The organism is Bacillus sp. FSL L8-0358 (assembly GCF_038593095.1).
Taxonomy (GTDB): Bacteria; Bacillota; Bacilli; order Bacillales; family Bacillaceae; genus Bacillus; species Bacillus subtilis.
In genome coordinates, this window is the sequence record NZ_CP151962.1 from 165,001 (window position 1) to 280,343 (window position 115,343).

106 protein-coding genes, 11 tRNA genes, 4 rRNA genes, 3 pseudogenes and 1 other annotated feature (1 of these 125 running past the window's edge) are annotated in these 115,343 nt (G+C 44.8%); of the genes and pseudogenes, 85 read left to right on the top strand and 39 right to left on the bottom strand.

Going from position 1 to position 115,343, the window contains the following annotated elements; all coding sequences use genetic code 11:
• Positions 1-38 precede the first annotated feature (38 nt).
• From rrf (NYE49_RS00950) to rrf (NYE49_RS00995), 10 genes are all read left to right on the top strand, one after another.
• Positions 39-154: ribosomal RNA gene (gene rrf / locus NYE49_RS00950) — 5S ribosomal RNA — on the top strand.
• A 43-nt stretch (positions 155-197) separates the two neighbouring features.
• Positions 198-272 (top strand) — tRNA-Asn (locus tag NYE49_RS00955).
• 2 nt (positions 273-274) lie between these two features.
• A tRNA-Thr gene (locus tag NYE49_RS00960) sits at positions 275-347 on the top strand.
• Positions 348-407: 60 nt separating this feature from the next.
• Positions 408-482 (top strand) — tRNA-Gly (locus NYE49_RS00965).
• A gap of 31 nt (positions 483-513) precedes the next feature.
• Positions 514-590, top strand: a tRNA-Arg gene (locus NYE49_RS00970).
• A gap of 25 nt (positions 591-615) precedes the next feature.
• A tRNA-Pro gene (locus tag NYE49_RS00975) sits at positions 616-692 on the top strand.
• Between the two features lie 8 nt (positions 693-700).
• A tRNA-Ala gene (locus NYE49_RS00980) sits at positions 701-776 on the top strand.
• A gap of 173 nt (positions 777-949) precedes the next feature.
• Positions 950-2,499 (top strand): 16S ribosomal RNA (locus NYE49_RS00985).
• A gap of 170 nt (positions 2,500-2,669) precedes the next feature.
• Positions 2,670-5,597: ribosomal RNA gene (locus NYE49_RS00990) — 23S ribosomal RNA — on the top strand.
• A gap of 54 nt (positions 5,598-5,651) precedes the next feature.
• Positions 5,652-5,767 (top strand): 5S ribosomal RNA (gene rrf, locus NYE49_RS00995).
• The 16S, 23S and 5S rRNA genes sit together here with 6 tRNA genes alongside, the layout of an rRNA operon.
• 37 nt (positions 5,768-5,804) lie before the next feature.
• Here rrf (NYE49_RS00995) and NYE49_RS01000 read toward each other — a convergent pair.
• Positions 5,805-6,227: pseudogene (locus NYE49_RS01000) on the bottom strand (MFS transporter); the annotation flags it as partial.
• A 307-nt stretch (positions 6,228-6,534) separates the two neighbouring features.
• Here NYE49_RS01000 and NYE49_RS01005 point away from each other — a divergent pair.
• Positions 6,535-7,971 carry a SulP family inorganic anion transporter gene (locus NYE49_RS01005; protein ID WP_174616578.1) on the top strand — a complete coding sequence of 479 codons (1,437 nt, stop codon included), beginning with the start codon at positions 6,535-6,537 and terminating at the stop codon, positions 7,969-7,971.
• Between the two features lie 145 nt (positions 7,972-8,116).
• Positions 8,117-9,037, top strand: a complete 921-nt coding sequence (locus NYE49_RS01010; RefSeq protein ID WP_080030707.1) for a bile acid:sodium symporter family protein — start codon at positions 8,117-8,119, stop codon at positions 9,035-9,037.
• Between the two features lie 9 nt (positions 9,038-9,046).
• On the opposite strand, the gene NYE49_RS01015 is transcribed toward NYE49_RS01010, so the two are convergent.
• The 13 genes from NYE49_RS01015 to NYE49_RS01075 form a co-directional block, all read right to left on the bottom strand.
• Positions 9,047-9,799 carry an alpha/beta hydrolase gene (locus NYE49_RS01015; protein WP_047181987.1) on the bottom strand — a complete coding sequence of 251 codons (753 nt, stop codon included), beginning with the start codon at positions 9,797-9,799 and terminating at the stop codon, positions 9,047-9,049.
• Positions 9,796-10,806 carry an iron ABC transporter permease FeuC gene (gene feuC, locus NYE49_RS01020; protein ID WP_003234980.1) on the bottom strand — a complete coding sequence of 337 codons (1,011 nt, stop codon included), beginning with the start codon at positions 10,804-10,806 and terminating at the stop codon, positions 9,796-9,798. The genes NYE49_RS01015 and feuC overlap by 4 nt, the downstream gene beginning before the upstream one ends.
• Entirely contained in the window at positions 10,799-11,803 is a 1,005-nt protein-coding gene (locus tag NYE49_RS01025) for an iron ABC transporter permease (RefSeq protein ID WP_014478640.1), read from the bottom strand. The genes feuC and NYE49_RS01025 overlap by 8 nt, the downstream gene beginning before the upstream one ends.
• A gap of 18 nt (positions 11,804-11,821) precedes the next feature.
• On the bottom strand, positions 11,822-12,775 hold the full coding sequence (gene feuA / locus NYE49_RS01030; RefSeq protein WP_014478641.1) for an iron ABC transporter substrate-binding protein FeuA: 954 nt from the start codon (positions 12,773-12,775) through the stop codon (positions 11,822-11,824).
• 90 nt (positions 12,776-12,865) lie between these two features.
• On the bottom strand, positions 12,866-14,455 hold the full coding sequence (btr, locus tag NYE49_RS01035) for a bacillibactin transport transcriptional regulator Btr (RefSeq protein WP_047181988.1): 1,590 nt from the start codon (positions 14,453-14,455) through the stop codon (positions 12,866-12,868).
• A 189-nt stretch (positions 14,456-14,644) separates the two neighbouring features.
• The gene (locus NYE49_RS01040) at positions 14,645-15,889 is read right to left on the bottom strand and encodes an exo-beta-N-acetylmuramidase NamZ domain-containing protein (protein ID WP_047181989.1); all 1,245 of its coding nucleotides are present in this window, start codon (positions 15,887-15,889) and stop codon (positions 14,645-14,647) included.
• Positions 15,890-15,902: 13 nt separating this feature from the next.
• Positions 15,903-17,831: a beta-N-acetylhexosaminidase gene (nagZ, locus tag NYE49_RS01045; protein WP_047181990.1), complete on the bottom strand. Its 1,929-nt coding sequence runs from the start codon at positions 17,829-17,831 to the stop codon at positions 15,903-15,905.
• A gap of 27 nt (positions 17,832-17,858) precedes the next feature.
• Positions 17,859-19,184 carry an N-acetylmuramoyl-L-alanine amidase gene (gene amiE, locus NYE49_RS01050; RefSeq protein WP_047181991.1) on the bottom strand — a complete coding sequence of 442 codons (1,326 nt, stop codon included), beginning with the start codon at positions 19,182-19,184 and terminating at the stop codon, positions 17,859-17,861.
• Between the two features lie 56 nt (positions 19,185-19,240).
• Positions 19,241-20,611 carry a PTS transporter subunit EIIC gene (locus tag NYE49_RS01055; protein ID WP_047181992.1) on the bottom strand — a complete coding sequence of 457 codons (1,371 nt, stop codon included), beginning with the start codon at positions 20,609-20,611 and terminating at the stop codon, positions 19,241-19,243.
• A gap of 25 nt (positions 20,612-20,636) precedes the next feature.
• On the bottom strand, positions 20,637-21,488 hold the full coding sequence (locus NYE49_RS01060) for a MurR/RpiR family transcriptional regulator (protein WP_047181993.1): 852 nt from the start codon (positions 21,486-21,488) through the stop codon (positions 20,637-20,639).
• 16 nt (positions 21,489-21,504) lie between these two features.
• A complete protein-coding gene (gene murQ / locus NYE49_RS01065) occupies positions 21,505-22,419 on the bottom strand; it encodes an N-acetylmuramic acid 6-phosphate etherase (RefSeq protein WP_047181994.1) in 915 nt (304 codons plus the stop codon).
• A gap of 109 nt (positions 22,420-22,528) precedes the next feature.
• Positions 22,529-23,011 carry a GNAT family protein gene (locus tag NYE49_RS01070; RefSeq protein WP_174616577.1) on the bottom strand — a complete coding sequence of 161 codons (483 nt, stop codon included), beginning with the start codon at positions 23,009-23,011 and terminating at the stop codon, positions 22,529-22,531.
• Between the two features lie 12 nt (positions 23,012-23,023).
• Positions 23,024-23,479, bottom strand: coding sequence for a DUF523 domain-containing protein (locus tag NYE49_RS01075; protein ID WP_047181996.1), 456 nt, complete (start codon positions 23,477-23,479; stop codon positions 23,024-23,026).
• A gap of 179 nt (positions 23,480-23,658) precedes the next feature.
• On the opposite strand from NYE49_RS01075, the gene NYE49_RS01080 reads away from it, so the two are divergent.
• From NYE49_RS01080 to NYE49_RS01175, 20 genes are all read left to right on the top strand, one after another.
• Positions 23,659-23,733, top strand: a tRNA-Glu gene (locus NYE49_RS01080).
• A gap of 3 nt (positions 23,734-23,736) precedes the next feature.
• Positions 23,737-23,812: transfer RNA gene (locus tag NYE49_RS01085), tRNA-Val, on the top strand.
• A gap of 4 nt (positions 23,813-23,816) precedes the next feature.
• Positions 23,817-23,889: transfer RNA gene (locus tag NYE49_RS01090), tRNA-Thr, on the top strand.
• A gap of 22 nt (positions 23,890-23,911) precedes the next feature.
• Positions 23,912-23,996, top strand: a tRNA-Tyr gene (locus NYE49_RS01095).
• Positions 23,997-24,000: 4 nt separating this feature from the next.
• Positions 24,001-24,072, top strand: a tRNA-Gln gene (locus NYE49_RS01100).
• Between the two features lie 230 nt (positions 24,073-24,302).
• Positions 24,303-24,866, top strand: coding sequence for an RNA polymerase sigma factor SigW (gene sigW / locus NYE49_RS01105; protein ID WP_003223646.1), 564 nt, complete (start codon positions 24,303-24,305; stop codon positions 24,864-24,866).
• 13 nt (positions 24,867-24,879) lie between these two features.
• Positions 24,880-25,506 (top strand): anti-sigma-W factor RsiW, encoded by a 627-nt coding sequence (rsiW, locus tag NYE49_RS01110; protein WP_015252964.1) that lies wholly within the window; start codon positions 24,880-24,882, stop codon positions 25,504-25,506.
• A gap of 160 nt (positions 25,507-25,666) precedes the next feature.
• Positions 25,667-26,488, top strand: a complete 822-nt coding sequence (gene cdaA, locus NYE49_RS01115) for a diadenylate cyclase CdaA (protein WP_003223651.1) — start codon at positions 25,667-25,669, stop codon at positions 26,486-26,488.
• On the top strand, positions 26,481-27,935 hold the full coding sequence (gene cdaR, locus NYE49_RS01120) for a CdaA regulatory protein CdaR (RefSeq protein ID WP_047181997.1): 1,455 nt from the start codon (positions 26,481-26,483) through the stop codon (positions 27,933-27,935). The genes cdaA and cdaR overlap by 8 nt, the downstream gene beginning before the upstream one ends.
• A gap of 18 nt (positions 27,936-27,953) precedes the next feature.
• On the top strand, positions 27,954-29,300 hold the full coding sequence (gene glmM, locus NYE49_RS01125) for a phosphoglucosamine mutase (protein WP_014478651.1): 1,347 nt from the start codon (positions 27,954-27,956) through the stop codon (positions 29,298-29,300).
• A 433-nt stretch (positions 29,301-29,733) separates the two neighbouring features.
• The gene (gene glmS, locus NYE49_RS01130) at positions 29,734-31,536 is read left to right on the top strand and encodes a glutamine--fructose-6-phosphate transaminase (isomerizing) (protein WP_015252962.1); all 1,803 of its coding nucleotides are present in this window, start codon (positions 29,734-29,736) and stop codon (positions 31,534-31,536) included.
• A 288-nt stretch (positions 31,537-31,824) separates the two neighbouring features.
• Positions 31,825-32,448, top strand: coding sequence for an undecaprenyl-diphosphatase (locus NYE49_RS01135; RefSeq protein ID WP_080030625.1), 624 nt, complete (start codon positions 31,825-31,827; stop codon positions 32,446-32,448).
• A 1,070-nt stretch (positions 32,449-33,518) separates the two neighbouring features.
• Entirely contained in the window at positions 33,519-35,036 is a 1,518-nt protein-coding gene (locus tag NYE49_RS01140) for an NADH dehydrogenase subunit 5 (protein ID WP_342410801.1), read from the top strand.
• Positions 35,037-35,050: 14 nt separating this feature from the next.
• The gene (locus tag NYE49_RS01145; protein ID WP_047181999.1) at positions 35,051-37,666 is read left to right on the top strand and encodes a YbcC family protein; all 2,616 of its coding nucleotides are present in this window, start codon (positions 35,051-35,053) and stop codon (positions 37,664-37,666) included.
• Between the two features lie 76 nt (positions 37,667-37,742).
• The gene (locus NYE49_RS01150; protein WP_047182000.1) at positions 37,743-38,273 is read left to right on the top strand and encodes a carbonic anhydrase; all 531 of its coding nucleotides are present in this window, start codon (positions 37,743-37,745) and stop codon (positions 38,271-38,273) included.
• A gap of 60 nt (positions 38,274-38,333) precedes the next feature.
• Complete coding sequence (locus tag NYE49_RS01155; protein WP_014475635.1) at positions 38,334-38,624, top strand: DUF6407 family protein; 291 nt, start codon at positions 38,334-38,336, stop codon at positions 38,622-38,624.
• A gap of 57 nt (positions 38,625-38,681) precedes the next feature.
• A complete protein-coding gene (locus NYE49_RS01160) occupies positions 38,682-39,056 on the top strand; it encodes a DUF2294 domain-containing protein (RefSeq protein ID WP_003246482.1) in 375 nt (124 codons plus the stop codon).
• 481 nt (positions 39,057-39,537) lie between these two features.
• Positions 39,538-39,840, top strand: a complete 303-nt coding sequence (locus NYE49_RS01165) for a metalloregulator ArsR/SmtB family transcription factor (protein WP_003234907.1) — start codon at positions 39,538-39,540, stop codon at positions 39,838-39,840.
• A 126-nt stretch (positions 39,841-39,966) separates the two neighbouring features.
• On the top strand, positions 39,967-41,139 hold the full coding sequence (locus tag NYE49_RS01170; RefSeq protein WP_015382622.1) for an MFS transporter: 1,173 nt from the start codon (positions 39,967-39,969) through the stop codon (positions 41,137-41,139).
• 300 nt (positions 41,140-41,439) lie between these two features.
• Positions 41,440-41,691: a hypothetical protein gene (locus NYE49_RS01175; RefSeq protein ID WP_236822441.1), complete on the top strand. Its 252-nt coding sequence runs from the start codon at positions 41,440-41,442 to the stop codon at positions 41,689-41,691.
• A 118-nt stretch (positions 41,692-41,809) separates the two neighbouring features.
• On the opposite strand, the pseudogene NYE49_RS01180 reads toward NYE49_RS01175, so the two are convergent.
• Positions 41,810-41,962: pseudogene (locus tag NYE49_RS01180) on the bottom strand (MerR family DNA-binding transcriptional regulator); the annotation flags it as partial.
• 130 nt (positions 41,963-42,092) lie between these two features.
• Between NYE49_RS01180 and NYE49_RS01185 the strand changes: the two are divergent.
• Genes NYE49_RS01185 through NYE49_RS01200 form a run of 4 tightly spaced genes read left to right on the top strand, consistent with a single transcriptional unit; the run spans position 42,093 to position 45,048 of the window.
• Complete coding sequence (locus tag NYE49_RS01185) at positions 42,093-43,070, top strand: alpha/beta hydrolase (protein ID WP_123374009.1); 978 nt, start codon at positions 42,093-42,095, stop codon at positions 43,068-43,070.
• 1 nt (position 43,071) lies between these two features.
• The gene (gene ybdJ, locus NYE49_RS01190) at positions 43,072-43,743 is read left to right on the top strand and encodes a two-component system response regulator YbdJ (protein ID WP_015382624.1); all 672 of its coding nucleotides are present in this window, start codon (positions 43,072-43,074) and stop codon (positions 43,741-43,743) included.
• Positions 43,740-44,726: a two-component system sensor histidine kinase YbdK gene (ybdK, locus tag NYE49_RS01195; protein WP_342410803.1), complete on the top strand. Its 987-nt coding sequence runs from the start codon at positions 43,740-43,742 to the stop codon at positions 44,724-44,726. The genes ybdJ and ybdK overlap by 4 nt, the downstream gene beginning before the upstream one ends.
• A 58-nt stretch (positions 44,727-44,784) precedes the next feature.
• Positions 44,785-45,048, top strand: coding sequence for a hypothetical protein (locus tag NYE49_RS01200; RefSeq protein ID WP_342410804.1), 264 nt, complete (start codon positions 44,785-44,787; stop codon positions 45,046-45,048).
• Here NYE49_RS01200 and NYE49_RS01205 read toward each other — a convergent pair.
• Both NYE49_RS01205 and NYE49_RS01210 read right to left on the bottom strand, forming a co-directional pair.
• Entirely contained in the window at positions 45,033-45,803 is a 771-nt protein-coding gene (locus NYE49_RS01205; RefSeq protein WP_342410806.1) for a protein kinase, read from the bottom strand. The two genes, NYE49_RS01200 and NYE49_RS01205, sit on opposite strands and share 16 nt — an antisense overlap.
• Positions 45,804-45,888: 85 nt before the next feature.
• On the bottom strand, positions 45,889-46,746 hold the full coding sequence (locus NYE49_RS01210; protein WP_123374006.1) for a hypothetical protein: 858 nt from the start codon (positions 46,744-46,746) through the stop codon (positions 45,889-45,891).
• A gap of 131 nt (positions 46,747-46,877) precedes the next feature.
• Here NYE49_RS01210 and NYE49_RS01215 point away from each other — a divergent pair, with 131 nt between their 5' ends.
• The 4 genes from NYE49_RS01215 to NYE49_RS01230 all read left to right on the top strand — a co-directional run bounded on the left by NYE49_RS01215 (position 46,878) and on the right by NYE49_RS01230 (position 50,337).
• Positions 46,878-48,062 (top strand): DUF4885 domain-containing protein, encoded by a 1,185-nt coding sequence (locus tag NYE49_RS01215; RefSeq protein ID WP_047182004.1) that lies wholly within the window; start codon positions 46,878-46,880, stop codon positions 48,060-48,062.
• 318 nt (positions 48,063-48,380) lie between these two features.
• Positions 48,381-49,769 carry an amino acid permease gene (locus NYE49_RS01220; protein WP_015482727.1) on the top strand — a complete coding sequence of 463 codons (1,389 nt, stop codon included), beginning with the start codon at positions 48,381-48,383 and terminating at the stop codon, positions 49,767-49,769.
• 111 nt (positions 49,770-49,880) lie between these two features.
• A complete protein-coding gene (gene csgA, locus NYE49_RS01225) occupies positions 49,881-50,129 on the top strand; it encodes a sigma-G-dependent sporulation-specific acid-soluble spore protein CsgA (RefSeq protein ID WP_003234887.1) in 249 nt (82 codons plus the stop codon).
• Between the two features lie 16 nt (positions 50,130-50,145).
• Positions 50,146-50,337, top strand: a complete 192-nt coding sequence (locus tag NYE49_RS01230) for a DUF5370 family protein (protein ID WP_003234886.1) — start codon at positions 50,146-50,148, stop codon at positions 50,335-50,337.
• A gap of 26 nt (positions 50,338-50,363) precedes the next feature.
• Here the strand turns inward: NYE49_RS01230 and blaOXA are convergent, their stop codons facing one another.
• Positions 50,364-51,167: a class D beta-lactamase gene (blaOXA, locus tag NYE49_RS01235; protein WP_015382631.1), complete on the bottom strand. Its 804-nt coding sequence runs from the start codon at positions 51,165-51,167 to the stop codon at positions 50,364-50,366.
• 172 nt (positions 51,168-51,339) lie between these two features.
• Between blaOXA and cypC the strand changes: the two genes are divergently transcribed.
• On the top strand, positions 51,340-52,593 hold the full coding sequence (gene cypC / locus NYE49_RS01240; RefSeq protein ID WP_015382632.1) for a fatty-acid peroxygenase: 1,254 nt from the start codon (positions 51,340-51,342) through the stop codon (positions 52,591-52,593).
• 40 nt (positions 52,594-52,633) lie between these two features.
• Here the strand turns inward: cypC and NYE49_RS01245 are convergent, their stop codons facing one another.
• Positions 52,634-52,894: a hypothetical protein gene (locus tag NYE49_RS01245; RefSeq protein WP_003234883.1), complete on the bottom strand. Its 261-nt coding sequence runs from the start codon at positions 52,892-52,894 to the stop codon at positions 52,634-52,636.
• Positions 52,895-53,161: 267 nt separating this feature from the next.
• Between NYE49_RS01245 and NYE49_RS01250 the strand changes: the two genes are divergently transcribed.
• Complete coding sequence (locus tag NYE49_RS01250) at positions 53,162-54,781, top strand: APC family permease (RefSeq protein WP_015482728.1); 1,620 nt, start codon at positions 53,162-53,164, stop codon at positions 54,779-54,781.
• Between the two features lie 46 nt (positions 54,782-54,827).
• Here NYE49_RS01250 and NYE49_RS01255 read toward each other — a convergent pair whose 3' ends face one another.
• Positions 54,828-55,709 carry a glycerophosphodiester phosphodiesterase gene (locus NYE49_RS01255; RefSeq protein WP_047182005.1) on the bottom strand — a complete coding sequence of 294 codons (882 nt, stop codon included), beginning with the start codon at positions 55,707-55,709 and terminating at the stop codon, positions 54,828-54,830.
• 98 nt (positions 55,710-55,807) lie between these two features.
• Complete coding sequence (gene glpT, locus NYE49_RS01260; protein WP_003246460.1) at positions 55,808-57,142, bottom strand: glycerol-3-phosphate transporter; 1,335 nt, start codon at positions 57,140-57,142, stop codon at positions 55,808-55,810.
• 296 nt (positions 57,143-57,438) lie between these two features.
• Between glpT and NYE49_RS01265 the strand changes: the two genes are divergently transcribed.
• From NYE49_RS01265 to NYE49_RS01275, 3 genes are all read left to right on the top strand, one after another.
• Positions 57,439-57,687 (top strand): YbeF family protein, encoded by a 249-nt coding sequence (locus NYE49_RS01265; protein ID WP_015715167.1) that lies wholly within the window; start codon positions 57,439-57,441, stop codon positions 57,685-57,687.
• A 91-nt stretch (positions 57,688-57,778) separates the two neighbouring features.
• A complete protein-coding gene (locus NYE49_RS01270) occupies positions 57,779-58,696 on the top strand; it encodes a helix-turn-helix domain-containing GNAT family N-acetyltransferase (RefSeq protein WP_047182006.1) in 918 nt (305 codons plus the stop codon).
• Positions 58,693-59,943: an MFS transporter gene (locus NYE49_RS01275; RefSeq protein WP_047183523.1), complete on the top strand. Its 1,251-nt coding sequence runs from the start codon at positions 58,693-58,695 to the stop codon at positions 59,941-59,943. Before NYE49_RS01270 ends, NYE49_RS01275 begins: the two co-directional genes overlap by 4 nt.
• Before the next feature lie 33 nt (positions 59,944-59,976).
• On the opposite strand, the gene NYE49_RS01280 is transcribed toward NYE49_RS01275, so the two are convergent.
• From NYE49_RS01280 to NYE49_RS01290, 3 genes are all read right to left on the bottom strand, one after another.
• Positions 59,977-60,405 (bottom strand): hypothetical protein, encoded by a 429-nt coding sequence (locus tag NYE49_RS01280; protein ID WP_047182007.1) that lies wholly within the window; start codon positions 60,403-60,405, stop codon positions 59,977-59,979.
• A 323-nt stretch (positions 60,406-60,728) separates the two neighbouring features.
• A complete protein-coding gene (locus NYE49_RS01285; protein WP_047182008.1) occupies positions 60,729-61,649 on the bottom strand; it encodes a DMT family transporter in 921 nt (306 codons plus the stop codon).
• Positions 61,646-62,473, bottom strand: coding sequence for an AraC family transcriptional regulator (locus NYE49_RS01290; RefSeq protein ID WP_003246321.1), 828 nt, complete (start codon positions 62,471-62,473; stop codon positions 61,646-61,648). Before NYE49_RS01290 ends, NYE49_RS01285 begins: the two co-directional genes overlap by 4 nt.
• Before the next feature lie 215 nt (positions 62,474-62,688).
• Between NYE49_RS01290 and purT the strand changes: the two genes are divergently transcribed.
• From purT to NYE49_RS01345, 11 genes are all read left to right on the top strand, one after another.
• Entirely contained in the window at positions 62,689-63,858 is a 1,170-nt protein-coding gene (purT, locus tag NYE49_RS01295) for a phosphoribosylglycinamide formyltransferase 2 (RefSeq protein ID WP_342411018.1), read from the top strand.
• A gap of 143 nt (positions 63,859-64,001) precedes the next feature.
• Positions 64,002-64,943 (top strand): extracellular metalloprotease Mpr, encoded by a 942-nt coding sequence (gene mpr / locus NYE49_RS01300; protein WP_015252930.1) that lies wholly within the window; start codon positions 64,002-64,004, stop codon positions 64,941-64,943.
• On the top strand, positions 64,906-65,304 hold the full coding sequence (locus NYE49_RS01305; RefSeq protein WP_015482736.1) for a YbfJ family protein: 399 nt from the start codon (positions 64,906-64,908) through the stop codon (positions 65,302-65,304). The genes mpr and NYE49_RS01305 overlap by 38 nt, the downstream gene beginning before the upstream one ends.
• 171 nt (positions 65,305-65,475) lie before the next feature.
• Positions 65,476-66,366 (top strand): enantioselective carboxylesterase CesB, encoded by an 891-nt coding sequence (gene cesB, locus NYE49_RS01310; RefSeq protein WP_015482737.1) that lies wholly within the window; start codon positions 65,476-65,478, stop codon positions 66,364-66,366.
• 194 nt (positions 66,367-66,560) lie between these two features.
• Entirely contained in the window at positions 66,561-67,094 is a 534-nt protein-coding gene (gene pssA, locus NYE49_RS01315; RefSeq protein WP_014475661.1) for a CDP-diacylglycerol--serine O-phosphatidyltransferase, read from the top strand.
• Complete coding sequence (locus NYE49_RS01320) at positions 67,085-67,573, top strand: DedA family protein (protein WP_003234861.1); 489 nt, start codon at positions 67,085-67,087, stop codon at positions 67,571-67,573. Before pssA ends, NYE49_RS01320 begins: the two co-directional genes overlap by 10 nt.
• Positions 67,566-68,357, top strand: coding sequence for a phosphatidylserine decarboxylase (locus tag NYE49_RS01325; protein WP_014475662.1), 792 nt, complete (start codon positions 67,566-67,568; stop codon positions 68,355-68,357). The genes NYE49_RS01320 and NYE49_RS01325 overlap by 8 nt, the downstream gene beginning before the upstream one ends.
• Before the next feature lie 54 nt (positions 68,358-68,411).
• Complete coding sequence (locus tag NYE49_RS01330) at positions 68,412-68,690, top strand: hypothetical protein (protein WP_047182011.1); 279 nt, start codon at positions 68,412-68,414, stop codon at positions 68,688-68,690.
• Positions 68,691-68,794: 104 nt separating this feature from the next.
• Entirely contained in the window at positions 68,795-70,135 is a 1,341-nt protein-coding gene (locus NYE49_RS01335; protein WP_047182012.1) for an erythromycin esterase family protein, read from the top strand.
• 107 nt (positions 70,136-70,242) lie between these two features.
• The gene (locus NYE49_RS01340) at positions 70,243-71,130 is read left to right on the top strand and encodes an AraC family transcriptional regulator (RefSeq protein WP_003246240.1); all 888 of its coding nucleotides are present in this window, start codon (positions 70,243-70,245) and stop codon (positions 71,128-71,130) included.
• 199 nt (positions 71,131-71,329) lie between these two features.
• On the top strand, positions 71,330-72,298 hold the full coding sequence (locus NYE49_RS01345) for a rhodanese-related sulfurtransferase (protein WP_015382648.1): 969 nt from the start codon (positions 71,330-71,332) through the stop codon (positions 72,296-72,298).
• Between the two features lie 35 nt (positions 72,299-72,333).
• On the opposite strand, the gene gltP is transcribed toward NYE49_RS01345, so the two are convergent.
• The 3 genes from gltP to nagB all read right to left on the bottom strand — a co-directional run bounded on the left by gltP (position 72,334) and on the right by nagB (position 76,388).
• Positions 72,334-73,578, bottom strand: coding sequence for a glutamate-aspartate/proton symporter GltP (gene gltP, locus NYE49_RS01350; RefSeq protein ID WP_003234847.1), 1,245 nt, complete (start codon positions 73,576-73,578; stop codon positions 72,334-72,336).
• A gap of 144 nt (positions 73,579-73,722) precedes the next feature.
• A complete protein-coding gene (gene ptsG / locus NYE49_RS01355) occupies positions 73,723-75,618 on the bottom strand; it encodes a glucose-specific PTS transporter subunit IIBC (protein ID WP_342410814.1) in 1,896 nt (631 codons plus the stop codon).
• Positions 75,619-75,638: 20 nt separating this feature from the next.
• Positions 75,639-76,388 carry a glucosamine-6-phosphate deaminase gene (gene nagB / locus NYE49_RS01360; RefSeq protein ID WP_047182014.1) on the bottom strand — a complete coding sequence of 250 codons (750 nt, stop codon included), beginning with the start codon at positions 76,386-76,388 and terminating at the stop codon, positions 75,639-75,641.
• 218 nt (positions 76,389-76,606) lie between these two features.
• Here nagB and gamR point away from each other — a divergent pair, with 218 nt between their 5' ends.
• The 3 genes from gamR to NYE49_RS01375 all read left to right on the top strand — a co-directional run bounded on the left by gamR (position 76,607) and on the right by NYE49_RS01375 (position 78,900).
• On the top strand, positions 76,607-77,323 hold the full coding sequence (gene gamR, locus NYE49_RS01365; RefSeq protein ID WP_015382651.1) for a transcriptional regulator GamR: 717 nt from the start codon (positions 76,607-76,609) through the stop codon (positions 77,321-77,323).
• A gap of 21 nt (positions 77,324-77,344) precedes the next feature.
• Positions 77,345-77,620, top strand: a complete 276-nt coding sequence (locus NYE49_RS01370; protein ID WP_015382652.1) for a DUF1648 domain-containing protein — start codon at positions 77,345-77,347, stop codon at positions 77,618-77,620.
• A gap of 209 nt (positions 77,621-77,829) precedes the next feature.
• Complete coding sequence (locus tag NYE49_RS01375) at positions 77,830-78,900, top strand: branched-chain amino acid aminotransferase (RefSeq protein WP_047182015.1); 1,071 nt, start codon at positions 77,830-77,832, stop codon at positions 78,898-78,900.
• A gap of 36 nt (positions 78,901-78,936) precedes the next feature.
• Here NYE49_RS01375 and mmuP read toward each other — a convergent pair whose 3' ends face one another.
• The 4 genes from mmuP to NYE49_RS01395 form a co-directional block, all read right to left on the bottom strand.
• Positions 78,937-80,349 (bottom strand): S-methylmethionine permease, encoded by a 1,413-nt coding sequence (gene mmuP / locus NYE49_RS01380; RefSeq protein ID WP_047182016.1) that lies wholly within the window; start codon positions 80,347-80,349, stop codon positions 78,937-78,939.
• 121 nt (positions 80,350-80,470) lie between these two features.
• Positions 80,471-81,418 carry a homocysteine S-methyltransferase gene (gene mmuM / locus NYE49_RS01385; protein ID WP_047182017.1) on the bottom strand — a complete coding sequence of 316 codons (948 nt, stop codon included), beginning with the start codon at positions 81,416-81,418 and terminating at the stop codon, positions 80,471-80,473.
• Between the two features lie 128 nt (positions 81,419-81,546).
• On the bottom strand, positions 81,547-82,983 hold the full coding sequence (locus NYE49_RS01390; RefSeq protein WP_047182018.1) for an alanine/glycine:cation symporter family protein: 1,437 nt from the start codon (positions 82,981-82,983) through the stop codon (positions 81,547-81,549).
• Between the two features lie 22 nt (positions 82,984-83,005).
• Positions 83,006-83,989, bottom strand: coding sequence for a glutaminase (locus NYE49_RS01395; RefSeq protein WP_047182019.1), 984 nt, complete (start codon positions 83,987-83,989; stop codon positions 83,006-83,008).
• A 301-nt stretch (positions 83,990-84,290) separates the two neighbouring features.
• Here NYE49_RS01395 and glnK point away from each other — a divergent pair, with 301 nt between their 5' ends.
• The 15 genes and pseudogenes from glnK to NYE49_RS01470 all read left to right on the top strand — a co-directional run bounded on the left by glnK (position 84,291) and on the right by NYE49_RS01470 (position 100,532).
• A complete protein-coding gene (gene glnK, locus NYE49_RS01400; RefSeq protein ID WP_080344251.1) occupies positions 84,291-85,523 on the top strand; it encodes a two-component system sensor histidine kinase GlnK in 1,233 nt (410 codons plus the stop codon).
• 10 nt (positions 85,524-85,533) lie between these two features.
• Complete coding sequence (gene glnL / locus NYE49_RS01405) at positions 85,534-86,478, top strand: glutamine utilization two-component system response regulator GlnL (protein ID WP_003234824.1); 945 nt, start codon at positions 85,534-85,536, stop codon at positions 86,476-86,478.
• A gap of 226 nt (positions 86,479-86,704) precedes the next feature.
• The gene (gene kdgD / locus NYE49_RS01410; RefSeq protein WP_015482744.1) at positions 86,705-87,631 is read left to right on the top strand and encodes a 5-dehydro-4-deoxyglucarate dehydratase; all 927 of its coding nucleotides are present in this window, start codon (positions 86,705-86,707) and stop codon (positions 87,629-87,631) included.
• A gap of 29 nt (positions 87,632-87,660) precedes the next feature.
• Positions 87,661-89,127, top strand: a complete 1,467-nt coding sequence (gene gucD, locus NYE49_RS01415; protein ID WP_047182020.1) for an alpha-ketoglutaric semialdehyde dehydrogenase GucD — start codon at positions 87,661-87,663, stop codon at positions 89,125-89,127.
• Positions 89,128-89,211: 84 nt separating this feature from the next.
• Positions 89,212-90,579, top strand: a complete 1,368-nt coding sequence (gudP, locus tag NYE49_RS01420) for a glucarate transporter GudP (protein ID WP_047182021.1) — start codon at positions 89,212-89,214, stop codon at positions 90,577-90,579.
• A 36-nt stretch (positions 90,580-90,615) separates the two neighbouring features.
• A complete protein-coding gene (gene gudD / locus NYE49_RS01425) occupies positions 90,616-91,983 on the top strand; it encodes a glucarate dehydratase (protein WP_047182022.1) in 1,368 nt (455 codons plus the stop codon).
• Positions 91,984-92,052: 69 nt separating this feature from the next.
• On the top strand, positions 92,053-92,754 hold the full coding sequence (locus tag NYE49_RS01430) for a FadR/GntR family transcriptional regulator (RefSeq protein WP_003234813.1): 702 nt from the start codon (positions 92,053-92,055) through the stop codon (positions 92,752-92,754).
• Positions 92,755-92,845: 91 nt separating this feature from the next.
• Positions 92,846-94,378, top strand: a complete 1,533-nt coding sequence (gene garD, locus NYE49_RS01435; RefSeq protein WP_014478709.1) for a galactarate dehydratase — start codon at positions 92,846-92,848, stop codon at positions 94,376-94,378.
• A 277-nt stretch (positions 94,379-94,655) separates the two neighbouring features.
• Positions 94,656-95,576, top strand: a complete 921-nt coding sequence (gene mphK, locus NYE49_RS01440; protein WP_047182023.1) for a macrolide 2'-phosphotransferase MphK — start codon at positions 94,656-94,658, stop codon at positions 95,574-95,576.
• Between the two features lie 57 nt (positions 95,577-95,633).
• Positions 95,634-95,880: a binding site (T-box leader), on the top strand.
• A gap of 96 nt (positions 95,881-95,976) precedes the next feature.
• A complete protein-coding gene (gene rtpA, locus NYE49_RS01445) occupies positions 95,977-96,138 on the top strand; it encodes an anti-TRAP regulator (protein WP_003234807.1) in 162 nt (53 codons plus the stop codon).
• A 20-nt stretch (positions 96,139-96,158) separates the two neighbouring features.
• Positions 96,159-97,098 (top strand): annotated as a pseudogene (locus tag NYE49_RS01450) (DMT family transporter).
• A gap of 96 nt (positions 97,099-97,194) precedes the next feature.
• Complete coding sequence (ycbL, locus tag NYE49_RS01455) at positions 97,195-97,875, top strand: two-component system response regulator YcbL (RefSeq protein ID WP_080344252.1); 681 nt, start codon at positions 97,195-97,197, stop codon at positions 97,873-97,875.
• Position 97,876: 1 nt separating this feature from the next.
• On the top strand, positions 97,877-98,812 hold the full coding sequence (gene ycbM / locus NYE49_RS01460) for a two-component system sensor histidine kinase YcbM (protein WP_047182025.1): 936 nt from the start codon (positions 97,877-97,879) through the stop codon (positions 98,810-98,812).
• A 91-nt stretch (positions 98,813-98,903) separates the two neighbouring features.
• Complete coding sequence (locus NYE49_RS01465; RefSeq protein WP_047183525.1) at positions 98,904-99,827, top strand: ABC transporter ATP-binding protein; 924 nt, start codon at positions 98,904-98,906, stop codon at positions 99,825-99,827.
• Positions 99,828-99,845: 18 nt separating this feature from the next.
• Positions 99,846-100,532 carry an ABC transporter permease gene (locus NYE49_RS01470; protein ID WP_015382669.1) on the top strand — a complete coding sequence of 229 codons (687 nt, stop codon included), beginning with the start codon at positions 99,846-99,848 and terminating at the stop codon, positions 100,530-100,532.
• Here the strand turns inward: NYE49_RS01470 and NYE49_RS01475 are convergent.
• Positions 100,493-100,627 (bottom strand): hypothetical protein, encoded by a 135-nt coding sequence (locus NYE49_RS01475; RefSeq protein ID WP_124073449.1) that lies wholly within the window; start codon positions 100,625-100,627, stop codon positions 100,493-100,495. The genes NYE49_RS01470 and NYE49_RS01475 overlap by 40 nt on opposite strands.
• The gene (locus NYE49_RS01480) at positions 100,587-100,973 is read right to left on the bottom strand and encodes a YndM family protein (RefSeq protein ID WP_003246313.1); all 387 of its coding nucleotides are present in this window, start codon (positions 100,971-100,973) and stop codon (positions 100,587-100,589) included. The genes NYE49_RS01475 and NYE49_RS01480 overlap by 41 nt, the downstream gene beginning before the upstream one ends.
• A gap of 285 nt (positions 100,974-101,258) precedes the next feature.
• Between NYE49_RS01480 and cwlJ the strand changes: the two genes are divergently transcribed.
• The 6 genes from cwlJ to tatC all read left to right on the top strand — a co-directional run bounded on the left by cwlJ (position 101,259) and on the right by tatC (position 105,564).
• Positions 101,259-101,687 (top strand): cell wall hydrolase CwlJ, encoded by a 429-nt coding sequence (cwlJ, locus tag NYE49_RS01485; RefSeq protein WP_015715185.1) that lies wholly within the window; start codon positions 101,259-101,261, stop codon positions 101,685-101,687.
• Between the two features lie 105 nt (positions 101,688-101,792).
• Complete coding sequence (locus NYE49_RS01490; protein ID WP_047183526.1) at positions 101,793-102,524, top strand: VWA domain-containing protein; 732 nt, start codon at positions 101,793-101,795, stop codon at positions 102,522-102,524.
• Between the two features lie 79 nt (positions 102,525-102,603).
• Positions 102,604-102,780 (top strand): hypothetical protein, encoded by a 177-nt coding sequence (locus tag NYE49_RS01495; protein ID WP_003234785.1) that lies wholly within the window; start codon positions 102,604-102,606, stop codon positions 102,778-102,780.
• A gap of 18 nt (positions 102,781-102,798) precedes the next feature.
• The gene (phoD, locus tag NYE49_RS01500) at positions 102,799-104,550 is read left to right on the top strand and encodes an alkaline phosphatase PhoD (RefSeq protein WP_015382673.1); all 1,752 of its coding nucleotides are present in this window, start codon (positions 102,799-102,801) and stop codon (positions 104,548-104,550) included.
• 12 nt (positions 104,551-104,562) lie between these two features.
• Positions 104,563-104,775 carry a sec-independent protein translocase protein TatAD gene (gene tatAD / locus NYE49_RS01505; protein ID WP_003223835.1) on the top strand — a complete coding sequence of 71 codons (213 nt, stop codon included), beginning with the start codon at positions 104,563-104,565 and terminating at the stop codon, positions 104,773-104,775.
• Positions 104,776-104,835: 60 nt separating this feature from the next.
• The gene (tatC, locus tag NYE49_RS01510) at positions 104,836-105,564 is read left to right on the top strand and encodes a twin-arginine translocase subunit TatC (RefSeq protein ID WP_047182026.1); all 729 of its coding nucleotides are present in this window, start codon (positions 104,836-104,838) and stop codon (positions 105,562-105,564) included.
• On the opposite strand, the gene pcp is transcribed toward tatC, so the two are convergent.
• Positions 105,561-106,208: a pyroglutamyl-peptidase I gene (pcp, locus tag NYE49_RS01515; protein WP_015482753.1), complete on the bottom strand. Its 648-nt coding sequence runs from the start codon at positions 106,206-106,208 to the stop codon at positions 105,561-105,563. The two genes, tatC and pcp, sit on opposite strands and share 4 nt — an antisense overlap.
• 78 nt (positions 106,209-106,286) lie before the next feature.
• On the opposite strand from pcp, the gene NYE49_RS01520 reads away from it, so the two are divergent.
• Entirely contained in the window at positions 106,287-107,399 is a 1,113-nt protein-coding gene (locus NYE49_RS01520) for an aminotransferase class V-fold PLP-dependent enzyme (RefSeq protein WP_047182027.1), read from the top strand.
• 42 nt (positions 107,400-107,441) lie between these two features.
• Here the strand turns inward: NYE49_RS01520 and lmr(B) are convergent, their stop codons facing one another.
• Positions 107,442-108,881, bottom strand: coding sequence for a lincomycin efflux MFS transporter Lmr(B) (gene lmr(B), locus NYE49_RS01525; protein ID WP_010886396.1), 1,440 nt, complete (start codon positions 108,879-108,881; stop codon positions 107,442-107,444).
• Positions 108,882-108,919: 38 nt separating this feature from the next.
• Positions 108,920-109,486 carry a transcriptional regulator LmrA gene (gene lmrA, locus NYE49_RS01530; RefSeq protein ID WP_047182028.1) on the bottom strand — a complete coding sequence of 189 codons (567 nt, stop codon included), beginning with the start codon at positions 109,484-109,486 and terminating at the stop codon, positions 108,920-108,922.
• Positions 109,487-109,702: 216 nt separating this feature from the next.
• Here lmrA and ansZ point away from each other — a divergent pair, with 216 nt between their 5' ends.
• Together ansZ and lipA are read left to right on the top strand one after the other, a co-directional pair.
• The gene (ansZ, locus tag NYE49_RS01535; RefSeq protein ID WP_047182029.1) at positions 109,703-110,830 is read left to right on the top strand and encodes an asparaginase AnsZ; all 1,128 of its coding nucleotides are present in this window, start codon (positions 109,703-109,705) and stop codon (positions 110,828-110,830) included.
• A 162-nt stretch (positions 110,831-110,992) separates the two neighbouring features.
• A complete protein-coding gene (lipA, locus tag NYE49_RS01540; protein ID WP_047182030.1) occupies positions 110,993-111,631 on the top strand; it encodes a lipase LipA in 639 nt (212 codons plus the stop codon).
• Positions 111,632-111,668: 37 nt separating this feature from the next.
• Here the strand turns inward: lipA and NYE49_RS01545 are convergent, their stop codons facing one another.
• A complete protein-coding gene (locus NYE49_RS01545; protein ID WP_047182031.1) occupies positions 111,669-112,052 on the bottom strand; it encodes an RDD family protein in 384 nt (127 codons plus the stop codon).
• Positions 112,053-112,286: 234 nt separating this feature from the next.
• Between NYE49_RS01545 and NYE49_RS01550 the strand changes: the two genes are divergently transcribed.
• Entirely contained in the window at positions 112,287-113,363 is a 1,077-nt protein-coding gene (locus NYE49_RS01550) for a helix-turn-helix domain-containing protein (RefSeq protein WP_003246276.1), read from the top strand.
• Between the two features lie 39 nt (positions 113,364-113,402).
• Here NYE49_RS01550 and natK read toward each other — a convergent pair whose 3' ends face one another.
• Together natK and natR are read right to left on the bottom strand one after the other, a co-directional pair.
• Positions 113,403-114,359 (bottom strand): two-component system sensor histidine kinase NatK, encoded by a 957-nt coding sequence (gene natK / locus NYE49_RS01555; protein WP_047182032.1) that lies wholly within the window; start codon positions 114,357-114,359, stop codon positions 113,403-113,405.
• 12 nt (positions 114,360-114,371) lie between these two features.
• Positions 114,372-115,073 (bottom strand): two-component system response regulator NatR, encoded by a 702-nt coding sequence (natR, locus tag NYE49_RS01560; protein WP_003234759.1) that lies wholly within the window; start codon positions 115,071-115,073, stop codon positions 114,372-114,374.
• A 143-nt stretch (positions 115,074-115,216) separates the two neighbouring features.
• Between natR and natA the strand changes: the two genes are divergently transcribed.
• Positions 115,217-115,343, top strand: partial view of a sodium ABC transporter ATP-binding protein NatA gene (natA, locus tag NYE49_RS01565; protein WP_342410832.1) — the beginning only. Its footprint extends 614 nt past the window's final position; only the first 127 of its 741 coding nucleotides appear in the window; it begins with the start codon at positions 115,217-115,219; the stop codon falls past the right edge of the window.

The following is a 115,343-nucleotide window of genomic DNA, read 5'->3' on the forward strand; positions in this document are numbered from 1 at the left end:
CATCTGTTATCTAGTTTTGAGAGAACACTCTCAATTTGTTTGGTGGCGATAGCGAAGAGGTCACACCCGTTCCCATGCCGAACACGGAAGTTAAGCTCTTCAGCGCCGATGGTAGTTGGGGGTTTCCCCCTGTGAGAGTAGGACGCCGCCAAGCAGATATTAATTCTACCATGTTTGTTTATGAAGCTTTATATTATTCCGCAGTAGCTCAGTGGTAGAGCTATCGGCTGTTAACCGATCGGTCGTAGGTTCGAATCCTACCTGCGGAGCCATTGCTTCCATAGCTCAGCAGGTAGAGCACTTCCATGGTAAGGAAGAGGTCAGCGGTTCGAGCCCGCTTGGAAGCTTTATTAAATGTATTATTACCAAGGTTTCTCATAAGGAGAAAGCTTTTTTTATTGCGATATGCGGAAGTAGTTCAGTGGTAGAACACCACCTTGCCAAGGTGGGGGTCGCGGGTTCGAATCCCGTCTTCCGCTCCATTTATCCCAACGGGATATTGTAAATTGAATTGCGCCCGTAGCTCAATTGGATAGAGCGTTTGACTACGGATCAAAAGGTTAGGGGTTCGACTCCTCTCGGGCGCGCCATATCTTTTAATAATAGATAGGGAATCGGGAAGTAGCTCAGCTTGGTAGAGCACATGGTTTGGGACCATGGGGTCGCAGGTTCGAATCCTGTCTTCCCGACCATTTTTTGTGGGGCCTTAGCTCAGCTGGGAGAGCGCCTGCTTTGCACGCAGGAGGTCAGCGGTTCGATCCCGCTAGGCTCCACCAAAAGTTCTTTAAAAAAAGTTGTTGACTTTGAAGAAGTGACATTGTATACTAATAAAGTTGCTTTAACAAAGCGGACAAACAAAATGATCTTTGAAAACTAAACAAGACAAAACGTACCTGTTAATTCAGTTTTTGAAAATCGCACAGCGATGTGCGTAGTCAGTCAAACTACTTTATCGGAGAGTTTGATCCTGGCTCAGGACGAACGCTGGCGGCGTGCCTAATACATGCAAGTCGAGCGGACAGATGGGAGCTTGCTCCCTGATGTTAGCGGCGGACGGGTGAGTAACACGTGGGTAACCTGCCTGTAAGACTGGGATAACTCCGGGAAACCGGGGCTAATACCGGATGGTTGTTTGAACCGCATGGTTCAAACATAAAAGGTGGCTTCGGCTACCACTTACAGATGGACCCGCGGCGCATTAGCTAGTTGGTGAGGTAACGGCTCACCAAGGCAACGATGCGTAGCCGACCTGAGAGGGTGATCGGCCACACTGGGACTGAGACACGGCCCAGACTCCTACGGGAGGCAGCAGTAGGGAATCTTCCGCAATGGACGAAAGTCTGACGGAGCAACGCCGCGTGAGTGATGAAGGTTTTCGGATCGTAAAGCTCTGTTGTTAGGGAAGAACAAGTACCGTTCGAATAGGGCGGTACCTTGACGGTACCTAACCAGAAAGCCACGGCTAACTACGTGCCAGCAGCCGCGGTAATACGTAGGTGGCAAGCGTTGTCCGGAATTATTGGGCGTAAAGGGCTCGCAGGCGGTTTCTTAAGTCTGATGTGAAAGCCCCCGGCTCAACCGGGGAGGGTCATTGGAAACTGGGGAACTTGAGTGCAGAAGAGGAGAGTGGAATTCCACGTGTAGCGGTGAAATGCGTAGAGATGTGGAGGAACACCAGTGGCGAAGGCGACTCTCTGGTCTGTAACTGACGCTGAGGAGCGAAAGCGTGGGGAGCGAACAGGATTAGATACCCTGGTAGTCCACGCCGTAAACGATGAGTGCTAAGTGTTAGGGGGTTTCCGCCCCTTAGTGCTGCAGCTAACGCATTAAGCACTCCGCCTGGGGAGTACGGTCGCAAGACTGAAACTCAAAGGAATTGACGGGGGCCCGCACAAGCGGTGGAGCATGTGGTTTAATTCGAAGCAACGCGAAGAACCTTACCAGGTCTTGACATCCTCTGACAATCCTAGAGATAGGACGTCCCCTTCGGGGGCAGAGTGACAGGTGGTGCATGGTTGTCGTCAGCTCGTGTCGTGAGATGTTGGGTTAAGTCCCGCAACGAGCGCAACCCTTGATCTTAGTTGCCAGCATTCAGTTGGGCACTCTAAGGTGACTGCCGGTGACAAACCGGAGGAAGGTGGGGATGACGTCAAATCATCATGCCCCTTATGACCTGGGCTACACACGTGCTACAATGGACAGAACAAAGGGCAGCGAAACCGCGAGGTTAAGCCAATCCCACAAATCTGTTCTCAGTTCGGATCGCAGTCTGCAACTCGACTGCGTGAAGCTGGAATCGCTAGTAATCGCGGATCAGCATGCCGCGGTGAATACGTTCCCGGGCCTTGTACACACCGCCCGTCACACCACGAGAGTTTGTAACACCCGAAGTCGGTGAGGTAACCTTTTAGGAGCCAGCCGCCGAAGGTGGGACAGATGATTGGGGTGAAGTCGTAACAAGGTAGCCGTATCGGAAGGTGCGGCTGGATCACCTCCTTTCTAAGGATATTATACGGAATATAAGACCTTAGGTCTTATAAACAGAACGTTCCCTGTCTTGTTTAGTTTTGAAGGATCATTCCTTCGAAACGTGTTCTTTGAAAACTAGATAACAGTAGACATCACATTCAATTAGTAACACAAGATATCACATAGTGATTCTTTTTAACGGTTAAGTTAGAAAGGGCGCACGGTGGATGCCTTGGCACTAGGAGCCGATGAAGGACGGGACGAACACCGATATGCTTCGGGGAGCTGTAAGCAAGCTTTGATCCGGAGATTTCCGAATGGGGAAACCCACCACTCGTAATGGAGTGGTATCCATATCTGAATTCATAGGATATGAGAAGGCAGACCCGGGGAACTGAAACATCTAAGTACCCGGAGGAAGAGAAAGCAAATGCGATTCCCTGAGTAGCGGCGAGCGAAACGGGATTAGCCCAAACCAAGAGGCTTGCCTCTTGGGGTTGTAGGACACTCTGTACGGAGTTACAAAAGAACGAGGTAGATGAAGAGGTCTGGAAAGGCCCGCCATAGGAGGTAACAGCCCTGTAGTCAAAACTTCGTTCTCTCCTGAGTGGATCCTGAGTACGGCGGAACACGTGAAATTCCGTCGGAATCCGGGAGGACCATCTCCCAAGGCTAAATACTCCCTAGTGACCGATAGTGAACCAGTACCGTGAGGGAAAGGTGAAAAGCACCCCGGAAGGGGAGTGAAAGAGATCCTGAAACCGTGTGCCTACAAGTAGTCAGAGCCCGTTAACGGGTGATGGCGTGCCTTTTGTAGAATGAACCGGCGAGTTACGATCCCGTGCAAGGTTAAGCAGAAGATGCGGAGCCGCAGCGAAAGCGAGTCTGAATAGGGCGCATGAGTACGTGGTCGTAGACCCGAAACCAGGTGATCTACCCATGTCCAGGGTGAAGTTCAGGTAACACTGAATGGAGGCCCGAACCCACGCACGTTGAAAAGTGCGGGGATGAGGTGTGGGTAGGGGTGAAATGCCAATCGAACCTGGAGATAGCTGGTTCTCTCCGAAATAGCTTTAGGGCTAGCCTCAAGGTAAGAGTCTTGGAGGTAGAGCACTGATTGGACTAGGGGCCCCTACCGGGTTACCGAATTCAGTCAAACTCCGAATGCCAATGACTTATCCTTGGGAGTCAGACTGCGAGTGATAAGATCCGTAGTCGAAAGGGAAACAGCCCAGACCGCCAGCTAAGGTCCCAAAGTATACGTTAAGTGGAAAAGGATGTGGAGTTGCTTAGACAACCAGGATGTTGGCTTAGAAGCAGCCACCATTTAAAGAGTGCGTAATAGCTCACTGGTCGAGTGACTCTGCGCCGAAAATGTACCGGGGCTAAACGTATCACCGAAGCTGCGGACTGTTCTTCGAACAGTGGTAGGAGAGCGTTCTAAGGGCTGTGAAGCCAGACCGGAAGGACTGGTGGAGCGCTTAGAAGTGAGAATGCCGGTATGAGTAGCGAAAGAGGGGTGAGAATCCCCTCCACCGAATGCCTAAGGTTTCCTGAGGAAGGCTCGTCCGCTCAGGGTTAGTCGGGACCTAAGCCGAGGCCGAAAGGCGTAGGCGATGGACAACAGGTTGATATTCCTGTACCACCTCCTCACCATTTGAGCAATGGGGGGACGCAGGAGGATAGGGTAAGCGCGGTATTGGATATCCGCGTCCAAGCAGTTAGGCTGGGAAATAGGCAAATCCGTTTCCCATAAGGCTGAGCTGTGATGGCGAGCGAAATATAGTAGCGAAGTTCCTGATTCCACACTGCCAAGAAAAGCCTCTAGCGAGGTGAGAGGTGCCCGTACCGCAAACCGACACAGGTAGGCGAGGAGAGAATCCTAAGGTGATCGAGAGAACTCTCGTTAAGGAACTCGGCAAAATGACCCCGTAACTTCGGGAGAAGGGGTGCTCTGTTAGGGTGCAAGCCCGAGAGAGCCGCAGTGAATAGGCCCAGGCGACTGTTTAGCAAAAACACAGGTCTCTGCGAAGCCGTAAGGCGAAGTATAGGGGCTGACGCCTGCCCGGTGCTGGAAGGTTAAGAGGAGCGCTTAGCGTAAGCGAAGGTGCGAATTGAAGCCCCAGTAAACGGCGGCCGTAACTATAACGGTCCTAAGGTAGCGAAATTCCTTGTCGGGTAAGTTCCGACCCGCACGAAAGGCGCAACGATCTGGGCACTGTCTCAACGAGAGACTCGGTGAAATTATAGTACCTGTGAAGATGCAGGTTACCCGCGACAGGACGGAAAGACCCCGTGGAGCTTTACTGCAGCCTGATATTGAATGTTGGTACAGCTTGTACAGGATAGGTAGGAGCCTTGGAAACCGGAGCGCCAGCTTCGGTGGAGGCATCGGTGGGATACTACCCTGGCTGTATTGACCTTCTAACCCGCCGCCCTTATCGGGCGGGGAGACAGTGTCAGGTGGGCAGTTTGACTGGGGCGGTCGCCTCCTAAAAGGTAACGGAGGCGCCCAAAGGTTCCCTCAGAATGGTTGGAAATCATTCGCAGAGTGTAAAGGCACAAGGGAGCTTGACTGCGAGACCTACAAGTCGAGCAGGGACGAAAGTCGGGCTTAGTGATCCGGTGGTTCCGCATGGAAGGGCCATCGCTCAACGGATAAAAGCTACCCCGGGGATAACAGGCTTATCTCCCCCAAGAGTCCACATCGACGGGGAGGTTTGGCACCTCGATGTCGGCTCATCGCATCCTGGGGCTGTAGTCGGTCCCAAGGGTTGGGCTGTTCGCCCATTAAAGCGGTACGCGAGCTGGGTTCAGAACGTCGTGAGACAGTTCGGTCCCTATCCGTCGCGGGCGCAGGAAATTTGAGAGGAGCTGTCCTTAGTACGAGAGGACCGGGATGGACGCACCGCTGGTGTACCAGTTGTTCTGCCAAGGGCATCGCTGGGTAGCTATGTGCGGACGGGATAAGTGCTGAAAGCATCTAAGCATGAAGCCCCCCTCAAGATGAGATTTCCCATTCCGCAAGGAAGTAAGATCCCTGAAAGATGATCAGGTTGATAGGTCTGAGGTGGAAGTGTGGCGACACATGGAGCTGACAGATACTAATCGATCGAGGACTTAACCACATTTTGAATGATGTCACACCTGTTATCTAGTTTTGAGAGAACACTCTCAATTTGTTTGGTGGCGATAGCGAAGAGGTCACACCCGTTCCCATACCGAACACGGAAGTTAAGCTCTTCAGCGCCGATGGTAGTCGGGGGTTTCCCCCTGTGAGAGTAGGACGCCGCCAAGCAAGTTTAAACCCAGCTCATTGAGCTGGGTTTTTTGTTTTATATCTGTGCCGATTTGCTTTCATCAGTATCTATTTTATCAAGCTTCTGCTTTTTAAGTTTTCTAATACTTTTGAATCCCAATACAATCACCAGCATGATCAACATGAGAGTCATAAATAATCAAAATGCAGTTTGTACGGGAGACTCATCCAGACTCCATCCGACTGCGATTGGCAGGATAGAGCCGCCAATCCATTGGCCGCGAGCAACATGCCTGTCGTTTGTTCTGTTTTTCCATGATAAAATTGATTGGTGACATTTAAGATAATGGCGAACATGCCGGCCATAAATAAGTCCTAAGAAAAAACTAAGAATAATCCCTGCAAAAGCTATTTTATTGATTGCCAAACAGAGTTAAATGAGACCGCTCATATTTATCAGCCTGAGATAATGATGATAGGTTATTTTTTCGGAAACCGGCTCGGGTTGCCAAATGGGAGAAAAGATATTACTGTCATTAAAACGATTCTTGGTTTCATCCGGATATGATAAAATGTCTCAGACTATATTTGAGCCATTTTTTTCTTCAGCATTCATCTTGCGTAATTGATAAAAATTTATTATGATACTCTTTGTATGACAACTCCTTGCCTCAATACAATATACTCAACGTTTCCCCGTTTTCCCCGGTCGTTTTTCTTTTCATTTTCTCCCGTAAAATAAAAAAAGCTCCCAATACAATAGATATGGTGCGGATTTATTTTTTACTAAAAAGGAGTCGTTATATTTGAATAATAGTTTTACATTAAAACAGCAATGGTTCGGGAATATCCGAAAAGACATTCTTGCTGGCATTTTAGTTGCGTTAGCGTTAATACCTGAAGCGATTGGCTTTTCTATTATAGCCGGTGTGGATCCGATAGTCGGTCTTTATGCGTCATTTTGTATCGCCATTATTATTTCTATTTTTGGCGGCAGACCTGGCATGATTTCAGCTGCGACAGGCTCAATGGCAGTCGTTATGGTGTCGCTGGTTGCTGATCATGGGCTTCAGTATTTATTTGCGGCTACGATTTTGACAGGCATTATTCAGGTGATTTTAGGTATCAGTAAAATTGCAAGATTAATGAAATTCATCCCGCGTTCTGTGATGATCGGGTTTGTGAATGCGCTGGCGATCCTTATCTTCTCTGCGCAGCTTCCCCAGTTTGAAGGTGCTTCTTGGAGCATGTATGCGATGCTTGCCGGGTCGTTGGTTATTATTTATGTGCTGCCAAGGTTTACGACTGCTGTTCCGTCTCCGCTTGTGGCGATTATTGTGATGACAATTATTGCGGTCACTTTCCATGTGGATGTGCGGACGGTTGGTGATATGGGCAATATTTCTAGTTCATTGCCTCATTTCTTAATCCCTGATGTTCCGTTTACCTTTGAAACACTGCAAATTATTTTTCCTTATTCAATTGCTTTAGCGTTTGTCGGGTTGCTTGAATCTTTGCTGACAGCACAGATTATTGATGAAATGACGGATACGGACAGTGATAAAAATAAAGAGAGCCGCGGACAGGGAATTGCGAATATCGTGACTGGATTCTTTGGCGGAATGGCAGGATGCGCTATGATCGGACAATCTGTCATTAATACAAAAGCGGGCGGTCGCGGACGTTTGTCAGCATTTGTTGCCGGTGCTTTTCTGATGTTTTTAATTGCGGTGTTAAGTCATGTCGTGGTGAAAATCCCAATGGCGGCGTTAGTGGCTGTAATGGTTATGGTGTCTGTCGGCACATTTGATTGGTCTTCCTTAAAAGGTCTCAAAAAAGCGCCGCTCACGGACTCGATTGTCATGGTTGTGACTGTGGTTACGGTTGTTGTGACGGATGACTTATCTAAAGGTGTATTTGTCGGTGTTCTTTTAAGTGCCGTGTTCTTTGTGGCAAAAATCTCGAAGCTGAAAATCGTTTCTCATGCAGAGGATCAAAAGCTTAGAACGTATCAAGTGAAGGGGCAAATCTTTTTTGCGTCAGTGACGGATCTTGCAAATGCGTTTATATATCAAGAGGATATTGAGCGGGTTGTGATTGACTTAACTGAAGCTCACGTATGGGACGATTCTGGTGCGGCCGCACTTGATAAGATTGTTGCGAAGTTTAAGGAACAAGGCATTGAAGCTGAGTTAAAAGGTTTGAATAAAGCGAGTAAATCTCTAATGAAACAGATGGCATAAAATAGAGAAGCCCAGATTAATGAGATCTGGGCTTTTTTATATAACATACACTTAAGCAGCATTGATATAATAGAGAGAAGAGAAATTTTAAATAGGGGACTTGCATATGATGCTTCAGAAGCTGAACCGTGTATTGGGGAGGGTTATGCCGCTGTTGACGCCGACTAGTGTGGTGTTGGGCGTGCTGCTGTCTCAGTTTTTACATGGGTATGAATGGGCTGTGCCTTGGATCTTTGCTTTTATTACGTTTGCAGGCAGTTTGAGCGCGAACTTTCAATCTTTGAGACATGCATTGTCTCACCCTCTCCCTATGATTCTTGCACTATTCGTTCTTCATATTTTTATGCCGCTTTTTGCTTGGGGCAGCGGCCATCTTATTTTTAAAGGTGATCCTTTGACGATTACCGGTTTAACATTGGCTGTTGTGATTCCTACGGGGATTACAAGCTTGATTTGGGCAGCGATGTACAAAGGGAATGTCGGTTTGACACTTTCGATTATTCTAGTTGATACTGTGCTGTCACCGCTAATCGTACCGCTGAGTCTTTCATTGCTGGCCGGCGCTCAGGTTCATATGGATGTGTGGGGAATGATGAAAGGTCTGATTATAATGGTCGTGATTCCTTCTTTTCTGGGCATGCTGTTTAATCAGATGTCATCTCCAGAAAGAACTGCGTCTGTGAGCAGTGCGCTGTCGCCTTTTTCAAAGCTTTGCTTGATGGCAGTGATTGCGATTAACAGTTCAGCGATTGCTCCTTATTTCAAATCCATTGATTTGAGATTTGCAGGAATAGCTGTAACGGTATTCTTTATCGCGTTAACAGGCTATGCCGCTGCTTGGCTGATCGGAAAAATGATGAAAAGGCGGCAAGAGGAAATAGTCTCTCTTATATTTACGGGAGGCATGAGGAATATTAGTGCCGGCGCAGTTCTTGCCGTTACGTTCTTCCCGTCTCAGGTTGCCGTTCCTGTTGTGATCGGCATGCTGTTTCAGCAGATATTGGCTGCTTTGTTTGGCTATATGCTGAATCGTTTTGAATTAAAACCAATGTTGCAGAAAGCATAAAAAAACCGCTCATAGGGTTGAGCGGTTTTTTCCGTATAGCCATTCGAGCGCGTTGACGAACTGTTTGCAGAAATACTTGCGGTGGTGCACCGCTCCTTTTTCAATTGAAAGACACAACTGGTCTTCAGTGAAGCCTTTTTCTTTTAGACTTTGATGAACTTGCTTTGTTTTTTTCAGCATATGTCGCTGAATGGATTGTTTTTCACGGCCTTCTTCACTCCCGATAGACATGAAAACACGTGCAGTGCCGGGCTTTAAAGAAGATATATGAATGGTTTCCGCTGCGTTCTCGTACCAGTATGAACCTGATATAGAGCCTATTTTCCCGAACATTGACGGATATTTTAATATGGCGAACATTGAGATGAGGCCGCCTAATGAGGCACCGATCATTCCTCTTGACTGCGGTTCCCTGGTGACGTTCCAGTTTTCTTCGATTAGCGGAATGAACTGGTTCGTTATATCAGACAGATAGTGATATCCCATTCCGCCGAAGTCCGTGAACCGATCACTGAGTGATGCAGCCGGCCAAGGTGTGTATTCATTTAGCCGGTTTTCGGGTTCGATACCGATCAGCACGAGTTCAGGCAGCCTTCGCTGTTGAAATGCGCTTTCTAATAATTCGATTTGGTTTTGGAACAAAGAACTGCCATCTTGCACATAAACAGCAGGAAATCTCCTGCTGTTTGTGCTGTAGGAAGGAGGGAGGTACAGCGTGAACCTCCTGTTGCCGGCTTTGTGTTCTGAAAGAGATCCTTTCAAGCATTCTCCCCCTTTTTTTGCTTGAAAAGCAGATATAAGAAATAAGGAACTCCGAGGATCGCCAAAATGATGCCTGCGGGCACTTCTGCGGGCTGAAAAAACAGTTTTCCGGCAAAGTCTGCGCTTATCACAAGAAGCATCCCGATTAAACCGCTCAGTGGCAGGATATAGCGATGTTCGACGCCAGCCAGTCTCCGTGAGATATGGGGAGCAATTAAGCCGACAAACGCCATGCTTCCCGCTACGGAGACACAGGCGCTGATGATTGCTACACAGGCTACGAGCAAGATGGTTTTTTCTTTATTTGATGAAATGCCGAGGCTTCTGACTGTGTCTTCATCAAAACGAATGGTGTCGAGCAGGCGGGATTTGCCGATAAGAATCGGTATAAACAGCAGCATCCATGGGAGTACGGCTGTGATATACGTCCAGTTGGCAGACCAGATGCTTCCGTTTTTCCACACCATGGCCATTTGATAGTCTTGCGGGTCCATTTTTAAAGATAAAAACAAAGACAGGGCGCTGAATCCTGAATTGATCGCAATCCCTACCAGAATAATTCTTCCTGAATCTAAATTGCCTCTGTGCCATGCAAATATGTAAATCAGGATCGCCGCGATGAGCCCGCCTATCAATCCAAAGAGCGGCATTCCCATCGCTGCAGCTATGGATGTCACTTCCTTCTGGCCTTGGAATAAGAGCATAAACGCTACAATGCCGGCTCCCGCCCCTGCGTTGATTCCGAGAATTCCAGGATCAGCAAGCCCGTTTCTCGTGATGGCCTGGATAACAGCGCCTGCAATGCCAAGACCGAGTCCAATAATAGCAGCCATGACAACCCGCGGCAGTCTTAAATCGAACAGCAAAATTTCATACTGCGGATTCGGATCGATTTGAAAAAGAGTGGAGAGCAGCTCAGCAGGACGAACAGAAAATGATCCGCTCGTTAAGCTGAAATAGCTGACAACAAGAATCAAAGCGATGAACAATGCATATTTTTTAGCCATTTTGCTCCCCTCCTTTTCGTTTAATTAAATAAAGGAAGAAAGGTACGCCGATAATGGATGTTACGACCTCAATCGGTGTTTCAAATGGATAGTTGATAAATCTGCTTGCGAGATCACACAGGGTTAAAAAGATTCCGCCCAAAAGACAGGAACACGGAATCAGCCTGCTGTAATCAGAGCCGACGAGAAATCTCGTGATATGCGGTACAACCAACCCGACAAACGCAATTTTTCCGGCCAGCGCTACGGCACTGCCGGTTAAAATGATGACGGAAAGCATCGCCATGATTTTAATGGTTTTTTTCTTTTGCCCCAGGCTTTTAGAAATGTCGTCCCCTAATGATACAGCGGTTACCTTTTTGCTGAGAGAAATGGCCATTATGATGCCAATCAGGAAAAACGGAGCGGCAAGCTTCAGGAAATCCGGACTCATTTGATGAAGTCTGGCACTGTACCAGAAACTGAGATCTTGAGAAATTTGAAAATAAATCGACATGGCCGCTGATAAGCTGCTGAGCAGCATGCTTGTGACTGTGCCGATGATGGCGAGTTGCACGGGGGTAAATCCGTTTGGCATCATGGCGGCAAGGCCGAATACTAACACAGCTCCTAACGCTGAGCCGATAAAAGAGTATATCATCATTTCAATTGAAGATGATTGCGGGAGCAGAACCATGCAAAGCGTAATGATAAACGCTGAACCATCTGAAACACCCATAATGGATGGCGAAGCTAAATAATTGCGCGTAATGCCCTGCATAAGCGCTCCAGAAACAGCAAGGGCTGCCCCTATGAGCAGAGCGCCGGCAGCCCTTGGAATCCGGGAGTGCCATATAATTTGATGGTCTGTGTTTCCCGGATCGAAATGAATAAGAGATGTAAAAACAATATCTGTGCTAAGATGCTTTGCCCCATAAAGGATTGAAAGCAAAAGTGACAGCGCTATAGCGAATGGAGAAGTAATCAATATGATACGTGTCCACTGTTTTGAATACATACAAAAACCTACTCTGAATTAGTTTTGTGTCAATTTTTCAGCAGCCGCTTTCAGGAAACGGACTTTGCTCCAAGCTGTGCCGCCTTGTGCGAGAGGGTCCACTGAGTTGACATACACATGGTCTTCTTTGACTGCTTTAAGGCTTTTCCAGATTGGATTTTTCTCTAAATCTTTTAAGGCATCAGGTTTGTCTGCATTTTCATCATCAGAAAATTGAACGAAAATATGGTCCGGGTTCATTTCACTTAATTTTTCTAATGAAATCAGCTCTTGCGCTTTTGCAGCTTTTACTTCGTTCGGCGCCTTAAGGCCTAAATCACCGTATAGTGTGGAGTTGAAATACACCTGTTCAGGGTAAATATAAATGTTGCCTTGTCTGATTCTGATGACAAGCGCTTTTGAATCTTTCGCTTTATCGTTGATTTTTGTTTTTGTTTCTTTTAGATCCTGTTCATAGTCTGCAATAATTTTCTTTGCTTTTTTCTCTTTTCCAGTCAGCTGGGCAAGCAGCATCATGTTTTCCTTCCAGTTTGAAGAGATATGAGAAACTGGGATCGTCGTGCCTGCTGTGCTGATTTTTTGAAGCGTTTTTTCCGGAAACTTTGTTGAAGCAAGGATAACATCCGGCTTCATTTCAAGAATCTTTTCAATATTTGGCTCCATTTTTTCTCCGGTTGGTTTGGCTTTATCAGTGATGTCTTTGAACATATCAGGGAATTTGCCGGAGAATGAAATTGCGCCTTGCGGATGAACGTCAAGCAATTTCGCGTCTTCCATTGATTCAACGCTTCCCGTAATGGCGATTTTGTCTGTCGGTACAGTTACTTCATATGTTTTATCAAGGTATTCAATTTTCTTCTTCTCAGATGCTGTGCCGCTTGCCTTGCTGGCAGTTGATTCATTTTTGCTGCCGCAAGCTGCCGCCGTCAGAGCGAGAAGCAAGATTAATAAGGTAAGAGATATCTTTTTCATCTATAGAGCCTCCTGTTCAATTGATAACTATTATCAATTGGAATTATAGAGAATGAACAGATATAACACCATGGACAAATTCCTGATTTATCATGGACAATCTCCGGATAATAAAGAAACAGTTTGCTGAACGATGCGTTCGTGCCCGCAAGCTGAGTATTCATTCCACGGGTCAAGGGATAGAAGATAAACACGGTTATTCCGTACCGCGCTTAGGTTTTGCCATGCTTCTGTCTGCTGTAATTGCTGGTAGTAAGCTATGGTCTCCGGCTCTTTAAAAAGAAAAAGCATCATACAGTCAGCTTGGTAATTTGCGATATTTTCTAACGAAATCGCTTGTTCTGAAGGTGTGTCAGCCGTTGTTGCCGAGCTGAATCCTAAATCCCCAAAGAAAACTTCGCGGACACTTCGGTTATGTGCCAGATAGAAATTTTGCTTATGCAGCCTCAAAAAGAGAAAACGCAGCCCTTGAACATGCTGAAGTGTTTTTTTGGCGGCTGTTGTCTGCTGGTCATAATCCGCTAGCCACTTTTCTGCTTCGGACTCCTCCTTTAAAAATGAGGCAGTTTGCAGAAAGTGGGTTCTCCAGCTTTCTTCTGAAGGAAGGTACATGACTTCTGCGATGCGATTCAGGCGATCTTGTTCTTCTGGAGAAATAGAATCCATGCTGACAATCACATCTGGTTCTGCCTGTGATAACGTGTACAGGTTTTCTTCCCACTTTTCATTAAACCGGTATGCACTGAGCTGGACAGGTATATCTGTCGAATAATGCTGATAGTAGTAAGACGTCCATTTCGGATGCAGAGCGGCCGCAAAAGGTATGTGGTGAAGAGGGATGAGATGGCCCATTGTGCCCCTTCCGTATGCGGCGATTTTCTTTCGGCGTTTTTTCATATAGCTTGTAGGTGAACAGCCTGTATGTTTTTTAAAGATTCTGCTGAAATAAAATTCATCTTGATAACCGGTTTGGTGTGCGATTTCTTTCAATTTGCAGTTTGATTTTGCCATGAGCCGTTTTGCCTTTGTGATTCGTGTTTTCGTAATAAATTCTGTTACGCTCTGTCCTGTCCATTTTTTAAAGCTTTCGCTGTAGTGTTTGGCACTGATTCCTGCCATTTGCGACAGCTGGGCAAGCGTAATTTTTGTATCGGCATGGGTTTCGATATAGTGTTTTGTTTTTTCGATTGCTGAATGTGTATCCGTTTGATCAGATAAACTTGCAGTAAAGAGGTCATAAATCAGGCTTTGTACTTCAATCACACATTTTAGCTGAGAAAGCTGAGACGATTCATTCCATAGTGCGGCAAGCTCTTGAAGCCGGACTGCAATATTTTCGATATGTGAAACATTCATAAGCTTCAGGTTGGCTAATTCCGATTCTGTGCACGGTGTGAAAATATCTTGTCCGGTTTCCTTGATATAGCTTTGAAGCCTGATCAGACAGGCATCTATATGTCCATCGGCTGTTGGCGTGAAGCCAAAGGTCTCGTTAGGCGGACAAACATAAAGTGTCTTATTTTGCAGAGGATTGGTGTTTGTTCCGATCGAAATATAGCCGTTTCCTTTTAAATGAAAAATCAGCACGAATGAATCGGCTAATTGCTGTTCTGAGAAGAGATCACTTGTCTTTTTTAGATATTCAATTTGTACCGGTTGATAAATCACTGCATTTTGCACGAGTAGACCACCTTTTCAGAAACGTTCAATTGATAATCATTTTCAATAAAAATTGTACCAAATAAATGAAAGTTTTCCTATATAAAGCGAGTGGGTTTTTAGCATGAAAAAACCCTTACTCGTGTGTAAAAGTAAGGGTCTTTCGTTCGATAAGAATATGTTACACGTGTAACATACGATGCTTACGTTTTAATAAATGAGATATTTTTTTCTTGTTTTGCTGAATTGTTGGAGTGTTTTTTCATAGCTGTCTATGATGTTTTCAATCGAAGTTCCATTTTCAATTTTTGTCCTGATCCAGCCGTTGCCTGCCAGTTTATCAAATGAACCTGTTGACAGGAACTCAAAATCCTCAGGATAGAGATCGTGTATGGTTTTAATGACTGAAAGACCTGTTTTAACGGCTTCAAACTTATCTCTGTCTGTCACATAGAGCTGCACACCGTGGCAAAGCGTTCCTTGATGTTTAGAAAACGTGGGTGTGAAGGATGCTGCCCTAAATGTAACGCCCGGCAAATGGAGGCTGTTTAATGTTTCTTCAAGTTCTGTGCTTTTGATAAAGGGAGCTCCGATCAATTCGAATGGCTTTGTTGTCCCTCGCCCTTCGGATATATTTGTTCCTTCAATCAGCCCGGTTGCAGGATAAACAAATGTGCTTTCCACCGTCGGCATGTTAGGCGAAGGGAGGACGAAAGGCAATCGGGTATCGTCAAAATCCATTTTTCGTTTCCAGTGTTTCATTTTTACCACTGTAAGATCGGCATCAATATCAAATTCTTTGTTGAACAGTAAAGCCAATTCGCCTATCGTCATCCCATGCTTCAATGGAATGGGATACAATCCGACAAATGAGGCGTATTCAGGTTCTAAGATTGGCCCTTCAATATGATTCCCGCCTTGAGGATTCGGACGGTCCAGCACCATAAATGGAATGCCGTTTTCTTTAGCGGCTTCCATTGCGTATGCCATTGTATAAATGTACGTGTAGAAACGGGTCCCGACATCCTGAATGTCAAACATTAGAATATCGACATTTTTTAGCATTTCTGGAGTCGGTTTTTTCGTTTTTCCGTAGAGGCTGTATACGGGAACCCCGGTTTTTTCGTCAATGTAAGAGCCTACTTCGTCTCCAGCCTGGGCGTCACCGCGGACGCCGTGTTCAGGGCCGAATAAAGCTGTCAGTTTGATATCCGGGTTCTCGTAAAGAATATCGACACTGCTTTTCAGAGATGCGTTTACTCCGGTTGGATTGGTGATCAGTCCGATACGTTTTCCCTTGAGCTGTTTTTTATAGTCTGGCAAGAGCGTGTCTATACCAGTTTGGACTTTAGGCTTTTTAGCCGTTTGATTCTTTGGATCGGGTGAAGAAGAGGCAGCGGTTATCGTTCCGAACATCATGAGCCCTGTCAGAAAAGCGAATATTGTTTTTCTCATGTGTCCCTCCTTATTAAAGCGGTTTTCCCGTTTTGATATTTAATCCGTAGCCATATGGATAAAGGGTGTCCCCCGGGTTCGTGACTGATGGGATGTCAACTGGAAGTGTGCCTTTAGGTTTTGCCTGGCCGAATATCGCCATCACTCCGGCTGGAATATTAGGTTGAAGATAACGGCCATTTGCGTATCCTTTAAAGCCATAGACTGCAATCAGTGCCTTTGCTTCTTCGAAATTGGCGGCATCATAGGGGTTGCGCAGGCTCATTAAGACAAATGGTTTGTTGTGCTGCAGTGCGGCTTTCATGACAGCTCTCGGAAACACGGTGGCCCATTTGCTTGAATCTGATATTGTGTCGTCGATGACACCGTCGTTGACGACAGGGTCATTTTTGACGACATAGGAGCCGGTTATGATATAATCAGCCTTTTTTACTTGTTTTGCATGCTCGGCATTAAATACTTGATTGGCAAAATTCATTTTGCTGAGGGATACGGATTTGATTTTCTTTCGCTTGATGAGATCGTGAATGGTTTGTTCGATTGAAGCAGTTTGTTCTTCGTAAGGTGCCACAATTAAGATTCGGCTGCCTTTTTTGGGCTTGAACGGCAAAGTGTGCTGTTCATTTTTTAATACAGTTACTGCTTTTTCAGCTATTTTTTTCTCTGCTTTCAGGTGCTGCTTGCTTCCTACGATTTTTTTGGCTTTGGCTATTTTTTCTTTTGTACTGTCGCTGTTTCGCGCTGGATACATGCCGCGTTTTATTTTCAGGGAAATGATTCTTTCAACTGATTTGTTGATTTGTTGTTCAGGAATATCCCCGTTTTTCACGGCTTCTTTCAAAGCTTGAATAACACGTGCGAATTTCTGTTCTTCTTTCATTGAAGTAACTGAGGCTGGCATTAATGCAATATCGACACCAGCTTTTACGGCCATGACCACAGCCTCTTCCTGTCCGAAATGATCTGCGATTGCCTTCATATTGAGCGCATCGGTAACGATCACACCATTAAAGCCCATTTCCTGACGAAGAAGACCTGTCATCACTTTTTTTGAAAGTGTAGCTGGAACCAGAATGTCCGATCCATCGAGTTTGCTTTTGTATGTGGTGTCGTCGAAGGCAGGGAATTGAACATGGGCTGTCATTACCATATCAGCACCGGCATCAATTGCTTTTTGAAAAGGATAAAGCTCGACCTCACGAAGCCGTTCTTGGCCATGGGAAACGAGCGGCAGTCCATAATGGCTGTCAACGTCCGTGTCTCCATGTCCCGGGAAATGTTTGAGGGCAGACGCGATATCCTGCCGCTGCAACCCTTTCATCGTGTATAAACCGAGGCGTGATGTCAGTTCTCGATTGGAGCTGAATGACCGTACGCCGATTACAGGATTATCAGGATTATTGTTAATGTCCACGACAGGGCTGAAATCTGTATTGATGCCTAAGGCAGAGAGCTCTTTCCCGATGATGCTGCCGGTCTGATACGCATTGATTCTGCTTCTGGCTGCGCCCAGCGCCATATTCCCTGGGAAATTAGTGCCTTCCCCTAACCTCGTTACAATGCCGCCTTCCTGATCAATACTCAGCATGAGCGGGATTTTTGGACTTGCCTTTTGGTAATCGTCTGTCAGTTGGACAGTTTGTTTTGTTGTTTTTACATTTTCTGCAAAAAGGATGATGCCTCCGAATTGATATTTCTTGACGAGGCTGGCGACTTCATCATTCATTTCTGTAAGGGCTTGCGGAGAGGACTCGCCTTCCTTTTGCCAGTTTCTAAAATCAGGCATCAGCATCTGGCCGAGTTTTTCGTCTAACGACATACGATTGACAATCTGATTGGCATCGATTGCACGTTTGGATGCAGAGGCTTCTGTCTGTCTGGCCCCGAAAAAGCATGAAATAAAGAGAACGGCTGAAAGGATAAGCGGAAAGACAGGTCTCATAGAAACTTCCTCCTATCGTCTAATCATTCATTCCATCGCTTCATAAATCGCGGTTATGACACTTCCATAACTGCCTGTTGCAAATTGATCACCCTCAAAGACGTTTGGATTTTCTTCCGGATCAATAACTGGTGTATGCTTTTTATTTGTTAACAATGCGATGCCTAAATTGTATGCTGGATCAATAATTGTAACTGTCCCTGTCCAGCCGGTATGCCCGTAAGCATTTTCACTGGCATGAGGGCCAAACATCCATTCCATGCTTTTACTTCCGTTCCGCCTCCAGCCAAGAGCGAATGTTGGATCTGTTGCTGAAGGTGCTGTAAACAGGTCGGCTGTTTTCTGATCAAATAAAGAAATATTTCGGTATGAACCTTTGTTTAACATGACTTGCAGCAGTATGGCCATATCATCTGCATTTGAGAACAATCCGGCATGCCCAGACACGCCATCCATTGAGTAAAACGCTTTTTCGTCATGCACTTCTCCTTGCAGCGAGTTTGTGCGGATGTTAGGGAATTGAATAACGCCGTCACGTGTATTGCCCATGCGTTCAGTAGCTGCGAACTGTTTCGGTTTAAAGCCCTTTTGCAGCGGATTGTACAAGGTATGCTTCAGCCTGAGCGGTTTGTAGAGCTCTTGCTCCGTGTAGACATCAAGCGGTTTGCCGGTGAGTTTTTCGACAATACATCCGAGTAGCATATATCCAATGTCACTGTATACGTGCTTTGTCCCAGTTTGATAATCGAGTGGAATTTTCGTCAAATATTCAATCGTTTTGTCCCGTTCTTGGGAATAGTACTTGCCGGCTTTTTCCGGCGTGTAAAAGTAAAAGCTTGATGGGAGCCCTGATTGGTGCTGGAGGACATCGATGACACGTATCTTGTCTTTTCCTTTTATGAGGTCACCCGGCTGATCCTTGAAACCCGGCAAATATGCAGAAACTTTTTCATAGACGTCAAGTTTTCCTTGGCTGACTAAGCGCTGCAATGCAAAATTTGTTGCGTACATTTTTGTATTTGAGGCTAAGTCAAACATCGTGCGGGTTTTCATTTTGGCCGGACGGCGCAGCAGTTCTGATCCTTCGTACTTTTTACTGTAGCCGTATGCTGCTTTTTTTATGATGCGTCCATCCTTCACCACCACAAGAACGGCGCCTGGGAATCCTGCTGCAATATCCCGTTCTATCATCTGATCTACCTTCCTTAGCTTCTTCGTCGAGAATTGTGCAGTTTCTGCATTTATGGTTTTCAGCTCAACCAAGTTGTCTGCTGTTTGTGCGAAGGTTTCATTTGGCGCAAATATCGACAGGGTTAAAATGGCACTGAATATGAACCGTGTCTTTGTTTTCACAGGCTAGCCCCTTTCTGTGCTTCTATCCCGTTTACTATCCCTAATACAGAAACAATTTAATCGAACTGTGAAGCCATTTCATCTTTATATCCGAATGCATAGGTCAATAAAAAGCCGGCCGCGTAGGAAATAAAGAGCCCAACGATATACAGGATGATTTGCGAAGGCAGGACTAGAAAAGAAAGCGGCAGTCCGGAGACACCAATCGCAATGGTGGCTACTTGAAAATAAGCTTGAAAGGCGCCGCCGATTCCAGCTCCTAAACATGCTGTTAAAAACGGACGGCCAAGCGGCAGCGTGACTCCGAAAATAAGCGGTTCACCAATGCCGAGCAGTCCCGATGGAAGCCCGCCGGCGATTGCTTTCCTCAGTGTTGTTTTTTTCGTCTTCACGAAAACGGCAAAGGCCGCGCCTACCTGTCCTGCACCTCCCATAGCCAAAATAGGGAGCAGAGGATCATTGCCAATTGAATTGATCAGTTCCATGTGCACAGGCGTCAAGCCTTGATGCAGTCCGGTTACGACGAGAGGGAGGAAGGTTGCGCCCAGAATAAAGCCCGCAGCGATGCCGCCGATGTCCAGGATGGACAGAAGGCCGGATGTAATGGCATCAGAAATGAATCCGCCTAAAGGCATAAATACGACATACGTTACGATTCCGGTGATTAACAGTGAAACGGTGGGTGTGACAATGATATCGAGTGATTGAGGAATAAAACGGCGAATAAATTGTTCGGTGTAAGCAATGAATATGGCTGCGAAAAGGACGCCGATCAGACCTCCCCTGCCCGGGAGAAGCTCTTCTCCAAATAAACTGATTTTTGCGATTTCCGGATTGATAATCAAGATCCCGGCCAAAGCCCCAAGTGCGGGTGTCCCGCCAAATTCTTTCGAAGCGTTAATACCAACGAGAATGCCGAGATAAGTGAACAGCCCTGATCCGATGACTGTCAGGATAACCGCAATTTGTGAGTCTGCAGAGAGCCAGCCTGCTTGAATAATTGCTTTGGTAATCCCAGTAATTAAACCGGAAGCGACTAGAGCGGGAATAAGAGGGATAAAAATGCTGGCAATTTTACGTAAGAAAAGTTTAAAAGGAGTGGCGTTTTTTCGATTGATATCGGCTTTCTTTTTGGCCGCTGCTTCTTTGACATCGGCACCTTCTTCTGCTGCTGACACGAGCTTCGAGAAAACAGCTGTAACATGATTGACGACTCCTGTGCCGAGGATAATTTGTAAGGTTTCAGCTTCAACGACCCCCAATACGCCGTCAAGCTTTCTCAAAGCCTGAGCATCCGCTTTGCTTTCATCGTAAGGCGTAATGCGCAGGCGTGTCATGCAATGCGTATATGAAGAAATATTGGATTTTCCTCCGCATAGCTCAAGGATTTTCTGTGCGAGATGATGGTAGTTATTTTCTTTGCTCATTAAAACCCCTCCCCTTCAAGATGCCTTATTTTATTCTCATAGATTGTATGGCTGCTCTCGTTTTATCGATATAACCGGTTGTCGTTTCATACTGCTCAGCCGCCATGCCTAAAAACAAAACATCAATTATAAAAAGCTGGGCGAGGCGGGAGGAAGTGGCTGCACTTCGAATCAAGGCTTCATTGGAATGAGCTGTATACAAAGGGACATCAGCCAGTGCGGAGACGGATGTCTGACTGAATTGTGTGAGGCTGATCGTTGTGATGCCTTTTTCCTTGGCCATGGCGAACAGTTCAATGATTTCCTGTGTCTCTCCTGAAAACGAAATGGCAAATACGATGTCGTCTTTATCTGCATTTGCGATTAAAGATGCCACAAGATGAGTGTCTGTAAACGCGGTTGCTTGTTTATGAATGCGAAGCCACTTTTGCTGGGCGTCCTTGGCGACAATGCCGGAAGCCCCGAGGCCGATAAAATGCACGGTATGAGCTTTGAGAAGCAGAGAAACCGCTCGTTCAAGCTCTTTGTAGTCCATCAGGTCTGAAGTATCCTGAATGGCTTGAATGGCATTGCCGGCCGTTTTTTCGGAAATGGAGGGCAGCGGCTCGTGGGGAACAATATCCCGGTAGCCCTGAAACGTAGGCTTTGCCAGATCGCCCGCTACTCTCATTTTTAAATCTTGAAATCCTTTTAAACCGAGTGATTTGCAGAGCCTGATGACGGCAGCGTCACTTGAATTGGCTAAGGCGCTAATTTCGTTGACCGTGCTTTCGATTGCTTTGTGGGGATGGGCTAGGATATAATCTGCAAGTTTGCGCTCGGATGGAGGGAGCTTATGCCTCATTGATTGGATGATCGCTAAACCGCCTGTGGCCATTCTAGTTCTCTCCTTATCATGGATGGTAATGTTCGATTGCTTTGTCAATGAAACCGTTTGCTTCATCGAGTAATGTCTTTGCTTGTTTCTGATCTGTGCTTGTTTTGAGCATGACGATTGCTGTTTTGACGTGATGATCGGCTTGTTCCAGGGTGTGCCTGGCTGTGTCGTATGAAGCATTTGTAAGGCTTTGGATGATACTGATGGCGCGTTCTTTTAGTTTTTTGTTGCTGACGTTGACGTCTACCATCAAGTTTTCGTAAACCTTGCCGATTTTGACCATTACAGCGGTAGATATCATGTTTAGAATCATTTTATGAGCGGTTGCGGCTTTCATACGTGTTGATCCTGTAATGGCCTCAGGTCCGACGACAACCTCAATGCTGTGATCCGCATCCTTGCTGATGGCGGAATTTTCATTGCAAGTAAGGGCGATGGTGTGTGCTCCGACTTTGCGGGCGTATCTTAGGGCGCCTGCGGCGTAGGGTGTGCGGCCGCTTGCTGCGATGGCAATGACGGTGTCATTTGAAGTGAGCTGTATGTTTCTTAAATCTTCAGCTCCTGCTTCTTCACTGTCTTCAATGCCCTCTGCTGCCTGTAAAAAGGCTTTGGGGCCTCCAGCCATGATTCCGATGACCTGATCTGGGCTTACGCTGTAGGTGGGAGGACATTCAACAGCATCCATGACGCCGAGTCTGCCGCTTGTACCGGCGCCTGTATATATGAGCCGGCCTCCATTTTGAAACGATTCATATGCGCAGTCTACAGCTGTTTTGATGTCGGGGAGAACCTCCTGAACGGCTGCAGCGACTTTCATATCTTCGTTGTTGATCATTTTGAGGATGCCGAGAGTGTTTGCTTTGTGGATTTCAACTGTTTGGCTATTGCGTGATTCCGTTGTAAGACGGTGAATGTTTAATGGTTCTGACATGAGGATGCCCCCTGTTTTAAAATGATATATCTCAATATTCAGTATATTCATTTCTGTTATGATATTTCAACTATGTTTTTTAATTTTTGAAATTTTATTTCACCCAAGACTATAAGAAATGATGAAGGATCAACTGTTCTCCAAGCGGCCCGATTCTTCGCCGTCCTTTATCAAGGAACCCGCTTTTCATATAAAGGTGTTTTGCGCGTATGTTCAGATGATTGACGGCCAAGATGATTTCGTCGCACCATGGAAAATATCCGCTCACAAAAGCGGGAAGCAAAATCATGGCTTTTTTCGCATAGCCTTTTCCGTGGTGCACAGCGTTTAAAGACAGGGAGCTGAGCAGTAAAGCAAATGGATTGTTAGAATAGGAAGCAAGCGTTTCTTTTGATGCATGTAAAATGAAAAAACCGACTGGAAGGTCGTCTTTTAAGATGACAACCGGGTATCGGTCCTGTATGCCCAGAGCCTGAGACAGCACCTCTTTCGGGAGGGAGGTAAAGCGTTTGTCATCGTTGGTGAGCGTGAATGCTTGAAGCTCGGGCAAGTGTTCAGGCTTATAGAAGGATAAAGAAATGTCTTGAGTCATGGGGTGGCCTCCTTACAAGATGTCGTCAAGCTTGTTTTCCGAAATGACCTGGTAGCCCGCTTGTTTTAACAATGCGGCGGTTACTCCGTTGCCGGTGATTTTTTTGCCAGAGAATGTGCCGTTATAGATAAACCCGCTTCCGCAAGATGGACTGTTTTCTTTTAATATGACGGCAGAAGCGTTGATTTCTTTTGCGTAAGCCAATGTTTTCGCGGCGCCTTCCATATATAGTTCTGTGACGTCTTCTCCTGAAGCTGTCACGATTTTCGCTGTTCCATTGAGGACATCCTCGCCGGTGCCTCCTATGATTTCTGCGGGTTCGCGTGGGGTAGAGAAGCCGCCGAGAAGTTCAGGGCAAGCCATGACTGCTTTCTTTTCATCGACGAGTTTTCTGATTTTCTCCGACGCTGCGTGAGAGCCGTTATATCTGCATTCAATGCCTCCAAGGCAAGAACTGACTAGAATCATATTGGTTTCTCCTCTCTTGCTTTGCTTGTCTCTATCATAAAATAAATGGCTTTAGTTGGGAGGCTTTTTCAGTTAAAAAAGGAGTTAAAAAGTTTGAAAATAAAAAATTTAATTTTCCTCTTTACAAACAGGGGGTGACCTGTATATAATAACTTTTGTCAGCTCGACGAGAACACAACGGCCCGTTGGTCAAGCGGTTAAGACACCGCCCTTTCACGGCGGTAACACGGGTTCGAATCCCGTACGGGTCACCATTTGGAGGATTAGCTCAGCTGGGAGAGCATCTGCCTTACAAGCAGAGGGTCGGCGGTTCGAGCCCGTCATCCTCCACCATCTTGCCGGTGTAGCTCAATTGGTAGAGCAACTGACTTGTAATCAGTAGGTTGGGGGTTCAAGTCCTCTTGCCGGCACTGTTTTTTCAAAATTTTATGTGGAGGGGTAGCGAAGTGGCTAAACGCGGCGGACTGTAAATCCGCTCCCTCAGGGTTCGGCAGTTCGAATCTGCCCCCCTCCACCATTATTGGGCTATAGCCAAGCGGTAAGGCAACGGACTTTGACTCCGTCATGCGTTGGTTCGAATCCAGCTAGCCCAGTCACAGACACCTTTGATCAAAAGGTGTCTTTTTTCTTTTCGGAAAAATCATTCCAACTTCTAACTGTTCAGTCTGTATAATAATTTTAAAAATATGTTAAGGTAGTTTATTCACGAATTACCATCTACACCCTGCCAAAAATTTGATAAACTTATTTTATAAAAAAATTGAAACCTTTTGAAACGAAGCTCGTATACATACAGACCGGTGAAGGCAGAGGTTAGATAAATATGGAAATGATGATTAAAAAAAGAATTAAACAAGTCAAAAAAGGCGACCAGGATGCATTTGCGGACATCGTAGATATTTACAAAGATAAAATTTATCAGCTTTGCTACCGTATGCTTGGCAATGTGCATGAGGCGGAGGATATTGCACAGGAAGCTTTCATCAGAGCGTACGTTAATATCGACAGTTTTGATATTAACCGGAAATTTTCAACTTGGCTTTATCGAATCGCGACCAATTTGACCATTGACCGCATTCGCAAAAAGAAGCCGGATTATTACCTCGATGCAGAGGTGGCTGGTACGGAAGGCTTGACCATGTATTCTCAAATCGCCGCAGATGGTGTTTTGCCTGAAGATGCAGTTGTGTCGCTGGAGCTCTCAAACACGATACAGCAGAAAATTTTAAAGCTTCCTGACAAATACAGAACAGTCATCGTATTAAAGTATATTGACGAACTCTCATTAATTGAAATTGGGGAGATTCTAAACATTCCTGTGGGGACTGTGAAAACGCGGATTCACAGAGGCAGAGAGGCTCTTAGAAAACAATTAAGGGATCTTTAAGTGGGGTGATGAAATGAGCTGTCCTGAACAAATTGTGCAGCTTATGCATATGCATCTTGATGGAGATATCCTTCCAAAAGATGAACACGTATTAAATGAACATCTGGAGACATGCGAGAAATGCAGAAAGCATTTTTACGAGATGGAGAAATCCATAGCGCTCGTACGGAGCACATCGCATGTCGAAGCCCCCGCGGATTTTACCGCTAATGTCATGGCAAAATTGCCTAAGGAGAAGAAAAGAGCTTCTGTAAAAAGATGGTTCAGAACCCATCCCGTTATCGCAGCTGCTGCGGTATTCATCATTTTGATGGGCGGAGGTTTTTTTAACAGCTGGCATAATGACCACAATTTCAGCGTATCCAAGCAGCCGAATCTTGTGGTTCATAACCATACTGTGACCGTGCCAGAAGGTGAGACGGTCAAAGGTGATGTCACTGTCAAAAACGGCAAGCTGATTATTAAAGGCAAAATAGACGGGGATGTAACCGTCGTAAACGGCGAAAAGTATATGGCCTCTGCTGGACAAGTCACCGGTCAGATTGAAGAAATCAATCAATTATTCGACTGGACATGGTACAAGATGAAGTCTGCGGGGAAAAGTGTACTCGATGCATTCAGTCCGAACGGAGAAGAGTAAAGCGCGTTAGCCGCTTTGCTCTTTTTTTGCGGGCTGAGAGGGCTGGCACATTTCACTTGCTAAATCGAAATGTGGTATAATGGGCTCGCTATGTAAAGTACATATGCGTAACCCGTAAAACACAAAATACGAAATGACTGAAATCTTGGAGGACGAGGAAATGGCTTTTGAGGATATCCCTTTTTTGCAGTACCTCGGCAATGCCGTTGATATTCTCCTTGTTTGGTATGTGATATATAAATTGATTATGGTGATACGCGGCACGAAAGCGGTTCAGCTGTTAAAAGGAATTGTAGTCATCGTGCTTGTTCGTATGGCCAGCCAATATTTGGGCCTCAGCACACTTCAATGGCTGATGGACCAAGCGATAACATGGGGATTTTTAGCAATTATTATTATTTTTCAGCCTGAGCTGAGAAGAGCGCTTGAACAGCTAGGCCGCGGCCGCTTTTTTTCGAGGAGCGGCACGCCTGTTGAAGAAGCGCAGCAGAAAACGATTGAGGCCATTACAAAAGCGATCAATTATATGGCGAAACGCCGTATAGGCGCCCTGCTGACCATTGAGCGGGATACTGGAATGGGGGATTATATTGAAACCGGCATACCACTGAATGCCAAAGTCAGCTCTGAGCTGCTGATCAATATTTTTATCCCAAACACCCCGCTTCACGACGGTGCGGTGATTATGAAAAATAATGAAATTGCCGCGGCCGCCTGTTATCTGCCGCTTTCTGAGAGCCCGTTTATTTCAAAAGAACTGGGCACGCGGCACAGAGCAGCTGTCGGTATCAGTGAAGTAACAGACAGTTTGACGATTATTGTGTCTGAAGAGACCGGCGGCGTCAGTGTGGCAAAGAACGGCGACCTTCACAGAGAGCTTACAGAAGAAGCGCTGAAAGAAATGCTTGAAGCCGAGTTTAAGAAAAACACCAGAGACACTTCTTCTAACCGCTGGTATTGGAGGGGCAAGAAAAATGGATAAATTCTTAAACAACCGCTGGGCTGTGAAAATCATTGCTCTGCTTTTCGCGCTCTTGCTTTATGTGGCGGTTAACAGCAACCAAGCACCGACTCCGAAAAAACCGGGTGAATCTTTCTTTCCGACATCAACAACTGATGAAGCAACTCTGACTGATATTCCGGTTAAAGCGTATTATGATGATGAAAATTACGTCGTGACGGGTGTTCCGCAAACGGTTAATGTCACGATAAAAGGCTCGACAAGCGCCGTGAAAAAGGCTCGGCAGACCAAAAACTTTGAAATATATGCCGATATGGAACATTTGAAAACCGGCACACATAAGGTTGAGCTTAAGGCCAAAAACGTGTCGGATGGGCTGACAATCTCAATTAATCCGTCTGTTACGACAGTGACCATTCAGGAACGGACGACCAAAAGTTTTCCCGTAGAAGTGGAGTACTACAACAAAAGCAAGATGAAAAAAGGCTATTCTCCGGAGCAGCCGATTGTCAGTCCGAAAAATGTGCAGATTACCGGATCGAAAAATGTGATCGATAATATTTCTCTTGTAAAAGCTTCAGTGAATTTGGAAAACGCAGATGAAACGATTGAAAAGGAAGCGAAAGTGACTGTCTATGATAAAGACGGAAACGCGCTTCCTGTCGACGTGGAGCCCTCGGTTATCAAGATTACCGTTCCGGTGACAAGCCCGAGTAAAAAAGTGCCCTTTAAAATTGAACGGACAGGAAGCCTTCCTGACGGTGTCAGCATAGCGAATATTGAATCCAGCCCCAGTGAGGTAACGGTTTACGGCTCACAGGATGTGTTGGATTCTCTTGAATTTATTGACGGCGTCAGCTTAGATTTAAGTAAAATTAACAAGGATTCCGATATCGAGGCAGATATTCCGCTTCCTGACGGTGTCAAAAAAATCTCACCGTCAAAGGTGACTTTGCATATAGAAGTCGATAGTGAAGCGGATCAGAAGTTCGAGAATGTCCCCATCAAGACTGTAGGGCTGAGCAGCTCACAAAACATTGAATTTCTTGATCCTGAATCACAAGCGATAGATGTAACGGCTAAAGGCTCTCCCGCGAATATAAAAAAACTGAAAAAATCAGATATTGAATTGTATGTGAATGTTTCAGATTTAGAGGACGGGGAGCATAGCGTGAAGCTTGAAGTGAACGGGCCACAGAATGTAACCTGGTCCTTGGGGCGGAAAAACGCCAAAATCAAGCTGACGTCTAAGAAAAGCAATACATCAACGAATGATAACAGCAGCAATACATCAGGGAATCAGGATGACACAGATAAACAAACAAATGATCAAAAGAACAATCAGCAAGAAGATACAAAGAACACTGATAAAAACAGCAACGATCAAAACCAAGACGAAAATAAAGATCAAAACCAAGATCAGGATGAGGATGAATCCACTGCGAATTCACAATCCTCATCGGAATAAAAAAGGAGCGATTATAAAATGGGCAAGTATTTTGGAACAGACGGTGTAAGAGGTGTCGCCAATAGTGAGCTTACACCTGAGCTGGCCTTTAAAGTCGGACGTTTCGGCGGTTATGTGCTGACAAAAGACAAACAACGTCCAAAAGTGCTGATAGGCCGCGATACACGCATCTCCGGCCATATGCTGGAGGGAGCCCTTGTCGCCGGACTTTTATCCATTGGCGCAGAAGTCATGCGCCTGGGTGTCATTTCTACACCAGGTGTATCTTATTTGACAAAAGCGATGGATGCAGAGGCGGGCGTCATGATTTCCGCTTCTCATAACCCAGTGCAGGATAACGGCATCAAATTCTTTGGGGGAGATGGATTTAAGCTTTCTGATGAACAGGAGGCTGAAATTGAGCGCCTGATGGACGAACCTGAGGATAAGCTGCCAAGACCTGTCGGAGCAGACCTTGGACTTGTAAACGATTATTTTGAAGGCGGACAAAAATATCTGCAATTCTTAAAACAGACAGCTGATGAAGATTTCACAGGCATTCATGTGGCATTGGACTGTGCCCATGGCGCAACGTCATCCTTGGCGACACACCTGTTTGCTGATTTAGATGCAGATGTTTCTACAATGGGGACTTCCCCGAACGGATTAAACATTAATGACGGCGTCGGTTCGACTCATCCCGAAGCGCTCAGCGCGTTTGTCAAAGAGAAAAACGCGGATCTCGGCCTTGCGTTCGACGGTGACGGCGACCGCCTGATTGCTGTCGATGAAAAAGGAAATATTGTAGACGGCGACCAAATCATGTACATATGCTCAAAACACCTGAAATCAGAGGGCCGTTTAAAGGATGATACTTTGGTTTCAACCGTGATGAGCAACCTCGGCTTCTATAAGGCGCTCGAAAAAGAAGGCATCAAAAGCGTACAGACAGCTGTCGGCGACCGCTACGTAGTAGAAGCAATGAAAAAAGACGGCTACAACGTCGGCGGAGAGCAGTCAGGACATCTTATTTTCCTTGATTACAACACGACAGGGGACGGATTATTGTCTGCTATTATGCTGATGAACACTTTGAAAGCCACAGGCAAGCCGCTGTCAGAGCTTGCAGCTGAAATGCAGAAGTTCCCGCAGCTGTTAGTCAATGTGAGAGTGACTGATAAATATAAAGTTGAAGAAAATGAAAAAGTAAAGGCAGTTATTTCTGAAGTTGAAAAAGAAATGAACGGCGACGGCCGGATTTTGGTGCGCCCTTCAGGAACTGAACCGCTCGTCCGTGTCATGGCTGAAGCGAAGACGAAAGAGCTGTGCGATGAGTATGTCAATCGCATTGTTGAAGTCGTCCGGTCAGAAATGGGATTAGAGTAACGAAGTCTATTATCAGAGAGTGAACATGACAAGCGAGGTTTACATAAGATAATTGTGAGACATACGGCAAAGTTGTTTAAAAAACAATTGACCGTTTATGCCACATGTTGTAAAATCAAGCTTGTCTTGTTCTTATTTTCTCAATAGGAAAAGAAGACGGGATTATTGCTTCACCTATAATTATAGCGCCCGAACTAAGCGCCCGGAAAAAGGCTTAGTTGACGAGGATGGAGGTTATCGAATTTTCGGCGGATGCCTCCCGGCTGAGTGTGCAGATCACAGCCGTAAGGATTTCTTCAAACCAAGGGGGTGACTCCTTGAACAAAGAGAAATCACATGATCTTCCAAAAAACATGTAGGAGGGGACGATTGAAAGTCCCCTTGAAATTTGACTTTCTTCGTCTCCTTTTACAATCTTAGGAGGAAGAAAAATATGTGTGGAATCGTAGGTTATATCGGTCAGCTTGATGCGAAGGAAATTTTATTAAAAGGGTTAGAAAAGCTTGAGTATCGCGGTTATGACTCTGCTGGTATTGCTGTTGCCAACGAACAGGGAATCCATGTGTTCAAAGAAAAAGGACGCATTGCAGATCTGCGTGAAGTTGTGGATGCCAATGTAGAAGCGAAAGCCGGAATTGGGCATACTCGCTGGGCGACACACGGCGAACCAAGCTATCTGAACGCTCACCCGCATCAAAGCGCACTGGGTCGCTTTACACTTGTCCATAACGGCGTGATCGAGAACTATGTTCAGCTGAAGCAAGAGTATTTGCAAGATGTAGAGCTCAAAAGTGACACCGATACAGAAGTAGTCGTTCAAGTAATCGAGCAATTCGTCAATGGAGGACTTGAGACAGAAGAAGCGTTCCGCAAAACACTTACACTGTTAAAAGGCTCTTATGCAATTGCTTTATTCGATAACGACAACAGAGAAACGATTTTTGTAGCGAAAAACAAAAGCCCTCTATTAGTAGGTCTTGGAGATACATTCAACGTCGTAGCATCTGATGCGATGGCGATGCTTCAAGTAACCAACGAATATGTAGAGCTGATGGATAAAGAAATGGTTATTGTCACTGATGATCAAGTCGTCATCAAAAACCTTGATGGTGACGTGATTACACGTGCGTCTTATATTGCTGAGCTTGATGCCAGTGATATCGAAAAAGGCACGTACCCTCACTACATGTTGAAAGAAACGGATGAGCAGCCTGTTGTTATGCGCAAAATCATCCAAACGTATCAAGATGAAAACGGCAAGCTGTCTGTGCCTGGCGATATCGCTGCCGCTGTAGCGGAAGCGGACCGCATCTATATCATTGGCTGCGGAACAAGCTACCATGCAGGACTTGTCGGTAAACAATATATTGAAATGTGGGCAAACGTGCCGGTTGAAGTGCATGTAGCGAGTGAATTCTCCTACAACATGCCGCTTCTGTCTAAGAAACCGCTCTTCATTTTCCTTTCTCAAAGCGGAGAAACAGCAGATAGCCGCGCGGTTCTCGTTCAAGTCAAAGCGCTCGGACACAAAGCCCTGACAATCACAAACGTACCTGGATCAACGCTCTCTCGTGAAGCTGACTATACATTGCTGCTTCATGCAGGCCCTGAGATCGCTGTTGCGTCAACGAAAGCATACACTGCACAAATCGCAGTTCTTGCGGTTCTTGCTTCTGTGGCTGCTGACAAAAACGGCATCGATATTGGATTTGACCTCGTCAAAGAACTCGGTATCGCTGCAAACGCAATGGAAGCTCTATGCGACCAGAAAGACGAAATGGAAATGATCGCCCGTGAATACCTGACTGTATCCAGAAACGCTTTCTTCATCGGACGCGGCCTTGACTACTTCGTATGTGTCGAAGGCGCACTGAAGCTGAAAGAGATTTCTTACATCCAGGCAGAAGGTTTTGCCGGCGGTGAGCTAAAGCACGGAACGATTGCCTTGATCGAACAAGGAACACCAGTATTCGCACTGGCAACTCAAGAGCACGTAAACCTAAGCATCCGCGGAAACGTCAAAGAAGTTGCCGCTCGCGGAGCAAACACATGCATCATCTCACTGAAAGGCCTAGACGATGCGGATGACAGATTCGTACTGCCGGAAGTAAACCCAGCGCTTGCTCCGTTGGTATCTGTTGTTCCATTGCAGCTGATCGCTTACTATGCTGCACTGCATCGCGGCTGTGATGTTGATAAACCGCGTAACCTTGCGAAAAGTGTTACTGTGGAGTAAAAATGTTAACCCCTTTGGTTATTTTTGCGGCTTTAAAATAAAGTTACGACGTTTATAAAAATGTTGTTTTTCCCCTTAGATAATTTATGTCTAAGGGTATTTTTCTATTTTAACTAAAGAGGCGGGTAACTAAAAATTATAAGGGGATTCCAATTGATTTTGGGCTCCCTTTTTACATAAAGATGTGACACCAATCTTACAAAAATGTAACTTTAATCTCAAATAATGTAATTTTATTCGATGGCAGGTCATCTAATTTTCTTTTATTATGTTCTAAAAAGAGATTGGATGGTGTTGGGTTTGGATATTTCAGAAGTTAATATATCACTGTTTAGACTAGTTAATGACTTAGGAAAAGAACATCCCTTTTTGAATCCTGTATTTAGTTTTATTGCTGAATATATGGTTTTTTTACTTGCACTAAGTATCCTTTTTATTTGGTTTACAAGAGATACGGATAATAGAATTATGATTTTTTGTGCATCTATCGCTTTCATTTGTGCCTTTACGATAGGGAAGGTTTCAGGGATATTTCACTCGAATTATCAACCTTTTGTTGAATTGGGAGAGGTTAATAAACTGATACATAAAGAAAAAGACAATTCTTTTCCAAGTGACCATACAATTTTATTCTTCTCATATTGTATTTCATTCTGGCTCTTTAAGAGAGGCTGGTCAATTTTATGGGTATTGTTAGCTGTTCTTGTGGGAGTCTCCCGTATATGGGTTGGGGTTCATTATCCTTTTGATGTTTTAGCAGGAGTATTAATAAGCCTAGCAGTTTCAACTTTTATATATTTAACATTCCCTAAACTAAATATTACTCAAACTACCATGAAAATTTATGAAAAATGTGAAAACATACTTCTTTATCGCTTCAAAAGAAAGGAAAACAAGTCAAAAAACCTTTAGATTTATTCAACAATCGGGTGCTAATGTTCAAAAAATCGTAACCTAAAATGATAAACTCTTTTATAAAGATTCCATCTGTATTCAAAGCTGTAGAATCCATTTCGATCTATCTTTTTTTCTATGGATTCTTTAAATTTGCTGTAAACTGAAGGTTCATGTGTTATTTTTGATCAACCTTTATTTTAAAGCTACAGTTTTAGCCAAAGGGGTTTTTTGTTTTAAAGATGGCTATGTTTAATTTTACAGATATTTAGGATTGCCATAAGAATATGAAAATATTAAAGAAGGTATTTTTAAGGAAAGTGACATCTACGGAGAAATTGGGGAATTCCAGCTATAACAATATCCACACAGCTAGTTCAATTTCTTGGTTGTTAAGGCTGTTGAAAATAAAGTAGGAACCAGTATTTATTTATAGTTCCTAATTGAACCCAGTTATTTACTAAACAAGAAAATAGAAAAATGATTATAAAAATCTTCTTGTATTTCTACAAAAAATTAAAGTGATAGATATCATAAGCCTTGGATAAAGATTCAGGATGTATATTTAAAGGGAAAGAAGGATTTGATACTTCATTCTCTGTATTCCAACATCTTGACAATGTTTAAAATTTAGCATATCTTATACTTATCTTAATAATCGCGACCAGATGTTTATTTTCATTTGTTACATTATTAGGTCTTTAGCATTCTTTCAACTAATCTTGACAGGATGAAAAAGTATCCTAATTTAAATGAAAGAGAAGCATAAGTCGATTTATTTATAATCAAGCACTATATTAAAGTGTAGCGGTGAGTTCATTCCTTTAGAATGAACTTAAAATATTGTATAAAGTAAAATGACCAATAATAAGGTAGCTCTTCAAAAAACTTCCCAGAAGTTAGTTGAAGTGAAGCCGACAATTTTCAGGATTCAATGATCTAACATAATCATTGAAATTTTGAAGTTGTCGGCTTTTTTGTTGGAAAAAAATAGAGATAAATAAAAATTGAAATAAATAATAAACAAATATGATCTGATTGAAAGGTCTTTTGACCAATAATGAGTTTTAAAAAAGGGAGAATTTAGAATGTTAGTTTCGCTGAGTTTGTCATCATTATTAACATTATTTTTTATTATGCTTATGGCTTCTGGGATTAGTGGACTATTGTTTTTACATCCGCGAGTACCCTTGAGTTTTGTTCGCATTCATATTGGGATCTTGGCTTTACCACTTTTGGTTTCCTTACTGATTCTTGCCAATAGTGGTGTGAGTGGAAATGTTGGCCCTTGGCACTTAGATTCCTTAGCTTGTTTAATGACTTTTTTTGTTCTTGCAATTGGATTCATCATTCAGCGTTTTTCTGTACGTTACTTAATGGGGGATCGATCTTATCGAAAATATTTTATGCTTTTTACTTTCACAACAGGAGCTGCTTCAATGACATGGTTAAGTGGTGATCTCCGCTTGATGGTTATATTTTGGGGAGCAACTCTTGTTGGTTTAACCTTACTTATTAGGTTAAACAGTGCTTGGCAAGTGGCTAGTGAAGCAGCCAAAATTTCTGGCCGGTTATTTTTGTTAAGTTGGTTTTCTTTGTTTTTTGCGATGATGTGGCTTTTTCATGCCACAGGTCAATGGCAGTTATCATTGGTTGTAACAAATGAAAGTTTAGCTGGGCTGGGAGAATGGGAGAGAACAGGGATTCAGCTATTGATTGTACTGGCGGTGATCATTACTGCAGCTCAATGGCCATTCCAAAGATGGTTGGTTGAGTCTATTGTTGCTCCAACCCCTGTTTCTGCAATTATGCATGCAGGTTTAGTAAATGCTGGAGGAATAATACTAACTCGATTTTCACCTCTATTTCATGGTGGTATCGCTTCGATTATCTTACTTCTGCTTGCTGGCATTTCTGTATTGATTGGAACTGGAATTAGTTTAGTCCAGGTTGATTATAAACGCCAGTTAGTAGGCTCCACGATTGGACAAATGGGGTTTATGCTCATTCAGTGTGCATTAGGCGCCTATATAGCAGCCATTATTCATCTTATTTTACATGGTTTATTCAAAGCTACGTTGTTTCTACAAGCTGGTTCAGCAGTAGGGCGTCATGAAGTATCGGCTCGTACTAATGAAAGAACATCCTATATATGGGTCATGGCTGGTCGGATTTTATCCTTAGTTATAGGCGTTGCTTTTTGGCTCGCTGCTCCTGGAGAGGGGTATCAATTCATTAGTGCGCTGATCTTAGGGTGGTCATTGTCCGTTTCTTGGACTCAGCTTGTCGCTTTTGGAGAGGGCCGAATTGGCCGAATTGCCGGCTTAACTGTTTTAGGAGGAGCAGCCCTCGTATATTTTATCATTCATAACCTTTTCTATAAGTGGCTGCATACAACCATTTTTCAAAGTGTTCAACCTCCAATGTCAGCTGTCATGATTGTCGTATGTCTCTTACTATTTGGCAGTGCTTTAGGTACGTGGGTTGCTCGTCATCGTTCTTCCGTTTTTTTCGCGGTACTCTATCTTTGGTTAGTTCGATTAGGTGAAGCAAAACCAAAGTCAGTAGAGAGTCACCCAGACTACCTTAAACAATATATTTCATAAGGAGCTAATCTGAGATGGGCATTACATCCGTATTAACGAAAGATAATGTAAAAAAGATAGATACAGATATTGATGTTCAAGAAAGGGATCTTAACGTTTTCATTACATCTGCCAGCCGAGTGATTGCGCCACTTTGGCCTATTTCTACATTTGCTGCACGTAATCCGTGGATGGGACTTGAAAACCAACCTTTTGATCAGGTTGCAAGTTGGTTGAAAAACACTCGCGATGTTGATATATACCCTAGTGCGTCTATGATCCGTTCAGCAAAGAATAAAGGTGAGATTGATGAAGATTTTTTGGAAATGGGGCTGCAGCGTTGGCTTGATTCACATTCCTATCACATCCCACGGGACGTGGCAGAGCGATTTTGTCATGCTGCATTAAAGTTAGATCCCCTGCCTTCCGACCTTTTATCATCACATGAGCTGGAGAAATTAGTAGATGAATGTAGTGGATTGGATCATATCGAGAATGTTTTTATGCAACCACTAAGTTCGCATATAGAGAATCAAGATGGTGAAAGGCTAGTCAATATACTAGATCATCATGTCATTAAGTGGAGTAAATTATATCTTGATGACTCTCAAGCAGGCTGGACAATGCCTAATCGTGAGGAAGGTTTCTATTATGCTTGGCAGCATCTCATTCAATATGATCCAGCACTTAGCAAAAAGCAGCGAGAAAGGGTAAAGGGTTGGCCGAAAGAGGCACATTTGGCTTTACAGGAAGCTTTATTCGCACTAGAAATCCCAGAGTCAGAAATCCAGACTTATCTTGAAGGTCATTTACTTTCATTACCTGGATGGGCAGGGATGATGCTTTGGCGCTCTCAACAATCGAGCCACGAACATGCACTCCTAACAGAATATTTAGCGGTTCGAATATCCATGGAGTGGGCTCTTATAAAGCCATACTTACCTTTGACTAATGAACGATCTAAGAAAAAAATTTCAATTGCTCCCCTTATAGCAGCTTGGATTCATTGGGGTGGGCTTACATTAGAAGAATGGTCACAGATGACGGCCATTGAACAAAACGAATATTTATCATTTGCCTACAGCTTTGATGAGAAACTTCGCAAGAAACTTTGGTTAGAAGCTTGGGAACAAACGTACACTGATCGATTAAGCCAGAAGATCATCTCGAAACAACGTGAAACCGGCCGTAAAAAATCTGCATTAGCTCAATTAGCATTCTGCATCGATGTACGATCAGAACCTTTTCGTCGTCAACTAGAAAAAGAAGGCCCGTTTGAAACGATTGGTATTGCTGGTTTCTTCGGGGTGCCGATTGCAACTTGTGAACTTGGCAGTAAACACAGTCATGCTTCCTTGCCGATCATACAAAAACCGCAAAATAAAATAAAAGAGTTCGCAGATGAGGATGTATTCAAAAAATACAATCAACGGAAGCAAGCAATTCATTCTTTAAGCCATACCTTTAAAACGATGAAGCAGAATGCGCTCTCGAGCTTACTACTGCCTGAGTTAAGCGGACCTTGGCTTACTCTGCAAATGGCAGCCCGTAGCTTTGTGCCAAGAAAGGCGGGTCATTTCATTCGTAATCTCCGTGAGGCTTGGTTACGCAAACCTGATACAAAACTCTCGCTTCATCATGATGCTACAGAGGCAGAAATACCTGTGGGTTTTACTGATGAAGAAAAAGTGAACTATGCTCGCCAAGCATTAAAAATGATGGGATTAACGGAAAACATCGCACCATTGGTCGTGATTTGCGGGCATGGCAGTCAAAGCACTAATAATCCTTATTCTGCAGCCCTTGATTGTGGTGCCTGCGGTGGAGCGGCCGGTGGATTCAATGCAAGAGTTTTAGCTGCTTTATGTAATCTATCAGAGGTACGAGAAGCTCTTTTAGCTGAAGGAATTAAAATTCCTGAGGATACGGTTTTTGCAGCAGCTGAACATAATACAACAGTAGATGAATTACATTGGCTTTATGTACCAGAGCTTTCCGAAGCTGCACAAGAAGCATTTGAACAAATTGAAGCCGTTATGCCGAAAGTGAGACATCATGTAAACGCAGAACGTCTGGCCCAATTACCGAATTTCCAATCGAAGCTAAAAAATCCAAAGGCTGAGGCAAACCGATTTGCGGAAGATTGGAGTGAGATACGTCCGGAATGGGGACTGGCTCGTAATGCCGCTTTTATTATCGGTAAACGTGAACTAACTCAGGATTGTGATTTGGAAGGAAGAGCCTTTCTCCATAATTATGATTGGAAGCAGGATGAAAGCGGTGAACTCCTAGCAAATATTATTGCAGGACCTGGAACTGTAGCCCAATGGATTAATTTACAATATTACGCATCAACGGTAGCACCTCATTATTACGGCAGCGGAAATAAAGCAACTCAAACCGTTACTGCAGGTCTCGGCGTTATGCAGGGGAATGCAAGCGATTTGTTAGCCGGACTGCCTTGGCAATCCGTCATGGAATCAGATCACGAGGCCTATCATTCTCCTCTTCGTTTATTGATACTCATCCAAGCACCTAGAGAATATGTAGAACGGTTATTAAATAATGATTCAGCATTTCTGCAAAAAGTTCAAAATGGATGGGTCCGACTGGCTAGTCTTGATCCAGAAGGATGTTGGGAAAGCTGGTAATGATGAATCTAAGCATTTATCAAATGGATTTGTTATTCAAAATAAAAATGATAAACATAAGGAAGAGGTGTGCTGTATGAATGTAAACCAAAATAAAAAAGTATTATTTTTGACGGATATTGAAAACGGTTTGGAGCCTATTTTACAAGAAGCGACTAACACTTCTGCAGAGAATATGTTGACTATACAAAGCTATGGTGCCAGTATTTCACATCCTTATGGAGAAATCATGAAGTCTGTTATTTTTGCGATTTACCAGGAAGATGTTGAGGAGATTTTTGTAGTAGGAACAAAAGACAAGAAGACTTCCGCAGGTAATGGACTAACTCAACTTGAAACAATGAAAGATAAAATACAAACATTGGATTATCTCTTTCAAAATTGCAAGCCTGAATTTTTAGGTGGTACGGTCGATGAATGGCTAAATGAAAATAACAGTGACACCATTGAAAAAAGTGTTGATATGATTCGACGTCATCCCCTAGTGCCGTCATATGTTAAAGTTAAAGGTTTATTCGTTCATCATAATGATGGAAAACCCTCAATCGTGGAGGTTCCTGATGTTAAAACAGGTCAAGCCTTACCTGATCATTGCTTGTCACGATGAAATGCAGGTTCAACTTCTAAACGCACCCATATATGGAGAAAGCAGTTCTAAGGAGATTGTATGAGCGCTAATTTAACTGATTTTGTCACGAAAACAATCGAGGAAATGAACTCGTTTGATCGTGAAAATATGGAATGTATGAAAAAACTAATTAGAAAAGCAATTGATTTTTATCATCTAAAATCTTATGAAGAAGTTGAGGAAACCCATTCAGGAAACGTTCGATTTTTGCATGTCCACTCTATGATGGAAGAAAATATGTTATCCAAAATGATAGTGGTCACAAGAAACGGTAAAACTGATTTGGATATTGAAGGTGTATATGAAGGATATGTTGTAAGAGAATATTAATGAGATGAAATCACAAATAGAATATGCCAATTTTTTTGCTCAGGAGATGTATTAGATATGAAAAAGTCGAAGGGTTCTATTGAATCAGAGATCAGTAAGTCCATTACTCAATGGGAGAAGGATTATCTTGGGCGGGGGTCTGTATCTGTTAAGACTGATATACTGCGGGACATGATCATCGTCAATTTAAAAGGGATTTTAACACCAGCTGAATATGTAGTTTGTGGATCAAAAGAGGGTATGTTATCTATCAAACAAACTCGTTCGGAGTTAGTCGAATCAGGTATAGAAGGCCTTAAGGATATTATCTTAAAAATAACCGGAGAAAAAGTGAAAAGTTTTCATACTGATTTAAGCTCCCGGACAGGTGAACGAGTGATGGTGTTTAAATTATGTAATGATCTAGAGAAAAATTTGGAAAAGATCTTATAATCTAAAGAAAATAAATGTTTTGACGGTATGGAATTTGTTGTGAATTGAACATAATGAACTGCCGATTCTTTTGTTTTACAATTATGGCATCATTGATAACTTTTATTCATATCCTAAGCGGACATAAAGAGATGTCAATTCATAGTACACTGTCTTGTTATTCCTGTCGAAAGATCTAACATCCGCTGTTGTTATGAGCGGATGTTTTTTTACATCTATTTTAAATACATGAATTTGATGCTGGTGATTAGTCACTTGAACAATATTTGAAAAAATCCTTGTCACCTGCCGGGTTCCCCCAAGTGTTTAGTGACACGATTATGAGACCAATTTCGTAAAGCTTGATGATAAATTTAAGCGGTGAACAAAATTGATATGCTGTCTTCAGTTTCATTTCACGGAATTGTCAGAGATAAACCTTTAATTAAATATATCCAAAAAACGGATTGACATATCGGAATATAACGATATAATAATCGATATGGAACCAATTGAAGTATTCAAAGCCTTATCAAATGAATCAAGGCTGCAAATTTTGCAATGGCTGAAGGAGCCCGATCGTCATTTTGCACCCCATGAAGGGATTGATATGAACACAATCGGGGTATGTGTCAGTCAAATCACAGACAAATTGAAAATGACGCAATCGACGGCTTCCCAATATCTTACCATCCTTTTAAGAGCCGGCCTAATTAAGGCGGAGCGAATCGGAAAGTACACGTATTACAAAAGAGATGAAGAAGCCATTGGGAAACTTGCTGACTTTCTTAAAACAGAGATATAAAAATAAACATCAAAAGATGTTTATTTTTACACCATACATATCGACATATTACGATGTGTTTATTTTTTATAATAACATATCGATAATTCGTGATATGTTTATTAATAATTAAGGAGTGAATGTTTTATGTCTAACACTTGGAAAATTTATATTTTAGCCATTGTCAGCTTTTTAGTTGGAACCTCAGAGTACATCATTTCGGGAATTTTGGATCAAATTGCTCATACTCTCGGGATCACTTTGGCTGCCGCGGGCCAGCTTATTACCATTTTCTCACTTGTATATGCTCTTTCTACACCCGTACTTATGGCGTTGACAGCAAGTATGGATAGACGCAAATTGATGATGTATGCCCTAGGTTTGTTTGTGTTCGGTAATGTCCTGGCTTTTGTACTGCCTGGTTATGGATGGTTTATTGCAGCGCGGATCATTATGGCGATGGGAGCAGGTGTGGTGGTTGTCACCGCCTTAACGATTGCCGCTAAAATTGCATCGGAAGGGAAGCAGGGAAGTGCCATCGCTACGGTCGTGATGGGATTTACCGCTTCTTTAATCATTGGTGTTCCGCTTGGAAGAATGATAGCAGTAGCATTAGGCTGGAAGTCTGTATTTGGAGCAATTGCTTTGTTGGGATTGATCGCAATGGTCGTTATTTTCTTTACTCTTCCGCATACTGAAGGGGATAAGCCTGTGCCTTTGCTTCAACAGCTTGCTCTTTTCAAAAAACGGAAAGTGGCTATGGGATTATCAATCACTTTCTTCTGGCTCGGGGGATATTCTGTTGCTTACACTTATTTGTCACCGTATCTCTTGAACATCTCAGGTATAAATGGCAAGCTGCTCAGTGGTGTTTTGCTTATATTTGGAATTGCCAGTTTGGTTGGATCAAAGTTTGGGGGATATAGCACCGATAAATGGGGAGTGTCCTTTACACTCGTTGGCGGGATGACGTTGCATATCGTCACACTGATTCTTCTGTCACTTGTTACTCATTTCTATATCGGAGTGTTGGTGATTCTCATATTATGGTCGTTTGCCGCATGGTCCACCGGTCCGACACAGCAATTTCACCTGGCTACAATAGAACCGGAAATGTCAGGTGTTTTACTTAGCATGAATCAGTCAATGATGCAATTCGCCATGGCGGTCGGCGCAGGAATAGGAGGGGTTTTTGTGGAAAACGTATCATTGGCCTCGATTACCTGGGTTGGTGCGTTAGGGGTTATGATTGCCATTATTGCATCATTGCTGATTTTCAATTCGCAACCGAAACAAGCGCTAAAAGATATCAATCAATAATTTCGAAAGATCTAACATCCGCTCGTTATACAAGCGGGTGTTTTTTTAAAAAGCTCAAGTAGAAGGCACACTGAAGCTGAAAGGGATTTTTGCCGACAGAGAGCTGAAGCACAGCAAGTTATAATATACTAGGAAGGGAAATAACGGTATGGCGGAAGGGTTCTAGCGCTTCCCGCCTGTAAGATCATTACTTTGAGGATGTGTCATCGTGAATAATCAAGAGACGTATATTGAAATTAGAGGATATCGCAGTACATCAACAAAATGAGAGAGTATTCAGTGCTAATTGATGGGGCTGAGATGGGAACTATCAAAGATGGAGGAAGGCTGCGAATTGATTTACCGCCTGGTGAGCATGTTATTCAAGTGAAGATTGCTTGGTGTACAAGCCCAACTTTGAGGTTTACTTTAGCGGAAGGAGAAGTGTTGAAGTTTAGATGCGGTAGTCCGCTTCGAGGTTGGAAGTTGCTTTTGGCACTTTTTTCTGTTTTGGCACGTCCTGAAAATTATCTGTTTATCGAGCAGGAAGAAGAGAAAAAAGCTTTGTGGTGACTTTGTTGTGTGAATAAATAGGAATAAATAGATTAAATACCCCTGAATTATGTTTTGTGAAAGATTGATATAAGCGGTAGCCTTCTCAATGTCGTTCTCCTTGGAGAAGGCTGCGTATAAGAAATTCTCGGACTTTGCGGATAGACCCTCCGATATCCATTTCAGGATTAATGTCTTCTGGGTGGATGAGTCCGATTTCATCATGGTATCGCAGTGTTTTTGTTGATACTTTGCATATCTTTGAAAATTCGCCGATCGATAGCCGAGTGATCACCTCTATGCTCCAAATGTACACCTTTCCGTAAGGGCAAAGTCAAATGTGAAAATAAAACTGTTCCAAAGTTAATCAGAAATTTATTTTCATATTGTATCCTTTCAGTATCACGTGAAAGGAGCATCATATGAAAACATTATGGAAAGTCCTAAAAATTGTTTTTGTCAGCTTGGCTGCTTTGGTTTTGCTTGTATCCGTCTCGGTATTTATTTATCACCATTTCCAGCTAAATAAGGAGGCGGCACTGCTGAAAGGTAAAGGCACAGTAGTCGATGTTGACGGTAAAAAGATGAATGTGTATCAAGAGGGAAGCGGGAAGGATACGTTTGTGTTTATGTCCGGTTCGGGGATTGCTGCGCCTGCTTATGAAATGAAGGGGCTGTACAGCAAGTTTTCAAAAGAAAATAAGATTGCTGTTGTAGATCGGGCAGGTTATGGATACAGTGAAGTGTCTCACGATGACAGAGATATTGATACGGTATTGGAACAGACGAGGAAAGCGCTTATGAAAAGCGGAAATAAGCCTCCTTATATTTTAATGCCTCATTCGATATCCGGGATTGAAGCGATGTATTGGGCACAGAAATATCCTAAGGAAATCAAGGCCATTATTGCGATGGATATTGGATTGCCCCAGCAGTACGTCACGTATAAATTGAGCGGAGTTGACAGATTGAAAGTGAGAGGGTTCCACCTGTTAACCTCGATTGGTTTTCATCGGTTTATGCCTTCCGCTGTATATAATCCTGAGGTGATTCGGCAGTCGTTTTTAACTTATGAAGAAAAAGAAATCTATAAAGCCATTAACTTTAAGCAATTTTTTAATGCAGATATGGAGCATGAGCTTTTACAGTCTTACCAAAACGGCAGCAAATCTGTGAATCTGCCGGCACCAAAGGAGACTCCCGTTTTGATTTTAGATGCGGTCTCTGACCAAAATAGACATTCAAAGTATGCTATACAAAACCGAAAAGATTATGAAGCGTTTGCGGCTCAGTTCAATACTGCCGATATAAAGGAACTGAGGGGAACACACAGTATTTATTTATATCAGCCTGATCAAATATATAAACTGTCCATGGAGTTTATGAGAAAGGTTCGCTAGGATGAAGGGTTATCATATTTTAATCGTTGAAGACGATGTGATGATTGGTGATTTGCTGCAAAAGATTTTGCAGCGTGAGGGATATCGTGTGATATGGAAAACAGATGGAGCGGATGTGCTTTCGGTGATTCAGAAGGTGGATTTGGTCATTATGGATGTGATGCTGCCGGGTGAAGACGGGTATCAAATGTCTGCAAAAATCAAAGAGCTGGGGCTGGGCATTCCGGTTATTTTTCTCTCGGCCCGCAATGACATGGACAGCAAGCTTCAAGGTTTGCAGATCGGCGAGGATTATATGGTAAAGCCCTTTGATCCGAGAGAGCTGCTATTAAGAATGCGGAATATGCTTGAGCATCATTATGGCACCTTTACGCAAATCAAACATTTGTATATTGATGCGGTAACGAAAAAAGTGTTCAATGAAAGCCTGCATGATGAGGTATTGTTTACTGCGATTGAGCGGAAAATTTTCTTTTATTTATATGAAAATAGAGACAGTATCCTGACAAAGGAACATTTCTTTGAATATCTATGGCAGCTCGAAGATAGAAACCCGAATATTGTCAATGTGCATATTAAAAAAATCAGAGCTAAAATCAATGATCAAGCGGGTGAGATGATTGAAAATATATATGGAGAAGGGTATCGGCTGAATACCGTTGTGAAGAAATGAAGCTCAAGACAAAATATCAGTTGTTATTGTTTACGGCCGTCATTAGTGTTCCGATGCTATTGCTGGCGGTCAGTGTTTTGATGTCGGTGATTTATGACAGCATGTTTAAAACGATGAATCATGGTATGCCCTTTCACAGGTCGTTTGCGTACCCGGCAATGATCGTTGTATTTTTGATATCACTCTTATTGTTAGCTTTTTTATTTTCAAAGTCGATTCATTCTCTATTGCATAAAATCAATCTATTAAATCAAACCATTCGGCATTTGGCGAGTGATCAAAGGGTGCCCGATAAAATTGAAGTGAAGCGTGCTGATGAAATCGGGGAACTGATCAAGTCGGTCAATTTGTTAATTGAACGGACGACATATCGTGAACTGGAGCTGAGACAGCAAGAGGAAATCAAAAAGGAGCTTTTGCAAAAACTGCGGCATGACATTAATACACCTTTAACGGCTCTCAGGCTGCAGTTATTTTATTTGGAAGATCAATGTCATGGTCAGGCTGTATTCGAATCATTGTATCAGCAAATCGAATATATCTCGGAATTAACCAATGAATTCAATCTATATTCCGCTGAGACGCTGGAAAGCTCTTATATTGTAAATGAAGAAGTGCGTCTAAACGAGCTATTAGAAACAGCGGTGAAAAAGTGGGATTATTTATACAGTATGAGTGGGATTGAGCTGCACTATAAGCCGGCAGATTCAGATGTGATATGGATGAGCAACGCGTTATGGATGCAAAGGCTGTTTGATAATATTTTTCAAAATACGTTAAAGCATTCAAAAGCTAAAAAGATGGAAGTCACGATTGAACATGGCGATGTTTTTATTCGTGATGACGGTATTGGATTTGATCGGAATGAGGGCAGTGAGGGACTTGGGTTAAAGATTATTGAGGATACATGCAGGCTGCTTGCGATTACTTATGAGCTGCATACAAATGATAACGGAACGGGGTTCTTGTTTTCAAAAGAATGACCCCGCTGATGTTTTTCTTTCTCCTATAAAATTTATATAATAGGGAGAAAGAAATGGGGTGAACATCATATGTTTAAAAAAATCATCAAAACGATTAAGTACCTCTCAAGCAGTTCTAGTGACCGATATCGCAGACATCGGCATTACAGCAGCAGCCGGCGCAGACATTATCGCAGCTACAGCAGCAGCTCAGGCAAAAGAAGACACTACGACCGTTATGGCGGCAGTCATCGTTACAAACGCCGGAGCTACAGCAGCAGTTAAGCCAAAAAAAGTTCTTGTTCCGCTTTTGGGACAAGGGTTTTTTTATGTGACCGATTGAATGGCCCGGTTTAGATCCTCGCGAATGGAAGCGGTGTGCTGATACTCTTCCTCAATGCCCAATAATCTTTTCAGCAGCAAGGTTACTTCCTTTGTCAGTGTTAATTCCTCCAGCCAAGTGCCGTTTTTCTTCTTTTTTCCTTTATATTGAGAGTACAGCAGGAATAACAGCGTTTCTCCGAGATCGAAGAAGTCATCCTGTTTTCGTACCTTTATTTCCTCCATTTCTTCAAGAGTCAATTGTTTGGCAAGGCCGAAATCGATGAGGCAGAGCCTGCCGTCATTGATGATGATATTAGGCGTTCTGATGTCGCTGTGGAAGATAAGGCGATCATGCAGGTATTCTATAATCTCAAGCAGCTGCGAAATCAGTTGTAACGCCATAAGCTCTGTGAACGGCTGTTTTCGAAAAAATAATAATTCTTCTATATTCTCTCCCTCAATGAACTGCATGACATAATAAGCCTGTCCATCTATGATGAACTCATCTATGAAGCCCGGAATTTGCGGGTGGTGAATGCTTTTGAGCAGTTTTATTTCATGTTGGAATCGGACTTTCTCTTTTTCCTTTTTCGCTTTTGTCGGCCGAAGCTGTTTTAAAACATAAGGTGTTTGAGTTAGGATATCGGTGCACAAATAAACCAAACCGTAGCCTCCCATACCGAGGCACTCTTCGATTTTGTATTGATGATTTAAGATAACGCCGTTCTTTAGAGGGCGGTCAAAAAGCAGTTTTTTTAGAAGTTTTAATGCCATGTCTGCACTTCCCTTGGTTGTACTGACTATAGTTTACCTTCTAGACGGAGAATAAAAAAGAGCCGGATAACCGGCTCGGTATAAGTTAAAACTGCTTTGTCACGTCGTATTCATAATCTATTTTTGCTTTTACGTTGCTCATCGTCGATCTGGCTGTCGCTAATGTATTATATTTAAAACTCCATACCTTTGCCACACTGAGTTGATCTGACAAAGAGATATCATAAGACCCTGAAGTCGAGCTGTTTACAAGGGCACGGCGCCATTCGTTGTTTTCGCTTGTCATGATCAGATGGCGTGTATTTCCCTGGCTTGGTGTTTGAGTGGCGGTTGTTTGAACTCTGGTTACAATGGCATCACGCGGTATCCCGGATTGGTTTGTTAAATCAACCTTGATCACGCTGGAATCAGAACCTGAGGGGCTAAGGCTTGTATTTCCTTTATTTTCAGCAACGCCGCTGAATTGGAATGTTCCGCTGCCTGATTTGATTCGGTCTTCAATTGAAAGTGTAAAATACATGTTTCCGGTATAGGTGCCTCGTGACACTTTCACATAAAAGGTATCTGTCGTGTTTTGGGCGTCTGCATTTGCATAAATAAAAGAAGAAAACGTATTAGGGTTAATGACTTCTGTCCCTTGAGAAACAGGTATTCTATTCTTGTCATAAATTTCAATTTTCATCCCTGTATACGCGCTCTGGTATGTACTCCTCACGTATACTTTTTCTCCCTTATTAGCCGTAAAAGTGAAATAGGCTTCATCTTGACCAGCTTCCAGTATTGTTGTATCGATATTTTTATATTTCCAATAACCGATCGGCATTGCGGTATCAAATGAATTGTTTCCTGTGATAGCAGTGACTCCGACAGCTGATGCCGAATACGTAAAGGTGAATAAGACAGACAGCATAACAGCGAATGGAATAAGCCATTTTTTCACCATGCAAACAACCTCCTTTTATTTCCATCATACATAATAACGATTTAGGTGTAAATAAATGTTTTTTGAGGTTAATATATACATTATCTTTGCCGATAAAAAAGAATAAGAGAGAATACTCGGGAGGGAATTCAATGCGTCTGAATCGGCAATTTATCCGCACTCAGCTGATGGCACAGAACATATTGAGCAAGAATGCGCCTGCCAAACGGGAGAATGCGACTGAAAATCCAGCGGCAGTTCTGGAAAAGGCATACAGCAGGCTTAAGTCACAATCTTCAACTGGGGGAATCAATCAGTTCAATTATTCTAAAACCAGCGTGTCGGGAAACAGCGGGACGTTCAGCAAAGTGTATCAATCAGTGAATGATCGAACAGTGACAGACACAGGGGAAGAAACAGTGATTCAATCCCAAAACCCCTATGAATCTGAGAGTGATATCAGAATCAAAATACTAGATGAAAAATACAGCAGGATGAATGCGATTAACAAAACAAAGTCTGATCCATTAGGCTATATTAAGGATAAGTACCAAAATTCAAAGTCTCCTTATTTCAGAAGTGATCTGTCAGCTGCAGAAAGACAGGCCGCTTACGATAATGAAACAGAATGGTTATTCAAAGGGAAGGCGCAAAACTATAACCTTCAGGATGCTGCGTTTCGGAATGTCACATTTCATGGGGAAGTGGAAGCTGAGAATGAAAAGGTGTATCAGCGGGGACAGGTTAACCAGCAGCTGCAAGTGCTGTTGAATCGAAACCATATTCATATTCCAGAGGGGACAGAGCTGACGTTTACGATTACGCCGATTGACTATCAGGTGCGGGTGAGCGGGTCAGACGATCAGGATCTGATCAAGCAAATTGAGCAAGTGCTGCAATCTGGAGACAACAGCAAAGAACTATTTATACACATCATGAAAAGCCAAAGCAGTGATTCAGCACAATTTTCCGAAAAGGCCTATCAAAAGTATCAGGCAGCTCGTGAGATGTACGAAGTCACAGGCTACCATTTGAAGGATTTAGAAGTCATTGATGGGCGGTACGTCACGCCTGAGGGACGTGACTTAATAGATGTATATAAGGAAGAGCTTGAAAAAGATCCAGTGCAGAAACAAACGGCTTCTTATGCTATATCTTACTATCGTTCAGAGCTCAGTAAAATCGCGGAAGCCGGGTATAATGCCATTCCGGATTTCATCCTCTCAATTGATTACAGCAATGGATCTCTGAGAGATGTGGGACAAAGCAAGAGCTACGGGACTGGAGATACCGGGTGGCTTGAAGCATTAAAGCGTCAAACGGGTGTGAATTATTAGGTAAGCTGTTCATGTAGAACAGCTTATTTTTTATGAGAATCTAAGGGGGGTATTAATTTTAATATTCAAACAATTTTATTATTTTTATATAAAAGATTTTAAAAGAAGTGAACGATTCAAAACTCTGAACAAAGGTGTTTACCTGAAAAAAACAATTGTATTTTCCAGAGAAATTTATTATGATGAAATAAGTAATTTAGGAGATTATATAACAATTTTAAGTTTGAATTTTCTGATTGTTATCACTGATTCATGTGAAGGCAAGTAGGTCTGCTGTTTTCTCATTTATGAGTATTTTGTTAGGAGGAGTGAAGAGGAGTGGCAAATAAAGAATTAAAGAGGGGCCTGGGCGCGCGCCATATTCAGATGATCGCCTTGGGCGGTACGATCGGTGTTGGCTTGTTTATGGGTTCTGCCAGCACGATATCATGGACTGGTCCATCTGTCCTTCTGGCTTATGCAATATGCGGAATTTTTATCTTTTTTATTATGCGTGCGATGGGTGAAATGCTGTATGTCGAGCCGAGCACAGGTTCTTTTGCGACGTTCGGCCATCAATATATTCATCCGATGGCAGGTTATATAACAGCATGGAGCAACTGGTTCCAGTGGATCATCGTCGGCATGTCAGAAATTATCGCTGTCGGTTCTTATATGAAGTATTGGTTCCCGGATTTGCCTGCTTGGATACCTGGTATCGTGGCAATGGTGATTCTTGGTGCGGCGAATTTAATTTCTGTTAAGTCGTTTGGGGAATTTGAGTTTTGGTTTGCGATGATTAAAATCGTCACGATTATCTTGATGATTATTGCGGGAATCGGAATTATTTTCTTCGGTTTTGGCAACGGCGGAGATGCGATCGGTTTGTCGAACCTGTGGTCTCACGGGGGCTTCTTTGCAGGAGGTTTCTCAGGTTTCTTCTTTGCACTGTCTCTTGTCATTGCGGCCTATCAAGGAGTTGAGCTGATCGGGATTACAGCGGGTGAAGCAAAGGATCCGCAAAACACGCTAAGAAATGCGATTCAAAGTATTATCTGGCGTATTTTGATTTTCTACATTGGCGCTATTTTTGTGATCGTGACGGTGTATCCTTGGGATGAGCTCAACTCACTCGGAAGTCCGTTTGTGTCTACGTTCTCGAAAATCGGAATTACGGCAGCGGCCGGCATAATTAACTTTGTCGTGATTACTGCTGCAATGTCCGGCTGTAACAGCGGTATTTTCAGCGCGGGCCGCATGCTGTATACACTGGGTGTCAATGGACAAGCACCGAAATTCTTTAAGAAGATTTCACGCAATGGTGTGCCGCTGTATGGCACAATTGCGGTGCTGATCGGTTTGGCTGTCGGTGTTGTACTGAACTATATCGCGCCGCCGAAGATCTTTGTCTATGTATACAGCGCAAGCGTGCTCCCAGGGATGATTCCTTGGTTTATCATTTTGATCAGCCATATCGGATTCAGAAAAGCGAAGGGTGCTACATTAGATAAACATCCATTCAAAATGCCGTTTGCTCCTTTTACAAACTATTTGACGATTGCTTTCTTGCTGATGGTTCTGGTTGGCATGTGGTTTAACGATGATACTCGTATCTCTCTGATTGTAGGCGTGATTTTCTTAGCGCTTGTGGTCATTAGTTATTATGTGTTTGGGATTGGCAAACGCACGCAGGCCAATTTGATAAAAAGCGAACAAGCAGCTGAATAACGATAAAAAAGAGACATTCACGGATGTCTCTTTTTTTATTTTTCACGTATGGATTTTCCCTATTTTAGCAAGCTATAGGGTAAAGATAGCAGAAGGAAAGGTGTTCATAAAATGGATGTTACACTCGGTTATTTGCGCGAATCACTTTCGAATCATCTAGAAAATGAAGTCTGCCAGCGTATTTGCAAGAAGATGCTGGCGAAGCGTTATGCAAATGAAGAGGAATTTGTAAAAGACTTAGATGATAATGAAATGTCTTTTTTGAATCATGTATTAGAAAAAGAAATTAAGTATGCCCAGAATGAACAGGATCAAAAACGGGCCAAGGAATTAAACGAGGTGTATGAATTACTGCTTTGAGAAAGGCGGGTAAGAAATGGGAGCAATTGAACGAAGCGGATATACATTTCAGCCGGAGTTTAGCGTTGTCCGTCAAAACGGAGCCATCCATGTGTACCATCAAGGAGAATTTGTGGAAGAAATCGAATTTGAATTTAACGGGGAATATCCCGATCATGATTTGATTGAAGAGCTTGTGAATCATTATTGTTTTGAGCATGAGATTTAGAGCCCTGCCGTGCAGGGCTCTTTTATTTAGGATCTGATCAGGCCATACTTTTTCAGGATATCCACGGTGATGTTTTTGGCTTTTGTGCCGGAATCATCGACATTGGTGACAAAGACATAAGAGCCATGCTCTGTTTTGATGAATCCGACAAACCATCCTAATCCCATATCTGTCAGGCGGGTTCCGGTTTTCCCGTAGAGCGTGTAATGATCGCCTTCCTCTTGAATCATCATGCGCTTGACGGTTTTCATTACCGGCTTGTCAAATGGAAGCTCCTCTTTAAATAGTTTCTCCAAAAAGGTTTCTTGTTCCAGCGGAGATATTGTGAGCGAGCTTTGCAGCCAAAACTGGTCGATTCCCCCGCTGATATCCTCGTTGCCGTAAGATAGTGTATGAAGCCATGTTTTCATTCTTTCCTCGCCGATATCTCTCGCTAATGCCTGATAATACCAGATTGCGGATTCGCGCATGGCCGAGCCAAGCGTATGGTCGCGGTTCCATGATTCGAATTCACGCTTGACCCCGTCCCATCGTTTAACATCGTATTCATCTCTTACAGCTTTGACCTGCAAACCGATTAAAGCGTTCACGACTTTAAAGGTGGATTGCGGAGTTTGTCTTTGATTTGCCCGTTTTCTGTTATAGACAAATGTCTGCTCCTTTTGTAAATCGTGAAGAATGAAGGTTCCATCCGTATCCTTGAATTCGTCATCGACATTCATTCTGCTGACATTCAAGTGTTTTTCATGAGCAGATGATGCTGCGTGGACGGAGAAGCCGCCGATCCCTGCAATACTCAGCACAAGCACAACATATATCCATTTTTTCATTTTGTTCTCCCCTTCGTTTTGATTAACTACCTTTTCTCTATTTCGTTTGTTCTTCCTTTAAAAAATAATCAAAAAGCGCTTAAATTTGGTTTTGTAAACAAATACTGTTACTGGGTTTATATTCGGAAGATAACGTGAAAATAGAGGGTAAAAAGGAAGGCAGGGTAAGCGGATGAATGAGCAGATTCCACATGACAAAAGTCTCGATAACAGTCTGACACTGCTGAAGGAAGGGTATTTATTTATTAAAAACAGAACAGAGCGCTACAATTCAGATCTGTTTCAGGCCCGTTTGTTGGGAAAAAACTTTATTTGCATGACTGGCGCTGAGGCGGCGAAGGTGTTTTATGATACGGATCGATTCCAGCGGCAGAACGCTTTGCCTAAGCGGGTGCAGAAATCGCTGTTTGGTGTTAATGCGATTCAGGGAATGGATGGCAGCGCGCATATCCATCGGAAGATGCTTTTTCTGTCATTGATGACACCGCCGCATCAAAAACGTTTGGCTGAGTTGATGACAGAGGAGTGGAAAGCAGCAGTCACAAGATGGGAGAAGGCAGATGAGGTTGTGTTATTTGAAGAAGCAAAAGAAATCCTGTGCCGGGTAGCGTGCTATTGGGCAGGTGTTCCGTTGAAGGAAACGGAAGTCAAAGAGAGAGCGGATGACTTCATTGACATGGTCGATGCGTTCGGTGCTGTGGGACCGCGGCATTGGAAGGGAAGAAGAGCAAGGCCGCGTGCGGAAGAGTGGATTGAAGTCATGATTGAAGATGCTCGTGCCGGCTTGCTGAAAACGACTCCCGGAACAGCGCTGCATGAAATGGCTTTTCACACACAAGAAGATGGAAGCCAGCTGGATTCCCGTATGGCAGCCATTGAGCTGATTAATGTATTGCGGCCTATTGTCGCCATTTCTTACTTTCTTGTGTTTTCAGCTTTGGCGCTTCATGAGCATCCGAAATATAAGGAATGGCTGCGGTCTGGAAACAGCCGGGAAAGAGAAATGTTTGTGCAGGAGGTCCGCAGATATTATCCGTTCGGCCCATTTTTAGGGGCGCTTGTCAAAAAAGATTTTGTATGGAATAACTGTGAGTTTAAGAAGGGCACATCGGTGCTGCTTGATGTATATGGAACGAACCACGACCCTCGTCTATGGGATCATCCCGATGAATTCCGACCGGAACGATTTGCGGAGCGGGAAGAAAATCTGTTTGATATGATTCCTCAAGGCGGGGGGCACGCCGAGAAAGGCCACCGCTGTCCAGGGGAAGGCATTACAATTGAAGTCATGAAAGCGAGCCTGGATTTCCTCGTCCATCAGATTGAATACGATGTTCCGGAACAATCACTGCATTACAGTCTCGCCAGAATGCCGTCATTGCCTGAAAGCGGCTTTGTAATGAGCGGAATCAGACGAAAAGGTTAAATTAAAAAGCTCTCTTCCTTTATCGAAGAGAGCTTTTTGATTACTTCTTTTTTTCATCGTAGTATTGGACGGGATACATGGAGCCCTCTGATACCATTTTGTTGTCCTCGATATCTTGCGGGTCCGGGTGGCCGGCTTTATCGACTGGGAACGTTTCCATGTCTGGCTGTTTTGTTATTTTCATCTTCATGCTGTGAATGAATTCTCTTGCCTTTTGGCGATTTGACGGGTCTTTTAATAGATAAGAAGTGATGCCGACAGTTGAAACAGCGAGACCTGAAAGTAACAGCTTTTGTTTCATGGTGATACTCCTTTCTATTTTAAGAATAGTGTTTCCTGTATCATTCCCGTTTTGGAAATAGCTAAACCTATTGTGTTTTTATCATTGGGGTTCACAGTAAATTCCATTTAAGAAGAAACTAGTGACTTCATTCCTGTATTGGAAGGTAATATACATTGACTTATTATAGTTTCAGTCAAAATTCGATAAATATTGACAAAGTAAAGTAATCAGAATAATAATATAATTAGCAAGAGAATGTCATCATACATGAAAGGTGTTTACGATATGAATCAATTGCATCGAAGAATGGGAACGTTTTCCCTCATGATGGTCGGGCTCGGATCGATGATCGGTTCAGGCTGGCTGTTCGGGGCTTGGCGTGCGGCTCAAATAGCAGGGCCAGCTGCTATTATTTCATGGGTTATTGGAATGGTCGTCATTTTATTTATTGCTCTTTCTTATAGTGAACTAGGTTCTATGTTCCCTGAAGCGGGGGGAATGGTAAAATATACGCAATATTCACACGGTTCGTTTATCGGTTTTATTGCGGGCTGGGCCAACTGGATTGCGATTGTGTCCGTCATTCCGGTTGAAGCGGTGGCCTCCGTTCAATATATGAGTTCTTGGCCTTGGGAATGGGCGAAATGGACAAGCGGTTTGGTGAAGAATGGAACGCTGACTGGGGAAGGACTAGCATTTGCCTCTGTATTGCTTCTCATTTATTTTCTGCTGAACTACTGGACAGTCAATCTATTTTCGAAAGCGAATTCATTAATTACGATTTTTAAAATTATTATTCCGGGTCTTACGATTGGAGCTTTGCTGTTTGTCGGATTCCACGGAGAAAACTTTACTGGCGGTCAAAGCATTGCGCCGAATGGCTGGGCAAGTGTGCTGACGGCGGTTGCCACTTCAGGTATCGTTTTTGCGTTTAATGGTTTCCAAAGCCCGATTAATATGGCGGGTGAAGCAAAAAATCCGGGGAAATCAATTCCGATTGCGGTTGTCGGCTCTCTTTTCGTTGCAACAGTGATTTATGTCCTGCTGCAGATCGCCTTCATCGGAGCGGTGAATCCTTCTGATATTGCTCACGGCTGGAGCCATCTGAATTTTAATTCTCCTTTTGCTGATCTGGCGATTGCGCTGAATATTAACTGGCTTGTTATTGTGTTATATGCAGATGCATTTGTATCACCGTCTGGAACAGGGATTACGTATACGGCGACAACGTCCCGAATGATTTACGGAATGGAAAAAAACAAATACATGCCGAGTATATTCGGGAAGCTTCATCCGATTTACGGCGTTCCGCGACAAGCAATGTTCTTTAACTTGATTGTGTCGTTCATCTTTTTGTTCCTGTTCAGAGGGTGGGGCGTATTAGCGGAAATTATTTCCGTTGCTACGTTAATTTCTTATATCACCGGCCCGATCACAGTGATGACATTGAGACGGACGGGGAAAGACCTGTACAGGCCTCTTCGTTTAAAAGGCTTAAACGTGATTGCGCCGCTTGGATTTATCTTTGCGTCACTGGTGCTGTATTGGGCGCGCTGGCCGTTAACAGGACAGGTTCTGTTTATTATCCTGATCGGTCTTCCGATTTATTTCTATTATCAGGCGAAGGCGAAATGGAAAGGGTTTGGCCGGAACTTTAAAGCCGGCGTCTGGATGGTGTTTTATCTGCTGGCCATGATGGTCATTTCTTATTTGGGCAGTGATAAATTCGGCGGCCTGAATGTCATTCATTATGGCTGGGATATGGTTCTGATTGCGATGGTATCACTTGTATTCTATGTGTGGGCGCTGAAGAGCGGCTACCAGACAGAATACTTAAAGGATGCGAAAGAGATAAATTCTCAGCTGCATAATGGACAGTCAGAAGCTGCTGCCGGAAAAGAATAAAATATAGAAGAAAACCTTGCGATAGTTGTCGCAAGGTTTTTTTCGTTTAATAACCCTTTTTTACTTTGTGGAAAAGATCAGGATAGTTGGTGAACACTCCTGTTACGCCCCAATAAAGGAGGCGATGCATATCAGATTCATTATTGACTGTGTAAGGGTGAAGCAGGAGGCCGTGGCTGCGGATCATACGGACGTTTTCTTGATTTAAAGCTTTATAATCCGGGCCCGCACCGACAGCGTATGTTTTGATTTCTTCCAGGGCAGCATCTGTCATTGACGCCATTTGTTTGGCTTCCAACAATTGAACGGTCGGCAGGTTTGGCTGTAATTGATGGACTTTTACCAGGCTTTCTTTGCTGAACGATTGAATGATCACCTGGCCAGGCTTAGAATGCTTCCCCAGTAATTTATGTTTCTGCAAAGAAGCGATCAGTTTTTCTTCCATACCTGGGTAGGTGTCAGGCGATTTTGTTTCAATGTAGTAGTTCGCGTGCTTTCCGAAACGGTCTAATACCTCTTCTAATGTAGGAACTTTAAGGCCGACGTACTGCGGCTTTGCTTTTTCCGGATAGGCTTCATTAAACCAAGAACCGGCGTCAAGCTTCTTAATGTCTGCGAGCGTATGGTCTTTCACCCAGCCCGTTCCGTTTGTGGTACGGTCCAGTTTTTCGTCATGCATGACAATCAATTTCCCGTCTTTTGTCATTTGCAGATCCAATTCAATATAATCAGCTTTCATTTTCTGAGCGGTTTCGTAAGACAGAATCGTGTGCTCAGGCACATATCCAGAAGCCCCTCTGTGCGCGACGGTCAGGATACGGTCAGGTGACAGCAGGTTTCCTTTTGACGCTGCCGACACTGGCGTTACCATAAATGAGAGTAAGCCCAGCGACAGAACAAACAAGGCCAGTATTCTATTTTTTCTCATGATTTCTCCTCCTTATAGATAAGCACTACCTGTCTTTCATATTAAAAAACGGATGTAAACGGCGTGTTGGAAAACTATTAATCTTTTATGTGTCTTTCTTAAACATGCTCTGCCCGTTTTCCTGTATTCCACGTCAAAGCCAAGAAGACGATGGCAAGAATGCAGGATGAGATCAGCATGATAAAGCCGCCGTTCCAGTTAAAACGGTCAACGACAAAGCCCATAATGGCGTTTGCGAAAGCGGATCCGCCGATGTATCCGAAAAATCCGGTCAAACCGGCTGCAGTTCCGGCTGCTTTTTTCGGTGCTAGATCGATCGCTTGCAGGCCGATTAGCATAACAGGTCCGTAGATTAAGAAGCCAATGCTGATTAAGGCGATATTGTCTACGAGCGGATTGCCGGCCGGATTCAGCCAGTACACCAATACGGCAATGAAAACACCCGCCATAAACAAAACGCCTGCCGGTGCCCGGCGGCTTTTGAAGAATCGGTCACTGATCCAGCCGCACAAGATCGTTCCCGGTATGCCTGCGTATTCGTAAAGAAAATACGACCAGCGCGAGTCTTCAGGAGAAAAGCCTTTGGCTTCTGTTAAGTAAGTAGGCGCCCAGTCAACCACGCCGTACCGCACGAAATAAACAAATACATTGGCAAAAGCGATGTACCAAAGAAATTTGTTGTTCAGCACATATTGAAAAAGAATTTCTTTTGTTGTTAATTCTTTTTCCTGATTTTTAAAAGCGTGTTTTGGATAGTCATTCCGATACTCTTCAATTGGCGGGAGTCCGCAGGATTGAGGCGTATCACGAACCAATAAAACAATTAAAAATGAAATGATAATGGCGATGATGGCAGGGAAGAAAAACACGCTTTTCCAAGTGACGAACATCGCGATCCCAAGAGTGACAAGCGGAGCAAGAATACCGCCGCCTATGTTATGGGCGACATTCCAGATCGACATTTTTGTGCCGCGTTCACTTATGGAGAACCAATGGGCCATCGTCCTGCCGCATGGCGGCCAGCCCATTCCTTGAAACCATCCGTTGATAAACATAAAAATAAACATGATGGTGACGCTCGAAGTCACCCAAGGCATTGAAACGAATAGAATATTAACGATTGCTGATAAAAATAGGCCTGTCGCCAGAAAATATCTCGGATTACAGCGGTCAGACACCATTCCCATGATGAATTTGCTGAAGCCGTACGCAATGGACACAGCGGCCAGCACCAAACCCAGTTCTGTTTTCGAAAATCCCTGTTCCTGCAGATAAGGAATGGCAAAGGCAAAGTTTTTCCGCAGCAGGTAGTAGCCTGCGTAGCCAATGAAAATACCAATGAATACTTGCAGCCTGAGCCGTTTGTATGCCGCATCCATCTTTGAATCATCCAGTCTCTCAATGTGAGGAGCCGGTTTAAATATATTTAGCATTAACAATTATCCCCCTTTGCTGTTTGTGCTGGATGTGTGGCGTGCCTCCTTTCCCGAAAAACAAAAAGAGCCAGAAAACACCCCTTGTCAAAAGGGGTTGGATTCCTGGCTCTCCTCATCTCCATCCAAGCTATTAACTTATCATGATAGCGCTTTCTTAAATTATCATAGTCCGGAGCGAATGTAAACGGGTAATTTTCAAATTGGACCTTATGGAAGTAAATATTATCCTTTTACTAAATGCAGTTATGTTTTTTTACTAGTAACATAAAAATCTGGAGGGAGGCTGTTTAAAGGTGGATGAATTAGATATCGCATTCTTTATTTTACCGTTAGGAATTATGCTGCTATCGATTGTCGGGACCTGTATTTGTAAAAACCCGTATCTGATGCCAATGCTTAGTTTGGTGATTTCTCTTGTGCTCACCTTTACCATTTTTAATGAATCATTTTTGGGATGGGCTGTTGTCTATAGCTTGGTTTCTCTGGCTTTATCCTATATCACATTGATTGTGGTAAGGAAAAGGAAGGAATCAGGAAATTAAAAAGACCTCACTTTCTAACATATCGTTGACTAAAGCAACTATATGTGATTATAATTGCCTTAGTCAACAATATTAGAAAGTGGGGATTGATTTGAAAACAAGAGAATCATCTGTCGGATTAAAATTCAGAAAGTTCAATCGATTTTATACAAACGTCCTTGGTTTCCTTAATGAGCACATTTACGACAGCCCGTTTTCCTTAACAGAAACACGGATTTTATTTGAGATTTATAATACGCCTAATTGTACGGCAAAAGCTCTTCAGGATAAACTGGGGCTTGACAGGGGATATGTCAGCAGGATTGTGAAGCAGTTTGAAAAAGAAGATTTGATCTATAAACAGAGGAGCAAAGATGACGCCCGCCACCATTATATTTTTGTCACAGAAACAGGAAAAATGATTTATAAAAAGCTGGAGGAGAAAGCCAACGAACAAGTAGAACTGATGCTGAAGGAAATCAACCAAAAGGAGCAGCACAAGCTTGCCGAGGCGATGGCAGAGATTGAAGCGATCCTTTCACAGTCGCTTTCTGCCAGAACATCAGAGATATCGATTAGAGATTATTTTCTTTCGGAGGATCTACAACTCCTTATTGAGAAACAAAGACAATTTTACGCGGAGGCTCACGGTTGGGATGACACGTTTTTAGCTTATCTTCAGGAGACATTTGACGCTGACATCGAAAAAATATGGATTGCGGAAAGCGGCGGGAAATTTGCCGGCTCTGTCGGATTGGTCAAGCATGATGAAAAGACAGTCCAGCTCAGATGGTTTCTGGTTGATGCGGATTTTCGGGGCAGGGGGCTCGGCACGCAATTGCTGGAGCATCTGGTTGCATACTGCCAAGACATGAAGTTTGACCGCATTTTCCTTTGGACGGTGAGCACCATGGCTGAGGCTCGTCCGCTCTATGAAAAATTTGGATTCAAGATAAGTGAAGTGAAACAAGAAGCGCCATTATGGGGACAGCAGCTGACAGAAGAACGGTGGGATTTGGAGCTGTCATGAAAAGACTGCATTATGCGTGGATCATCGTCTCCGTCACCTTTTTGATCTTATTGGCGGTTCAGGGGGTGCGGCTGTCGTTTGGTGCGTTTGTGGAGCCGTGGGAACGGCAGTTTTCAATGGATAGAAGCACCATCTCGCTGATTTCGACGATGAGTTTTATTGTTTATGGCATATCACAGCCTGTGATTGGGCGGCTTGTGGACAAATGGGGTGCCCGGGCTGTTTTGGCATGGAGTGCGTTACTGACAGGAGTCAGCATTTTCTTAACATACCTTGTGACTTCGCCTTGGCAGCTGTTTCTGCTTTATGGGCTGGGTGTCTCACTTGGAGTGGGCGGAGCATCGAATGTGGCGGCAAGTGTATTGGTCGTCAATTGGTTCAGCAAAAAGCGGGGACTAGCCTTTGGGATCATGGAAGCAGGCTTTGGCGCGGGGCAAATGCTTCTCGTTCCCGGCTCACTCATGTTGATCCATTGGTTTAGCTGGAAGCTGACGGTTGTGGTGTTGGGACTGCTGTTAATCGTGATTGTCTTTCCGGCTGCGCTGCTGATGCTGCGGAACAATCCTTCAGAAAAGAATACAGAGCCGATAGGCGGACTGGCTGCATCAGAAAAAGAAACAGCGCCCAAAACAACAGCTCTTTCAGTGGCCGGGATGTTTCGTATGAGGCAATTCTGGTTCTTGATTTTTCCGTTTTTGATCTGTGGATTTACGACCGTGGGGCTGATGGATACCCATTTGATTCCGTTTTCTCATGATCATGGCTTTTCAACGACAGTCACGAGTGCTGCTGTCAGTCTGCTGGCAGGCTTTAATATTGCTGGCATCTTGCTGTCCGGAATTGTAGCGGATCGGTGGAGCAGCCGGAAAATCCTGTGCTTTTTATATGCGGTGCGGGCGCTGTCGATCGTGATTCTTATTTACAGCCACGAGCCTTACTTGCTTTTAGCCTTTGCGATTCTGTTTGGATTAGTGGACTTTGCAACGGTAGCACCGACTCAAATGCTCGCCACTCAGTACTTTCAAAACTACTCGATCGGCCTCATGATTGGCTGGCTGTCACTCGCCCATCAGATCGGATCGGCACTAGGTGCGTATGTACCCGGCGTCATCTACACGGTAACGGGTGAGTATACACTGGCTTTTTATTTGTCGATTGGAATGCTCGTGCTTGCGAGCGTAATGAATGTGATGCTGAGGGAGCCAGCTGCGGTTACGCGTGACAGTGCGGCTGTGGTAGACAAGTGATGAGGACAAAGGGAAAGCATCTCTGATTTGGGATTATTCAGAGATGCTTTTTTTGTATTTTTGTTCTAATACGAAGTCGATCATACCGACTATGCGGGTGTTTTCGGATTTTTGTTTGAAGCGTTCAGAAATTTGAACTTTTCTTGAAAATGGGGAAACACCAAATACCCATATTAGGCCAATTAACACAAAAAACATTTGTACACCCATTTCTATTAAATCATTATAATGAGAACTGAAAAAATAAATATATAACGTTATTAATGTTACTGTAAATACGATTTTGACAGTGTGTTTGAATGTGAGCTGTGGTTCAATTAAACACACTTTCATTTGGTTGAGTGTGAAAGAGTCTTGTTTCATTAGGTACAAAAGTAAATCATTATCGTTTTGACTGATAGGGTACAAGTCAGTTTCTATTTTTTTTGTGATCTCCTGATATTTATGTATATTACTTTTCATATAGAATCCTCCCTTAAGAATAACTCCATGAGTCCTCTAAAAGGACCCATGGAGATCAAGACTATTAATAATGTATGGAAGAGTACTGCAACTGCTCCTGCTTCAGGGCCTTTTTTAAATGTAATCGAAGTTTTAAGTCCAGAAGTAGCGTTGTTATATATTGCAACGTCAAAAAGGTACAAATTAAGTATTCAATGTTTGAGTTATTGAATTACATAAAGTTCAGTCGGTAAGCAAAGACTGTTAGATAGATTTTGATAAAGTCGATTTGGAACGCAGTGAGCGCCGTTTGTGTCTGCCCATACACCCCGTGTATGATGCCGTTAAGCATCCATTTTACATCCGTTCTCCATGAGCTTCGCTTTCGGTTTCATCTCCGAGATGTAGAGGCCTAAAAGCGTAAGGGCGCCTCCTAGAAGAGCGATCCATGTCATGTTTTCATGCAGGATCAGGACGGAAGCGGCGATTGTGATAACCGGGACCATGTATATATACGCACTGGATTTGACGGCTCCGAGCACGCCGACTGAGTAATTCCAAGTGGCGAAGCACAGGGCCGAAGCGCCAATCCCTAAGAAAAGCATGTTGAGTATATTTGAAGCAGATGAAAATCGGCTTAGGTCAAAATGGAAGTCGAACAAAAATAAAGCGGGAACCATAAACAATAAACCATACAAAAATACTCTCTGTGTCAGCTCGATGATGTGGTGTTCGTAAGCGCTTAATTTTTTCATGAATATCGAGTATCCGCCAAACACGAGAGCAGCCCCGGCAGCCATGATGTCTCCGAGCGGATTTAGACGCAGTACGATATTGCCGTTGAACGTAATCAATAAAAGCCCGATCAGTGCCGAGCCAAATCCAATGAAAAAAGTCAGCCGCAGTTTTTCGCCTTCAAGCAGAAAATGGGCCAAAACCGCAGTGATCATCGGAATAATGGACACGATCATGCCGACATTGGATGCGTATGTATAGGTGAGAGCTATATTTTCTAATAGAAAGTATAAGGTTACGCCAAATAAACCAGCCCCGGCAAATAACAGCTCCTGTCGCCAATTCCTGAAAGGAATCATGTTGGGACGGACGAGGATAAGAGCGATAAAGCCCATCAAAAACCGATAAAATAATATTTCCATTGGAGAGAAGTCAGCCAGCAGAACTTTTGTCGAAATAAAGGTCGTCCCCCAAATCAGAATGGTCACAATGGCTGCGATATGCCCCGAAGTTTCTCTTTGTATGTTCATCTGTGAAGCTCCTTTTCAAAAATCTTCATGTATTGCTTCGGCGTCAGCCCCACCTGCCGTTTAAAAAACTTCGTCATATGGCTCTGATCGCTGAATCCTGTCTGAAATGCCGCATCAATTGGCCTTACCCCTTGTTCAAGGAGTTTTTTCGCTTGATTAATCCGGATTGTTTCCATGTAGCTATTAGGGGTAATGCCTTTTTGTTTTGTAAATGAACGCAATAAATGATACTTGCTCCAACCTGTTAATTCACTCAAATCATTGAGTGTGACATTTTCGGCATAATGCTCTTCTAAAAATTCACAAACCATTTTGACTTCGTCTGATGGTTCTGGAACGCTGCTAAGGAACGTGACATCTGAATAATGGCGGATCAGCTCTTCTAATAGATGAAGAAACAGCTCCTCCTTACGCAAAGCTTGTTTTTCCTCGGATATCAAAATATGCAATTCCTGCAGGCTGGCTGTCAGCTCATGGCGGAATAACACATGCTGGGAGAAATAAGGGAGATGCCCGGAGCCAGTAATCTCTTTCACCGCCTTCTCCATGATATCCGGCATGACATTGATACACCGATAATCAAGCGTCCGGCCGTCAATCTGTTCACAGCTATGCGTGTCACGAGGGTTAAAGAGGAGAAGATCACCTGGATTGATGATATATTCTTGATCCTGACAGGCCAGATACCGTTGCCCTTTTTCAATAAATCCAATCACATAATAATCGTGAAAGTGGTTCGGGAACTTTTGCATAATTCCCTTGAAGCGGTAGGCTTCTATATGAAGGTGTGGGTCAAGCTGCAGTGTGCGGGTTTCGTTTTGCATGGGATGCCTCCTGTCGGTGTGGTGGTCTTGGATTAAGTGTAGCATGATTTAGGGGGATTTCTTGTATGATGTTGCTGTTTAGGAATAGAGAAAGCAGACCGTTATTGGTCTGCTTTCGTTTAAGAATTTAAAAGATTTCATTCCTCAATAATAATTATCCCTTTTTTAATAAAAATTTATTTTTCAAATATTTCAGTTATAATGGTTTGGAACAGATAGGAGGGGCAAAGATGTATCAATCAAAGAAGGTTTTATTGTTAGGTTCAGGTGAGTTAGGTAAAGAGGTAGTGATTGAAGCCCAGCGTCTTGGGGTACAGACGGTGGCAGTTGACAGTTACGAGCATGCTCCGGCGATGCAGGTCGCGCATAACAGTTATGTTGTTGATATGCTGGACCCAGAGCAGATCAGAACCATTATTGAGAAAGAAAAGCCGGATTTGATTGTGCCTGAGGTGGAGGCGATCGCGACGGATGAATTGCTGAAGCTTGAAGAGGAAGGATTTCATGTCATCCCGAATGCCCGTGCGGCCAAGCTGACGATGGATCGGGAAGGCATCAGACGGCTTGCGGCGGAAACGCTCGGACTTGCGACGGCTGGCTATGAATTTGCGAATACATATGATGAATTTATACAAGCGGCAGCACAGATCGGTTTTCCTTGTGTCGTTAAACCATTGATGAGTTCTTCTGGAAAAGGCCAAAGCATCTGCCGCTCTGAAGCGGATTTAGAGAGCTGCTGGGAGACGGCGATGGAAGGCGGACGGGTGAAAAACGGCCGCGTAATCGTTGAGGAGTTTATCCCATTCGAATCAGAAATCACACTTTTAACCGTACGTGCGGTTAACGGTACGGCATTTTGCGAGCCGATCGGTCATGTGCAAAAGGACGGGGATTATATCGAATCATGGCAGCCGCATGATATGACAGAGCAGCAAATAGAAGAAGCGAAGCATATTGCGAAAACGATCACGGATGAGCTTGGCGGATACGGCCTGTTTGGTGTTGAGCTGTTCCTTGCGAAAGATAGGGTATATTTCAGTGAGGTATCTCCCCGTCCGCATGATACAGGCCTTGTCACGCTGGTGACGCAAAATTTGTCAGAATTTGCACTGCATGTCCGGGCGATTCTAGGCTTTCCGATTACAGAAATCACACAGCTTTCTCCTGGCGCCAGCAGGCCCCTCAAAGCGCCGGAAGAATTAGCGGATTACACTGTTGAAGGATTGGAAAACGCACTGGCAGTCCCAAAGACTCAAGTGCGCGTCTTTGGAAAGCCGATAACGAAAGCCGGACGTCGTATGGCAGTTGCGCTCTCTGCTGCTGATTCAGTTGAAACGGCAAGAGAGAATGCAAAGAAAGCGTTGGACCAGCTAACGATAAAATAGAGTTTGAGCAGGCCTTGTCATGGTACAAGGCCTGTTTTTTTCTTCCTCCGTAAAAGTTTTATCATAAGAATCAGAAACCTGATTATAATGTAAAAGTCTTCCATCAATACGGGTGGTTGACACTAAAGGAGGGAGATGACAAAATGAAATTAGTTCCAAGATTCAGAAAACAATGGTTCGCTTACTTAACGGTTTTGTGTTTGGCTTTGGCAGCGGCGGTATCTTTTGGCGTACCGGCAAAAGCGGCAGAGAACCCGCAAACTTCTGTATCGAATACCGGTAAAGAAGCTGATGCCACGAAAAACCAAACATCAAAAGCAGAACAGGTTTCCGCCCCTTATGAGGGAACCGGAAAAACAAGTAAATCGTTATACGGCGGCCAAACGGAACTGGAGAAAAACATTCAAACCTTACAGCCTTCGAGCATTATCGGAACTGATGAACGCACCAGAATCTCCAGCACTACATCTTTTCCATATAGAGCAACCGTTCAACTGTCAATCAAGTATCCCAACACTTCAAGCACTTATGGATGTACCGGATTTTTAGTCAATCCAAATACAGTCGTCACGGCTGGACATTGTGTGTACAGCCAGGATCATGGATGGGCTTCGACGATAACCGCCGCGCCGGGCCGCAATGGTTCGTCCTATCCGTACGGTACTTATTCAGGCACGATGTTTTACTCCGTCAAAGGATGGACGGAAAGCAAAGACACCAATTATGATTACGGAGCTATTAAATTAAACGGTTCTCCTGGAAACACGGTTGGCTGGTACGGCTACCGGACTACAAACAGCAGCAGTCCCGTGGGCCTTTCCTCGTCAGTGACAGGATTCCCGTGTGACAAAACCTTTGGCACGATGTGGTCTGATACAAAGCCGATACGCTCCGCTGAAACGTATAAGCTGACCTATACAACCGATACGTACGGCTGCCAAAGCGGCTCGCCTGTTTATCGAAACTACAGTGATACAGGGCAGACAGCTATTGCCATTCACACGAACGGAGGATCGTCATATAACTTGGGAACAAGGGTGACGAACGATGTATTCAACAATATTCAATATTGGGCAAATCAATAAATACAGCAAACTAGCCATATTCATGTCTATTTTGTTTTTATGCGGATGCAGTTCGCAGACGCATTCTTCTCAAAAAGAAACGACTATTCCTGTCACTCTTCATGTGGAGGATGCTAAGGGGCTGCCGGTCGAAGGGGTTCAAGTGACGATTGTCAAAGCGCCCTCTTCAGATGAGGAGCCGAGTACAGAGATTGGCGAGATACTCGGTAAAACAGACAAAAACGGAGATATCAAATGGGATACCGGCAGAAAAGGCGATTACTCAGTCGCGTTGACGAAGGGTGAAATATCAGTAACCCATCACATCTCGTTAACAGAGGATAAGAAAGATCATGCCATTCCGTTAGTCTTCAAAGAATAGCAGTTTCCTTGATTTTAAGGGAACTGCCTTTTTTTATTTATTGCAGGAAACCAAACTATATACTGGAAATTTATTATGTGAGATAATAAGAAATAGGTATTTTTTCTTACGAGACAAAAGGGGCGCTATCCCTTATTTTATATTAATCAAACCCGGAGGAAAAAGAAGAAGATGATACAAGATTCAATGCAGTTTGCCGCGGTTGAAAGTGGTCTGCGCTTTTACCAGGCATATGATCAAAGCCTTTCTTTGTGGCCGATTGAGTCGGAAGCATTCTATGTTTCTACTCGTTTTGGAAAAACACATATTATTGCAAGTGGGCCAAAGGACGCACCTTCGCTCATTTTGCTTCACGGGGGCCTTTTCAGCTCTGCGATGTGGTATCCGAATATCGCGGCGTTGAGCCGTCAATTTCGTACATATGCGGTCGATATAATAGGAGACAAAAATAAAAGTATACCATCAGCAGCCATGGAAACGAGAGCTGATTTTGCAGAATGGATGAAAGATGTCTTTGATTCTCTTGGACTTGAGACGGCACACCTGGCCGGTCTTTCGCTTGGCGGCTCCCATATCGTGAATTTCTTACTCCGCGCGCCTGAAAGAGTAGAGCGGGCGGTTGTTATGAGTCCCGCTGAAGCGTTTATTTCATTTCATCCGGATGTCTATAAATACGCTGCAGAGCTTACAGGGGCAAGAGGAGCTGAATCATATATCAAGTGGATCACAGGCAACAGTTATGATCTGCATCCTTTACTGCAAAGACAAATTGTGGCGGGCGTGGAATGGAAGGAGGAACAAAGGAGCCTGAAGCCGACAGAAAACGGCTTTCCGTACGTGTTCACAGACCAGGAATTGAAATCGATACAAGTCCCGGTACTTCTGATGTTCGGTGAGCACGAGGTCATGTACCATCAGCAAATGGCCTTTGAGCGGGCTTCGGTATTGGTGCCGGGAATTCAGGCTGAAATCGTAAAGAACGCCGGACATCTGTTATCTCTGGAGCAGCCAGAGTACGTCAATCAACGCGTCTTGTCCTTTTTATGCGGGGGGATAAAATAGTAAGGAACATGAAAAGATTGGCATTCATTTTTCAAAAGGTAACAAATGTTGTATAATAATAGAATTTGAATGCTGCTTTTTTTGGAGCATTCTATGTTATCATGCTTATTGGAGAAAAATTTTTCCTGTAACGCTATTCGATCACTATCGTCAAATAATATAGATGGTTTTACAATTGGAGGTTTGGTTACACTGTGAATTACATCCCCTGTATGATTACGATAGGAAACTTCATTTGCGGATTGCTGGCGATTCATTCCTTGCTATATCACAACATTCATTCAGCAGTGCTTTTTATTTTTACAGGCATGTTCCTTGATTTCTTTGACGGGATGGCTGCTCGTAAGCTGAATGCCGTTTCTGATATGGGGAAAGAACTGGATTCGTTTGCCGATCTGGTTACGTTTGGGGTGGCTCCTTCTATGCTTGCTTACAGTGTCGCGTTGTATACCCTGCCATTTATCGGGATCTTATGCGCATTGACGTACAGCATTTGCGGAATGCTTCGCCTCTCTAAATTTAACATTGAACAAAGCAAGCTCCCGACATTTATCGGTATGCCGATTCCGTTTGCGGGCATGTGTCTCGTTATTTTAAGCTTTACCTATAACCCGATCCTTCTGGCAATCGGCACTTGCGGACTTTCATATTTGATGGTGAGTAAAATAAAATTCCCTCATTTTAAAAAACATGCGGCAGAAAACCTGGAGTCCGGGAGATGGAATTAGTTCAGCAGCTCATAGCGGATTACGGTTATCTCGCTATTTTTTTGATGCTCGTATTAGGAATTGTAGGATTGCCGATTCCAGATGAAGTGATGATGACCGTTGTTGGCTATTTCACGCATACCGATGTATTGAATTATGAGCTTTCGATATTGATTAGTTTTGTCGGGGCTTTGTTAGGTATGCTGATCAGCTACATGATTGGCAGAAAAGCCGGACGCCCGTTTATTGACAAGTACGGCAAGTGGGTCGGCTTAAAAGAAAAAAGAATGATGAAAGTGGAAAAATGGATGAAGAAATACGGTCCATATTCTCTTATTTTAGGTTATTTTATTCCCGGCGTCAGACATGTGACGTGCTACTTTTCGGGGATCGGCAAAATGGATCTGAAAACGTATGTTGCGTTTGCGGCAATCGGCGCCTTTTTATGGTGCTTTGTTTTTATTACAATCGGAAGGGTTATAGGGATTATTCATGTTTAATACGGCTGTAAAGATTCTGTATCGATCATTGATAGAGCTGACGAATCATCGTCTGTCATCCTATCTGATTAAAGGATTTTGCGAGTCGAAAATCAGCAAACCGGTCATTCCGCTTTTCTCAAAACATTTTCGGCTGAATTGGGATGATGTGGACGGTACGGCTGCTGATTACGGATCGCTGTCCGAATTGTTCATTCGACAAATAAATCTGGAGCGGCGCCCTGTGTCAAAAGAGGCGCATGCGGTGGTCAGCCCTGTTGATGGTGTTGTTCAGACGGTAGGAATCATCAACCCGAATCAAACCTTTACGGTGAAGGGAAAAGATTACTCATTCGCTGAGCTGACCGGCTGTAAAAGCGCAGACCATCAATACAACGGCGGTTACTTCGTCGTGCTGTATCTAAGCCCGAGGCATTATCACCGTTTCCATTCTCCGATCAGCTGCAGGTATCAAAAGCTGGCCGAGCTCGGAAATCGCTCATACCCGGTAAATCAACTAGGCTTAAAATACGGGAAAGATGTGCTGTCGAAAAATTACCGGTTTGTGTACGAGCTGAATAGCGGCAGCCGAAATGTCTTGATGATTCCTGTCGGCGCGATGAATATTAATTCTATCGTGCAGACGAATACTCGTGCTGAATTGGAGATCGGCGAGGAGCTGGGATACTTTTCATTCGGGTCAACCGTCATTTTGATTTTTGAAAAAGACGCGTTCCAGCCGTCCGCCAATTTAACAGAAGGCCAAGAAGTTCAAGTCGGAGAACTGATAGGTTACGAAGAGTAAAAAGAGGAGCTTGCATAAACGCAGCGCCTCTTTTTTTGAAGAAAGGTGAGACTCATGGAGAAACAAATCATCAGCTGGATTACAGATTATCAGAACACCGGAGATGAAGCCGTCCTGCGGCAAGTGCGAGAAGTATGCTGGCCGATCGTTGAAACAGTTTTGCATGAGAAGGCAATAGATGAAGAGCAAGCGAACAATTTGCGCGAAAAAGGAATTGAGCGGTTTCCATTCATCATCAGCAAATACCAAGCGGATGTGCAGCTTCCGGTTGAGACATTTTTACGAAATACGTATCGGTTTTACTTTCATCAGGTGATGAGAGAATCCAGCTAAAGCTTCTTTCAACAGAGAAGCTTTTTTTGTTGGCAGGAAAAGGAAACTTTTTCTATATCTATCTCGTAATGACTAGAGAACCTAGCAGAAAAGGAGAGATAGAATTGAAACGAATGATAGTGAGAATGACCCTGCCGCTGCTGATCGTTTGTCTGGCGTTTTCTTCTTTTTCAGCCTCTGCCCGTGCTGCTTCTGAAGAAAAATATTGGGATTCATGGATTGAACGACATGCACAGCCGCTGGATGCTTCCAATGCTTCAAACAAAGACCTTCGCTTTCTGAAGAAGGTGCTGAAGGGAAAACGAATCGTTCAGTTAGGAGAAACCACACACGGCGCTGGTGAAATCAACGCCACAAAGGTCCGCATGATCAAATATCTCCACGAAGAGCTGGGATACGATGTATTGGCCTTTGAGTCCGGCTTTCCTGATACAAATGCATCCTACCTTAATATGGACCAATTAACCCCTAAAAGCACGATGAAAAACTCCATTTACGCTGTATGGCACACAGAAGATGTCGTTGAATTGTTTGATTACATGAAAGAGCAAAAAGAGAAAGGCGATCCGCTGATCCTTACCGGTTTTGATATTCAAAGCATGAAGAATTCATTCAATGATGCTGCGACTCAATGGGTAAAAGCGGTGGACCCTGAGAAAGCAGAGTTGCTCTCCCAATCAGAAAATGAGTTTTCGACATTGGTGACAGACAGCAACACGTTTGATGAATTTACGCAAAAGAAGCAAGAGCTTGTGAAAAACTATCAGAAGCTGATCAAGTTCGCTAAAACACATGCTTCAGAGCTAAAAGATAACCTTCCAAAAGAGCCGAAAGCTTATGAGATGTTTATGCATTCTCTTCAGCTGAGAATTGACGTAATGGAAACGTATATGCTGGAAGAAATGAAAGAAAAACTAGAGGAGTATCCGGAGAATATTGAGGATTTTTCATTCTTTATGAGAGACCGCATGATGGCTGAGCAATTTCAGTGGGTAGCTGACACCCTTTATCCGAAAAAGAAAATCATTGTCTGGGGCCACAATTACCATCTGCGCAAACAGAATACGAAGATGATAAAGGACTGGGTACAGCTAAACGGCCCTAACATGGGTGATTATTTGCCGGAGCGGCTGAAAAAACAAACATATACGATTGGCATTTATGCTTACTCAGGTGCAAGTCTGGATAGTTCTGATAATAAGACGGTTATGCCGGTTACAAGCCCGCCGCCGTCTGGAAGTCTTGAAGCTTTGCTGAAAGCTGCGGACCGGCCGGCTGTTTTTGTTGATTTTCTCCATACAAAAAACAAGAAAGGCACTTCGTGGATGTATACCCCGCGCACAGCACTCTATTGGGGATTCACAGAAGAGCAGATGATCCTTAAGGAACAATATGATGGTGTCATTTGGCTGGAGCATATCACGCCATCTGTCATTATCAAGTGAACGGTGTCCCCTGTGGTAAACAGGGGATTTTTACATATCGCAAAAATAATCAAAACATATAATCCGTGATCCATTATTCTAAAACAGAAAGGAGATTGGAGCTTGCAATGTATTATGAAAAAGCTGTCCAGAAAACAATCAATTGGATTGAATCACATTTACATGAGCAAATATCAAACGAGGATATTGTTAACGTTTCAAGCTTTTCAAAATTCCATTTTCATCGGATTTTTCAAAAAGAAGTCGGCATGTCGGTTGCTTCTTATATTCGGTTAAGACGTCTTGCGAATGCGGCGGCAGCTTTGCTTTATACAGATCATCGTATTATCGATATTGCTTTGTATTATCAGTTTGAATCTCAAGAAGCATTTACGAGGACGTTCAAAAAGATGTATCACATGCCGCCAGGAGCATACCGAACATTTATGAAACGCTTTACTTCAAAAAAGGAGGAATCTTACATGGAGAAAAAAATGAAAGGCTGGGTATTGAGCGGGAGCCATCCGTTCCAATTCGAAATGGGAATTGACCGGGAAAATGTACATCAGGGAAAAGCTTCAGGGTATTTAAAGTCAACGATGGTGCAGGATATCGGTGAATTTGCGACGATGATGCAGCAATTCAAAGCAGATCGCTATCTAGGAAAAAGGCTTCGTCTATCAAGTTTTATCAAAACAAAGGGGGTGCAGCATTTTGCCTCACTTTGGATGCGGGTTGACAGTGCTGCTGATGATGTTCTCCAATTTGATAATATGAGCAACAGACCTATTACCGGAACAACCAATTGGAATCATTATGCTATCGTTTTAGATGTCCCAGAAAATAGCGCTGTGATATCTTTTGGCGTTCAATTATCTGGGCCGGGTCAGGTGTGGATGGATCATGTTGTTTTTGAAGAGGTAGATGAGAGCGTTCCTTCAACAAACCTTGAAATGCCGGGAGAACTTTTAGATGAACCGGTAAATTTATCTTTTGAAGAGGAACTACAAAAATAGTTTTCAGACAACTACTTTTATTAGTAAGTTAATGGAAAATACTATTTGTTATTAATAAACCCTTGTGCTGCTTAGGTTTGTAAGAGCTTGGATATTTTTATCAGTCTGGGCGGATCTGTTCATCTTTGCGGCATTTTCCTGTATGATATAGTAAGAGTGTGCATAGCAACTAACTATAATTGAACAGGGTGTTTAAAACATGGAAAAACAATACAGAGTATTACTTTACTATAAATATGTTCCGATTGAAGATCCAGAGGCGTTTAGAGAGCAGCATCTGGCTTTTTGTAAGGAGCTTGGTTTGTTGGGCCGTATCCTTGTTTCTTCTGAAGGAATTAACGGTACGGTATCAGGTACGGTTGAACAGACTGAAAAATATATGGAAACAATGAAAGCTGATCCTCGTTTTGCGGACATGGTATTTAAAATTGATGAAGCAGAAGGCCATGCCTTCAAAAAAATCTTCGTCCGCCATAAAAAAGAGCTTGTAACGCTTCGTCTTGAAGATGATGTCGATCCGAACGAAACAACAGGCCAGCATTTGAAGCCTGCAGAATTTTATGAGAAGATGCAGGATCCAAACACAATTGTCATCGACGCGCGTAACGATTACGAGTATGACCTTGGCCATTTCAGAGGTGCGGTCCGTCCTGACATCGAAGCCTTCCGCGAATTACCCGAATGGATTGAAGAACACAAAGATATGCTTGAAGGCAAAAAGATTTTAACGTACTGTACAGGCGGCGTACGCTGTGAAAAGTTCTCAGGGTGGCTGGTGAAGCAAGGCTTTGAAGATGTAGCACAGCTTGACGGCGGAATCGTGACATACGGAAAAGATCCTGAGGTGCAAGGCAAGCTTTGGGACGGCCAGTGCTACGTATTTGATGAAAGAATCAGCGTGCCTGTCAACCGTGTTGAGCATGTGATTGTCGGCAAGGACTACTTTACAGGAGAACCGTGTGAGCGTTATGTGAACTGCGCAAATCCATCTTGCAATAAAAAATTGATATGCACACCGGAAAATGAGTATAAATATATGCGCAGCTGCAGCCACGAATGCCGCACGAACCCAAGAAACCTGTATGTGAAAGAGCATAATATGACAGAAGAAGAAGTAAACGCAAGACTGGCAGCGATTGAAACAGAAGATCACGCTGCTGCTGAATAATAAAAAGAACACCTCGGATTGAGGTGTTCTTTTTTCTATATGCTTTCAGTTTGGCTGTTTGCGGAAACCCATTCTTTTTGGCGGAAGGCCTTTTCCCATTTTGATACCACGATACAGGCGATCGCATGTCCCGGTACGTTCACGCCTGTTCTCGCCATGTCCATGACGCGGTCAACACCCGCGATAATGGCAACGCCTTCAGCCGGCAGTCCTACAGCATTGGCAGTCGCCAGAAGAACTACAAGCGATCCTGAGGGTACAGCTGCAATGCCTTTACTGGTCATCACAAGCACAAGCATCATGAGCAGCTGCTGGGACAATGTCATGTCTACTTGAAAGGCCTGTGCGAGAAAGATACAAGAAACTGATAAATATAAGCTGGAGCCGTCACAGTTCAATGACAAGCCGGAGGGAACGACAAATGATACCACTCGTTTGGGACAGCCGTATTTCTCCATTCTATCCATCAGCTGAGGGAGAATGGTTTCAGTGCTGGTGGTGGAAAATGCAATTAAAAACAGATCCCATATCATTTTTAATACTTCGAAATACTTGATCTGAAAGATGAGACCGACAAGCGGAAAGAGGACAAAGAGGATCAGGAACAGGCCAAGGAATACGGTGCCAACCAGCTTAAACATAGGGAGGAGGAGTTCAATGCCATATTGGCCTACAGAAGCAGCCATCAGGGCTAACACGCCGATAGGAGCAGTGACCATGACGATTTGCGTGAGCTTGAACATAATCTGAGCTGTAGATTCAAAAAACTTCATTACTGGTTCAGAAGCTTTGCCGATACCAGCTGCGGCGACACCAAATAAAATGGCGAAGAAAATAACGGCAAGCAAATCATTTCTGGCCATGACATCAATAATGTTTGTAGGGATAATATCCAGGATCATTTGCTTGAAATCAACAACTTTGTCTGTGTAGCCGGAAAGTTCATGGATATCTTTTTTTGCCAAATGGGAGAGGTCAAGCCCGACACCTGGTTTTAAGACATTCGCTAATAAAAGTCCAAGTCCTAATACCAATGTTGTAATCACTTCGAACCAAATGATCGTCTTGATGCCGAGGCTGCCCATTTTTTTCATGCTTCCGCTTCCTGCGGCTCCAATGACAATGGTAGAAAATACAATCGGCACAACAATCATTTTAATCAGGCGGATAAATCCATCTCCGACAGGCCTCAGTGCCATCCCGAAATCAGGAAAAAAGTGGCCGATCACCGCGCCGACAGCCAAAGCGATTAAAATTTGAAACGCGATTAATTTTTTCAAATGAATCCCCCTTTAGAACGATAGAATGTAGGCATATTCATATCATTCGTGATTCAAATGCAAACACCTTTTTTCAAGTTATTTTATTTTGATAGCGCTTTCATTATGTTGGCGAAAAAGTCCCCCGCAGCAGGGGGGACTTTTTTACTTCATTTGAATGTGCTTTAGACCTTCTTCAGAGGTATTTGTGAAAATAACCGGTGTTATGGCTGAAGCGGCATGCTGCTTGATGTAATTGAGATCAAAGGTGAGAAGCAGTTCGCCTTGTTTGACCGCTTGTCCGCTTGTGACATGTGCTTCAAAGCCTTTCCCATTTAGTTTGACGGTATCAACGCCGACATGAATCAGGATTTCAGTGCCGCCGGCGCTCATAAAGCCGATGGCGTGTTTTGTCGGAAAAATCGAGACGATCTCGCCGTCCGCAGGTGCAACGACTTTTCCTTCTGATGGTATAATCGCAAAGCCCTCGCCCATCATTTTTTCTGAAAAGACTTGATCAGGCACATCTTTTAAAGAGACAGTTTCTCCTTTAATCGGATAAATAAAGGTCTCACCGGAATCGGGCTTCTGCTGTTTGTCAGTTACCGTGTCCAGCGCGGCGGCGGTGGCAGGGACGCCTCCGGCCATGATTGTTTTGATGTCGTCTTTTAAGGCATCGGACTTGGTTCCGAATATTGCCTGGAAGTTGTTGTTGACCTCCAGCACACCTACTGCACCAAGCCGTTTTAATTCATCCTTGCTGACTTGGCTTGGCTGATGAACGATCACACGAAGCCTAGTGATACACGCATCCAGGTTAGCGATATTTTGCTGTCCGCCCAAGGCCTGCAGCACATGAAAGGCAAGCTGGTCTTTTGCAACTGGAGCTTTCTCCTCATTCTGACCGTCTTCATCTGTCTCACGGCCGGGCGTTTTCAAATTCCATTTCAGAATCGCAAATCGGAACAAATAATAATAAATGAAAGCAAACACGATCCCGACAGGAATGACAACCCAGCCGTTTGTAGACAGTCCGTAGTTCAAGACGTAGTCAATTCCCCCGCCTGAGAACGTATAGCCGTGACGGACATGGAATAAATCACAAACGACAAAGATGACGCCGGCAAGAATAGAGTTAATCAAATAGAGCACGGGCGCAACGAACAAGAAAGAAAACTCAACCGGCTCTGTAATTCCGGTCAGCATAGATGTGAGTGCCGCAGAAATCATCACGCCAGAGATCATTTTTTTCTTTTCCGGACGCGCGGTATGGATAATGGCAAGAGCAACTGCCGGCAGACAGAAAATCATGTAAGGGAAATCCCCCATCATAAAGCGCCCGGCTGTCGGGTCTCCCGCGAAAAACCTTGTCAGGTCGCCGGTTACGGTGTTGCCTGTTGATGGGTCTGTGTATTCTCCCATCATAAAATAGAAAGGTGTATAAAAAATATGATGCAGGCCAAAAGGAATCAGTAAACGATAGATCGTTGCATAAAAGAACAGTCCGACCGTTGAATCGGCGATTAAACTGCTGGCTGCGTTGATCCCGTTTTGGATCAGCGGCCAAACAAATGAGAAAATGACGCCGATCACCAATGAACTGACGGAAGTAATAATCGGGACAAAGCGTTTTCCAGAGAAAAATCCAAGGACCGGATGCAGCTCGATTGATGAAAATCGCTTATATAAATAGGCGGCGAGAAGCCCGATGATGATTCCTCCGAAAACCCCCATATCAATCAGGTGCTCGGCTCCTTCATACGGAGGCTGAAGGCCGAGTAATTTTCCCATATTGTCGAGGGTGACGGTTAAAATTAAGTATCCGATGACAGCGGCAAGTCCGGCTACACCTTCTCCGCCGGCTAATCCGATCGCGACCCCCACGGCGAAAATCAGCGGGAGATTATCGAATACAACGCCGCCCGCATCCTTTATAATAGGGATGTTCAGTAGATCCTTGTCTCCGAAACGGAGCAAAAGACCTGCTGCCGGCAGGACGGCAACCGGAGTCATCAACGCGCGGCCAAGCTGCTGCAGAATTTGAAATGCCTTTTTAAACATGACAGTCTCCTTTTATTGTGTTATGAGAATGATGCACTCTTTAATTTTTGAGCTGCTTTATAATCGGCGATAACGGTTACATGATTGTGTTTTTGAAGAATAGAGGCCGGTACATCTGTCGTGACAGGACCTTCAGCCATCTTTTGAATAGCGTCTGCTTTTTCCTCGCCGCTTGCTAAAAGCACAATATGTTTGCTGAATTCCATGATAGTTTTAATGCCCATTGAAATCGCGAGTCTTGGCACCAGCACCGGATCGCCGCCGAAGAATCTGGCATTTGCCTGTATCGTGCTTTCCGAGAGCTTCACAACACGTGTCCGGTCTTCAAAATCAGATCCCGGTTCATTAAAACCGATATGGCCATTGGCGCCGATGCCGAGAATTTGGACATCAATGCCTCCCGCCTGGCGGATGAGATCCTCGTATACTTTGCAATTCGCCTCAAGCTGCGGATTGTCTCCTTTCGGGATATGAATATGATCAGGCTGCATATTGATATGCTGAAAAAGCTGCTCATGCATAAAATGGTTATAACTTTGCGGATGAGATGGAGAGAGACCAGTGTATTCATCCAAATTAAATGTAGTAACCTTTGAAAAATCAATTTCGCCTGTCTGATAGTCTGAAATCAACTGCTTATACAAGCCGACCGGTGTGCTTCCTGTTGCCAGGCCGAGAACGGCATCTTTCTTGGCTTGTATTTGTTCTTTAATAATGGCAGCGCTTAACTTACAGAGTTCTGCGTAGTGCTCAGCGATCAGAATCTTCATGTGACACCCCCTCAAAGAGATAGACAATCATCATATTTGTTATGACCAATTTATGATACTTGTCATTACGAATTTAGCACCGTCCTTATCAAACTGTCAATATTAATTTCTGAAAATTTGTTATAAAAGAAGGATACAAATCTTTCATATTGGGATGGCAAATGGTATTATGGTCTCAATGAAAAAGAACGGATTGCATACAGAATGGGGAGAATGAAATGACAGCTTTATATTCTGTTATTAAGTTTAAAATCATTGAGTTAATTAAATCGGGCAAATATCAGGCGAATGATCAGCTGCCGACGGAGAGTGAGTTTTGCGAACAATATGATGTCAGCAGAACAACTGTGAGACTGGCTCTGCAGCAGCTAGAGCTTGAGGGATATATTAAAAGAATTCAAGGAAAAGGGACATTTGTATCGGCGGCAAAAATACAAACGCCGATTCCGCATAAGATTACGAGCTTTGCAGAACAAATGAGAGGCCTTCGTTCTGAATCAAAAGTGCTTGAGCTTGTGGTGATTCCTGCCGATCACTCCATTGCCGAGCTTTTGAAAATGAAAGAGAATGAACCTGTCAACAAGCTTGTCAGAGTCAGATACGCCGAGGGGGAACCTTTGCAGTATCATACCTCATATATTCCCTGGAAGGCGGCACCGGGGCTGGCGCAGGAGGAATGCACCGGCTCGCTGTTTGAATTGTTAAGGACAAAATACAATATTGAAATCAGCAGGGGCACGGAATCGATCGAACCAATTTTAACGGATGAAACGATCAGCGGCCACTTATTAACCAATGTCGGAGCGCCTGCGTTTTTATCAGAATCCCTTACCTATGATAAAAATGAAGAAGTGGTGGAATATGCGCAAATTATTACCCGGGGAGACCGAACGAAATTCACCGTAGAACAGTCATATCATTCAAGCAATACGTGATAAGAAGGGAATGGTCGTTCTATGTTTCTATTGACGAATGGAAAAGTGCTGTGGGGAGCAGTAATTGCTGCATTCATCTTTTCAATTGTATTTTACCCTTTTCTGCCGACGCAGATGCCGATTCATTATGATGTAGCGAACAGCCCGGATCTGACAGTTAACAAGCTGGCGGGGATTGTGATACTGCCTGTTTTGATGGTGGTGTTTGCATGGGCGCGGAAGATCAATTGGCAATTTGTATTCGCGGTGTATATTTTGCTGATTTGCCACATTGTCGTCCTTTATTTAGCGCTCTAAATCAAACAGCCAGAATAAAACTGGCTGTTTTTCTTTAATTTCAGCTTCATCTGACAATGAATGTGGTGTATAATAGCTGATGATCCTAAAGAATATTCTGAAATTTATAGGTGTGAAGCGGCGTATGATCAAAGGAAAGGCTGTATACTTTTTGCAGCTTTAAAAAGACTGAATATTTAAACAATTATGTGAAAGGTGTGCTGATTAGATTGAATAAGCTTATTGAACGAGAAAAAACTGTATTTCATAAGGAAAAGCCCAATCCGTCATCCTTGGGATTTGGTCAATATTTTACAGATTATATGTTTGTGATGGACTACGAAGAGGGAATTGGATGGCATCATCCGAGAATTGCGCCGTACGCACCGCTTACGCTTGATCCGTCTTCATCTGTTTTTCATTACGGCCAGGCTGTTTTTGAAGGATTAAAAGCATACAGAACAGACGACGGCAGGGTGCTGCTGTTCCGTCCGGATCAAAATGTCAAACGGCTGAACAGATCGTGTGAGCGCATGAGTATGCCTCCTTTAGACGAAGAGCTGGTGCTTGAGGCATTGACGCAATTAGTTGAGCTGGAGAAAGATTGGGTTCCAAAGGAAAAAGGAACGTCACTGTATATTCGTCCTTTTGTGATTGCCACAGAACCGAGTCTCGGTGTGAAGGCATCCAAGAGCTATACATTCATGATCGTGCTTTCGCCTGTAGGTTCCTACTATGGCGACGATCAGCTGAAGCCGGTAAGAATCTACGTCGAAGATGAGTACGTGCGGGCGGTGAACGGCGGAGTCGGATGTGCAAAAACGTCTGGAAATTACGCGGCTAGTCTTCAGGCACAGCGGAAAGCGAATGAGCTGGGTTATGACCAGGTGCTGTGGCTGGATGCCATTGAAAAGAAATATGTGGAAGAGGTAGGGAGCATGAACATCTTTTTCGTCATAAACGGGGAAGCTGTCACACCTGCTTTAAGCGGAAGTATTTTAAGCGGGGTGACACGTGCGTCTGCGATTGAACTGATTCGAAGCTGGGGCATTCCGGTTCGTGAAGAGAGAATATCGATTGATGAGGTGTATGCGGCCTCTGCACGCGGAGAATTGACAGAGGTCTTCGGCACAGGCACGGCAGCAGTCGTTACGCCTGTCGGTGAACTCAACATTCATGGAAAAACGGTGATTGTAGGCGACGGGAAAATCGGGGAGCTCTCGAAAAAGCTGTATGAAACGATAACAGATATTCAGCTTGGCAAGGTGAAAGGCCCGTTTAACTGGACAGTGGAAGTGTGAAAATCGAAAAAGAACCTGCCCGGAGGCAGGTTCTTTTTATTTTGAATGAGTCATATCAGCATTCGGCTGGCTTTTGCGGTTTTTTACATAATACATTGCATAGCAAATGGCCATAAATGGAACACCGCAATAGAGTGCGATTCTTTGATTCGGATCAAAGGCAATGCCAACAACGGAAGCCAGGCATAACAGGAACGCGGCAATCGGCACGAACGGATACAAAGGGGTTCTGTATTTCAAATCAGTAACCTTGTTTCCCGCTTCGATATAACGTTTTCTGAACATGAATTGAGAAGCAGCGATACCCATCCACACGACAACGACGGCAAAACCGGAAATCGACACGAGCACAACGTATACAGTGTCTGGCGCAAATACGCTGGACAGCAACGACAGAATGCCGCCGATCATGCTGAACACCAGCGCGTTAAAAGGGGTTCCTTTTGACGTCAGCTTAGCAAATGTCGGATGAAGCGTTTTTTCTTTTGATAAAGACCACAGCATCCGGGAAGAAGCGTAGAGTCCGGAATTAGCCGCTGACAGGATCGCTGTCAGGATAACAAAGTTCATGATATCGGCTGCGTATGGTACACCGACTCTGTCAAAAACAGCGACAAACGGGCTTTTGATGACACCTGCATCTTGAATCGGAATCAGCCCTGACAGCACAAAAATTGTTCCGACAAAGAAGAGTGAGAGACGCCAGACCGTTGTTTTAATCGCTTTTGGTATCGTCTTGTCAGGATCAACGCTTTCACCGGCTGCGATTCCGATTAGTTCCGTTCCCGAAAAGGCAAAATTAACGGACAGCATCGTCATCAAAATCGGGACAAATCCATTTGGAAAAAGCCCGCCTTCCGCCATGAAGTTGGACAGCATCGGAGCGGCTTCTCCGCCTTTGATCGGGATGATGCCGAACATGGCAGAGCCGCCTAAAAGAATAAATAATACAATGGCTAACACTTTGATGCTGGAAAACCAAAATTCTGATTCAGCGAAAAACTTGACCGAAAATGCGTTAAGCAAGAAAATGAACAGCGCAAAGACGGCACTCCACATCCAAACCGATGTATGGGGGAACCAGCGCTGCATTAACAGGCCGGCTGCTGTGAATTCTGATCCCAATGCCACGGTCCATGTCAGCCAGTACAGCCAAGCGACCGTAAATCCGGTGCCCGGCCCTATGTATTTGGCTGCATAGGTGTGAAAGGCGCCGGTCACAGGCATGGCGACTGACAGCTCACCGAGGCATAGCATGACCAGATAGACGATGCCGGCCCCGACTAAGTAGGCAAGTATCGTTCCGGCCGGGCCTGCTTGCTGAATGGTATAACCTGAGCTTAAAAACAGCCCGGTTCCGATGACACCTCCCAAGGAAAGCATAAAGAGGTGCCGGCTTTTCATACTTCTCTGAAAGGTTGTCTCATTCTTGTTGTGGACAGAGTTCATCTTTTTCCAACTTTCTATCAGCGATTTATTTCCTCCTAATATAAAAAATCTCATGTCAGGAAGTGACACGAGACTCCGGCGAACCGGCTTTAAGTTAGAATATACAAACTATTCAGATAAGTCAAGTTGTTTTTAAAGAGCGGGCCCAAGCCGCAATTTCTTGAATATTTTCGGGTTTTGTCCGGCAGCAGCCGCCAATTAGCCTCGCTCCTTTTTCATGCCAGGTGCGGGCGCTCGCCCCGTAAGATTCTGCGCATGCTGCGCCGTTCCACGTTTTTGTTTCCGGATCATATTGCTCACCTGAATTCGGATAGACAATGATCGGTTTTGACGTGTTCTTTTTTAACTCCTCTATCAAGGAAGGGATATGCTGAAGCGGCGTGCAGTTGATGCCGAGTGCTGCAATTTGGCGGTGTTCATCAAGCCACGATGCGCAGTCAGCTGCAGGTGTTCCGTCACTGATATGCAGGCCGTCTTTAGCACTGAAGCTGATCCATGCATACGTTTCAGGAAATTCCTTCAACAGCCGAACAATCGCTTTGGCTTCAGTCAGACACGGAATCGTTTCGCATGCCAAAACATCAGCTCCGGCTTCAATCAGCGCCTTCATCCGGGGACGATGAAATTCAATCAGTTCATCTTCTGGTATTGCGTAGTTGCCGCGATATTCAGACCCGTCTGCAAGATAAGCGCCATAAGGGCCTACAGAAGCCGCAATGATCGGTTTTGGCCGATTCAAACGGTTCTCTTCAAGCGACCAAAATTCATCACGTGCTTCAGCTGCGATGCTGACGGACAACTCGATGAGCCGGCGTGCTTCCGCTTCGCTCAGCCCGCGTGCGGCAAAGCCTTCAAATGTAGACTGATAGCTGGCAGTGATTGCACAATCGGCGCCTGCCGCGAAATAATCAGTATGAACTTGTTTAATCAGATTTGGCTCTTCCATCAGGATTTTTGCCGACCACAGACTGTCGTTCAAATCACAGCCCTTGCGTTCAAGCTCGGTCGCCATGGCGCCGTCTAGCACAATAAGCGGGTATGTATCTAATATGTGTTGGATAGGATTCATAGAATGTACCGATGCCTTCTTTCAGATTTTTTTGAAAAAGATATGAAAATCGTAATGGAGGCTTACGTGTTTGTCAATAAACGCAAAAAGGAAAAGGTGTTCAGCCGATATGTCTGAACACCCTTTTCTTATGATATTTGTTTGTTGTGCGTGTCAGTCTTTGTGTCTGAAACCGGCCAGCACTCAATGCCATTATGGTTTTTGAGCACATCTTTATAAAAGACCGGATCCTTGCCTGCTTTTTTCTGGCGTGTATAGTCTTTCAGCGCCGTAAAAACGACCTTTGATAGTAAGAAAATCGCGATTAAATTCACGACGACCATCAAACCCATGAACAAATCAGCAAGATCCCAGACGAGCTGGACTTTGGCAACACAGCCAAACACGATCATTGCCAGCACGCCGATACGGTAGACAAAAATCAGTTTTTTGCTTTTGTTCAAAAAGCCGATATTGGTTTCGCCATAATAATAGTTTCCAATTAGAGCACAGAATCCGAATAACAAAATCAGAATGGCGAGAAAGCCTGATGCCCATGATCCGACATGGGAGCTGAGGGAGGCTTGTGTCAAGGCGATTCCGCTCAGACCCGGAGTATGATAGGCATCCGAAAACAGGATGATAAAGGCGGTGCTTGTACAAATGATTAGCGTATCTGACAGGACACCAAGCGCTTGAATCAGCCCCTGTTTGACAGGATGGCTTGTTGTGGCGGTGGCAGCGGCATTCGGTGCGCTCCCCATTCCCGCTTCGTTTGAAAAAATTCCCCGTCTGACGCCTTGCATGAGTGCCGCGCCCAAAGCCCCGCCGGCGGCCTGATCAAAACCAAACGCATTTTTCACGATTAGCGCAAGCACACCTGGCAGCTGCGTAATGTTGGTAAAAATGACGAAAAACGCAACTCCGATATACAGGACAGCCAATACGACGACAATGGATTCAGCCAGCTTTGCAATGCGCTTGACTCCGCCAAAAATAATCGTGCCGAATACAGTAATTAAAATGAGTCCCAATGTCAGGCGGTTTGTGCCAAACGCGTTTTCAAAGGCAAGGCTGACTGTATTGGATTGAACCGAGTTGAAGACGATACCGAACGATAAGGTGATTAACACAGCGAACAGCGCGCCCATCCACCTTTTGTTCAGCCCTTTTTCCATGTAATACGCAGGCCCGCCGCGGAAGCCGTTTACATCTTTTACTTTATAAATCTGAGCCAGTGTGCTTTCCACAAAGCTAGATGCTGATCCGATAATGGCGATAATCCACATCCAGAAGATTGCACCGGGCCCGCCGAGTGCAATGGCGATGGCAATGCCCGTAATATTTCCCGTTCCGACACGGGCCGCCATGCTGATGCAAAAGGCTTGAAACGGAGAAATGCTGTTTTTCGATCGGGAAGCAGCACCTTCTCTTAATACCCTGACCATTTCTTTCAGCATGCGAACCTGTAAAAACTTCAGCCTGAACGTAAAATAGATTCCAAAAGAAAGGAGCAAAACAATTAATAGCTTTGACCACAAAAGATCATTTGCAATACCGACGATATGTTCCAGGATTTGCTGCATAGAATCACCTCTTTTTTCATATTTAAAAAATGCTGAGCTCCCATTCCTGCGCCATATGCTTCAGCAGCATACCGCCAGTGAGGCTGTTGCCGTATTCATCAATGGCAGGCCCGTAAATGCCGATGCCGCATCCGGATTGAAAAGGCTGTTCTCTTCTGGCGCTTGGAGGCACCAGCGCCATGATGCCGCCGGAGACGCCGCTTTTGGCCGGCACGCCGACAAACGCCGCATATTTGCCTGAAGCGTTGTACATGCCGCACGTCAGCATTAATGCCTTGGCCAATTTTGCGACATCTTTTGGAATCACCTGCTCGCGTCGAATCGGATGATACCCGTCATGAGCAAGGATCAGGCCGATCAACGCAATATCTTCTGTAGTGCTCTCCATAGCGCATTGCTTCAAGTACACCTCAAGTGTTTCTTCTACTTCAGCTTCTAAAAAGTTTGTTTCTTTTAAATAGTAGGCCAGCGCTCTGTTGCGGTGGGCGGTTTCCCATTCAGAACGGAATACTTCCTCATGAATTCTCGGCCGTTTTCCTATCAAAGTTTCCATCACCGAGTAAAGAAACACGAGCTTTTCGTATGCCGATTCTCCGGGAAGAATCGAAGCGATGGTAAGGGCGCCCGCGTTGATCATGGGATTGAAGGGCTTTCCCGGCTTGTTGATTTCGAGCCGAATGATTGAATTAAAGGCGTCGCCTGTCGGCTCGACATCTACGCGGTCCAGCACATAGGGAATGCCGCGGCTCATGCAGGCGGCAATAAAGCTAATCACTTTTGAAATGCTTTGCAGGGTAAAAGAGACGTTCCAGTCGCCGGCGTGTATCATCGTTCCATCAGGCTCCAATACACAGATGCCGAGCTGTGAATCATTGATTTTTCCTAATGCGGGGATATAGTTTGCACTTTGTCCATTGGCGGCAAAAGGGCGATAGTACTCAACCCAATCATGCAGCTGTAACGCCGGGTTTATGTCTTTCTGGTGCTCTTTTATCAATTCTTTCATCGAATTCCTCCTCACTGATTTTTTTCTTAAAGGACTGAGGTGTATCAAAACGAAGGCTAAAGGGGCGTTAAACGCTTTCATGATAGCGGAAGGTATAATTACTGTATAATGGCGACTACAGAATCATACAAAATACGACAAAAACATTTTGAAAATAAGCAGTAAGATTTATAAAAACCTTATTTTCTGGGTCAAAAGCAATTTGCAGGTTTTCGCCCGATTCCCCAAAATAAAAAGCGAGGATGTGATCAACATAAAACTGGAACGGTTTATTGAAAAAGACGGATATATACTGGCCCTCATGCTGATAACGGTGCCGCTGGCCGGTGAACTGAAATTTTATCCCCTCAATGAAGAATTCCGGGTCAGCTTTGGGGCACCGGTTTTTTTCTTCTTTTTATCGTTGTTGCGGCATGTGCCCGCTGTGCTGCCGGGTTTTCTGACTGGAGCGGCTGTTTTCATCTTTCGCGTCTTACTGGAATTATGGGGCGGAGGACACAATGGACTGACTCCGATTCTGTATGATCAAGCGTCTGGCTTTTTCTTTTATATGACTTACGCCTGTCTGTTTTCCATATTAAAGGCCAATCGTTTCCGTGAACGGCCGATTATGCTCGGTTTCATTGGGTTTATGATTGAAGTTGTGTCAGATTGTGTCGAGCTGGCTGTGCAATTTCTCATTTTTCATACGGTTGTCACGCCTGAGAAAATCACTGACATTGCGGTGATTGCGATTTCTCACACATTTATTGTGATGAGCTTTTATAGTGTGCTGAAGCTGTATGAAACACAATCGAGAGAAAAACAGACAAGGCAGCAGCACGAGCACATGCTGATGATCGTTTCCAATTTATATGAAGAAACGGTGCACCTAAAAAAGACATTGAAAACGACAGAGAAAGTGACAAACGATTCGTATCAGCTCTATCGGGAAATGAAGGGCAAGGATGTTCAGCTGAGCGGCAGAATCCTGAGACTGGCCGGAGAGATTCATGAAGTGAAAAAGGACAACCAGCGAATATTCGCAGGGCTTTCAAAACTGATTTCGAATGAGAGTTTGAGAGATTATATGAGGGCTTCTGATTTGCTGCAGCTCGTGATTCGAATGAATGAAAAGTACGCTGAAGCACTAGGAAAGCAGATTGGTTTTTACTGCTCCATAGAGGGAGAGCATGACGAATATCACGTATTTATCGTGCTTTCGATCATTAATAATCTAACAGCAAATGCGGTAGAGGCTATGGATGAAGAGGGAATGGTCAGCCTGAGGCTCCGTAAGCCAAATGAGAGTATGGTAGAATTCCAGGTGGAAGACAATGGCCCCGGGATTTCTGAGAAAATCGGAGACATTGTGTTTGACCCGGGCTTTACTTCAAAATATGACGAATTTGGCACGCCTTCTACGGGTATCGGACTTTCCTACGTAAAGGAAATCGTGACAGAGCTAGAAGGGGATATCACGTTTGATAATCAGCAGCGGGGAGTGGTGTTTGCCATCAGGCTGCCTGTCCGGCATTTGATTCAGAAAGGGTGAACCAAAAGCTATGCGTTTTTTTATTGCAGATGATGACCGTGCGGTGCGGTCAATTTTAAGGCAGATCATTGAGGACGAAGATCTCGGGGAAGCTGCTGGTGAAGCAGACGACGGAAGCCAAGTGGAAGGGCATATGCTGCAATTTAAGCAGATTGATATTTTATTAATCGATCTGTTAATGCCCGGAAGAGACGGCATTGAGACGATTCGTCAGATCCAGAATACGTACTCCGGCAAAATCGTAATGATCTCTCAAGTGGAGGCGAAGGAAATGGTCGGGGAAGCGTACTCGCTCGGCATCGAATATTTTATCCATAAGCCGATTAACCGCATTGAAATTGTCACGGTTCTCCAAAAGGTGAAGGAGCGGATCGAGCTTGAACACTCGATTGGAGCCATTCAGCATTCTCTAAGCCGGCTTGTCAATCGGACTGAACGGAAAGCGCGTCCCCAGCAGAAGAGTGACAGCGGTTTAAAAGAGGCAGGAACATTCCTGTTGTCCGAGCTGGGCATGATGGGAGAAGGCGGCGCACATGATCTCATGGCGGTCCTGCAGTATTTAGCAGAACACGAGCAATCCGAGCCGCACGAAAAACAAAGCCCTTCGCTAAAACAAATATTCACCCAAGTAGCGGTACGGAAGCTGGGGACAGGGGCCTCACAGACGGAAGTCAATCGCGAAATGAAAGCCTCGGAGCAGCGTATCCGCAGAGCGATTATTCATTCGCTGCACCATTTTGCTTCACTGGGCACAACTGATTTTTCGAATCCAAAATTTGAAACCTATGCATCGAAATTCTTTGATTTTCCGGTTGTCAGCCAGAAAATGAAAGAACTCCAATCCAAGGATGCAAAACCCCTTGCACCTGCTAGAATAAATATGAAAAAATTCATCCACGTGTTTTTTTTGGAAGCAAAGCTTTTGCATGAAACGATGAAACAAAGAAGGATATAAACCAAACAGCCGGCTGACCAGGCTGTTTTTTTGCTGCGCAGAATCCCGGCCGGACAATGATTTACCGCTTTTTTATAAAATATCAGAAAATAAAGATATTGACTTATTGTTTATTTGTCTTACAATTAAACAAAAGGATATATGGGAAGGAGCGGATGTAAAAGAAAAATCAATAAAAGCGCTTACAGATAGAGGCTGTATACACAAATAACAGGAGGTTATGTTGATGAGCCGTATCAGAAAAGCACCCGCTGGAATTTTAGGTTTTCCGGTTGCTCCTTTTAACACACAAGGAAAACTGGAGGAAGAAGCTCTTTTTCAAAACATTGAGTTTTTGCTGGAAGAAGGATTGGAAGCGATTTTTATCGCTTGCGGGTCTGGTGAATTTCAATCTCTCAGCCAGAAAGAATACGAGCAAATGGTGGAAGTCGCAGTCTCGGCAGCCGGAGGAAAGGTGCCGGTCTACACGGGGGTGGGCGGCAACCTCAGCACAGCGCTTGATTGGGCGCAGCTGTCGGAGAAAAAAGGCGCCGACGGCTACTTGATTCTGCCTCCGTATTTGGTGCATGGCGAACAGGAGGGGCTGTACCAGTATGCGAAAACGATTATTGAAAGCACTGACTTGAACGCGATTCTTTATCAGCGCGATAACGCCGTTCTCTCAGTTGAACAGATCAAACGTCTGACCGAATGTGAACAGCTTGTCGGTGTCAAAGACGGGGTAGGAAATATGGATTTGAATATCAACCTCGTCTATACGATCGGCGACCGCTTAGGATGGCTCAACGGAATGCCGATGGCTGAAGTGACGATGCCGGCTTATCTGCCGATCGGGTTCCACTCTTACTCTTCAGCGATTTCAAATTATATCCCGCATATTTCGCGAATGTTCTATGATGCATTGAAAAACGGAAATGACGAGCTTGTGAAGGAACTCTATCGGCATGTGATTCTGCCGATCAACGACATTCGCAAACAACGGAAAGGCTACGCCGTATCCTTGATTAAAGCCGGTATGGAAATCATGGGTTTGAATGTAAGGAATACAGCCAGACCGCCTGTCGGCCCGGTTGAAAAAGATCATTATCAGCAATTGGAAGCAATTTTGAAGCGGGCGGCTGACCGTTTTCCGAAAAAAGCCGCGACGGTTTGACCAGAAAAAACACGAAAGGGGCAATGGGCATGTCTGTGATCACGGAACAAAACACGTACCTCAACTTTATTAACGGAGAGTGGGTTAAGTCTCAATCAGGCGATATGGTCAAGGTCGAAAACCCTGCCGATGTGAATGATATTGTCGGATATGTACAGAATTCAACGGCTGAAGATGTGGAACGTGCCGTCGCCGCCGCCAATGAAGCCAAAACGGCTTGGAGAAAGCTGACGGGTGCCGAGCGCGGCCAATACTTATACAAAACAGCGGATATCATGGAGCAGCGCTTGGAGGAAATCGCCGCCTGTGCAACGCGTGAAATGGGTAAAACATTGCCGGAAGCGAAGGGAGAAACAGCCCGGGGGATTGCCATTCTGCGCTATTACGCCGGAGAGGGCATGCGAAAAACGGGTGACGTCATTCCGTCTACTGACAAAGACGCGCTCATGTTTACCACCCGTGTTCCGCTCGGTGTGGTCGGCGTGATTTCTCCGTGGAACTTCCCAGTGGCGATTCCGATTTGGAAAATGGCGCCGGCATTGGTATACGGCAATACCGTTGTCATCAAACCGGCGACAGAAACAGCTGTGACATGCGCGAAGATCATTGCCTGCTTTGAGGAAGCGGGGCTCCCGGCAGGGGTCATCAATTTGGTGACAGGCCCGGGTTCTGTTGTCGGTCAGGGGCTTGCTGAGCATGACGGTGTAAACGCCGTTACGTTTACCGGTTCAAATCAAGTCGGAAAAATCATCGGTCAAGCCGCTTTAGCGAGGGGAGCCAAGTACCAGCTTGAGATGGGCGGCAAAAACCCTGTCATCGTAGCTGATGATGCTGACCTTGAAGCTGCGGCTGAAGCTGTCATAACGGGGGCCTTCCGTTCAACCGGCCAGAAATGCACCGCGACAAGCCGTGTCATCGTGCAAAGCGGAATTTACGAGCGCTTTAAAGAAAAACTGCTTCACCGCACAAAAGATATTACAATCGGAGACAGCTTAAAAGAGGATGTCTGGATGGGACCGATTGCCAGCAAGAATCAGCTTGATAACTGCCTGTCATACATTGAGAAAGGCAAACAGGAGGGCGCTTCCCTTTTAATAGGAGGAGAAAAGCTGGAGAACGGAAAGTATCAAAACGGCTATTATGTTCAGCCTGCCATCTTTGACAATGTGGCATCTGAGATGACAATTGCCCAGGAGGAAATTTTCGGTCCGGTGATCGCCTTGATCAAGGTGGACTCGATGGAGGAGGCGCTGAACATCGCCAATGATGTGAAGTTCGGTTTAAGTGCATCCATCTTCACGGAAAACATCGGCCGAATGCTTTCTTTCATTGATGAAATCGATGCCGGACTGGTTCGGATCAATGCAGAAAGCGCAGGTGTTGAGCTGCAGGCGCCTTTTGGCGGCATGAAGCAGTCGAGCTCCCACTCCCGAGAACAGGGTGAGGCAGCGAAGGACTTTTTCACGGCGATTAAAACCGTTTTTGTGAAGCCGTAATGGTGCTGGAAAGAGGCGTGCGTCTCTTTCCCGGCTTTATCACAGCCAGCATATGATTCTCTACTTTGAAAAGGAGAAGATACTATGAAAAAAGACTTTGCGAGTGTTACACCGGCGGGCAAAAAAACGTCCGTGCGCTGGTTCATCGTGTTTATGCTGTTTCTTGTGACCTCTATTAACTACGCGGATCGAGCGACGCTTTCCATCACCGGAGATTCCGTCCAGCATGATTTGGGATTGGACTCGGTCGCCATGGGATATGTCTTTTCTGCCTTTGGCTGGGCTTATGTCATCGGACAGCTTCCGGGCGGCTGGCTGCTGGACCGTTTTGGTTCAAAGACTATCATTGCGTTAAGCATCTTTTTCTGGTCGTTTTTTACGCTGCTGCAAGGGGCGATTGGCTTTTTCTCCGCCGGCACAGCGATTATCCTGCTGTTTGCACTGCGTTTTCTGGTTGGTTTATCAGAAGCGCCTTCATTTCCCGGAAACGGCAGAGTTGTTGCCTCATGGTTTCCAAGCTCCGAGCGCGGGACAGCTTCAGCCTTTTTTAATTCAGCACAATACTTCGCAATCGTCATTTTTTCTCCTTTAATGGGCTGGCTTACCCACTCTTTCGGCTGGCATTCCGTCTTCGTTGTCATGGGTATTGCGGGCATTCTTCTGGCTGTCATCTGGCTAAAAACGGTGTATGAACCGAAAAAACACCCAAAGGTTAATGAAGCTGAGCTTGCGTACATCGAACAGGGCGGCGGGCTGATTTCCATGGATGACAGTAAAAGCAAACAAGAAACAGAATCGAAATGGCCGTATATCAAACAGCTGTTAACGAACCGCATGCTGATTGGCGTGTACATCGCGCAATACTGTATTACGACTCTCACCTATTTCTTTCTCACATGGTTTCCGGTATATTTGGTTCAGGCCCGCGGCATGTCTATTCTTGAAGCTGGGTTTGTCGCTTCCCTGCCGGCGCTGTGCGGATTTGCCGGCGGCGTCCTTGGGGGCATTGTGTCAGACATCTTACTCAAAAAAGGCCGTTCGCTGACCTTTGCAAGAAAAGTGCCAATCATTGCCGGCATGCTGCTGTCTTGCAGTATGATTGTCTGCAACTACACAGATTCAGCATGGCTCGTCGTTGTCATTATGTCGCTCGCGTTTTTCGGAAAAGGCTTCGGCGCATTGGGATGGGCTGTTGTATCGGACACGTCTCCGAAAGAATGTGCAGGATTAAGCGGCGGTTTGTTCAACACTTTCGGAAATATTGCCTCAATTACAACACCGATTATTATCGGATACATTGTCAATGCCACTGGATCTTTCAATGGCGCGCTTGTGTTTGTCGGCGCTAACGCGATTGCGGCGATCCTCAGCTATTTGCTGCTGGTCGGGCCGATCAAACGGGTCGTGTTAAAGAAACAAGAACAAGGCCCCGATCAATCGTTGCCTGTCTAATATTTATGAAAGCGCTTTATAAAGGGAGGAAAATGCATGAGTTCACCGATACAAGAGCAGGTTCAAAAAGAGAAAAGATCGAATATTCCCTCAATTTCTGAAATGAAGGTGATTCCTGTTGCGGGACATGACAGCATGCTGCTGAATCTAAGCGGAGCACACAGCCCGTTTTTTACCCGGAATATCGTAATCTTAACGGACAGCAGCGGAAATCAGGGAGTCGGCGAGGTGCCTGGCGGAGAGCATATTCGCCGCACACTGGAGCTGTCAGAGCCGCTTGTTGTCGGAAAATCTATCGGTGCGTACCAGGCGATATTGCAAACGGTCAGAAAGCAGTTTGGCGATCAGGACAGGGGAGGGCGAGGAAACCAGACGTTTGATTTGCGCACCACTGTGCACGCCGTCACCGCACTGGAAGCGGCTTTGTTAGATTTGCTTGGAAAGTTTCTTCAGGAACCGGTCGCGGCTTTGCTGGGCGAAGGGAAGCAGCGTGATGAAGTAAAAATGCTCGGTTACCTCTTTTACATCGGCGACCGAAAGCGGACGACCTTGCCGTATCAAAGCGATGAGCAGTCAGATTGTGCGTGGTTCCGTCTGCGCCATGAGGAAGCGCTGACGCCGGAGGCCATTGTGCGTCTTGCCGAATCAGCACAGGAGCGCTATGGCTTTCAGGATTTCAAGTTGAAAGGCGGGGTGCTGCGGGGAGAAGAGGAAATCGAAGCTGTTACCGCATTATCGAAACGTTTTCCAGAGGCAAGGATCACTCTTGATCCGAACGGGGCATGGTCATTAGAGGAAGCTATTGCATTATGCAAAGGAAAGCAAGATGTGCTCGCGTATGCGGAAGATCCGTGCGGGGATGAGAATGGCTACTCCGCTCGTGAAGTAATGGCTGAATTCCGCCGCGCGACAGGGCTTCCGACTGCGACAAATATGATTGCGACTGACTGGCGGGAAATGGGTCACGCAATTCAGCTCCATGCGGTGGATATACCGCTGGCTGATCCGCATTTTTGGACGATGCAAGGGTCGGTGCGGGTTGCGCAAATGTGCCATGATTGGGGTTTGACATGGGGCTCGCATTCCAACAACCACTTTGATATTTCCCTAGCGATGTTTACCCAAGTGGCAGCAGCGGCTCCGGGGCGGATCACGGCGATTGATACCCATTGGATCTGGCAGGACGGGCAGCGATTAACGAAACAGCCTTTTGAGATTTCTTCTGGCTGTGTCAAGGTGCCGGATAAGCCTGGACTAGGCGTCGATATTGATATGGAACAAGTGGAAAAAGCGCATGAGATCTACCGGAAAATGAATTTAGGCGCACGGAATGACGCGATCCCAATGCAGTTCCTGATCAGCAACTGGGAATTTGACCGGAAGCGCCCGTGTCTTGTGCGATAAGTTTGTTTGTAAATATTGTCATATCCGCTATTTTGTCTTACAATTGAACAACTGAAGGGAGAGTTGTTCGTGTACGAAGGTTTAGAGGATTTAAAAGTCGATACAGTCAATCGGAAAACATTAGCCAAGCAGGTCATCGAACGGATTGTCCATTTATTATCGAGCGGACAGTTGAGGGCCGGAGACAAATTGCCGACAGAAATGGAACTGATGGACATTTTGCATGTCAGCAGGCCGGTGCTTCGGGAGGCACTCAGTTCACTTGAAACGCTGGGCGTCATTACGAGAAAAACACGAGGGGGCACATATTTCAACGATAAAATCGGCATGCAGCCATTTTCCGTCATGCTTGCCTTGGCCACTGATAATCTTCCGGCTATCATTGAAGCGCGGATGGCGCTAGAACTCGGACTCGTGACAATTGCCGCGGAAAAAATCAATGAGGAAGAGCTTCAGCGCTTGCAGAAGACGATCGACGATATTGCCAACAGCACTGACAATCTTTATGGTGAAGCGGATAAAGAGTTCCATCGAATTATTGCGTTAAGCGCCAATAACCCCGTCGTTGAAGGGATGATTCAGTCCCTGCTGATCACCCATGCGAAAATTGACAGCCAAATTCCGTACAGGGAGAGAGATGTAACGGTCGAATATCACAAAAAAATCTACGACGCCCTTGCCAAAAGAGATCCGTACAAAGCACATTACCACATGTATGAGCATCTGAAATTTGTCCGTGACAAAATTCTAAAAGGAATGGATGAAAAATAATGGTGAGCAACCGCAGTTGAAACGTAAGAGCTGCGGTTTTTTTAAAACCAATTTAGAAAACGCTTACTAAGATATGAGGAGTGATTTTCATATGGCGATGAACCTCAGGAAGAACCAAGCGCCCCTTTACATCAAAGTGCATGAAATAGATAACACCGCGATTATTGTAAATGATGGAGGACTGCCAAAGGGCACTGTTTTCTCATGCGGGCTCGTACTTGAAGAGGATGTTCCTCAAGGCCATAAGGTGGCCCTCACCGATCTCAATCAAGGGGATGAGATCGTGCGTTACGGAGAGGTGATCGGATTTGCTGATGAGACGATCAAACGCGGGAGCTGGATACGGGAAGCCCTCGTGAGGATGCCCGCTCCTCCGGCGTTAGACGATCTTCCTCTCGCAAACAGGGTGCCGCAGCCGCGGCCCCCTCTTGAAGGCTACACGTTTGAAGGATACCGAAATGCGGATGGCAGTGCGGGGACAAAAAATATCCTCGGCATCACGACAAGTGTTCAATGTGTTGTTGGCGTTTTGGATTATGCAGTCAAACGAATAAAAGAAGAGCTGCTGCCGAAATACCCAAATGTCGATGACGTTGTGCCGCTGCATCATCAATACGGATGCGGCGTGGCGATCAATGCGCCCGACGCTGTTATTCCGATCCGCACGATTCAAAATCTCGCGAAGCATCCGAACTTCGGCGGAGAAGTAATGGTAATCGGATTGGGATGTGAAAAGCTCCTCCCGGAAAGAATTGCCTCCGAAAATGATGATGACATTCTATCGCTCCAGGATCACCGGGGTTTTGCGGCGATGATCCAATCCATTTTGGAAATGGCGGAGGAACGGTTAATCAGGCTGAACAGCAGAACCCGGGTGTCATGCCCTGTTTCGGATCTGGTTATCGGCCTGCAATGCGGCGGCAGTGATGCGTTTTCCGGCGTGACGGCGAACCCTGCCGTGGGGTATGCGGCTGATTTATTGGTTCGCGCAGGTGCAACGGTTTTGTTTTCTGAAGTGACAGAGGTGCGGGATGCCATTCATTTATTAACGCCGCGGGCTGTCAGTGAAGAGGTCGGACAATCACTGATCAAAGAGATGAAGTGGTATGACAGCTATCTCCGGCGGGGAGACGCAGACCGAAGCGCAAACCCGTCACCAGGCAATAAAAAAGGCGGATTATCCAATGTGGTGGAAAAAGCGTTAGGCTCGGTAGCCAAATCAGGCACAAGCCCCATCTCCGGCGTGCTCGGTCCTGGTGAAAGAGCAGAGCAAAAAGGCCTGCTGTTCGCGGCGACACCGGCAAGCGATTTTGTGTGCGGCACCCTGCAGCTGGCTGCGGGCATGAATCTGCAGGTGTTTACGACAGGGAGGGGAACACCGTATGGCCTGGCTGCTGCGCCGGTGCTGAAAGTATCGACGCGGCATTCCTTATCAGAGCATTGGGCAGATTTAATCGATATCAATGCCGGCCGAATCGCGACAGGAGAGGCCAGTATCGAAGATGTAGGCTGGGAAATCTTCAGGACGATTTTGGATGTGGCAAGCGGCCGCAAACAAACGTGGGCAGACCGTTGGGGTCTTCATAATGATTTGTGCTTGTTTAATCCTGCTCCAGTGACTTGATTTATTGTTCTAGTAGATTGAAATTGGAATATGATGTAAAATGATAATCAACAAACAAAGAACGGAGGGGTTCCAGCATGGCATTCATGAGATTCAGAGTGACACGAATTCAATAGTGAACAACTCTCGCCTGAATGCGAGAGAATCGGGATGAATCCGCCTATGTATGAGCCCTTACATGATTATCAAAAAAGAGGGTGGCGTGCCTGCCCTTTTTTGTGCCTTCAAGCATCCCTTCTCTCTACTGCAGGCCGGAGCATGAGAAAGGGGAAATGGGATGACAAACCTTAACGAAAAACAGCTTATCACTGAGATTGTCGGGCTTGCACGCAGCCAAGGTTTGACGGTTCATTCTGAGAACGCGCAATTGAATGAAACCGGAATGGACTTTCAAGTTGTATTTGCCAAGGACGACACAGGTATGCCATGGGTGCTGCGAAAACCGCGGCGAAGTGATGTTGTGGAAAGAGCATCCGCGGAAGGCAGAACGCTTGCCTTTCTCCGCGCGAATCTGACTGCTGATGTGCCGGATTGGAGAATTCACACGCCGGAATTGATCGCTTACCCCATGTTAAAAGGAACGCCGGCGGCCGGGATTGATTTGGAACAAAAGCAATATGTTTGGAATATGAATCATCAGCCGCCGTCAGACGACTTTGTCCGCACACTTGCCGACATACTGGCTGAATTACATGGCACGGATCAAATATCTGCTGGGCAATCCGGAATAGAAGTGATAAGGCCAGAAGATTTCAGGCAAATGACAGCAGACTCTATGGTTGATGTGAAGAATAAGCTTGGCGTATCTACGACGCTTTGGGAAAGATGGCAAAAGTGGATAGATGATGATGCATACTGGCCGGGTTTCTCTTCTTTGATACACGGCGATCTCCACCCGCCGCATATCCTTATCGATCAAAATGGACGTGTCACAGGACTTCTGGATTGGACAGAAGCGAAGGTTGCTGACCCAGCCAAGGATTTTGTTCTTTATCAAACCATTTTCGGAGAAAAAGAAACTGCCCGTTTGCTTGAATACTATGATCAAGCAGGCGGCCGGAAATGGGCCAAAATGCAGGAACACATCTCAGAGATGCAAGCGGCATATCCGCTGGAAATAGCTAAATTCGCTCTGCAAACACAGCAGGAGGAGCACGTCAATATGGCGCTAGAAGCACTCGGTGTAACATCGGATTAAGAATTGACTTCGTTTCATGGAACCGAGTATTATAAACTTTACAAATAATAGAACGGATCAACAATCGTGAGGAAGAGCAAGTACGCACAGAATGGAGGTTCAGAGAGTCGGTGGCAGGTGTGAACCGATCCTCCCCTGATGCCGAATGGGCTTCTGAATTGCTTTGCTGAACGGATAGTAGGCGATGCCGGGTTTCTCTCCCCGTTACCAAGAGAGGAGTATCGAAACATAGGTTTTCTGTACTTAGAGTGAATGGCTGTATAGCTGTTAATAAAGGTGGTACCGCGAGACCCTCGTCCTTTGCATAGGACGGGGGTTTTTGTGTTTCTTAAAGGAGGTGACGGCCAATGGACGATGGCTGGTGGTGGCATAGCAGATGAGTTAGAAAGGAGGATATCAAATGGTCATTGCAACTGATGATCTTGAGGTCGCATGTCCTAAATGTGAAAGAGCGGGAGAAATCGAAGGAACACCTTGCCCGGCCTGCAGCGGCAAAGGTGTTATTCTGACTGCTCAAGGATATACGCTTCTGGATTTTATCCAAAAGCATTTGAATAAGTAAAGGAGAAAAGCTGAGCTGAGATGAGAGCAGAAGAGCAGAGTAAGATTAGTGAGGCCGCATCAGGTACGATTTTTTTGCTGATCGGAACAGTTTGTTTTGCGTCTAAATCGATTTGGATAAAATGGTTATACCAAATGGGTGCTGAGCCAGATGCCGTGCTGCTATACAGGCAGCTGCTGGCTGTTCCGCTGTTTTGGCTGATTTTTTTAATATACCGTCCTCCAATGCCAGACGGTAAGAAAAAAGGAGACATATGGAAGGCTTGTGGCGCGGGAGTGTTTTGTTTTTTTTTTGTCTCCCTTGCTTGATTTTATCGGGCTGAACCATGTATCCGCAATGGTTGAACGTATATTGCTGATGAGCTATCCGTTGTTTGTGTTTGGACTCACCGCGTGTCGTGACCGGAAAATGTCCTCAATTCAGGACCTTTTCGCAGTTCTGGCGGTCATGTTTGGGCTTTTCTTGGCGCTGGGCGGCTGGAATGCTGAGCTTTTTCAGGCGAATATGATTGGAGCTGTATTCATTTTGTTATCTTCGGCCGTCTATGCTGGTTATCTTGTCCTTTCCGGGCATCTCGTCCATCAAATCGGGGGTATCCGTCTCAATGCATACGGGATGACAGCTGCTGGAGCTGCCATGATGCTTTACACAGGGATAAAATCGGCGGCTGGCATGAATACGCCAATGGCAGCATATCCGCTTGCTATGTATGGTTTGTTCGCGGTAATTGCAGTCGTGACCACTGTGATTCCATTTGTGCTAATGCTTGAGGGCATAAAACGAATCGGGGCACAGCGAGCCGCCGCCATTTCAATGGCAGGGCCTATCCTGACGATTTTCTATGGAGCTTTATTTCTCGGTGAACGGCTGGGGCTTATTCAAGTCATTGGATGCGCTGCCGTATTCTTTGTCATTACGGGCATAGAATACAGGAAGCTGAAAACAGGAAAAAAAGAATAATTTTTATAAAACACACACGTTTTTCAATTACAATAAGTGTAATTACGTGTGTGTTTTTTGATTTTGTAAAGGTTAGGTGAGAAGATGCAGCGCATATTGCTTGTAGAAGACGACCACTCAATCAGTGAAATGGTGGATCATTATTTAACAAAAGAAGGCTTTGGAATTGTGCATGCTTTCGACGGAGAAGAGGGCATCCGGCTGTTTCAGCAGGGTTCATACGATTTGGTCCTCCTTGATATCATGCTCCCGAAGCTGAACGGCATGGATTTTCTGAAAATCATCCGGGAAAAAAGCAATATACCGGTCTTAATGATTTCGGCAAAAGACGGAGATGTGGACAAGGCATTGGGACTGGGCTTTGGGGCGGATGATTATATCGCCAAACCGTTTTCGATGATTGAGCTGACAGCCAGAGTAAAAGCCGCGATACGGCGGGCGACGCAATATTCGGCAGAGGAGCCGGCTGTGAATAAGGTGATCCGGATTCACCAGCTTGCGATAGACGTAGACAATGTTTCCGTTTTGAAAAACGGACAACCGCTCCAGCTGACGTCAACAGAATGGCAGCTGCTGTGCTTATTTGCATCAAATCCTAAAAAAGTGTTTACGAAAGAACAAATCTATCGTTCCGTCTGGAATGAAGAGTACTTTGATGATCAGAACATCATTAACGTACATATGCGGCGGCTCAGAGAAAAGATTGAGGATGACCCCTCCTCCCCTCAATATATTAAAACGCTATGGGGCATCGGTTATAAATTAGGAGAGTTTTAGAATGACAGTGCTATGGGTGGCCGCTGTCATCGCTCTGGCGTGTCTGAATGTGATTCAATTCATAATGAAAAAGAAGCGGGACGGGAATCTGGCTTACACGGCTGACCAGCTTAGCTACATGCTCAGCCGGGATTCGGCAGGACAAATTTTGCTTCCTACAGACGATCATGCGCTCAAAGACTTGCTTGTAAACATCAATCTTATCGTTGAGAATCGTCAGCAGATCAGCGCCCAATTTGCCAAAACAGAGCAATCCATGAAGCGGATGCTGACCAATATGTCGCACGACCTGAAAACGCCGTTAACGGTCATTCTCGGTTATATCGAAGCCATTCAAAGTGACCCGAACATGCCGGACGAAGAGCGGGAAAGATTGCTGGGGAAGCTCCGCCAGAAAACAAATGAACTTATTCAGATGATCAATTCCTTTTTTGATTTAGCGAAATTAGAATCTGAAGATAAAGAGATCCCGATCACCAAAGTACATATGAACGACATATGCAAACGAAATATCCTTCACTATTATGACACTGTTCAGTCAAAAGGCTTTCAAGCAGCCATCGATATTCCCGATACGCCGGTGTATGCGCAGGCGAATGAAGAGGCTCTGGACAGAATCCTGCAAAACCTATTGTCCAATGCGATTCAATATGGCGCGGCCGGCAAGTTAATCGGGCTGACGCTGTCTTATGATGAGAGGAACATCGCCATCACCGTATGGGATCGCGGAAAAGGGATTAGTGAAATCGATCAGCAGCGGGTGTTTGAGAGGCTGTACACACTTGAAGAATCCAGAAATAAAGCATTTCAAGGAAGCGGACTGGGTTTAACCATCACAAAACGGCTTACAGAAAAAATGGGAGGCACCATATCCGTCCAAAGCAAGCCGTACGAACGGACTGCATTTACGATCACATTGAAACGCATGACATATTAATCGTAAGAATTTCTTAAGGTTTGAGAAATAAAAATGACAGGGCTCGCCGCTACAATAGAAAACAGGAAAAGAGATGGAAGGAGCAACAAAGTTGACTTATATCGTACAAACAAACGGACTGACCAAAACGTATCAGGGCAAAGAGGTCGTATCCAATGTCAGCATGCATATTAAAAAAGGTGAAATCTATGGCTTTCTCGGCCCGAACGGCGCGGGGAAAACAACCATTATGAAAATGCTGACGAGCCTTGTCAAACCGACTAGCGGTGAAATCATCATCCTTGGGAACAAGTTCACCCACACGTCATATGAGGTACTGGGGAACATCGGCAGCATGATTGAATATCCGATTTTTTATGAAAACCTGACAGCTGAAGAAAATTTAGATCTGCATTGTGAATATATGGGTTACCACAATAAAAAAGCCATACAAGAAGTGCTGGATATGGTGAATTTAAAACAAATCGACAAAAAACCCGTCAAAACCTTTTCCCTCGGGATGAAGCAGCGCCTTGGAATTGCGCGTGCCATCCTCACGAAGCCGGATCTGCTCATTCTGGATGAGCCGGTGAATGGTCTTGACCCTATCGGCATTAAAAAGATCAGGCAATTGTTTCAAGTGCTGAGCAAAGAGTACGGTATGACGCTGCTGATCTCAAGCCACTTGCTGAGTGAAATCGAACAAATCGCGGACACGATCGGCGTCATTCGGGACGGCAGGCTGCTTGAAGAGGTATCAATGGAGGATGTCAGGGGCCAGAACACTGAATACATCGAGCTTGTTACATCGAATCAGACAAAGGCCTGCTTCGTTCTTGAGAAAGAGCTGCAATTAACCAACTTTAAAATTTTAAATGAGAAAACAATCCGAATTTACGAAGCCGAAGCCTCACAGGCTGCTATATCCAAAGCGCTGATTTTAAATGATGTAGACATTGAATCATTGAACAGAAAGTATACGTCGCTGGAGGATTATTTTATCAAATTGATCAACGGCAATAGCATCAGTGCGTAAAGGAGGAGAGACACGTTGATGAATTTGATCAGAATCGAATTAAGAAAAATGAAAATGGGCTGGTATATCAGAGGTGCCCTCATTGCCAACGTGATCATTATGGGCTTTATGTGGCTGATCAGTTATTCCGAAAAAGCCGATGGCGGGGTTTCGTTCCAAAGTACGGATGAAGCATTCCTCATCATCGGCACCTTCGTCAGAGCGGTATTTATCGTATTTGGCGCTGTGCTGATCGTAAAATTGGTGATTTCGGAATATAAAAACAAAACCATTCTTGTGATGTTCACGTACCCGATCAGCCGTAAAAAGCTGCTCACCGCTAAGCTCATGATCGCGAGCGGACTGACGTTTATCACGATTTTACTTTCAAATATACTCATAGCCGCTGGTTTCTTTTGGCTGAACTCGATCTACCATTTCATACCGGGAGAGCTTACTTCCGAGATCATTTCTCAACAGGCGGTCAAAATGGCGGTTTTCGCTTTTGGCGCCGCTGGAACCAGTTTAGTTCCCATTTTTTTTGGGATGCGTAAACACTCAGTTCCGGCGACCATCATTTCATCTGTAGTAATTGTGATGCTCATCAGCTCAACAAGTCCGGGCTTCTCGATTTCATCTGTTGTGTATATCCCGCTATCGTTAGCGGCATTCGGATTGTTCTTTTCCTACATGGCGATCAGGAATGCGGACAAGCAGGATGCGTAAACAAAGGCGCCCAATATGTATAAAAGGCCGATGCTGTCAGCATCGGCCTTTCCATTATGAGTCTGTTCTTGTTTCAAGATAATGCTTCTTGCCAATCTCTTTGCTCATCATATAGAAATGGAAGCAATATTCACCGATTGCCATGACGATCGCGCCGAATAAAGCCGCCAATGCAACTTCACCGCCAGTCATCCCCATAGAAAGCGGCATGCCCATCAGCCAGATCACGAGAAAGGCCAAACCAAAATCAGCCAAAGTTGCAATCATATTATTCCATTTCGGCAATACATAAAGATCGCCCAGCAAATAAGAAATAACCCCTAACACAATCGTCATTAGCAGCGTATCACCAAACGTGAAACCAAAGCCCAGACCAAGCACCAGATACAACACAATAATCGTCATAATACCTTTAATAGCGAGCGCTTTCACATGTGTCATTACAATTCCTCCTTTTGTCATTTGATTTGTTATGTATAATTCCTCAAATGTAAAAAGTTAAACCTTATTTCTTTTCGGAGGCGGGTGCAAATTTGCTAGGGAGGGGTCAATGATGTGAATCCAGGAATTGAGGCTGCGGCGCTTCGACAGCGGAAACATGAAGCTTGTACCGCACCGGACGCTGCTTTGACGTTAGATGAATGAATTTAAAAACTTCTCTGTCCCTCCGTCATCACTTTTGAAGTAATGAAATATGATGAAAAGAGATCAAGGGGAGGTGACGTGATGGCGGTCGTGAGAGCAACGAGTGCGGATGTTGATTTGATGGCAAGGCTGCTCAGAGCGGAAGCGGAAGGTGAAGGCAAGCAGGGGATGCTGCTTGTCGGCAACGTTGGAATTAATCGGCTGCGGGCGAATTGCTCAGATTTTAAAGGCCTCCGCACCATCAGGCAGATGATTTATCAGCCACACGCGTTTGAGGCTGTGACTCATGGATATTTTTATCAAAGGGCGCGAGATAGCGAGCGTGCCCTTGCACGGCGGTCGATTAACGGTGAAAGACGCTGGCCGGCAAAATTTAGTTTGTGGTACTTCAGGCCGGAGGGGGACTGTCCAGCCCAGTGGTATAACCAGCCGTTTGTGGCCAGATTTAAGTCACACTGCTTTTATCAGCCGACGGCGGAGACGTGTGAAAATGTATATAACACATTTTAGAGACAGGACACCGTTCAAATTGAACGGTGTTTTTCTTTGAAAAGATGCAATGGAAAATATGCCTGTGAGATAATCGAAGAAAAAAGAGCTGACGGAGATGACAGAATGGCAACAATTGACCTGCAAAAGAAAAGTGTAAAGATCGTACTGGAGAAAAAGCAGTTAACGAAGGTGACGGCTCGTGTCGGACTGGTTCTTGATATGACGGGATCGATGAGACCGCTCTACAAAAACGGGACGGTTCAAAATGTGGTGGAGCGGATTTTGGCAGTGGCTGATCAGTTTGATGATAACGGTTTGCTGGATGTATGGGTGTATGATAATGAATTTTCCCGATTAAAGCCAGTTTCAGAAAAGGATTTTTCGGGCTATGTCGATCGTGAAATTTTAAATAATGACAGCTTGCATAAATTCGGCAGAAATGATGAGCCGCCAGTCATGAAGGACGTGCTGCGCAAATATGTTGCGGAGGAACCGAGCTCGTATCCTGCTTTCATTGTTTTTATCAATGACGGGGGCTGTAAAAAGTCAATCAAACCGATAATTGAAGCTTCTTCTGATAAACCGGTGTTCTGGCAGTTTGTCGGCATCGGAAACGGAAACTTTGATTTTCTCAATAAACTGGATACGTTAGAAGGGCGTGTCATTGATAACACGAACTTCCTGCATATCGAAGAGATTGACCGCATTTCTGATGATGAGCTTTATGATGCTCTGCTTGCTGAATTTCCATTTTGGCTGAAAGAAGCGAAGGAAAAAGGGATTGTAAGAGAACAAGAGCCTCCTGCTGAAAAGCCGAAAAAGAAGGGCTTTTTCAGCAGATTGTTTTCGAAATAACTGATAAGGCACTGAGTCATTCTGCGAAATGGCTCGGTGTTTTTGTTTTTTTAAGATCATGTGAAGAAAAATAGTCCGAATGGGCGGCTTGCAAACGACAGGATATGCAGAAAACGCGTCATTCAGCCAGCTTTCGGCATGTTTCAGCGGCAGGCTTGTGAGGGAAGACCTGTTTTTGATGTTCAGCGCTTACAATCGGTTCACACTTCTTCACAGTCGTTTAACAATGATTTCCTATAATGGAGACGATCAATGAGGAGAGAGGGGATCTTGAATGGCATACGACAGTCGTTTTGATGAATGGGTACAGAAACTGAAAGAGGAAAGCTTTCAAAACAATACGTTTGACCGCCGTAAATTTATTCAAGGAGCGGGGAAGATTGCAGGACTTTCTCTTGGATTAACGATTGCCCAGTCGGTTGGGGCCTTTGAAGTAAATGCTGCGCCTAAATTCTCAAGCTATCCGTTTACATTAGGGGTAGCGTCAGGTGATCCGCTTTCTGACAGCGTCGTGCTTTGGACACGCCTGGCACCAGATCCGTTGAATGGCGGGGGAATGCCGAAGCAAGCAGTGCCTGTCAAATGGGAGGTCGCAAAGGATGAGCATTTCCGTAAAATCGTAAGAAAAGGCACTGAAATGGCTAAACCGAGTCTTGCCCATTCCGTTCATGTGGAAGCGGACGGGCTTGAGCCAAACAAAGTGTACTATTACCGTTTCAAAACCGGCCATGAACTAAGCCCTGTCGGAAAAACAAAAACACTGCCTGCCCCTGGCGCCAATGTGCCGCAAATGACCTTTGCATTTGCTTCCTGCCAGCAATATGAGCACGGATATTATACGGCCTACAAGCATATGGCAAAGGAAAAGCTTGATCTTGTCTTCCATCTCGGTGATTACATATATGAATACGGCCCAAATGAATATGTATCAAAAACAGGCAATGTCCGCACGCACAACAGCGCGGAAATCATTACGCTGCAAGACTATCGGAACCGTCACGCTCAATACCGTTCTGACGCCAATCTTAAAGCTGCACATGCGGCATTCCCTTGGGTTGTAACTTGGGATGACCATGAAGTTGAAAACAACTATGCCAATAAAATACCTGAAAAAGGACAGTCGGTTGAAGCATTCGTGCTCCGCCGCGCGGCAGCATACCAGGCATACTATGAACATATGCCGCTCCGCATTTCCTCTTTGCCGAATGGCCCAGATATGCAGCTGTACCGGCACTTTACGTACGGAAACCTGGCGTCCTTCAATGTGCTTGATACCCGCCAGTACAGGGACGACCAAGCCAATAACGACGGCAATAAGCCGCCTTCTGATGAATCGCGCAATCCGAATCGGACCCTGCTTGGAAAAGAACAGGAGCAGTGGCTCTTCGACAATTTGGGCAGCTCGACAGCCCACTGGAATGTGCTGGCGCAGCAGATTTTCTTTGCAAAGTGGAATTTCGGGACAAGCGCAAGTCCGATCTACAGCATGGATTCGTGGGACGGCTACCCGGCTCAGCGCGAACGGGTTATCAATTTCATTAAAAGTAAAAATCTGAATAATGTTGTCGTACTGACAGGTGATGTACACGCAAGCTGGGCATCGAATTTGCATGTCGATTTCGAGAAGACAAGTTCAAAAATATTCGGAGCCGAATTTGTCGGAACCTCGATCACATCCGGAGGGAACGGAGCGGATAAGCGAGCGGATACGGACCAAATTTTAAAAGAAAATCCGCACATCAAATTCTTTAACGACTATCGCGGATATGTCCGCTGTACAGTGACGCCTCACCAGTGGAAAGCCGATTATCGGGTGATGCCATTTGTGACCGAGCCGGGCGCAGCCATTTCCACGAGGGCTTCATTCGTTTACCAGAAAGACCAAACTGGGTTGAGAAAGGTATCATCCACAACAATCCAAGGCGGGGTGAAGCAATCCGATGAGGTCGAAGAGGATCGTTTCTTTGCGCACAACAAAGCCCACGAAAAACAAATGATTAAGAAGCGGGCAAAAATCACGAATTAAGGAGTGGAAATTATGTTTTCAAACATTGGAATACCGGGCTTGATTCTGATCTTCGTCATCGCCCTCATTATTTTTGGCCCTTCCAAGCTGCCGGAAATCGGGCGTGCCGCCGGACGGACACTGCTGGAATTTAAAAGCGCCACAAAATCACTTGTGTCTGGTGATGAAAAAGAAGAGAAATCAGCTGAGCTGACAGCGGTAAAGCAGGACAAAAACGCGGGCTGAATGCTGATGAGGCAGACACCGGGTCTGCCTCTTTTTTTATGAAAGGGAGGGCTTTTTTGAATGGATAAAAAAGAAACCCATCTGATCGGGCATTTAGAAGAGCTTCGCCGCCGGATTATCGTCACCCTTGCGGCATTTTTTCTATTTCTCATCACGGCTTTTTTGTTCGTACAGGACATTTATGACTGGCTGATCAGGGATTTGGATGGAAAGCTGGCTGTGCTTGGGCCGAGTGAAATCCTCTGGGTGTATATGATGCTTTCCGGCATTTGTGCCATTGCGGCTTCTATCCCTGTTGCCGCGTACCAGCTGTGGCGTTTCGTTGCACCGGCGCTGACGAAAACGGAACGCAAGGTAACGCTCATGTACATACCAGGTTTATTTGCGTTGTTTTTGGCGGGCATCTCCTTCGGATACTTTGTCTTGTTTCCGATCGTGCTCAGCTTTTTGACTCATTTATCCTCCGGCCACTTTGAAACAATGTTTACGGCTGACCGCTACTTTAGGTTTATGGTGAATTTGAGCCTGCCGTTCGGCTTCTTGTTTGAGATGCCCTTGGTGGTGATGTTTTTAACAAGGCTGGGCCTCTTAAATCCTTACAGACTGGCCAAAGCGAGAAAGCTTTCCTATTTTCTGCTGATTGTCGTGTCCATATTGATTACACCGCCTGATTTTATTTCTGATTTTCTCGTGATGATCCCGCTTCTTGTCCTGTTTGAAGTGAGTGTCACCCTATCGGCGTTTGTCTATAAAAAGAGGCTGAGGGAAGAAACAGCGGCGGCCGCTTAGTGCAGCGTACCGCCCGGTGACTTCACATCTTCATCATATTGTGCGGCCGTAACAGCGGCGATTCTCAATGCCCGGACAATCGTGTCCAGGCTGAGGCTCGGCGCTGTTTTGTCGATTGTTTGCTCCGGAATGTAAGGAATATGAATAAAACCGCCGCGAATGTGCGGGGATGTCCGGCTAATGTGATCCATTAACCCGTAGAACAAATAGTTGCATACAAAGGTCCCCGCTGTGTAGGAAACCGCAGCTGGAATGCCGTGTTCCTTCATCTTAGCAGTCATTCGTTTCACGGGAAGCCCTGTCCAGTAAGCGGCGGGTCCGTCTGGAGAAATCTCTTCATCAATCGGCTGCTGTCCTTCGTTATCGGGGATTCGCGCATCTGCAAGGTTGATCGCCACTCGTTCCGGTGTAATCTGCATCCGTCCTCCTGCTTGGCCGACACAAATCACGATATCTGGCTGATGTTTTTGAATGGCTTGGCGCAGAGTGTCCAGAGCGGATCTAAAGACGGTTGGAATTTGTTCCGCTGTAATAATGGCTTCTTCCGTCTCGAAGCCATTAAGCCGTTTCGCCGCTTCCCATGATGGATTGACGGTTTCTTTGTCAAAAGGGTCAAAGCCAGTGATCAGCACTTTTTTTCTCATTTTCCCATCTCCTTTTTCTTTCATTCTATTGTTTATTTATGGGTTTTTCATCAAAATAATGTAAAGGAGTGAATCATAATGGAGCATTTGCCGCAGCAGTATCGTCATTTATTCCCAACCTTGCAGACGCATACGATGCTTGCCAGCTGTTCTCAGAGCGCATTGGCAGAGCCAGTATCAAGGGCGATCCAGGATTATCATGATAGCCTGCTGTATATGGGGACGAACTGGAAAGAAGCGATCGAAAAAACAGAGTTTGCGAGAAACGAGTTTGCAAAGCTGATCGGGGCTGAACCGGATGAAGTGGCGATTGTGCCGTCAGTTTCTGATGCGCTGGTTTCTGTAGCATCGTCCTTAACTGCATTTGGAAAGAAGCACGTTGTATATACAGATATGGATTTTCCGGCGGTGCCTCATGTTTGGCAGGCACACTCCGATTATACCGTATCCGTCATTCCATCAATAGACGGCGTGCTGCCGCTTGAACAGTATGAAACGCATATTTCGGATGAAACAGTACTGACGTGTGTTCCTCACGTTCATTATCGTGACGGCTATGTTCAGGATATAAAAGCGATTGCCGAGATTTCTCAGAGAAAGGGCTCTTTATTGTTTGTAGATGCTTATCAATCAGCCGGGCATATTCCCATTGATGTGAAGGAATGGGGCGTAGATATGCTGGCAGCAGGCACCCGGAAGTATTTGCTCGGCATACCGGGTGTGGCGTTTCTTTATGTGAGAAAGGAGCTGGCTGACGCACTGAAGCCGAAAGCATCAGCTTGGTTCGGCAGAGAGAACGGATTTGATGGGGTTTATGCAAAAGACGCGCGCCGTTTTCAAACGGGCACCCCAGCTTTTATCAGCGTATACGCAGCTGCAGCTGCTTTATCGCTGCTGAATCATATTGGGGTTTCTCATATCCGGGAACATGTGAAAATGATCTGTGCCGATGCAGTTCAATATGCCGCTGAAAAAGGCCTGAAGCTGGCGGCAGGACAAGAGGGGATTCAGCCGGGCATGGTTGCGATCCGGGGTGAGCGGGCATCGGAAACGGCGGCGTTGCTGAAGAAGAAAAAAGTGATTTGCGCGCCGCGGGACAATGTTATCCGTCTCGCTCCCCATTTTTATAATACGAAGGAGGAAATGCGGCACGCGATTGATGAAGTCGCGGCGAAAATGGTCTATAAGTAAACATAGAAAAACCCCTGAACACTAGGTCAGGGGCTTTTCATATTAATGATCTACCTTCACGCGCTTCATAAAGAAAGCGCCAATTAAACCGATAATGGCAACAATCATTGCAAACACAAATGCGTGCTGTACACCCGCTGTCAAAGCTTGCGGGATGACTGCCGGATCGGCAGGGTTTTTAACTGTACTCATATAATCATGCTGGCCTGCAGCCATAATGCTGACCGCAACCGCTGTTCCGATAGCGCCGGCCATTTGCTGCAGCGTGTTCATAATGGCGGTGCCGTCTGGATAAAATTCGCGCGGCAGTTGGTTTAAACCGTTTGTCTGTGCAGGCATCATGATCATAGAAATCCCGATCATCAAGCAGGTGTGCAGGATGATAATCAGCACAGCCGTTGAAGTGGTCGTGACATTTGAGAAGAACCATAGTACAACGGTGACAATCACAAATCCCGGAATGACAAGCCATTTCGGCCCGTATTTATCGAACAAGCGGCCTGTAACAGGGGACATAAATCCATTTAAAATACCGCCCGGCAAGAGAACAAGACCAGATGCAAATGCAGTCAGGACTAAGCCGCCTTGCAGATACATCGGCAGAAGCAGCATAGATGACAGAATGACCATCATACAAATGAACACCATGATCACACCCAAAATAAACATCGGGTATTTGAACGCACGGAGGTTCATCATCGGCTGCTTCATTGTCAGCTGGCGGATTGAAAATAGGATAAGGCCGACAACGCCGACAATCAGCGACACGATAACAGTCGGGCTGGACCATCCCCCGGAGCCTTCACCCGCGTTGCTGAATCCGAACACAATGCCGCCGAAGCCAATCGTCGACAGGATGATAGACAATACATCGATTTTCGGCTTTGTCGTTTCAGATACATTCTGCATATATGCGATACCGAAAACAAGCGCCAGCACAAGGAATGGAAGAGAGATCCAGAAAATCCAGTGCCAGTTGAGATGCTCCAGAACCAATCCTGAGAAAGTTGGGCCGATGGCGGGCGCGAACATAATGACAAGACCGATCGTTCCCATTGCGGCGCCCCGTTTATGAGGCGGGAAAATCACCAAGATTGTGTTAAACATTAGGGGCAGTAAAAGACCGGTTCCAAGTGCCTGAACGATCCTTGCCGCTAATAAAAACGAGAAGCTCGGCGCAAGCGCCGCAATGAATGTACCTAAAATTGAAAAGATAAGTGACACGGTAAAAAGCTGTCTTGTTGTGAACCACTGCAACAGCAGTCCTGAAACAGGAACAAGGATACCGAGTACGAGCAGGTAGCCCGTCGTTAACCATTGGACGGTTGCCGCTGTAATGTTCAATTCCTTCATAAGGTCGGTTAACGCAATATTCAGCGCTGTTTCACTGAACATGCCGATAAAACCGGCCAACAGCAAGGAAATCATAATCGGCATCACTTTGTATTGCTGAGATGCTTTAGCTGTTGTTTCCAAAATTATTTCCCCTCTCTATCAACTGCATGTAGTATGTCGTTTTTTTATCTCTTCAGCAGGTCATGAATGCAGCTGGAGATATGAAGGAGCGGCGTACTGTTTTTTGCCGTCAAAGATAAAAGGATGCCGCCTTCAATCATCGCATTAACCACAGTGCTGGCTTCTTTTGCACGGCTCTCGCTGCAGCCAGTCTGCCGCAGTTTTTCCTCATACACAGAAGCCCATTCTTTGTAGGCTTCATGACAGGCTTCGCGCAACGATTCGCTTTTCAATGACGTCTCAGCCGCTAGCAAGCCCACAGGCAAGCCTTCAATGTCTTCCGTACATGAAAACTGGCAGGAGAGCTCCTTCAAAAAGGCTTGAATGCCTTCCGCTGGATCGGTGTAGGCTTCCATGCAGTCCGCGATCTTCTGACGGATATACTCCTTCATCTCATTCACGGCTTCGATCGCAAGCTGTTCTTTACCCCCGGGAAAGTGGTAGTAAAGAGAGCCTTTAGGCGCGCCGCTTTCCTTTATAATCTGGTTCAGCCCCGTGCCGTAATACCCTTGCAGCTGAAAAAGCCGGGTAGCTGCCGAAAGGATTTTCTCACGGGAATCTCCATAACTCATAACATTCCCACCTTACTGAATTGCAATCAAAAATATAGTGACTGGTCTATTATCCTGATTCAATCATCAATTGTCAAGAAAAAATCATTGTATGAAAAGACAAAAAAAGAAGGATATAACAACAAAAAATACTGAGAGAAAAGCTGACTGATCTTTTGACTGAATAGATAAAATATTCAATGATTAATCATCATATGGATGTAAGGAGAGAAATAGATGAAAAAACAACGAATGCTCGTACTTTTTACCGCACTATTGTTTGTTTTTACCGGATGTTCACATTCTCCTGAAACAAAAGAATCCCCGAAAGAAAAAACGCAGACACAAAAAGTCTCTTCGGCTTCTGCATCTGAAAAAAAGGATCTGCCGAATATTAGAATTTTAGCGACAGGAGGCACGATAGCTGGTGCCGATCAATCGAAAACCTCAACGACTGAATATAAAGCAGGTGTTGTCGGCGTTGAATCACTGATCGAGGCAGTTCCAGAAATGAAGGACATTGCAAACGTCAGCGGCGAGCAGATTGTTAACGTCGGCAGCACAAATATTGATAATAAAATATTGTTGAAGCTGGCGAAACGCATCAACCACTTGCTCGCTACAGATGATGTAGACGGAATCGTCGTGACTCATGGAACAGATACATTGGAGGAAACCGCTTATTTTTTGAATCTCACCGTGAAAAGTGATAAACCGGTTGTTATTGTCGGTTCGATGAGACCTTCCACAGCCATCAGCGCTGATGGGCCTTCTAACCTGTACAATGCAGTGAAAGTGGCAGGTGCACCTGAGGCAAAAGGGAAAGGGACGCTTGTTGTTCTTAACGACCGGATTGCCTCAGCCCGATATGTCACCAAAACAAACACAACCACAACAGATACATTTAAATCAGAAGAAATGGGCTTCGTCGGAACAATTGCAGATGATATCTATTTTAATAATGAGATTACCCGTAAGCATACGAAGGACACGGATTTCTCGGTTTCTAATCTTGATGAACTGCCGCAGGTTGACATTATCTATGGATACCAAAATGACGGAAGCTACCTGTTTGACGCTGCTGTAAAAGCCGGAGCAAAGGGGATTGTATTTGCCGGTTCTGGGAACGGGTCTTTATCTGATGCAGCCGAAAAAGGGGCGGACAGCGCAGTCAAAAAAGGCGTCACAGTGGTGCGCTCTACCCGCACGGGAAATGGTGTCGTCACACCAAACCAAGACTATGCGGAAAAGGACCTGCTGGCATCGAACTCTTTAAACCCCCAAAAAGCACGGATGTTGCTGATGCTTGCGCTTACCAAAACAAATGATCCTCAAAAAATCCAAGCTTATTTCAATGAGTATTGAAGAAAAGAAGGCGAATAAGCCTTCTTTTTTTTGGCTTTTTAGGACCAATAATGACCTCTGAATCTTAAAATTTCTTTAAAAATAAGTCAAAATTACCCTTTACTTAATTAATTTGGTAACGTAATATAATTGGAGAATTTGTTACAAAAAAAGGAGGATATTATGAAATTTGTAAAAAGAAGGATCATTGCACTTGTAACAATTTTGATGCTGTCTGTTACATCGCTGTTTGCGTTGCAGCCGTCAGCAAAAGCCGCTGAACACAATCCAGTCGTTATGGTTCACGGTATTGGAGGGGCATCATTCAATTTTGCGGGGATTAAGAGCTATCTCGTATCTCAGGGCTGGTCGCGGGACAAGCTGTATGCAGTTGATTTTTGGGACAAGACAGGGACAAATTATAACAATGGCCCGGTATTATCACGATTTGTGCAAAAAGTTTTAGATGAAACGGGCGCGAAAAAAGTGGATATTGTCGCTCACAGCATGGGGGGCGCGAACACACTTTACTACATAAAAAATCTGGACGGCGGAAATAAAATTGCAAACGTCGTAACGCTTGGCGGCGCCAACCGTTTGACGACAGGCAAGGCGCTTCCGGGAACAGATCCAAATCAAAAGATTTTATACACATCCATTTACAGCAGTGCCGATATGATTGTCATGAATTACTTATCAAGATTAGATGGTGCTAGAAACGTTCAAATCCATGGCGTTGGACACATCGGCCTTCTGTACAGCAGCCAAGTCAACAGCCTGATTAAAGAAGGGCTGAACGGCGGGGGCCAGAATACAAACTAATGAGATCAATAACCTTGAAGAGTCCTATTCTTCAAGGTTATTCTGCTTTCAGCACAATGGTTTTCGCCGCCATATCATGAACGGTTTGCTTTTTCTTCGTAAATGCGGCTGTCAAATAGATCAGGCGGGAGAATACATGCACCCACGCTATGATATAACGGACAATCGCCTGTAGGAAAGAAATTTTCTCGTGTGTTTCGTCTCTTACGATTTGCAGTCCGATGATTTTTTTGCCCAGTGTGCCCTTCCAATTTGTCAGCGGCATCAGCAAAGGATACACAAGCAACATGAGTATGGCGACAATAATGACGCCTGCGGAGCCGTCGCCAAACGTAAATCCGGCAGCCAAAATCACTGCTGCGGCAATGATTACATCAAGTATAAGAGCGCAGGCGCGCAGCATAAAACCAGCTAGTTCCAACTTAAACACTCCTTAAAATTTTAGATAAATACCTAATGATTGTAAAAAAGAAGGGCCTAAAGTGGGAATAGGTGATAAGCCTTAATTCACAAAAGATGATGAAAATGTCATAGGTAAATTGGCATAATCAGCCGGATAATCATATTACCAAATTCTTTTTTAGCCCGAAACCAAGCCCTCAGAAGTTATTTTTGTTAAAATAGAAAAGTTACAACAGAATTCGGAGGGTTTATTGTGGGAAAAGTGAAACGAAATGCCCCTTGCCCGTGCGGCAGCGGCAAGAAATATAAAAAATGCTGCGGAAGTAAAGTTGTCGACTTCCCGGCGGAACTAGCGGCAAAAGAAGCGAAACAAATTCAGGAAGACTTAGTGGAGTACGCCTTCACAGTACATAGAGAAAGCATTTCAGGCTTTATCAACCAGCATGATTTTCTTTCTGCTATGGACAGACAGACGAAAGACATCAGCGTATTTAACTTAGGAATCTGGGGAATCTTCTTCCACCCGCTTGCTGGTGAGAAGACAATCTTCGAAGAGTACCTTCAGAAAAAAGGCGATTCGATCACTCGTCCGAAAACGCGTGAGATCGTAGAATCATGGCAGAGCATGACGCCTGCTTTATTGCTGCTGAAGGACCTGAAGGAAGGCATCATTCACTTTGAAGATGTCATTACGGCAAAACAATTCGAAGTGGAAATGGACGCCAGCAATCAAGACCTTCCTCCAGTGGGGAGCCTGATTCTTGGATACCCAATCCACGAAGCGGAAAAAGCAGAATTCTTCATGCAGTTCACGATCTTCCCGGTGAAGAGAACAGAAGCTCTGATCAGCAAGGTGAAGAAATATGCGGATGCCGCTGTGAAGGACGGCAAAACGCCGGAGGACTTCATGAAGCAGGAATTCAACAACGTTCTGTTCGCGTTGTTAGCTGAGAAAGATGAAGAGCCACAAGCAGAGAAAGCGGAAGTAAGCACTGTTGAGTGGGCAAACGACTTGGAGAAAGAAACCGCTGCGGCTATTGAAGAAGGCATGAGCGGTGAAGAGTATCCGACTGAATTGATCCCAGCTGTTATTGACATCTGGAAAACATTCTGCGAGAAAAAATCACCTGTCATCAGAAAGCCCGAAGCTTTTGCGGCGGCAGTTGAATATTATGTAAACGCGATTTCTCTTAACGGCGCGTCCGTTTCTCAAGCTAAACTGGCGAAAAAATACGGCGTCAGCGCATCAACGATTTCCAGCCGTTACAAAGAAATTGAAAGCACGCTGCAGGATGAAGCGGATCGTTTTGCACAAGCGTTATCCTCATAATGAAAAAAACCTTGAAAAGCCAGGCTTTTCAAGGTTTTTTTATTTCTGAAACGGAATTTTGATTTCTAACCGGAAGACGGGGTGGCGGTAGGTAAAATCCAGCCTGCCAAAAGCGCTCTTCACCAGTTTTTGAATGATATATGTGCCCATGCCTTCATGAGCGCCGTTTTTCGTTGAGCGGCCAAACGATTGATAGATTGTATCGAGCACTTTTGGGTCCATCCCGGGAGTGCTGTTTTCACAAGTCAGTACATAAAGTCCGCTGCGCAGTGAAGTCTCCAGTTTAATCTCTGCTTTTTCTCGGGCCTCCGCCGCGCTGTCGAGCGCATTCTCTAATATGTTGCCGACCAAGCTGACCTGATCAGCAGGCGAAAACGGAAGGGAAGAAAGCGGTGTATGCATATGCAGCGAAACACTCACATTCGAGGCGCGGGCTTTTTCTAAAAAATCATAAAGCACCCCTGCAACGTACGCGTTCTCTCCTTTCAAAAAACGGTCATATTGACTGTATTGATCCGCCCAGTTTTGAATATATGCTTGTGTATCTGCCTTGGGCTGAGCTGATTTGATTGCAGTGATATGTTTCATTGTGTCATGATTCCGGCTTCTGACATCAATCAGCATTTGATTGGCGTGCTGTTCAGCCTGAGTCAGCTTATCAATTTGATCAGAAAGCCTTGCCTGCAAAGCAGACTGTCCGATACGGAGCCCTTCACACCCTGCAAATATCGCGATTACACATAATGCCGGCATGATGTTTGTGCCGATAAGCACCACTCCCGCCGACATCACTTGAATCACGGCAATCCATGCACAAAGACCTGAGGAACAGTGTTTCCACACCCGCTTCGTTTTCCAAATGTACAATCCTGCAGCAGCTGCGCCTAAAACAGCGGTGAGCCAAGAGACGGCTGTGCTGTGTGAAAGAGCAGCAGCTCCCTGATAACATATGAAACTAAATAAAATCAGATAAAGACATTGAAAAAGGGTAATCACGTACTAAACTCCTCAAAAATAGTAGTTTTGAAAATAATCAAGCTGCTGCTTGGTGATCATCGCTTTTTTAGACGTTCCCTCAAAGGAAACTGTAAATGAATGCTTGGTATAAGCGGAAAAATGCTTTATGTAATGAATGTTGATAATAAAGGAACGATGCGAACGAAGAAAATCTTTTTCGGGCAGGTCGCCTTTAATATCATTTAATGTTTGATACGTTTGCACCTCTTCGGCGGTTGTCACAATCGTCGTCGAACGTCCCGTCCGTTCTGCGAAAATAATATCCTTCTTTTGCAGGACATGCATTTCAGACTTTTGCTTTATCAATATACGCCCATTCAAACTCGTTTCCGTTTTCTTTTTCAAGTACCGGTCGAAGGAAGCGGCCAGACGGTCGGCATAGTACGGCTTCATAATATAATCATGGACGTTCAGGTCAAAGGCGTGAACCGCATAACCGCCGTGGCCGGTAACAAAAATCACATCCACATCAAGTGAATGGGATTTGATCAAATCAGCAAGCTCGTAGCCAGACATATGGGGCATCTCGATATCGGCAAGCAGCAGATCAATGTCTCCGTTCTTTACCCGCCTGTAGGCTTCCTTCGCTGAATCGGTGGAAAAGACAATTTCGACGTCCTGCATTCTGGACACGATCGCTTCCAGCTTCTCTAAATCTACTCGATAATCATCTACAAGTCCGACTTTTACCATTATCATTCCCCTAGTTACATAGAATCATCTTTATTCTATCCCATTTCGCGACATAAAAAGAACTCTTCGCGACAACTTTATCCAACTAATCCAGCTTTTCGTATATAGTCATTACTAGAAATAAAGATAAGGGAGATTGTGACATGATTACACTGACCGATTGCAGCCGCAGGTTTCAGGATAAGAAAAAAGTAGTCAAAGCGGTGCGAGATGTAAGTTTAACAATTGAAAAAGGAGAAGTCGTCGGCATTCTCGGAGAAAACGGTGCCG

What these genes read in the sequence shown, in the direction of transcription:
- NYE49_RS01010 (WP_080030707.1), top strand. Translation starts at nt 8,117, where the DNA reads ATGCCGCTGTTGACGCCGACTAGTGTGGTGTTGGGCGTGCTGCTGTCT.
- feuC (WP_003234980.1), bottom strand. Translation starts at nt 10,806, where the DNA reads ATGGCTAAAAAATATGCATTGTTCATCGCTTTGATTCTTGTTGTCAGC.
- NYE49_RS01025 (WP_014478640.1), bottom strand. Translation starts at nt 11,803, where the DNA reads ATGTATTCAAAACAGTGGACACGTATCATATTGATTACTTCTCCATTC.
- feuA (WP_014478641.1), bottom strand. Translation starts at nt 12,775, where the DNA reads ATGAAAAAGATATCTCTTACCTTATTAATCTTGCTTCTCGCTCTGACG.
- NYE49_RS01040 (WP_047181989.1), bottom strand. Translation starts at nt 15,889, where the DNA reads ATGAGAAAAACAATATTCGCTTTTCTGACAGGGCTCATGATGTTCGGA.
- nagZ (WP_047181990.1), bottom strand. Translation starts at nt 17,831, where the DNA reads ATGAGACCTGTCTTTCCGCTTATCCTTTCAGCCGTTCTCTTTATTTCA.
- NYE49_RS01055 (WP_047181992.1), bottom strand. Translation starts at nt 20,611, where the DNA reads ATGAGCAAAGAAAATAACTACCATCATCTCGCACAGAAAATCCTTGAG.
- NYE49_RS01060 (WP_047181993.1), bottom strand. Translation starts at nt 21,488, where the DNA reads ATGGCCACAGGCGGTTTAGCGATCATCCAATCAATGAGGCATAAGCTC.
- murQ (WP_047181994.1), bottom strand. Translation starts at nt 22,419, where the DNA reads ATGTCAGAACCATTAAACATTCACCGTCTTACAACGGAATCACGCAAT.
- NYE49_RS01070 (WP_174616577.1), bottom strand. Translation starts at nt 23,011, where the DNA reads ATGACTCAAGACATTTCTTTATCCTTCTATAAGCCTGAACACTTGCCC.
- NYE49_RS01075 (WP_047181996.1), bottom strand. Translation starts at nt 23,479, where the DNA reads ATGATTCTAGTCAGTTCTTGCCTTGGAGGCATTGAATGCAGATATAAC.
- sigW (WP_003223646.1), top strand. Translation starts at nt 24,303, where the DNA reads ATGGAAATGATGATTAAAAAAAGAATTAAACAAGTCAAAAAAGGCGAC.
- rsiW (WP_015252964.1), top strand. Translation starts at nt 24,880, where the DNA reads ATGAGCTGTCCTGAACAAATTGTGCAGCTTATGCATATGCATCTTGAT.
- cdaA (WP_003223651.1), top strand. Translation starts at nt 25,667, where the DNA reads ATGGCTTTTGAGGATATCCCTTTTTTGCAGTACCTCGGCAATGCCGTT.
- cdaR (WP_047181997.1), top strand. Translation starts at nt 26,481, where the DNA reads ATGGATAAATTCTTAAACAACCGCTGGGCTGTGAAAATCATTGCTCTG.
- glmM (WP_014478651.1), top strand. Translation starts at nt 27,954, where the DNA reads ATGGGCAAGTATTTTGGAACAGACGGTGTAAGAGGTGTCGCCAATAGT.
- glmS (WP_015252962.1), top strand. Translation starts at nt 29,734, where the DNA reads ATGTGTGGAATCGTAGGTTATATCGGTCAGCTTGATGCGAAGGAAATT.
- NYE49_RS01135 (WP_080030625.1), top strand. Translation starts at nt 31,825, where the DNA reads ATGGTGTTGGGTTTGGATATTTCAGAAGTTAATATATCACTGTTTAGA.
- NYE49_RS01140 (WP_342410801.1), top strand. Translation starts at nt 33,519, where the DNA reads ATGTTAGTTTCGCTGAGTTTGTCATCATTATTAACATTATTTTTTATT.
- NYE49_RS01145 (WP_047181999.1), top strand. Translation starts at nt 35,051, where the DNA reads ATGGGCATTACATCCGTATTAACGAAAGATAATGTAAAAAAGATAGAT.
- NYE49_RS01150 (WP_047182000.1), top strand. Translation starts at nt 37,743, where the DNA reads ATGAATGTAAACCAAAATAAAAAAGTATTATTTTTGACGGATATTGAA.
- NYE49_RS01155 (WP_014475635.1), top strand. Translation starts at nt 38,334, where the DNA reads ATGAGCGCTAATTTAACTGATTTTGTCACGAAAACAATCGAGGAAATG.
- NYE49_RS01160 (WP_003246482.1), top strand. Translation starts at nt 38,682, where the DNA reads ATGAAAAAGTCGAAGGGTTCTATTGAATCAGAGATCAGTAAGTCCATT.
- NYE49_RS01165 (WP_003234907.1), top strand. Translation starts at nt 39,538, where the DNA reads ATGGAACCAATTGAAGTATTCAAAGCCTTATCAAATGAATCAAGGCTG.
- NYE49_RS01170 (WP_015382622.1), top strand. Translation starts at nt 39,967, where the DNA reads ATGTCTAACACTTGGAAAATTTATATTTTAGCCATTGTCAGCTTTTTA.
- NYE49_RS01175 (WP_236822441.1), top strand. Translation starts at nt 41,440, where the DNA reads ATGGGAACTATCAAAGATGGAGGAAGGCTGCGAATTGATTTACCGCCT.
- NYE49_RS01185 (WP_123374009.1), top strand. Translation starts at nt 42,093, where the DNA reads ATGAAAACATTATGGAAAGTCCTAAAAATTGTTTTTGTCAGCTTGGCT.
- ybdJ (WP_015382624.1), top strand. Translation starts at nt 43,072, where the DNA reads ATGAAGGGTTATCATATTTTAATCGTTGAAGACGATGTGATGATTGGT.
- ybdK (WP_342410803.1), top strand. Translation starts at nt 43,740, where the DNA reads ATGAAGCTCAAGACAAAATATCAGTTGTTATTGTTTACGGCCGTCATT.
- NYE49_RS01205 (WP_342410806.1), bottom strand. Translation starts at nt 45,803, where the DNA reads ATGGCATTAAAACTTCTAAAAAAACTGCTTTTTGACCGCCCTCTAAAG.
- NYE49_RS01210 (WP_123374006.1), bottom strand. Translation starts at nt 46,746, where the DNA reads ATGGTGAAAAAATGGCTTATTCCATTCGCTGTTATGCTGTCTGTCTTA.
- NYE49_RS01215 (WP_047182004.1), top strand. Translation starts at nt 46,878, where the DNA reads ATGCGTCTGAATCGGCAATTTATCCGCACTCAGCTGATGGCACAGAAC.
- csgA (WP_003234887.1), top strand. Translation starts at nt 49,881, where the DNA reads ATGGATGTTACACTCGGTTATTTGCGCGAATCACTTTCGAATCATCTA.
- NYE49_RS01230 (WP_003234886.1), top strand. Translation starts at nt 50,146, where the DNA reads ATGGGAGCAATTGAACGAAGCGGATATACATTTCAGCCGGAGTTTAGC.
- blaOXA (WP_015382631.1), bottom strand. Translation starts at nt 51,167, where the DNA reads ATGAAAAAATGGATATATGTTGTGCTTGTGCTGAGTATTGCAGGGATC.
- cypC (WP_015382632.1), top strand. Translation starts at nt 51,340, where the DNA reads ATGAATGAGCAGATTCCACATGACAAAAGTCTCGATAACAGTCTGACA.
- NYE49_RS01245 (WP_003234883.1), bottom strand. Translation starts at nt 52,894, where the DNA reads ATGAAACAAAAGCTGTTACTTTCAGGTCTCGCTGTTTCAACTGTCGGC.
- NYE49_RS01250 (WP_015482728.1), top strand. Translation starts at nt 53,162, where the DNA reads ATGAATCAATTGCATCGAAGAATGGGAACGTTTTCCCTCATGATGGTC.
- NYE49_RS01255 (WP_047182005.1), bottom strand. Translation starts at nt 55,709, where the DNA reads ATGAGAAAAAATAGAATACTGGCCTTGTTTGTTCTGTCGCTGGGCTTA.
- glpT (WP_003246460.1), bottom strand. Translation starts at nt 57,142, where the DNA reads ATGCTAAATATATTTAAACCGGCTCCTCACATTGAGAGACTGGATGAT.
- NYE49_RS01275 (WP_047183523.1), top strand. Translation starts at nt 58,693, where the DNA reads ATGAAAAGACTGCATTATGCGTGGATCATCGTCTCCGTCACCTTTTTG.
- NYE49_RS01280 (WP_047182007.1), bottom strand. Translation starts at nt 60,405, where the DNA reads ATGAAAAGTAATATACATAAATATCAGGAGATCACAAAAAAAATAGAA.
- NYE49_RS01285 (WP_047182008.1), bottom strand. Translation starts at nt 61,649, where the DNA reads ATGAACATACAAAGAGAAACTTCGGGGCATATCGCAGCCATTGTGACC.
- NYE49_RS01290 (WP_003246321.1), bottom strand. Translation starts at nt 62,473, where the DNA reads ATGCAAAACGAAACCCGCACACTGCAGCTTGACCCACACCTTCATATA.
- mpr (WP_015252930.1), top strand. Translation starts at nt 64,002, where the DNA reads ATGAAATTAGTTCCAAGATTCAGAAAACAATGGTTCGCTTACTTAACG.
- NYE49_RS01305 (WP_015482736.1), top strand. Translation starts at nt 64,906, where the DNA reads ATGTATTCAACAATATTCAATATTGGGCAAATCAATAAATACAGCAAA.
- cesB (WP_015482737.1), top strand. Translation starts at nt 65,476, where the DNA reads ATGATACAAGATTCAATGCAGTTTGCCGCGGTTGAAAGTGGTCTGCGC.
- NYE49_RS01320 (WP_003234861.1), top strand. Translation starts at nt 67,085, where the DNA reads ATGGAATTAGTTCAGCAGCTCATAGCGGATTACGGTTATCTCGCTATT.
- NYE49_RS01325 (WP_014475662.1), top strand. Translation starts at nt 67,566, where the DNA reads ATGTTTAATACGGCTGTAAAGATTCTGTATCGATCATTGATAGAGCTG.
- NYE49_RS01330 (WP_047182011.1), top strand. Translation starts at nt 68,412, where the DNA reads ATGGAGAAACAAATCATCAGCTGGATTACAGATTATCAGAACACCGGA.
- NYE49_RS01340 (WP_003246240.1), top strand. Translation starts at nt 70,243, where the DNA reads ATGTATTATGAAAAAGCTGTCCAGAAAACAATCAATTGGATTGAATCA.
- NYE49_RS01345 (WP_015382648.1), top strand. Translation starts at nt 71,330, where the DNA reads ATGGAAAAACAATACAGAGTATTACTTTACTATAAATATGTTCCGATT.
- ptsG (WP_342410814.1), bottom strand. Translation starts at nt 75,618, where the DNA reads ATGTTTAAAAAGGCATTTCAAATTCTGCAGCAGCTTGGCCGCGCGTTG.
- nagB (WP_047182014.1), bottom strand. Translation starts at nt 76,388, where the DNA reads ATGAAGATTCTGATCGCTGAGCACTACGCAGAACTCTGTAAGTTAAGC.
- gamR (WP_015382651.1), top strand. Translation starts at nt 76,607, where the DNA reads ATGACAGCTTTATATTCTGTTATTAAGTTTAAAATCATTGAGTTAATT.
- NYE49_RS01370 (WP_015382652.1), top strand. Translation starts at nt 77,345, where the DNA reads ATGTTTCTATTGACGAATGGAAAAGTGCTGTGGGGAGCAGTAATTGCT.
- mmuP (WP_047182016.1), bottom strand. Translation starts at nt 80,349, where the DNA reads ATGAACTCTGTCCACAACAAGAATGAGACAACCTTTCAGAGAAGTATG.
- mmuM (WP_047182017.1), bottom strand. Translation starts at nt 81,418, where the DNA reads ATGAATCCTATCCAACACATATTAGATACATACCCGCTTATTGTGCTA.
- NYE49_RS01390 (WP_047182018.1), bottom strand. Translation starts at nt 82,983, where the DNA reads ATGCAGCAAATCCTGGAACATATCGTCGGTATTGCAAATGATCTTTTG.
- NYE49_RS01395 (WP_047182019.1), bottom strand. Translation starts at nt 83,989, where the DNA reads ATGAAAGAATTGATAAAAGAGCACCAGAAAGACATAAACCCGGCGTTA.
- glnK (WP_080344251.1), top strand. Translation starts at nt 84,291, where the DNA reads ATGCTGATAACGGTGCCGCTGGCCGGTGAACTGAAATTTTATCCCCTC.
- glnL (WP_003234824.1), top strand. Translation starts at nt 85,534, where the DNA reads ATGCGTTTTTTTATTGCAGATGATGACCGTGCGGTGCGGTCAATTTTA.
- kdgD (WP_015482744.1), top strand. Translation starts at nt 86,705, where the DNA reads ATGAGCCGTATCAGAAAAGCACCCGCTGGAATTTTAGGTTTTCCGGTT.
- gucD (WP_047182020.1), top strand. Translation starts at nt 87,661, where the DNA reads ATGTCTGTGATCACGGAACAAAACACGTACCTCAACTTTATTAACGGA.
- gudP (WP_047182021.1), top strand. Translation starts at nt 89,212, where the DNA reads ATGAAAAAAGACTTTGCGAGTGTTACACCGGCGGGCAAAAAAACGTCC.
- gudD (WP_047182022.1), top strand. Translation starts at nt 90,616, where the DNA reads ATGAGTTCACCGATACAAGAGCAGGTTCAAAAAGAGAAAAGATCGAAT.
- garD (WP_014478709.1), top strand. Translation starts at nt 92,846, where the DNA reads ATGGCGATGAACCTCAGGAAGAACCAAGCGCCCCTTTACATCAAAGTG.
- mphK (WP_047182023.1), top strand. Translation starts at nt 94,656, where the DNA reads ATGACAAACCTTAACGAAAAACAGCTTATCACTGAGATTGTCGGGCTT.
- rtpA (WP_003234807.1), top strand. Translation starts at nt 95,977, where the DNA reads ATGGTCATTGCAACTGATGATCTTGAGGTCGCATGTCCTAAATGTGAA.
- ycbM (WP_047182025.1), top strand. Translation starts at nt 97,877, where the DNA reads ATGACAGTGCTATGGGTGGCCGCTGTCATCGCTCTGGCGTGTCTGAAT.
- NYE49_RS01470 (WP_015382669.1), top strand. Translation starts at nt 99,846, where the DNA reads ATGAATTTGATCAGAATCGAATTAAGAAAAATGAAAATGGGCTGGTAT.
- NYE49_RS01480 (WP_003246313.1), bottom strand. Translation starts at nt 100,973, where the DNA reads ATGACACATGTGAAAGCGCTCGCTATTAAAGGTATTATGACGATTATT.
- cwlJ (WP_015715185.1), top strand. Translation starts at nt 101,259, where the DNA reads ATGGCGGTCGTGAGAGCAACGAGTGCGGATGTTGATTTGATGGCAAGG.
- NYE49_RS01490 (WP_047183526.1), top strand. Translation starts at nt 101,793, where the DNA reads ATGGCAACAATTGACCTGCAAAAGAAAAGTGTAAAGATCGTACTGGAG.
- NYE49_RS01495 (WP_003234785.1), top strand. Translation starts at nt 102,604, where the DNA reads ATGGGCGGCTTGCAAACGACAGGATATGCAGAAAACGCGTCATTCAGC.
- phoD (WP_015382673.1), top strand. Translation starts at nt 102,799, where the DNA reads ATGGCATACGACAGTCGTTTTGATGAATGGGTACAGAAACTGAAAGAG.
- tatAD (WP_003223835.1), top strand. Translation starts at nt 104,563, where the DNA reads ATGTTTTCAAACATTGGAATACCGGGCTTGATTCTGATCTTCGTCATC.
- tatC (WP_047182026.1), top strand. Translation starts at nt 104,836, where the DNA reads ATGGATAAAAAAGAAACCCATCTGATCGGGCATTTAGAAGAGCTTCGC.
- pcp (WP_015482753.1), bottom strand. Translation starts at nt 106,208, where the DNA reads ATGAGAAAAAAAGTGCTGATCACTGGCTTTGACCCTTTTGACAAAGAA.
- NYE49_RS01520 (WP_047182027.1), top strand. Translation starts at nt 106,287, where the DNA reads ATGGAGCATTTGCCGCAGCAGTATCGTCATTTATTCCCAACCTTGCAG.
- lmrA (WP_047182028.1), bottom strand. Translation starts at nt 109,486, where the DNA reads ATGAGTTATGGAGATTCCCGTGAGAAAATCCTTTCGGCAGCTACCCGG.
- ansZ (WP_047182029.1), top strand. Translation starts at nt 109,703, where the DNA reads ATGAAAAAACAACGAATGCTCGTACTTTTTACCGCACTATTGTTTGTT.
- lipA (WP_047182030.1), top strand. Translation starts at nt 110,993, where the DNA reads ATGAAATTTGTAAAAAGAAGGATCATTGCACTTGTAACAATTTTGATG.
- natR (WP_003234759.1), bottom strand. Translation starts at nt 115,073, where the DNA reads ATGGTAAAAGTCGGACTTGTAGATGATTATCGAGTAGATTTAGAGAAG.